The 115,343-nt window shown below is 60.9% G+C and carries 84 protein-coding genes and 4 pseudogenes (2 of these 88 running past the window's edge); 57 read left to right on the top strand and 31 right to left on the bottom strand.

Annotated features, from left to right (window positions below; all coding sequences use genetic code 11):
* A protein-coding gene (locus M1E04_RS13240) for a BapA/Bap/LapF family large adhesin (RefSeq protein ID WP_456291468.1) crosses the window boundary here: on the bottom strand, window positions 1-2,616 show its 5' portion. 10,503 nt of this gene lie to the left of the window's left edge; the window shows 2,616 of its 13,119 coding nt (coding positions 1-2,616); its start codon is at window positions 2,614-2,616; its stop codon lies beyond the left edge, outside the window.
* A gap of 620 nt (window positions 2,617-3,236) precedes the next feature.
* On the opposite strand from M1E04_RS13240, the pseudogene M1E04_RS13235 reads away from it, so the two are divergent.
* A pseudogene (locus tag M1E04_RS13235) lies at window positions 3,237-3,431 on the top strand (helix-turn-helix domain-containing protein); the annotation flags it as partial.
* 362 nt (window positions 3,432-3,793) lie between these two features.
* Here the strand turns inward: M1E04_RS13235 and M1E04_RS13230 are convergent.
* Entirely contained in the window at window positions 3,794-5,749 is a 1,956-nt protein-coding gene (locus M1E04_RS13230) for a putative bifunctional diguanylate cyclase/phosphodiesterase (protein WP_369318022.1), read from the bottom strand.
* A 431-nt stretch (window positions 5,750-6,180) separates the two neighbouring features.
* Between M1E04_RS13230 and M1E04_RS13225 the strand changes: the two genes are divergently transcribed.
* The 7 genes from M1E04_RS13225 (at window position 6,181) to M1E04_RS13195 (ending at window position 18,231) form a co-directional block, all read left to right on the top strand.
* On the top strand, window positions 6,181-6,495 hold the full coding sequence (locus M1E04_RS13225; RefSeq protein WP_456291467.1) for a hypothetical protein: 315 nt from the start codon (window positions 6,181-6,183) through the stop codon (window positions 6,493-6,495).
* A gap of 395 nt (window positions 6,496-6,890) precedes the next feature.
* On the top strand, window positions 6,891-7,115 hold the full coding sequence (locus M1E04_RS13220; RefSeq protein WP_456291466.1) for a DUF6555 family protein: 225 nt from the start codon (window positions 6,891-6,893) through the stop codon (window positions 7,113-7,115).
* Between the two features lie 305 nt (window positions 7,116-7,420).
* A complete protein-coding gene (locus M1E04_RS13215; protein WP_369318020.1) occupies window positions 7,421-8,770 on the top strand; it encodes an APC family permease in 1,350 nt (449 codons plus the stop codon).
* Between the two features lie 493 nt (window positions 8,771-9,263).
* Window positions 9,264-12,104, top strand: a complete 2,841-nt coding sequence (locus M1E04_RS13210; protein ID WP_456291465.1) for a type VI secretion system Vgr family protein — start codon at window positions 9,264-9,266, stop codon at window positions 12,102-12,104.
* Entirely contained in the window at window positions 12,101-16,720 is a 4,620-nt protein-coding gene (locus tag M1E04_RS13205; protein ID WP_456291464.1) for an RHS repeat-associated core domain-containing protein, read from the top strand. Before M1E04_RS13210 ends, M1E04_RS13205 begins: the two co-directional genes overlap by 4 nt.
* Window positions 16,717-17,052, top strand: coding sequence for a hypothetical protein (locus M1E04_RS13200; protein WP_369318017.1), 336 nt, complete (start codon window positions 16,717-16,719; stop codon window positions 17,050-17,052). The genes M1E04_RS13205 and M1E04_RS13200 overlap by 4 nt, the downstream gene beginning before the upstream one ends.
* A 669-nt stretch (window positions 17,053-17,721) precedes the next feature.
* Window positions 17,722-18,231 carry a hypothetical protein gene (locus M1E04_RS13195; protein ID WP_456291463.1) on the top strand — a complete coding sequence of 170 codons (510 nt, stop codon included), beginning with the start codon at window positions 17,722-17,724 and terminating at the stop codon, window positions 18,229-18,231.
* A gap of 515 nt (window positions 18,232-18,746) precedes the next feature.
* On the opposite strand, the gene M1E04_RS13190 is transcribed toward M1E04_RS13195, so the two are convergent.
* From M1E04_RS13190 to M1E04_RS13175, 4 genes are all read right to left on the bottom strand, one after another.
* Complete coding sequence (locus tag M1E04_RS13190) at window positions 18,747-19,877, bottom strand: SMP-30/gluconolactonase/LRE family protein (protein ID WP_456291462.1); 1,131 nt, start codon at window positions 19,875-19,877, stop codon at window positions 18,747-18,749.
* A 719-nt stretch (window positions 19,878-20,596) separates the two neighbouring features.
* Entirely contained in the window at window positions 20,597-21,823 is a 1,227-nt protein-coding gene (locus M1E04_RS13185) for a c-type cytochrome (RefSeq protein ID WP_456291461.1), read from the bottom strand.
* Window positions 21,820-23,583: a GMC family oxidoreductase gene (locus M1E04_RS13180; RefSeq protein WP_065991625.1), complete on the bottom strand. Its 1,764-nt coding sequence runs from the start codon at window positions 23,581-23,583 to the stop codon at window positions 21,820-21,822. Before M1E04_RS13180 ends, M1E04_RS13185 begins: the two co-directional genes overlap by 4 nt.
* A 6-nt stretch (window positions 23,584-23,589) precedes the next feature.
* The gene (locus M1E04_RS13175) at window positions 23,590-24,336 is read right to left on the bottom strand and encodes a gluconate 2-dehydrogenase subunit 3 family protein (RefSeq protein WP_456291460.1); all 747 of its coding nucleotides are present in this window, start codon (window positions 24,334-24,336) and stop codon (window positions 23,590-23,592) included.
* Between the two features lie 524 nt (window positions 24,337-24,860).
* Here M1E04_RS13175 and mrdA point away from each other — a divergent pair.
* The 13 genes from mrdA to M1E04_RS13110 all read left to right on the top strand — a co-directional run bounded on the left by mrdA (window position 24,861) and on the right by M1E04_RS13110 (window position 44,161).
* A complete protein-coding gene (gene mrdA / locus M1E04_RS13170) occupies window positions 24,861-26,795 on the top strand; it encodes a penicillin-binding protein 2 (RefSeq protein WP_456291459.1) in 1,935 nt (644 codons plus the stop codon).
* Between the two features lie 135 nt (window positions 26,796-26,930).
* Entirely contained in the window at window positions 26,931-28,652 is a 1,722-nt protein-coding gene (gene poxB, locus M1E04_RS13165; protein WP_192131470.1) for a ubiquinone-dependent pyruvate dehydrogenase, read from the top strand.
* Between the two features lie 322 nt (window positions 28,653-28,974).
* A complete protein-coding gene (locus M1E04_RS13160) occupies window positions 28,975-30,318 on the top strand; it encodes a hypothetical protein (protein ID WP_456291458.1) in 1,344 nt (447 codons plus the stop codon).
* A gap of 542 nt (window positions 30,319-30,860) precedes the next feature.
* Complete coding sequence (locus tag M1E04_RS13155) at window positions 30,861-32,189, top strand: hypothetical protein (RefSeq protein ID WP_192131474.1); 1,329 nt, start codon at window positions 30,861-30,863, stop codon at window positions 32,187-32,189.
* Between the two features lie 362 nt (window positions 32,190-32,551).
* Window positions 32,552-33,292 (top strand): MurR/RpiR family transcriptional regulator, encoded by a 741-nt coding sequence (locus M1E04_RS13150; RefSeq protein WP_456291457.1) that lies wholly within the window; start codon window positions 32,552-32,554, stop codon window positions 33,290-33,292.
* A 311-nt stretch (window positions 33,293-33,603) separates the two neighbouring features.
* A complete protein-coding gene (locus tag M1E04_RS13145; protein ID WP_456291456.1) occupies window positions 33,604-36,270 on the top strand; it encodes a hypothetical protein in 2,667 nt (888 codons plus the stop codon).
* A 483-nt stretch (window positions 36,271-36,753) separates the two neighbouring features.
* Window positions 36,754-37,605, top strand: a complete 852-nt coding sequence (locus M1E04_RS13140) for a MurR/RpiR family transcriptional regulator (RefSeq protein WP_456291455.1) — start codon at window positions 36,754-36,756, stop codon at window positions 37,603-37,605.
* Window positions 37,606-37,783: 178 nt separating this feature from the next.
* Window positions 37,784-38,338, top strand: a complete 555-nt coding sequence (gene ddpX, locus M1E04_RS13135) for a D-alanyl-D-alanine dipeptidase (protein WP_244160409.1) — start codon at window positions 37,784-37,786, stop codon at window positions 38,336-38,338.
* Between the two features lie 214 nt (window positions 38,339-38,552).
* Window positions 38,553-40,109, top strand: a complete 1,557-nt coding sequence (locus M1E04_RS13130) for an ABC transporter substrate-binding protein (protein WP_456291454.1) — start codon at window positions 38,553-38,555, stop codon at window positions 40,107-40,109.
* Window positions 40,110-40,232: 123 nt separating this feature from the next.
* Window positions 40,233-41,249 carry an ABC transporter permease gene (locus tag M1E04_RS13125; RefSeq protein ID WP_456291453.1) on the top strand — a complete coding sequence of 339 codons (1,017 nt, stop codon included), beginning with the start codon at window positions 40,233-40,235 and terminating at the stop codon, window positions 41,247-41,249.
* 1 nt (window position 41,250) lies between these two features.
* Complete coding sequence (ddpC, locus tag M1E04_RS13120) at window positions 41,251-42,150, top strand: D,D-dipeptide ABC transporter permease (RefSeq protein ID WP_192172213.1); 900 nt, start codon at window positions 41,251-41,253, stop codon at window positions 42,148-42,150.
* Window positions 42,147-43,187, top strand: coding sequence for an ABC transporter ATP-binding protein (locus M1E04_RS13115; RefSeq protein WP_456291452.1), 1,041 nt, complete (start codon window positions 42,147-42,149; stop codon window positions 43,185-43,187). The genes ddpC and M1E04_RS13115 overlap by 4 nt, the downstream gene beginning before the upstream one ends.
* Entirely contained in the window at window positions 43,184-44,161 is a 978-nt protein-coding gene (locus M1E04_RS13110) for an oligopeptide/dipeptide ABC transporter ATP-binding protein (protein WP_456291451.1), read from the top strand. Before M1E04_RS13115 ends, M1E04_RS13110 begins: the two co-directional genes overlap by 4 nt.
* A 434-nt stretch (window positions 44,162-44,595) precedes the next feature.
* Here the strand turns inward: M1E04_RS13110 and M1E04_RS13105 are convergent, their stop codons facing one another.
* The 7 genes from M1E04_RS13105 to urtA form a co-directional block, all read right to left on the bottom strand.
* Complete coding sequence (locus M1E04_RS13105) at window positions 44,596-44,943, bottom strand: FmdB family zinc ribbon protein (protein WP_456291450.1); 348 nt, start codon at window positions 44,941-44,943, stop codon at window positions 44,596-44,598.
* 77 nt (window positions 44,944-45,020) lie between these two features.
* Entirely contained in the window at window positions 45,021-46,250 is a 1,230-nt protein-coding gene (gene fmdA / locus M1E04_RS13100; RefSeq protein WP_456291449.1) for a formamidase, read from the bottom strand.
* A 159-nt stretch (window positions 46,251-46,409) separates the two neighbouring features.
* Window positions 46,410-47,099: an urea ABC transporter ATP-binding subunit UrtE gene (gene urtE, locus M1E04_RS13095; protein WP_065991638.1), complete on the bottom strand. Its 690-nt coding sequence runs from the start codon at window positions 47,097-47,099 to the stop codon at window positions 46,410-46,412.
* 10 nt (window positions 47,100-47,109) lie between these two features.
* The gene (gene urtD, locus M1E04_RS13090) at window positions 47,110-47,871 is read right to left on the bottom strand and encodes an urea ABC transporter ATP-binding protein UrtD (RefSeq protein WP_192131495.1); all 762 of its coding nucleotides are present in this window, start codon (window positions 47,869-47,871) and stop codon (window positions 47,110-47,112) included.
* On the bottom strand, window positions 47,868-49,049 hold the full coding sequence (gene urtC, locus M1E04_RS13085) for an urea ABC transporter permease subunit UrtC (RefSeq protein ID WP_065991640.1): 1,182 nt from the start codon (window positions 49,047-49,049) through the stop codon (window positions 47,868-47,870). Before urtC ends, urtD begins: the two co-directional genes overlap by 4 nt.
* Window positions 49,050-49,072: 23 nt before the next feature.
* Window positions 49,073-49,990 carry an urea ABC transporter permease subunit UrtB gene (gene urtB / locus M1E04_RS13080; RefSeq protein ID WP_192131500.1) on the bottom strand — a complete coding sequence of 306 codons (918 nt, stop codon included), beginning with the start codon at window positions 49,988-49,990 and terminating at the stop codon, window positions 49,073-49,075.
* Window positions 49,991-50,150: 160 nt separating this feature from the next.
* A complete protein-coding gene (urtA, locus tag M1E04_RS13075) occupies window positions 50,151-51,395 on the bottom strand; it encodes an urea ABC transporter substrate-binding protein (RefSeq protein ID WP_456291448.1) in 1,245 nt (414 codons plus the stop codon).
* A gap of 260 nt (window positions 51,396-51,655) precedes the next feature.
* Here urtA and M1E04_RS13070 point away from each other — a divergent pair, with 260 nt between their 5' ends.
* The 20 genes and pseudogenes from M1E04_RS13070 to M1E04_RS12975 all read left to right on the top strand — a co-directional run bounded on the left by M1E04_RS13070 (window position 51,656) and on the right by M1E04_RS12975 (window position 73,709).
* Window positions 51,656-55,057: an ATP-binding protein gene (locus M1E04_RS13070; protein ID WP_456291447.1), complete on the top strand. Its 3,402-nt coding sequence runs from the start codon at window positions 51,656-51,658 to the stop codon at window positions 55,055-55,057.
* Complete coding sequence (locus M1E04_RS13065; protein ID WP_456291446.1) at window positions 55,032-55,703, top strand: response regulator; 672 nt, start codon at window positions 55,032-55,034, stop codon at window positions 55,701-55,703. Before M1E04_RS13070 ends, M1E04_RS13065 begins: the two co-directional genes overlap by 26 nt.
* A gap of 138 nt (window positions 55,704-55,841) precedes the next feature.
* The gene (locus M1E04_RS13060) at window positions 55,842-57,266 is read left to right on the top strand and encodes an IS1182 family transposase (RefSeq protein WP_456291445.1); all 1,425 of its coding nucleotides are present in this window, start codon (window positions 55,842-55,844) and stop codon (window positions 57,264-57,266) included.
* Window positions 57,267-57,903: 637 nt separating this feature from the next.
* Window positions 57,904-58,938, top strand: a pseudogene (locus M1E04_RS13055) (HAMP domain-containing protein); the annotation flags it as partial.
* Window positions 58,939-59,031: 93 nt separating this feature from the next.
* Entirely contained in the window at window positions 59,032-59,796 is a 765-nt protein-coding gene (locus tag M1E04_RS13050; protein WP_410930093.1) for a methyl-accepting chemotaxis protein, read from the top strand.
* A gap of 997 nt (window positions 59,797-60,793) precedes the next feature.
* Window positions 60,794-61,627, top strand: a complete 834-nt coding sequence (gene phnC, locus M1E04_RS13045) for a phosphonate ABC transporter ATP-binding protein (RefSeq protein WP_192131509.1) — start codon at window positions 60,794-60,796, stop codon at window positions 61,625-61,627.
* A gap of 73 nt (window positions 61,628-61,700) precedes the next feature.
* Window positions 61,701-62,705 carry a phosphonate ABC transporter substrate-binding protein gene (gene phnD, locus M1E04_RS13040; RefSeq protein ID WP_192131511.1) on the top strand — a complete coding sequence of 335 codons (1,005 nt, stop codon included), beginning with the start codon at window positions 61,701-61,703 and terminating at the stop codon, window positions 62,703-62,705.
* A 90-nt stretch (window positions 62,706-62,795) separates the two neighbouring features.
* Window positions 62,796-63,584 (top strand): phosphonate ABC transporter, permease protein PhnE, encoded by a 789-nt coding sequence (gene phnE / locus M1E04_RS13035; RefSeq protein ID WP_074887601.1) that lies wholly within the window; start codon window positions 62,796-62,798, stop codon window positions 63,582-63,584.
* 96 nt (window positions 63,585-63,680) lie between these two features.
* Complete coding sequence (phnF, locus tag M1E04_RS13030; protein WP_456291444.1) at window positions 63,681-64,388, top strand: phosphonate metabolism transcriptional regulator PhnF; 708 nt, start codon at window positions 63,681-63,683, stop codon at window positions 64,386-64,388.
* A 14-nt stretch (window positions 64,389-64,402) separates the two neighbouring features.
* Window positions 64,403-64,885, top strand: coding sequence for a phosphonate C-P lyase system protein PhnG (gene phnG, locus M1E04_RS13025; protein ID WP_456291443.1), 483 nt, complete (start codon window positions 64,403-64,405; stop codon window positions 64,883-64,885).
* 26 nt (window positions 64,886-64,911) lie between these two features.
* Window positions 64,912-65,560, top strand: a pseudogene (gene phnH / locus M1E04_RS13020) (phosphonate C-P lyase system protein PhnH).
* Window positions 65,560-66,633, top strand: a complete 1,074-nt coding sequence (locus M1E04_RS13015) for a carbon-phosphorus lyase complex subunit PhnI (RefSeq protein WP_456291442.1) — start codon at window positions 65,560-65,562, stop codon at window positions 66,631-66,633. The pseudogene phnH and the gene M1E04_RS13015 overlap by 1 nt, the downstream one beginning before the upstream one ends.
* Window positions 66,630-67,511 (top strand): alpha-D-ribose 1-methylphosphonate 5-phosphate C-P-lyase PhnJ, encoded by an 882-nt coding sequence (locus tag M1E04_RS13010; protein ID WP_456291441.1) that lies wholly within the window; start codon window positions 66,630-66,632, stop codon window positions 67,509-67,511. The genes M1E04_RS13015 and M1E04_RS13010 overlap by 4 nt, the downstream gene beginning before the upstream one ends.
* Window positions 67,508-68,338, top strand: a complete 831-nt coding sequence (gene phnK, locus M1E04_RS13005; RefSeq protein ID WP_108122489.1) for a phosphonate C-P lyase system protein PhnK — start codon at window positions 67,508-67,510, stop codon at window positions 68,336-68,338. Before M1E04_RS13010 ends, phnK begins: the two co-directional genes overlap by 4 nt.
* Before the next feature lie 22 nt (window positions 68,339-68,360).
* Window positions 68,361-69,101 carry a phosphonate C-P lyase system protein PhnL gene (gene phnL / locus M1E04_RS13000; RefSeq protein ID WP_456291440.1) on the top strand — a complete coding sequence of 247 codons (741 nt, stop codon included), beginning with the start codon at window positions 68,361-68,363 and terminating at the stop codon, window positions 69,099-69,101.
* Window positions 69,095-70,258 carry an alpha-D-ribose 1-methylphosphonate 5-triphosphate diphosphatase gene (locus M1E04_RS12995; protein WP_456291439.1) on the top strand — a complete coding sequence of 388 codons (1,164 nt, stop codon included), beginning with the start codon at window positions 69,095-69,097 and terminating at the stop codon, window positions 70,256-70,258. The genes phnL and M1E04_RS12995 overlap by 7 nt, the downstream gene beginning before the upstream one ends.
* On the top strand, window positions 70,258-70,824 hold the full coding sequence (gene phnN / locus M1E04_RS12990) for a phosphonate metabolism protein/1,5-bisphosphokinase (PRPP-forming) PhnN (RefSeq protein ID WP_456291438.1): 567 nt from the start codon (window positions 70,258-70,260) through the stop codon (window positions 70,822-70,824). The genes M1E04_RS12995 and phnN overlap by 1 nt, the downstream gene beginning before the upstream one ends.
* Entirely contained in the window at window positions 70,815-71,564 is a 750-nt protein-coding gene (gene phnP / locus M1E04_RS12985) for a phosphonate metabolism protein PhnP (protein WP_456291437.1), read from the top strand. Before phnN ends, phnP begins: the two co-directional genes overlap by 10 nt.
* Before the next feature lie 138 nt (window positions 71,565-71,702).
* A pseudogene (locus M1E04_RS12980) lies at window positions 71,703-72,536 on the top strand (cache domain-containing protein); the annotation flags it as partial.
* Window positions 72,537-72,569: 33 nt separating this feature from the next.
* Complete coding sequence (locus M1E04_RS12975; protein ID WP_456293194.1) at window positions 72,570-73,709, top strand: methyl-accepting chemotaxis protein; 1,140 nt, start codon at window positions 72,570-72,572, stop codon at window positions 73,707-73,709.
* Between the two features lie 229 nt (window positions 73,710-73,938).
* Here the strand turns inward: M1E04_RS12975 and moaA are convergent, their stop codons facing one another.
* The 3 genes from moaA to M1E04_RS12960 all read right to left on the bottom strand — a co-directional run bounded on the left by moaA (window position 73,939) and on the right by M1E04_RS12960 (window position 77,508).
* Complete coding sequence (gene moaA / locus M1E04_RS12970) at window positions 73,939-74,937, bottom strand: GTP 3',8-cyclase MoaA (RefSeq protein WP_065991658.1); 999 nt, start codon at window positions 74,935-74,937, stop codon at window positions 73,939-73,941.
* Window positions 74,938-75,012: 75 nt separating this feature from the next.
* Window positions 75,013-75,840 carry a formate/nitrite transporter family protein gene (locus tag M1E04_RS12965; protein ID WP_456291436.1) on the bottom strand — a complete coding sequence of 276 codons (828 nt, stop codon included), beginning with the start codon at window positions 75,838-75,840 and terminating at the stop codon, window positions 75,013-75,015.
* 318 nt (window positions 75,841-76,158) lie between these two features.
* Complete coding sequence (locus M1E04_RS12960; RefSeq protein ID WP_456291435.1) at window positions 76,159-77,508, bottom strand: cation:proton antiporter; 1,350 nt, start codon at window positions 77,506-77,508, stop codon at window positions 76,159-76,161.
* A gap of 158 nt (window positions 77,509-77,666) precedes the next feature.
* On the opposite strand from M1E04_RS12960, the gene M1E04_RS12955 reads away from it, so the two are divergent.
* Both M1E04_RS12955 and M1E04_RS12950 read left to right on the top strand, forming a co-directional pair.
* Entirely contained in the window at window positions 77,667-77,882 is a 216-nt protein-coding gene (locus M1E04_RS12955; RefSeq protein WP_296310846.1) for a DUF6434 domain-containing protein, read from the top strand.
* Between the two features lie 17 nt (window positions 77,883-77,899).
* Complete coding sequence (locus tag M1E04_RS12950) at window positions 77,900-78,526, top strand: glutathione S-transferase family protein (RefSeq protein WP_296310845.1); 627 nt, start codon at window positions 77,900-77,902, stop codon at window positions 78,524-78,526.
* Between the two features lie 12 nt (window positions 78,527-78,538).
* Here M1E04_RS12950 and M1E04_RS12945 read toward each other — a convergent pair whose 3' ends face one another.
* A complete protein-coding gene (locus M1E04_RS12945) occupies window positions 78,539-79,348 on the bottom strand; it encodes a helix-turn-helix transcriptional regulator (RefSeq protein WP_456293193.1) in 810 nt (269 codons plus the stop codon).
* Window positions 79,349-79,471: 123 nt separating this feature from the next.
* Here M1E04_RS12945 and M1E04_RS12940 point away from each other — a divergent pair, with 123 nt between their 5' ends.
* The gene (locus M1E04_RS12940; protein WP_456291434.1) at window positions 79,472-80,428 is read left to right on the top strand and encodes a threonine dehydratase; all 957 of its coding nucleotides are present in this window, start codon (window positions 79,472-79,474) and stop codon (window positions 80,426-80,428) included.
* A gap of 34 nt (window positions 80,429-80,462) precedes the next feature.
* Here the strand turns inward: M1E04_RS12940 and M1E04_RS12935 are convergent, their stop codons facing one another.
* The 3 genes from M1E04_RS12935 to M1E04_RS12925 form a co-directional block, all read right to left on the bottom strand.
* The gene (locus M1E04_RS12935; RefSeq protein ID WP_456291433.1) at window positions 80,463-81,245 is read right to left on the bottom strand and encodes a YkgJ family cysteine cluster protein; all 783 of its coding nucleotides are present in this window, start codon (window positions 81,243-81,245) and stop codon (window positions 80,463-80,465) included.
* Between the two features lie 170 nt (window positions 81,246-81,415).
* A complete protein-coding gene (locus M1E04_RS12930) occupies window positions 81,416-82,189 on the bottom strand; it encodes an L-iditol 2-dehydrogenase (RefSeq protein WP_410930070.1) in 774 nt (257 codons plus the stop codon).
* Window positions 82,190-82,244: 55 nt separating this feature from the next.
* Window positions 82,245-83,558, bottom strand: a complete 1,314-nt coding sequence (locus M1E04_RS12925) for an ABC transporter substrate-binding protein (RefSeq protein ID WP_456291432.1) — start codon at window positions 83,556-83,558, stop codon at window positions 82,245-82,247.
* Window positions 83,559-83,849: 291 nt separating this feature from the next.
* On the opposite strand from M1E04_RS12925, the gene M1E04_RS12920 reads away from it, so the two are divergent.
* Window positions 83,850-84,779, top strand: coding sequence for a helix-turn-helix domain-containing protein (locus tag M1E04_RS12920; protein WP_456291431.1), 930 nt, complete (start codon window positions 83,850-83,852; stop codon window positions 84,777-84,779).
* 126 nt (window positions 84,780-84,905) lie between these two features.
* Here the strand turns inward: M1E04_RS12920 and M1E04_RS12915 are convergent, their stop codons facing one another.
* From M1E04_RS12915 to M1E04_RS12905, 3 genes are all read right to left on the bottom strand, one after another.
* Entirely contained in the window at window positions 84,906-85,067 is a 162-nt protein-coding gene (locus M1E04_RS12915; RefSeq protein WP_141695236.1) for a hypothetical protein, read from the bottom strand.
* A gap of 231 nt (window positions 85,068-85,298) precedes the next feature.
* Window positions 85,299-86,882: a putative bifunctional diguanylate cyclase/phosphodiesterase gene (locus M1E04_RS12910; RefSeq protein WP_456291430.1), complete on the bottom strand. Its 1,584-nt coding sequence runs from the start codon at window positions 86,880-86,882 to the stop codon at window positions 85,299-85,301.
* A 97-nt stretch (window positions 86,883-86,979) separates the two neighbouring features.
* Window positions 86,980-88,167, bottom strand: a complete 1,188-nt coding sequence (locus M1E04_RS12905) for an MFS transporter (protein WP_192131547.1) — start codon at window positions 88,165-88,167, stop codon at window positions 86,980-86,982.
* A gap of 72 nt (window positions 88,168-88,239) precedes the next feature.
* Here M1E04_RS12905 and M1E04_RS12900 point away from each other — a divergent pair, with 72 nt between their 5' ends.
* From M1E04_RS12900 to M1E04_RS12890, 3 genes are all read left to right on the top strand, one after another.
* The gene (locus M1E04_RS12900) at window positions 88,240-88,821 is read left to right on the top strand and encodes a CGNR zinc finger domain-containing protein (protein ID WP_456291429.1); all 582 of its coding nucleotides are present in this window, start codon (window positions 88,240-88,242) and stop codon (window positions 88,819-88,821) included.
* 185 nt (window positions 88,822-89,006) lie between these two features.
* A complete protein-coding gene (locus M1E04_RS12895) occupies window positions 89,007-89,552 on the top strand; it encodes a glutathione peroxidase (protein ID WP_456291428.1) in 546 nt (181 codons plus the stop codon).
* 3 nt (window positions 89,553-89,555) lie between these two features.
* On the top strand, window positions 89,556-90,164 hold the full coding sequence (locus M1E04_RS12890) for a dTMP kinase (RefSeq protein ID WP_192131553.1): 609 nt from the start codon (window positions 89,556-89,558) through the stop codon (window positions 90,162-90,164).
* 146 nt (window positions 90,165-90,310) lie between these two features.
* Here M1E04_RS12890 and M1E04_RS12885 read toward each other — a convergent pair whose 3' ends face one another.
* Together M1E04_RS12885 and M1E04_RS12880 are read right to left on the bottom strand one after the other, a co-directional pair.
* Window positions 90,311-91,450 (bottom strand): glutathione-independent formaldehyde dehydrogenase, encoded by a 1,140-nt coding sequence (locus M1E04_RS12885; RefSeq protein WP_192174678.1) that lies wholly within the window; start codon window positions 91,448-91,450, stop codon window positions 90,311-90,313.
* Between the two features lie 355 nt (window positions 91,451-91,805).
* Window positions 91,806-94,052: a putative bifunctional diguanylate cyclase/phosphodiesterase gene (locus tag M1E04_RS12880; RefSeq protein WP_192131557.1), complete on the bottom strand. Its 2,247-nt coding sequence runs from the start codon at window positions 94,050-94,052 to the stop codon at window positions 91,806-91,808.
* A gap of 564 nt (window positions 94,053-94,616) precedes the next feature.
* Here M1E04_RS12880 and M1E04_RS12875 point away from each other — a divergent pair.
* Both M1E04_RS12875 and M1E04_RS12870 read left to right on the top strand, forming a co-directional pair.
* The gene (locus M1E04_RS12875; protein ID WP_192131559.1) at window positions 94,617-96,383 is read left to right on the top strand and encodes a methyl-accepting chemotaxis protein; all 1,767 of its coding nucleotides are present in this window, start codon (window positions 94,617-94,619) and stop codon (window positions 96,381-96,383) included.
* Window positions 96,380-97,879 (top strand): chemotaxis protein CheW, encoded by a 1,500-nt coding sequence (locus M1E04_RS12870; protein WP_456291427.1) that lies wholly within the window; start codon window positions 96,380-96,382, stop codon window positions 97,877-97,879. The genes M1E04_RS12875 and M1E04_RS12870 overlap by 4 nt, the downstream gene beginning before the upstream one ends.
* Window positions 97,880-97,906: 27 nt before the next feature.
* On the opposite strand, the gene M1E04_RS12865 is transcribed toward M1E04_RS12870, so the two are convergent.
* Window positions 97,907-98,590 carry a response regulator gene (locus M1E04_RS12865; RefSeq protein WP_065991678.1) on the bottom strand — a complete coding sequence of 228 codons (684 nt, stop codon included), beginning with the start codon at window positions 98,588-98,590 and terminating at the stop codon, window positions 97,907-97,909.
* A 3-nt stretch (window positions 98,591-98,593) separates the two neighbouring features.
* Window positions 98,594-99,979: a sensor histidine kinase efflux regulator BaeS gene (baeS, locus tag M1E04_RS12860; RefSeq protein ID WP_192131563.1), complete on the bottom strand. Its 1,386-nt coding sequence runs from the start codon at window positions 99,977-99,979 to the stop codon at window positions 98,594-98,596.
* Between the two features lie 143 nt (window positions 99,980-100,122).
* On the opposite strand from baeS, the gene M1E04_RS12855 reads away from it, so the two are divergent.
* The 4 genes from M1E04_RS12855 (at window position 100,123) to M1E04_RS12840 (ending at window position 106,642) form a co-directional block, all read left to right on the top strand.
* Entirely contained in the window at window positions 100,123-101,307 is a 1,185-nt protein-coding gene (locus M1E04_RS12855) for an efflux RND transporter periplasmic adaptor subunit (protein WP_192131565.1), read from the top strand.
* A 2-nt stretch (window positions 101,308-101,309) separates the two neighbouring features.
* Window positions 101,310-104,444 carry an efflux RND transporter permease subunit gene (locus M1E04_RS12850; protein WP_192131567.1) on the top strand — a complete coding sequence of 1,045 codons (3,135 nt, stop codon included), beginning with the start codon at window positions 101,310-101,312 and terminating at the stop codon, window positions 104,442-104,444.
* The gene (locus M1E04_RS12845) at window positions 104,441-105,835 is read left to right on the top strand and encodes an efflux transporter outer membrane subunit (protein ID WP_296308413.1); all 1,395 of its coding nucleotides are present in this window, start codon (window positions 104,441-104,443) and stop codon (window positions 105,833-105,835) included. The genes M1E04_RS12850 and M1E04_RS12845 overlap by 4 nt, the downstream gene beginning before the upstream one ends.
* A gap of 105 nt (window positions 105,836-105,940) precedes the next feature.
* Window positions 105,941-106,642 carry an MlaA family lipoprotein gene (locus M1E04_RS12840; RefSeq protein ID WP_456291426.1) on the top strand — a complete coding sequence of 234 codons (702 nt, stop codon included), beginning with the start codon at window positions 105,941-105,943 and terminating at the stop codon, window positions 106,640-106,642.
* 104 nt (window positions 106,643-106,746) lie between these two features.
* Here the strand turns inward: M1E04_RS12840 and M1E04_RS12835 are convergent, their stop codons facing one another.
* Window positions 106,747-107,985 carry an acyl-CoA dehydrogenase family protein gene (locus M1E04_RS12835; protein ID WP_456293192.1) on the bottom strand — a complete coding sequence of 413 codons (1,239 nt, stop codon included), beginning with the start codon at window positions 107,983-107,985 and terminating at the stop codon, window positions 106,747-106,749.
* Between the two features lie 400 nt (window positions 107,986-108,385).
* Between M1E04_RS12835 and sfnG the strand changes: the two genes are divergently transcribed.
* Window positions 108,386-109,486: a dimethylsulfone monooxygenase SfnG gene (gene sfnG / locus M1E04_RS12830; RefSeq protein ID WP_456293191.1), complete on the top strand. Its 1,101-nt coding sequence runs from the start codon at window positions 108,386-108,388 to the stop codon at window positions 109,484-109,486.
* Here sfnG and M1E04_RS12825 read toward each other — a convergent pair.
* Window positions 109,451-110,734 carry an MFS transporter gene (locus tag M1E04_RS12825; protein ID WP_456291425.1) on the bottom strand — a complete coding sequence of 428 codons (1,284 nt, stop codon included), beginning with the start codon at window positions 110,732-110,734 and terminating at the stop codon, window positions 109,451-109,453. The genes sfnG and M1E04_RS12825 overlap by 36 nt on opposite strands.
* A 135-nt stretch (window positions 110,735-110,869) precedes the next feature.
* Between M1E04_RS12825 and M1E04_RS12820 the strand changes: the two genes are divergently transcribed.
* Together M1E04_RS12820 and M1E04_RS12815 are read left to right on the top strand one after the other, a co-directional pair.
* The gene (locus M1E04_RS12820) at window positions 110,870-111,367 is read left to right on the top strand and encodes a winged helix-turn-helix transcriptional regulator (RefSeq protein WP_456291424.1); all 498 of its coding nucleotides are present in this window, start codon (window positions 110,870-110,872) and stop codon (window positions 111,365-111,367) included.
* A 62-nt stretch (window positions 111,368-111,429) separates the two neighbouring features.
* Window positions 111,430-112,398 carry a metallophosphoesterase gene (locus tag M1E04_RS12815; RefSeq protein WP_456291423.1) on the top strand — a complete coding sequence of 323 codons (969 nt, stop codon included), beginning with the start codon at window positions 111,430-111,432 and terminating at the stop codon, window positions 112,396-112,398.
* A gap of 95 nt (window positions 112,399-112,493) precedes the next feature.
* Here the strand turns inward: M1E04_RS12815 and M1E04_RS12810 are convergent, their stop codons facing one another.
* Together M1E04_RS12810 and M1E04_RS12805 are read right to left on the bottom strand one after the other, a co-directional pair.
* A complete protein-coding gene (locus tag M1E04_RS12810; RefSeq protein ID WP_456291422.1) occupies window positions 112,494-114,074 on the bottom strand; it encodes an aldehyde dehydrogenase (NADP(+)) in 1,581 nt (526 codons plus the stop codon).
* Window positions 114,075-114,181: 107 nt separating this feature from the next.
* Window positions 114,182-115,343, bottom strand: the 3' portion of a protein-coding gene (locus M1E04_RS12805) for a UxaA family hydrolase (RefSeq protein ID WP_192131584.1). The gene runs 395 nt beyond the window's last position; 1,162 of the gene's 1,557 nt are visible here — the last part of the coding sequence; its start codon lies off the right edge, out of view — the gene reads right to left on this strand; it ends in the stop codon at window positions 114,182-114,184.

Below are 115,343 nucleotides of genomic sequence, written 5' to 3'. Positions count from 1 at the left end.
AGGACCGGTGACGTCGGGCGCGGTGACGGGAACGGTGACCGAGCTTTCGCCCTGACCGTCGACCGCGACCACGTCGAGCACTTCGCCGTTGGCCAGGCCCGGGTTGAGCACCACGGTGAAGCTGCCATTGGCGCCCACGGTCGCACTGCCGAGCAGCACGCCGTCGGCATCGCGCACCTGGACCACCGAACCGGCGCTCGCGGTGCCGGTCAGCTGGGTGCCGTCACCACTGATGACCAGACCGGAAGGCGTGGTCGGGCCGATGGCGTCGGGCGCCGTGACCGCCAGCACGGTGGACGGCAGCCCTGCGCTGTCGGTCTGGATGACTTGCACCAGATCGCCGGGGTTGACCGGTGGAGTCAGGGTGGTGGCGAAGGTGCCATTGGCGCCGACGACCACCGTGGCGATTGGCGTGCCGTTGGCCACGAAGGTCACTGTCGCACCGGCTTCTCCTTTACCCGAGACCTGCGTGCCGTCCGCGCTGATCACCACATCGGTGACCTGGGCGGGTGGCGTGGTGTCGGCGACGGTCAGCTCGGCGGAGGCGGAGTTGCCCGCCGAGTCCGTGGCGCTGACGTTGAGTCTTTCGCCATTGAGTTGCGCGATGTCGAGGGTCACGCTGAAGGTGCCGTCGAGACCGGCGCGGGCGACGCCAATGACTGCCCCCGACGCAGTGCGCACAAGGATTCGAGCGCCCGCTTCGGCAACACCTGTAAGGATCAGGCCGTCAGCCGACAGGACGAAATTCGAAGGCGTCACCGGCGCGGTGGTGTCCGGTGCTTGCAGTGCCACGTTGGCGGAGATGTTGCCGGCGGCATCGGTCAGGGTGAGCTGCAGCAACTGACCGGCGATTTGTGACGCGTTCAGGGTGATGTTGAACAACCCGTCAGTGCCCACGACGGCCGTGCCGAGCACGTTGCCGATTGCATCGATGACGCTGGCGATACTGCCGACTTCGCCACGGCCACTGACGATCAAGCCATTGCCGCTGATCGCGATGCCGGTCGGCGCATCCGGCGGCGTCACGTCCCCGCTGGGGGGCGTGACGTCGATGTCCGGCGCCAGCGCCTGAGCCGTCGGGGAGACGTTGCCGGCGGCGTCGACCGCATTCACGGTCAGCGACTGGCCATCGGTTTGCGCGGGGCTGAGCCCGAGGCTGAAAGTGCCGTCTGCCGCAACGACGCCGCTGCCCAGCAGGGTGCCGTCGGCGGCGCGCACCTGAATGGTGGCGCCGACTTCGCCGGAGCCTGTGATGCGCGCGCCATCGGCGCTAATGGCGAGGTTGACCGGCGCATCGGGTGGCGTGGTGTCGCCGGGCGGGGTGATATCGATGTCCGGCGCCAGCGCTTGAGCCGGCGGGGAGACGTTGCCGGCGGCGTCGACCGCATTCACGGTCAGCGACTGGCCGTCGGTTTGCGGTGGGTTGAGCCCGAGGCTGAAAGTGCCGTCTGCCGCAACGACGCCGCTGCCCAGCAGGGTCCCGTCGGCGGCGCGCACCTGAATGGTCGCGCCGACTTCGCCGGAACCGGTAATGCGCGTGCCATCAGCGCTGACGGTAAGGTTGGCCGGCGCATCGGGTGGCGTGGTGTCGCCAGGCGGGGTGATATCGATGTCCGGCGCCAGCGCCTGAGCCGTCGGGGAGACGTTGCCGGCGGCGTCGACCGCACTCACGGTCAGCGACTGGCCGTCGGTTTGCGCGGGGTTGAGCCCGAGGTTAAAAGTGCCGTCTGCCGCAACGATGCCGCTGCCCAGCAGGGTGCCGTCGGCCGCGCGCACCTGAATGGTCGCGCCGACTTCGCCGGAACCGGTAATGCGCGTGCCATCAGCGCTGACGGCAAGGTTGGCCGGCGCATCGGGTGGCGTGGTGTCGCCAGGCGGGGCGATATCGATGTCCGGCGCCAGCGCTTGAGCCGGCGGGGAGACGTTTCCAGCCGCGTCGACCGCATCAACGGTCAGTGATTGGCCGTCGGTTTGCGGTGGGTTGAGCGACAGGCTGAATGTTCCGTCTGCCGCCGCGGTACCGCTGCCGAGCAAGGTGCCAGCGTTGTTGCGAACCCGAACGGTCGCGCCGGCTTCACTGATGCCGGTCAGGGACGTCCCGTCTGCACTGACCAGCAGATTGCTCGGGGCCACGGGAGCTGACGTGTCAGCGGCATTTCCACCGCCGCCACCACCACCGCCACCTGCGACCCCGCCCGCTGCCGCCGCCGCACCGCCCGCGCCCAACAGACCCAGCCCGGCAATCGCAAAGGTGGGGGTCGTGCCCCCCACCACGCCGGCTCCGGCGATGAGCTCATCCAGAGAGCTGACTTCGTCGAAGGTAAAGCCGGTGAAGGACTGAGTGTCGTACTGCGCCTGCCACAGGGTGCCGTCTTCGCCCTGAAACACCATGTCGCTGGTGGGGCCTTCCGGCGCGGTACTGAAGAAGTTGGCAACTTTGACCTGTTCGCCATTCTTCAAATTAACCACCAGGTCTTGCCCATTTCGGGAGACCGAAGCGACTTGGCTGGGTGGAACGGGCATTTGAACAACGGAGGGTGAATTGAGTGAAAGATCGCCCCACGTGTTGGCAGTAAGTTCGGAGGTTGCTTTATTGGCTACAACAATATTGTCCATTCTGACAGTCCTTTTCTTCGCTTTTAGCACTACAACAACGCGGGTAATGGCGTGTCATACCAGCCACCTGATTCATCGAGTCAGGCGCAGCTTTGTTTCTTGTTAGGCGTGACGCTGTTTGCCAATAATTTAGATCGGATCTATTCGAGATCAATGGAAAATACTTTGACGTTTAACGATATGACGAAGTGGATATGACGTAAGCCATTGACCCTTCGGCAGAAATTTGTAGTTAGATGTCGATCTACCGATCGTCGGCGGGTTTGCGCAAATGTGCTCGTACGAGTGGAAAACGTTTGCGCGTTACAGTCGATTAGTTGAAGCGCCACTGTGGCTGTCGGGACTGGGTGGATCTCGTTGCGCATATTCACCTGAATGTGCAAACGCTGAAGGACGTGCTGCGTTTTATATTTCACGACGGCGGGCAGGGGGGCAGGCTCAGTCTCGGTACCCGATGATCGAGGTGCCGGCCAAATACTTGTTCGCTGATGTTGCAAAGGCTGTAAGGTGGTGAGTTAACACCGTACGAGGCTATTTCGCTCATTCAGGAAGCTCGCACTCCAGCCCCCCATTGCACCCACCGCTCCCTCGCGTGGCGTGAATTCAGCAGGAGTTTGCTCATGGAAAAGCTTGGATCGCGTTTGAGAAAAGAACGCAAACGGTTGGGGCTGACGCAAATCGCGTTCGCCAGAATTGGCGGCGTCGAACCCAACGCCCAGGGTCACTACGAAAGTGGCCATCGCTCACCCAAGGCCGATTACCTTCAGCGCGTCTGTGATGCTGGCGTCGACATGCATTATCTGTTCTCCGGCAACACCCTGCTGGGCACTGCGGACAGACTGGATGCCGAGGATCAGACGTCTTCAGGCAGAACGCTCCCCAGCAATAACCGCGAAGTGATCATTTCAAATCGCAATGCGGTGGGCATTCTGGGCACGCTGCACCAGACCCTCAACGACACGACCCAGGTCATCGCCGACGTCGCCACCTCTTTCAGCACGCGCCACGTTGACACCCGCGAAGAGCAATTTGCCGCCCAGGTGCGGGACTTCCAGGAAGACTCACGCCGCTTCATTGGCTTGGCCATGATGAAAGTCCAGCAAAGCGCCTGATCGGCAACGCCCGGTGCCCTCCTGTCAGCAGCGATGAGCGCCGCTGTTGCCCTCCCAGGCCGATTTCACAGAACAACCGCCGCCACGGGCATGCTCGGCGTTGAGCCGATCCACTCCAGCGTCTGCTCAAGGGGCATCGGCCTGGAGAACAGGTAGCCCTGAACCAGCGTGCAGCCGAGGGTCCGCAACGCCTCCAGCTCCGCCTCGGTTTCAACACCTTCACTGACGCACTGCAATTCCATGTCCTGACTCAGGGCCAGCAATGATTTGACGATCTTGAAACTGGCGGCGTTCTGGTGAATGTCGGTGATGAACGAGCGATCGATCTTCAGCTTGGTCAGCGGCAAGGCGTGGAGCTGGCTCAGGCTTGAGTAGCCGGTGCCGAAGTCGTCCAGGGAAATGCCGCAACCCAGTTCACGAAAGGCATTGATCGCCCGTTGTGCCTGAACGAGGTCTTTGATGACGGCGGTTTCAGTGATTTCCAGGTCCAGCCGCGAGGCGTCGAATCCGCTCTGGCGGATCACCTTGATCAACTGTTCGACAGCGTCCATCGACGAGCAATCGTGGGCCGACAGGTTGAACGCCAGCCGGACATCTGCGGGCCATAACTGCGCCGCGTGCAGCGCTTTTTCAAGCAGCGGCGGCGTCAGTCGGTTGATCAGGCCAATTCGCTCGGCCACGCCGATGAAGTGCCCCGGCGCGACGCTGCCCAGCTTTGGACTCACCCACCGGGCCAGCGCTTCGAACGCCACCGTTTTGGAGGTGCGGATGTCGACGATCGGCTGAAACACCAGGGTGAATTCTTCCGCAACATTGGCCTGGCGCAGGCCCTGCTCGGTCAGCATGTCGCGCTTGAGGCGCTGATGCTGACTCGGCGAGAAAATGCACAGCTCGCCAGGTGTTTCGCGCTTGCTGGTATAGAGCGCGTAATCGGCGAATTCATACGCCTCGGTCGAGTTGCTCGCAAGGTCCGGAAACACCACCAGACCCATGGAGGCGCTGATGCTGACGTGAATATCGCCGATCACGAAGGGCTGACGCATGGCGCGGCACAGCGACTCACCCTGTTTGATCAACTCACTTTCGTCACCGGCCCTGACGATGATGAGCCCGAACTCATCGCCGCCCAGTCGGGCCACGTGCAGTTGCTCGCTGGCAAACGCCCGCAATCGCTGGCCGACCTGACGCAACAGCTTGTCGCCTATGCCGTGGCCATAAGAGTCGTTGATCGGCTTGAAACCGTCCAGATCGATCATCCCCACCGCCAGCCGCGTGTCGCCGTGCCGCGCCTGTTTGAGCGCACGATCGAGCAAGGTGAAAAACTGCCGTCGGTTGGGCAGGCCGGTCAGGCTGTCTTCGTTGGCCAGCCGTTGATTGTCGTCGCTGAGCTTTTCCGTGCGGATCTGCATGTTCACCAGCCGAGTGAACTCGCCGTAGTGGTTCTGCAGCACCACGATCATCGCCAGCGAGACGAGGAACACGTTGGCGGCCATGGCGGTGTAGGTAGCGTTGCCGGCATTGGCAAAAAACGCCACGAAGGCGATGTTGACCACCGCCGTGGTCATCATCGCCGAGGAGGGCAGGTGCATCAGGCAGAAGATGCAGACGATCACCGTGATCGCCATATAGAAGGCCACATGGGACTTGGTGTAGGTGTCACCGTAGGGAAACAGCAACAGCGCCCAGATCGTGAAGCCGAACGCAATGACCACCGTGACCTGATTGGTGCGGGTCAGTTTCTTGAAGATCTGCTCGGTGGTCAGGGTCTGACTGCGGCTCTGCCACCAGAGGACCGCGCGTACGGTACCCACCAGGGTCAGCAACAGCGGGATGTACACCGTCAGCCACAGCGGCGCGACGCCGTAATGGGTGGCGGCCAGGGCCAGGGTGTTGATCAGCAGAATGACGTACATCATCGGCAGCTGCCTGGACAGCGCGATGTATTGCGCTTCCATCAGTCGCGTATTGTCTCGCTGGACGCAGACCAGCGCTTTCAATCGATCTAAAGACGGGAATTTCATAAATAGGGACCCAACGCGCGCAATTTCAAAAGAACGACCACCCCACAACTTGCAGCGCTGCAAAACGTTATGACTGTCCCGGGCTATCGGCGGCGCGGTGAGATTCTGTAACAGCGTGGTGCCTGCCACCCGGGCGTTTTATCACCGTGGGCTCTTGGCTGCCGGGGCGTGCGTCGAAGAGTGGGGCGTAGGGGGAGGCAACTTGCTACGGGGCGAGTTGCGTTGCTACGGCCTACCCATTGGAACGGATGTCCGCGTGGATGGGTTCAGCCTGACCAGGGCTCGGCTGACGAACGGCGCGACTCACGAAGCGACGACAGGGCCCGTATCAACATGGCGCGCCGATCTGACGGGGTCGCTGAATCATTCGCTGCCGCCCCAGTCAATGCTATTGGCCATCTTCTATAACGATCAGGAAAAGGGACACGTTCATGTTTGCGCGCGGCGATGTTTATAACGAGTGGACGCAATCACCAGCGAGTGATGAGAACTATACCGAAGCGGCGGAGAACGGCTGTCAGCTGGAGGTCCGGGCGCGGGCCAATGGCGACACCCTTGACGTTCTGGTTTGCGTTTATGCCGCTGATGGCGAAAGGGTGGTGGAACATCTGGAGAGTCTTCCGGCGTCCGGGTGGACCGTCGAGCAAGGGCTTGTCAGGGGACGTGACCAGGCCGAGCGTATTGCCGCAGGTGACTCCGACGGCCTGCCGTTAATTGCTGATATCCGAAACTATTCGAATGAATGATTAGCGTCCGCCGGCGCACTTAATACATCTTTTTGGTGGGTGCGCTAGATCAACTAACGCGTTGAAACAGCCATTAAACCGCTCGTCTCGAAATTTCAAATTCACGATGAACATCCTTCAGCCAACTACGGTCAACTTTTTAACGGGCCATTGTATGGCCTGTTTCATTGGCATGCATTGAATCAATGTTCTTAGCGTCCCGGTTATAACGCGGCCTGCAGCCGCCCTTGAAAGCCTGAGGCCTCGATAATGGAGACTTTCAATGCGGTCATCCCCTTAGAAGAAGCTGCCACAGGCTGATCCCTGGTCTGCAGCTCCACCCTGCGCGGTGAGTCAGTCGTCCACCCAGATGGAAACCAAACAACGAAATCGACCCTGTGAACGAGATCAAGACCATGCAACATACCCAACACTACCGCATTGAATACTTTTTCCATGGCAAGCCACGATGGTTCTACGTGTGCGCCAGGCAAATGGATAACGCTGAGGCGTGGCACTGGGCTGCAGTGGACGCTGGAGTGGCCGACATCCCCAAATACCGGAGTGACAGAGCCATCAAACTCTCCAAGCCCAAGGCCGAGCGATTGGGCATCGATGCGGTGAGCTGGAAGTCGGCTTGATTCAGACGTTTTCCCCATGGGCTACGTGTTGATTGAAGGGCGTGCGATCTAACTAAAGCCGCCCCTTGAACCTTGTTAGATCCCGTTGAAACTTGCCTGCCTGTTCCAGGCTAATAGCCGGTCCTCTGTGGAAAATTCCCGTGCATGACCGGCGTTAGTCGGGAAGAGATGAGGGGTCTGAATCTTTCACCGCTTTAAGATCACCGCTGATCGTTCCGACATTTCCACAGCCAAAACTTCCGGCGTCCAATCGGGTCAGCCTTAGACTCAAATCCCGAACCCCGCCACACCGCCGGAGCCAGCCCATGACATCGCAGCCGCCACAACCGAGCCCAGCACTGAAACGCGCGATTACCGGGCCGATGCTCTTGCTGTTCATCCTCGGCGACGTGCTGGGCGCCGGGGTGTACGCCCTGGCCGGGACCATCGCCGGTGAAGTGGGCGGGGCGATCTGGGTGCCGCTGCTCATCGCCCTGTGCTTCGCCATGCTCACCGCAGGCTCTTACGCCGAACTGGTCACCAAATACCCTCACGCCGGTGCTTCAGCCGTGTTTGCCGGCAAGGCGTTCAAATCGCCCTTGATCTCGTTTCTGGTGGGCTTCTGCATGCTGGCAGCGGGCGTGACCAGCGCCGCAGGGTTGTCTCTGGCGTTCGCTGGCGATTACATGGCGCCCTTCATCGACCTGCCACCCCATATCGTGGCGTTGATCTTCCTGGTGGTCATCGCTTTGCTCAACGCCCGCGGCATTAAAGAATCGTTGTCCGCCAACCTGGTGATGACGGTGATCGAAGTCTCGGGCCTGCTGTTGGTGATCATCGCGGCGGTCTGGTTCTTCCGCTCCGGCGACGGTGATTTGTCCCGCGCCGTGCAATTCAAGGAGGGCGTCAACCCGGCGTTTGCGGTGCTCGGCGCGGCGTTGCTGGCGTTTTATTCGTTCGTGGGCTTCGAGACCTCGGCCAATCTGGCGGAGGAGGTGCGCAACGTGCGCACGGTCTACCCTCGCGCGTTGTTCGGTGCGCTGCTGATCGCCGGCGCGATCTACATGGGCGTCGGCATCGCGGCCGCCACCGTCATGCCTATCGAGCAGTTGGTGCATTCCTCGGCACCGTTGCTGGAAGTGGTCAAAGCGTCGAACCTCGGCATTCCTCCGCGGCTGTTCGCCTTTATTGCGCTGGTGGCCGTGGCCAACGGCGCGTTGTTGACCATGATTATGTCCAGCCGCCTGGCATATGGCATGTCGCGCCAGGGCCTGCTGCCCAACGCGCTGTCGAACGTGCTGCCTGAGCGGCGGACGCCGTGGGTGGCCATCGTCGCGACGACAGTGGTCGCGATCATCCTCACCCTGACCGGCTCGCTGGCAACACTGGCGGAAACTGTGGTCCTGCTGCTGTTGTTCGTGTTCATCAGTACCAACCTGGCCGTGCTGGTCCTGCGCAAGGACACCGTCGAGGCTGACCACTTCCGCGTGCCGACCTGGGTGCCGGTTCTGGCGATCGTGTCATGCCTGATTTTGCTGACCCAGCAAAGCGCCGAAACCTGGCTGCGCGCCGGGGCACTGATGCTGGTGGGGGTGGCGCTGTATTTCCTTGCGCGAGTGGGCGGAACACGGCCTGCGTTCAATACCCATACGGTGGACGCCGACGCCGAGTACTGATCTGGCGCCACGGGGATCGGCGACGCAATGTTGCCGATCTCTGCCGCATCTACCAACACCCTGCCGCACCTTGAACTTCCCGGTCATTCCCCATCGCCATCATGCGCAAGAAGTTGCGCAGTGGGCCGCCCCTGACTGCCTGCTTAGCGCCCTGCATGGGGCGTCGTTTGTCGCGTGCAGAGGAATGCGCAAGAAGTTGCGCAGGGGTGCGCAACTTCTTGCGCACATTCCCCTGGACGGTTAACCCGACGTCACCCCAAGCCCGCAAAAATCCCCCGCAAACCCTTGTGGCATAAGGGCCGCGCTCCTTCTGGCACGGCCCTTGATATCTCCGTCGTCCTCTGGTTACGCGAACAACCCTGATTGATCGCGATTCCCAGACCGCGGAGAGCACCGCCGACCCCTGGCGGCTCGCTGTCCTTCCACGCATTCGCAGCCGCTGATCGCCTCCTTTGCATCAACGTCTGCCGCCTCAGCGCACAAGGAACAAGGGATGTTCGCACCGGCCAACCAAGCCCCATTCAGCCTGACCCTCAATGGGCAGGACTCACTGTTTCAAGTGCTGTCTTTCACCGGCCGGGAGCGCCTCAACCAACCGTTCGAATTCGAGCTGGAGCTGGTCAGCGAAAAGGCCGCGCTCGATCTTGAAAGCCTGCTGCACGGGCAGACGTTTCTGCAATTGGCCGACGACGGCACCGGGATTCACGGACTGGCGTACAGCATCGCCCAGGGTGATGCCGGCAAGCGGCTGACCCGCTACCGGATTTCCCTGCGACCACAGTTGGCTTACCTGGCGCACCGGATCAACCAGCGCATTTTCCAGCAGATGACGGTGCAGCAGATCATCAGCCAGGTGCTGGAAGAGCACGGCATTCTCTCCATCGATTACCGGTTTCAGCTCGGTGCGACCTATCCCGAACGCGTCTACTGCGTGCAGTACGACGAATCTGACCTGCATTTCATCCAGCGCCTGTGCGAAGAGGAAGGGATTCACTTTCATTTTCAGCACAGCGCCAAGGGCCATCTGCTGGTGTTCGGCGATGACCAGACGGTATTCCCGAAACTGGCGCCGGTGCTCTACCAGCAGGACACCGGACTGGTCGCCGACGCCCAGGTGATCAAGCGCTTCGGTCTGCGCATGAACACCCGCACCAGCCGCACCACGCGGCGTGACTACGACTTCACCAAACCGAAGTTCCAGCTGGAAAGCAGCGCCAAAAGTGCGGCCATCCCGGACCTCGAAGATTACGACTACCCCGGCCGCTTCGCCGATCGCGAACGTGGCCGCCATCTGGCCCATCGCGCCCTGGAGCGCCACCGCAGCGACTATCGGGTGGCTGAGGGCAGCAGCGATCAGCCACGCCTGGTCAGCGGCCATTTTCTTGCCCTGACCGGGCACGCCAATCCGTTGTGGAATGACCTGTGGCTGCTCACCGAGATATTCCACGAGGGCAAACAGCCGCAGGTGCTGGAAGAAGTCATCACCAGCGACGTCACCGACCTGAAAAGTGACTTCCATCAGGGCTACCGCAACCGTTTCAGCGCGACGCCCTGGGACGTGCACTACCGGCCGCCGCTGGAGCACCCGAAACCGAAGGTGCTGGGCACCCAAAGCGCGGTTGTCACCGGCCCCGAAGGTGAAGAGATTTACTGCGATCAGCACGGCCGGGTGAAGGTGCAGTTTTTCTGGGACCGCGAAGGCCAGCACAACGACAAAACCAGCTGCTGGATGCGCGTGGCCTCGAACTGGGCCAGCCAGAACTTCGGCGCGATCAACCTGCCGCGGGTCGGCATGGAGGTCCTGATCACCTTCCTCGAAGGCGACCCCGACCAGCCCCTCATCACCGGTTGTCTGTACCACGGCGCTCACTTGCCGCCGTACAAGCTGCCCGATTTCAAGACCGTGGCCACGGTCAAGAGCAAGGAATACAAGGGCAGCCGCGCCAACGAATTGCGCATCGACGACACCACCAGCGAGATCAGCATTGCCCTGCGCAGCGATCACGGCGCCAGTGCCATCAACCTCGGCTACCTGACCCATCCACGGCCCGCTGGCGGCCAGCCCAGAGGCGAAGGTTTCGAGCTGCGCACCGACCGCCATGGTGCGGTCCGGGCCGCTGCGGGCTTGTTGATCACCACCGAGCCGCGTCCCAACGAATCCAGGCACCACAAGGACTTGCCGGAAACCGCAGAACGCCTGGCCACTGCCGCCGATCAGCAGGACGGCTTCGCGCTGCAAGCCAAGGCGGTCCAGGCCCAGGAACCCGGCGACCAGGATGACGTCGCCAAAGCCCTGCACGCCCAGCACCAGGGCGTGCTCGGCAGCGGTCCGGCGAACAAGAGCGCCAATGAGTTTCCGGAGTTCACCGAACCCCATCTGGTTCTCGCCAGCCCGGCCGGCATCGCCCTGACCACGCCGCGTTCAAGCCACATCGCCACCGGCGAACACCTGGCGCTGAGCAGCACGGGACACACCAGCTTTTCCGTGGGTAAACGCCTGCTGGCCAGCGCCAGCCAGGGCATGCGCCTGTTCGTGCAAAGCCTCGGCTGGCGTCTGGTGGCCGCCTCCGGTGACATCGACGTGCGCGCCCTGAAGGACAGCATCAACCTGCTGGCCAAACTCAACATCACCGCCAACGCCGAGCGCATCACCCTCACCGCCAAAACCGAGCTGGTGATTCAGGGCGGCGGCAGCGCCACCACTTACAATGCCGCCGGCATCACCCACGTCACCACCGGCCCGTACACCGCCCACGCCGCCAACTTTGCCTACACATCGGCGAAAAACCTCGCCGGCGTGTTCCCCGAGCCACCGAAGCCGGGCGAGGGTGACCTTCAGCTGTTCAACCAGTACGCGGGTCAGCAAGGCATTCAGGGTGGCGGCTTCGAGGTGATCGATGCTCTGGGCCAGCGGCTCAAAGGCTCGCTTGATGCCAAGGGTTTCGCGGCGGTTCCCGGCGCTGCACCCGGGCCTGGAAGGGTGGCCTTCGGCAAGGACCCGGCCGACACCTGGGCAGACGGCAGTTTTATCGGCACGCCCGAATGGCCGGTCATGCCGCCGAGTGCGGGCGAGGTTCCGGCGCCGTTAGACGCGGCGGTTAGTGAAGGGCTGCCGACCAAGAATTGGGATGTTGCGCACGTCATGAAGGCTGCAGTTGACGCCGGGGCGGCGGGATTGGGCTTGCCGCCGCTTGCGACCGCGGCTCTGCCGATCGCTTCAGGCCTTCTGAGCGGGGTGATCAAAAGCGGGAAGCTTCCGAGCCTGCCAGTGCCGACGGTGGATGAGGACTTGCTTGAAGTGTCGGGCCTGCTGGCCGGCGAGAAGTTGTCATGAGTACGGGCATTGGGGAGCGCGATGGTCAGGTGGCGATCGTTCCGCTTGATCTGATTCAGCTTGAGGACGTTGGGGCTGGCGCGGCCAATGTCGATGCCTGGCTGCAGGAGATCAGCGGCGGGGTGGTTTCGCTTGAGAGGATCAAGAGCGCTGCGGGCTTTCTGCCTGTGGTGGGCAACGTCATGGCGCTGGTCGATGCGCTGAATGACATCGTTCGGCTCGCGACGAGCGAGAAGCGTGATCCGCTGGATTGGGTCAGTTTGGGCATCAATTTGATTGGCGTGCTGCCGACGCCGCCGACCATGGCGGCGGCGCGCATGAGCTTGCGGCCGACGTTGTTTCTGGTGCGTCAGGAGATGCGTCAGGCGGGCAAGTTGGTGCTTGGAGACTCGCTGGTTGAGGTGCTGATTGGGCACCTCAACGCCGACATCGTTGGGACGCTTGATGATTTTGTGACGCAGGCGCAGGCCAAACTTGCTGGCATTCTCGATGACGCGGGGAAGCTGGGCGAAGGGGTGCTTTTTGAGATCGCTTCTGGTCTTGAAAAGTTGGTTAACCCGGGGCTAAACGCCAAGGCCGATTTGCTTGAGGCGGAGCAGTTAGTTCAGGCCGCTGGGGATCTCTGGGCCTACGATCCTCAGGCGGCGATTGGCAATATTTTTGCGGCGGCTGCGGAGGTTTGCGTTGCTGCGGGCAAGGGTGCTGTCAACGGCGCCGTTGAACATCTGTTGCCTGAAGCCGTTAAAAAAGAGGTGGTCAGACAGGCCAAATTGTTGCGCGCCATGGCGCCGGAGCTTCGGACCCAGATTACTGGTCTGGCTGATCCTGGAGTTCAGAATTCCATTGGTTCGTTGCTGCTGACGCTGGGTGATGCGGTCGTCAGTTGGCGGTCGCGCAATGGGCATGGCCAGGCCTTTAACATCAAGCCGGGGGTGGTTAATCAGGCCAAGCGCCGGGCCGGCGAAGGCAAACTTGAGAAGGTTCAGCGGGAGACGCCTGCCAAGGGGCGGCCTAACGAGCTGAAGAATTGTGCCTGTGCGGCGACCATCAAGAGCATCAGCTTTTCGATGGGCTCAGAGTCGGTCAGTCATACCGATTTCAGTCTGCCGGGGCCGTTTCCGATTGAGTGGACGCGCACCTACTGCTCGAGTCTGGATGCCTACGATCAGGACGTTATTGGTGCGCGGTGGATTACGCCGTTTACCACGCGCTTTGATTGTGTGGATGAGGGCTTGGTGTTTCATGATGCCGATGGCCGCAGCCATGAATTCCCTCTGCCCAAGGTCAAGCTGTTCCACTTCAACGCCATTGAAAACCTGACCGTTATTCGCCTCAGCAAAGATCGGTTAGTGCTGATGCGCGGCCTGGAACACAGGGAAACCTACATCAGGCGGGGTCTGCGTTTTGTTTTGATCAACAAGGTGCTGCCCAATGGTGCCGGGGTGATGCTGCATCACGAGCATCGGCATGATGGGCATTCGGTGCTCTCTGAATTGGTGACTTATCGGGAAAAGGACGCCCGTAAAGTCCACTTGCGAATCGGCACGTTGATTGATGATCAGGGACGGTTGACGGGGCTTTGGGAAGTTCGTAACGGCGACGTCAAACGGCAACTGTGCGCTTATCAGTACGATGATTTTGGTGACCTTGTTATGGCCCAGGACGAGAACGGCGCTGCCTGGCGCTACCAGTATCATAACCACCTGATTACCCGCTACACCGACCGCACCAATCGTGGTTTGAATCTGCAGTCGCAAGGCACGGGCCCCGACGCGAAAGCCGTGCGCGAATGGGCTGACGACGGCAGTTTTGATACTCGGTTGGCGTGGGATGAAAACATTCGTCTCACCTACGTAACCGATGCGCTCGGTCACGAAACCCGGCATTTCTACGACAGCCTCGGCTACACCTATCGCATTTGCCACGCGGACGGGCGTTCGGAGTGGTTCTTCCGTGATGCTGCAAAAAACATCATCCGCCACGTCCACACCGACGGCAGCACGGATCGTTATCGCTACGACAAGCTGAGCAACCTGACGGAGCACACCCGCGCTGATCACAGCGTGATGAATTACGCGTACGACGATAAAAGCCACCTGATCAAGATCAGCGATGGCGAAGGCGGGCTTTGGAAACGGGATTACGACCTTCGCGGGAACCTGATCGAGGCGATTGATCCCCTAGAGAACGTCACTGAATACGCCTACAACACATTCGGCCTTCCTACGGCGATCAAAGACGCCAACGGCAATACAAAGGCGTTGGCCTACAACGACGCCGGACAACTCGTTAAGTACACCGACTGCTCCGGGAAGGTAAGCGCTTGGGAGTACGACGAACGCGGCCAGATGATCCGCTTCACCGACCCGGCCGGGCATAGCACGACGTACGAGTACAAATTAGGTCAGTTGGTCCTGGTCAAGCACCCTGACAAGACCGAAGAACGTTTCAGCCGCGACGCCGAAGGTCGTTTGCTGGCTCATTCTGATGGTCTCGAACGCTGCACCACCTGGCGTTACACCGCTGCGGGATTCATCGCCGAACGCGTCGACGCCGCCGAGCAAACCCTGCGTTACCGCTGGGACAAGCTTGGCCGGCTGGTGGCGCTGGAAAACGAAAACGAACGCCGCGCGCATTTTCACTACGATCCCGTCGGCCGGCTTGTGGAAGAGCGCGGTTTCGACGGGCGCTCGACTCGCTATCAGTACGATCCGGAAACAGGACGGCTTGCGGGGACCATCAACGACCAGCGCACCATCGCACTGACCTTCGACCCGATGGGCCGCCTGACTGAACGCCGTGCCACGCTTGGAGAGAAATCCCAAAGCGAAACCTTCGCCTACGACGGCAATGGCCATCTGATCATGGCGACCAACGCCATCAGCAAGTTGCAATGGTTTCACGATCCGGCCGGCAACCTGCTGCGAGAGCATCAGCATTACTCGAATCTGGATAAACCACTGGTTGCCGTCTGGCAGCACGAGTACGACGAGCTCAATAACCGCGTTGCGACTATCCGTCCTGACGGCCATCGCGTCAGTTGGCTGACCTATGGCAGCGGTCATCTGCTGGGGCTGAAACTGGACGAGCACGAACTCCTCAGTTACGAGCGCGATGATCTGCATCGCGAAGTCGCCCGCCACCAGGGCAACCAACTCCTGCAAACCCAAAGCTGGGACCCGGCGGGACGCCTGCAAGAGCAACTGCTAGGACGTCCCGACGACAAAGCCACACTCATCAAACGCGCGTACACCTACGACGCCGCCGGCCAACTCACCGACATCGACGACAGCCGCCGTGGGGAGTTGAGCTACCGATACGATCCCGTCAGCCGACTAATCAATGCCACCAGCCGCCTGGGCGTGGAAACCTTCGCTTTCGACCCGGCCAGCAACCTGCTCAACGACAGCGACGCGCCAGTCCGCCGACCTTTAGATCCCGAGCCAGTCCGCCACAAGCTGATCGACAACCTGCTGCGCGACTACGCCGGCAGCCACTACGAATACGACGAGCGCGGCAACCAGACTGAGCGCTGGACCAACGGCCTGCGCAGCGAGCTTCACTGGGATCTATTTGATCGTCTGGTGCACTTCCGAGATTCGCGCCTGACTGTCGACTTCGGCTACGACCCTCTGGGACGGCGCCTCTACAAGTTCTCCAAAGCCCACTACCGACCGCGCCCGGAAGCCGGAACCGGCTGGAACGAAAACGAACACGCCCGCAAAGAACGCGAACTCGGCTGCGGCTTCACCCTGTACGGCTGGGACGGCGACAACCTGGCCTGGGAAAGCAGCCCACCGCCATACGCTGGCGCCCTCGGCCGGACAGTGCATTACATCCACGAGCCCGGCACTTTCGTCCCGGTGGCCCAAGCCATCCGCCACGAAACCATCCGCCTCGTCAGCCAGCCGACCTACGAAGGCCGCTACAACTTCAAAGAAGACCCGCTCTGGAACTACAAACCCGTCGCGCTACCGATCGATGCGTTGGCCTGGTACCAGTGCGACCACCTCGGCACCCCGCAGGAAATCACCGACCAAAACGGCAACACCGCCTGGAGCGCGCAATACAAAGCGTGGGGCGAAGCACAGGAAAACCGTTCGGAGTTCGCCCAACAGATCGGTCTGACCAACCCAATCAGATTCCAAGGCCAGTATCACGACCACGAAACTGGCCTGCACTACAACCGGCATCGGTACTATGATCCAAGGGTCGGGCGCTTTATCAGCAAGGATCCGATTGGCTACAGTGGTGGGCTAAACCTATACCAGTACGTGCCGAATCCTACGGCTTGGATCGATCCTCTAGGATTAGCTCGGATATTCAAGAATGCTCCTTATCACGGAACCTCAGACAATGCAGTTAAAAGCCGTGCGCCAACTAACGGCCAAGTAGCGCTGGATAACTCAGTTCAAGTTAAAGAAACATCCCATAGACGAGTCGGGGTAGATGTAGAGAATAAGGAGTTCGTCGTGCTGGATAGGACCGAAACTTACCCAAATGGAGACGAAGAATTTCATGGGCACGTACGTTGTTGGTGCGATTTGCACAACGAACAACAATCGGCATTCAGAAAAGCTGGCATGGTAACAGGCAAAGGGAAGATCAAAAAATGAGCGCAACCACCCCCCCATATAGCCAAGAGGAGCTCGATGTTATGTTGCGGTCGGAAGATGCGGCGGTAACTACGGATGCTCTTATGTATCTGTGTTTTAACATTGATGATCCGCAATGGATTCAGCTCAAGTGCATAGAAGCAATAAAGAATCATCGCGACGAGGGCGTCAGAGGACTGGCACTGACATGCATAGGTCATGTTGCCCGCATGCACAAAGTAATCGACAAATCTTTAGTCATGCCGGTGCTACTTGAAAAGCTTAATCACACGACCTTGGCTGGTAGAGCTCAGGATGCTCTTGACGACATTGAAATATTTATCAACCGATGACAATGTCTAAAGTGAGAGGGGCGACCCCATTTAGTTAAGGGAGACGGACCCCTTGAACTAGTACCATATTGGTATTCGGTACCCTAAAGATTTACTTATTGTCCGGGGGAGACCGCACGGATTATGAGCTATGAATTCAGATTAGTATTCGAGGACTCGCTTTCAGCTCGCCATGTCCTTGACTCGGTGAAAACCAGTACGGCATATATTGGTGCGACTGGCGAATGTATTTACTTAAAAGAACTGAGTGTGAAAAGTGAAGCAGCTTATGATGTGAGACTAACGCTAGAGGACGCTAACTCACTCTGGCTCGAAGTAGGCTTTCGTTCCCCGAATTTATACGAGTTGCTGAGGGCTGCAATTGGCACCAAACAATACAGATGCTTAGAAGGTGGGGCGCAAGATGATGAAGTTCTAATACACGAGGCCTTTCGTCTTAAGCATACTCCAGCAGTACAGAGGAGTTGAAGCGCACGGACCCCTTGAGTTCTCACTTTAACTCTCAGAAAAACCGCACTTGCAAGATGGGTAGGCCAAAAGGGGACGGACCCCTTTGAGTTTTGCGCATCGACATGGCGTGAAGTCTGTTGCACAACTAAAAAACTTACTCCGGGGCGCTACCTCAACAACCCTCAGGAACGACGGAAAACCTCTACCAGGTTGTCGGTCATGCTCAGTGGTAATGAAGATCTTAGGTATAAAAGACCGGGTATCAAAATGATTAACGATCAAGAACCTCTGGTTATAAAAGCTTTAGAGCAGGATCTGATTAGAAGCGGATATTCATATAATAAGGTTAGACGCCATTTTGCAGCATTTTTGCTTGAACTCTTCGAGAACGGGACCTTGAGAAAAATTTTTGGTGAAAGACTGCCAAACCTAGTGCCGCACTTAAAAGAAGCGGTTGCTAATGAAGAAATGGATCGCAATAACGTACTCTTCGAAAAGCTAAGAGGAGAATTATGGGAGCTCGACGAGCAACAGTGCGGACCGGATGCTGACCTCTCGCACCTAGCACGATGTGTACTTGTCTGCTTTGGAACGGAAGATCGTTGGCTAGAGGGCGATTCAGGAGACCTTACTCCACTTTACCTTTACTACATGTATCTGAGGAGGGTAGCACCCGGCCTGCAACCGTTGCTGATTAGATACTTCTGCCGGTGCTTGACACAACACTAAATAGGGGCAAACGTTTTTAAGTATTAAGTTGAAACGATACCCAATCCTATAGCTCCATTTCCGCTCGGCAGCCAGGGCATTGCTTAGAGGTTGCGCTGAGCTAGTCTGCCTCGATAATGGGGCTAAAGGGGACGGCTAAAGGGGACGGACCCCTTTAACTTTCTAAGTAATCGACAAATCTTTAGTCATGCCGGTCCTACTTGAAAAGCTAAAGCACAGGACCTTGTCTGGTAGAGCTCAGGATGCTCTTGACGACATTGAAATATTTATCAACCGATGACTATGTCTAAAGTGAGAGGGGCGACCCCCTTTGACCCTTTGAGGCGCAAACCATTTGAAAGATATGGCAGCAGCTCCATTACTCTCTAATGCGTTTAAACATCGGTTTGCTTTCTTTGTCAGCGTTTTGGATACATCGGAAATCTACTTTGCGGTTTAAAGAGGACGTACCTTTTAACAAGAGCCCAACCCAAGTCGACGGCCGCTCGGCCGTCGATGCAGCAAGTTAAATAGCCTTACACCGCAAACCCAGTCCCGCGCGTATTCACAAACAGCGAATAAATCGAGTGACTGCTCGCCATAAACAGCCGATTCCCTTCGCGTCCGCCGAAGCACAGGTTCGGGCAGCGTTCTGGCAACGAAATGTGCCCAATAGCCTTGCCCTGGGGATTGAACACCCGCACGCCGTCGAGTTTTTCCAGGTCGGCCTTCGGGTCGCCATTCCCACCCCAGCCGCACCACAGGTTTCCCGCTTCGTCGCACTTGATACCGTCGATGGCGGCGTAGTCCAGGCCTTCGATATGTTTGCGCCGTTCGCCCAGTGTGCCGTCGTCCTTGATCGCGATGGCCCAAATCAGGCGGTTGGGTTTGGCGCGGCCTTCGACGACGTACAGGGTTTTTTCGTCAGGGGAGAAGCACAGGCCGTTGGGACCGGCGAGGTCGTCGACCACTCGTGTGACTTTCTTGCTCTCACCGTCGATGCGGTAGACGGCGTGGGGCTGGGGCGGGGTGATTTTGTGGCCTTCGTAGTTGTTGCTGGTCTGGAAGGGCGGGTCGCTGAACCAGATCGAGCCGTCGCTTTTGCAGGTGATGTCGTTGGGGGAGTTGAAAGGTTTGCCGTCGAAGCTGTCAGCCAGCACGGTGACCGTGCCGTTGTATTCTGTGCGGGTGATGCGCCGACCTTCGCTGGTGGTGGTGGAACCTTCGCAGACGATGAGACGGCCCTGGCGATCGCGGCACATGCCGTTGGAGAAGTTGGAATGCTCGCGGTACACCGTGAAGGTGTCGGTAATTTCATCCCAGCGCATGATGCGGTTGTTGGGGATGTCGCTGACCAGCAGATAGCGACCATCGCCGACCCAGACCGGGCCTTCGGCCCAACGCATGCCGGTGGCGAGTTTTTCCACGCTGGCGTTGAAGACGCGCAGGTCGAGAAAGCTGTCGTCGAGAATGTGAATGAGCGGGTCCGGGTAACGCTGGCTCAGGGGTTCTGCAGCAGACCCTAGGCGGGGTAGAGCGGCGCTGCCGACGGCGGCTAGTGTGGCGGAAACGGCGAGGGATTTTTTCAGGAAGCTGCGGCGCGTGTTGCCGCTTGAGCGTTCAGCGGTTTCAGCGTGTTCGGGCAAGGCGGACAGGGATGAGTCCATGTAGCGATCTCCGTTCTATTATTTTTTTACGGGGATCTAGTAATACCTAAGGATAAGACATCGTACAAGTTAATGATGGGAGGTGTATTCAGCTCGCCGCCAAAAAATATCGGTGCCCCGACCTGCCCATTCCCGGCTAAAGCCGGTCCCACTAAAAGCAACGTATGCAGTCAGTGGGACCAGCTTTAGCCGGGAATGGACGCGGAGCGTCAAGGGTTGCATTCCCACGCGGAGCGGGGGAACGATCTAAGCGTTGAGCCGCAAGAGTGATGGCGCCCAAACCGGCCTCTTCCCGGCTAAAGCCAGTCCTACAAAAGCAGCGCGTGCATTCAGTGAGAATGGCAGCAACCTCGACCGTGGAATTGGGTTCAGCCGGGAAGCAGCGGAGCTGCACTTGATCTGCTTTTGATCTTCGTACCCAAAAAGTCCAGACGACACCTATCGCGACTTGGGTGCAGGCTGAACGGAGGTCTCGTGGAGTGGGCCGAGCCGCATGGATGCGGCGAGAGCCGCCCCCCGCCATGGATGGCGGATGGCGGCGGGCCCACGGAGCGAGACCGGAGTGAAGGAACCCCGAGGTACGAGGGGCCAAACTAGGAGCAAGCACCCTTGGTTACTTGGGGTGCTTTTCCAAGTAACTCGCCGAAGGCGAAACGTCTGCCCCTAGGCAGACGCCCTTGATCTTGATCTTGATCTCCAACGTAACGCACGCGAAAAACCTACTTCGCCCTCAACCCCTCCCGCACATCCTTCACATCCGAACCGGACACCGCCGGCGCCGCATTGCCCCACGTATTACGCACATACGTCAGCACATCCGCGACATTCTCATCCGACAGATTCCAGCCAAACGCCGGCATCGCCGGAGCCGTCGGCGCAGCATCCGTCGCACCCGCACGACTGCCCGCCAGCACCACACGAATCAACGACGACGGATCGTCGCTGTTCACCAACGGCGCCATCGCCAGTTTCGGGAACAGATTGGCCGCGCCTTCACCCGTCGGCGTATGACACGCCGAACAGCGATCCGCATAAATCGCCTTGCCCGCCACCATCGCCGCATCGCTTGCCGAAACCGGCGTGGCGGCCTCGACCGGCTTGGCGCCATCCTTCAAATACACCGCCACCGCCAGCAAATCCTCATCCTTCCAGTGTTGCGAAGAATGCTCGACTTCCTCGGCCATCGGCCCGGACGCAATGTCGAAACGGTTCGCACCGGTCTTCAGGTACTTGACGATGTCCGCCTCGCTCCACGCACCAATGCCATCGTGGCCAGTGGACGTAATGTTCGGCGCGACCCAGTTCTGCAGATTGGCGCCGGTGAGGAACTGAGCGTTCTTGTCACCGCCAATCAGGTTCTTTGGCGTATGGCACGTGCCGCAGTGCCCAAGGCCTTCCACAAGATAAGCGCCGCGGTTCCACTGCTCGGACTTCTGCGGATCGGCCTTGAATTCGCCTTCCTTGAAGTTGATCAGGTTCCAGCCGATCAGGCTGGTGCGCACGTTGAAGGGGAAGGGCAACTGGTTGGTTTCCACCTTGTTCTCCACCGGATCCACCGTCTTCAGGTACGCGAAGATCGCCAGGTTGTCCTCACGCAGCACCTTGGTGTACGCGGTGAACGGCATGGCGCCATACAAGCGCTTACCGTCCAGCCCGTGGCCCTTGGACATGGCGTTCTGGAAATCCTCGAAACTCCAGCGGCCGATGCCGGTGGCCGGGTCCGGGGTGATGTTGGCGCCGGCCAGCTTGCCAAACGGCGTATCAAGGATCACGCCGCCGGAAAACAGCGGCTTGCCCGGGATGGTGTGGCACGCCGTGCAGTCGCCCAGAGTGGTCAGGTAGCGGCCCTTTTCCACGATGTTGTAGGAATCGGCGCCGGTTGCGGCATGGGCCAGGGAAACAGACAGGCCGATAACGCCTGCGCAGACCGTCAGAAGAGTTTTCATACGCTGATCATCTCCCCTGGACGCTTGAGGTAGCGGGTGCGGATGGCATCCGCCGCTTTGAAAGCCAGCGCCGCGACGGTGCCGGTCGGGTTGTAGCCCGGGTTCTGCGGGAAAGCGGAGGAGCCGACCACGAACAGGTTCGGCACGCCCCACACTTGCAGGTGTTTGTTCACCGAGCTGTTCTTCGGGTCGGCGCCCATGATGAAACCGCCAACGATGTGCGACGACTGATACGGCGCGCTGTTCCAGTGCCCTTGCTGGGAGCTGGGCACCATCTGCCGCGGGTTCATGCTCTTGGCGATCTCGCCGACCTTGCCGGTGACGTACGCAGCCATCTTCCGGTCGTTCTCTGGGAAGTCGAAGGTGATGCGCAGCAGCGGGCGACCCAGCGGATCTTTGTAGGTCGGGTCCAGCGACAGGTAGTTGGTTCGCGTTGCGTAGCTGCTCGCTTCACAGCCGATGGACATGGTCGCGGCGTAGTTCTTCACCGTGGCTTTCTTCCATTCCGAACCCCAGGCCGGGGTGCCGGGCGGGAGAGGGCGCGAGTCGATGGGCGCGGCGCCGATCGGGGTCACGCGGGTGCTGCCGCCGCCGACGAAGCCCAGACCCGAGTGGTCGAAGTTGTCGTTGTTGAATTCGTCGATGCCCATGCCGATGGCGCCGCCACCGATAAACGGGTTGAAGTTCTTGTCATCGAAGAACATGCGCACGCTGTTGGCGGTCTGGTAGGCGTAGTTGCGGCCCGTGGTGCCGGTGTTGGTCACCGGGTCGTAGGGCTGGCCGACGCCGGAGAGCAGCATCAGGCGCACGTTTTCGAAGATGAAGGCGCTGATCACTACCAGTTCGGCAGGCTGCTCCCACTCTTCGCCGTTGGCATCCATGTAGACGATGCCGGTGGCGCGTTTGCCGCTGCTGTCCATGGTCACGCGCAGCACTTCACAGTTGGTCATTGCGGTAAAGTTCGGCTTGCGCACCAGGACCGGCAGCACGGTAGTGATGGCGCTGGCCTTGGAGTAGTTGGCGCAGCCGTAGTTGGTGCAGAAACCGCAGAACGTGCAGGCGCCCATGGCCACGCCGAGGGAGTTCACATAGGGCCGTGATTGCAAGGCGGACGGCACTGGAAACGGCTTGTAGCCGAGGTTTCTCGCGGCTTCGGCGAACAGCGTCGGCGCGTAGGTCTGTGCCGTCGGCGGGTTCGGGTATTCCTCGGAGCGCGGCCCTTCGAAAGTATTGCCGCCTTCCTGGATTACACCTTTGATGTTGCCGGCCTTGCCGGAGATGCCCGCCAGGCGATCGAACTTGGCGTAGAAGGGCTCCATTTCGTCCCAGTCAGTGCCCCAATCCTGCAGGGTCAGTTCAGGCGACAACTCTTTGCCGTAACGCTCGCTCAGGTGGCTGTGCAGCCGGAATTCGTGGGGCTGGAAACGAAAGCTGATGCCGGCCCAGTGATTGCCGGCGCCGCCGGTGCCGTTGCCCGGGTGAAACGAGCCCCAGCTGCGCATGGGTAGCGCTGTCTCGGTCACGCTGTTACGAATGGTCGTGGTGTTTTGCCGGGTCCTCACCATCAGGTCCTGGCGGCGGTTGTAGCGCAGTTCATCCGCCGCCGAGGCAACGTTGAAGTCCGCCGCGGTATCGCGCCATGGGCCGCGTTCGAAGCCGATGATCTTCAGGTTTTCATCGGCCAGTTCATTGGCGATGATGGATCCGGCCCAGCCGAGCCCGACTACCACGACGTCCGTGGAAGGTAGTTTTTTGGCCATGTCGAATTAACCCTTCTTGGTCCAGGCGGAACTGCCGATGATGGAGAGCGGCACCAGATTGAGCTTCTGGTTGTGCAGGCCGATGTACTCGCGGTAGTCGTAGCGGGCACCGGGGAAGCCGATCATTTTCCACGACACCATGTCGCGGTTGCCGCCGTAGACCGGGTCGGCGAAGAAGCCTTCCATGGTGTTGCCGAGCACCTGCTGGAAGAACAATTTGGCGTCGATGCCGTCCAGCGTGATCTCGGCCTTGTCCAGACCGGTCAGGACCTTGTCCTGCTGTTCGGCCGTCAGCGCGCTGAAGCTTTTCTGAAACTGCTTCTGGCAGTAGCCTTCCAGGCCGGCGAGGCCGAGACGGTAGCGCTGGCGCGGCACCAGTTCCGACTGGTCACCCTGCATCGGCGTGCCCTGAACGAAGGGGCCCCGCATGTACAGACGGCTGAAGGTGCCGTACTCGCCGGCCAGTTGGCGGTCGATGAACACCGCGCAACCGGCGTCCTTGCCGCTGACGCTGAGGTCATCGGCGGGGATCAGTCGGGCGACAATGGCTTCCACCGCGAGGGCTTCGGCGTCGGTGAAGAATTGCCAGCCGGGGGTGTCGTAGTGCATCGGCCCGTTGTGGTCGAAGGGCACCCACTGGGGCACACCGACGACGGTGGCGGCCTGGGCCGTGGCAGCTGCACCGACCGCCAGCGTCGTGGCTGAACCTTTCAGCAACTGGCGGCGGGTGAGGCCTTTGGATTGTTCTGTCATTCAGGGCTCCTGCAAAACCACGCCCCCACAGGCCATTGGGGAATGGTCCGTGCCGGGGCTGTGTTCTGCGTTCTTTATCACGGGTATTGCCGCGCATACGATGTGCACGGCAAGTGGCTCTTGGCGGGGTGTGACATTGGGTCTCTGGCACGCCTGCGCGCGAATGGCGCACGCTAAGCGGGGAAATGCCGTAACTGATCCGCATCTTTTCACGCCAGCTGCCATGATAGATGTGTTACGCCGTGTTGCGGCTGATGAAATCGGTAAATGACTCTTACCGATTGCGTAACAGTCGATCTGCAATCGGGTAACAATGGGTCAGATCAGGGGGGCGTGTCCTCCCGCCGAAGCAGCCCACGGGTACAGCCGTTCAGGGCTGACGTCGGCACCAACCTGACAGAATCTTCATCAAGCCAAGTCCTTTGCCAGGGCCACTTCTTGGTATCGTGCACGCCATTTGCGTCCCGCCTGTCCCTGCGGGTTGCTGACTGTGCCGTTTATATATTCACCGAGTAGCTGCAGAAATGCCCGATCCAATACCTTTAAAAGACCACGAGAAGGAAACCCGGCTGGTCAACAAACGCTTGATCGCCTGCGCCGTTTTCGTGGCCATGCTCAGCGTGGCGCTGGTGTGCCGCATGTACTTCCTGCAAGTCACCGAATTCGCCTACCACTCGACCATCTCCGAAAACAACCGCGTCCACGTGCTGCCGATTCCGCCGGAGCGCGGGCTGATCTTCGACCGTAACGGCGTGATCCTCGCCGACAACCGCCCCAGCTTCAACCTGACCATGACCCGCGAGCGCGCAGGGGACTGGCATGCGGTGATCGACGAACTGATGCAGATCCTCAACCTGCCCGACGAGGACCGGATCATCTTCGACAAGGCGATGAAGAACTCGCCGCACCGCTTTGTGCCGGTGACGCTGCTCTATGAGCTCACCGAAGAGCAGATCGCCCTGTTGGCGGTCAATCAGTTCCGCTTGCCGGGGCTGGACGTCGAGGCGCAGTTCGTTCGCCACTACCCTCTGGCGGAGCATTTCGCGCACTCCATCGGCTACGTCGGGCGGATCAACGAGAAAGAGGCGACCCAGCTCGATCAGGTGGAGTACCGGGGCACCCAGTCCATCGGCAAGACCGGCGTCGAGCGCTTCTACGAAAGCGAGCTGCACGGCCATGTCGGCTACGAAGAAGTGGAAACCAACGCCCAGGGTCGGGTGTTGCGCGTGCTCAAGCACACCGATCCAGTGGCCGGCAAAAACATCACCCTGAGCCTGGACATCAAGCTGCAGGAGGCGGCGGAACACGCGCTGGGGGATCGTCGCGGCTCGGTGGTGGCGATTGATCCGGCCACCGGCGAAGTGCTGGCGATGGTCAGCAAGCCGAGTTTCGACCCGAACCTGTTCGTCACCGGGATCAGCTTCAAGGAGTATTCGGCGCTGCGGGATTCGGTCGACCGGCCGCTGTTCAACCGCGTGCTGCGAGGCCTGTACGCCCCGGGTTCGACGATCAAACCGGAAGTAGCGATCGCCGGCCTGGACAGCGGGGTCATCACGCCATCGACCCGGGTCTTCGATCCGGGTTACTTCCAGCTGCCGGACTTCGATCACAAATACCGCAACTGGAACCACAGCGGCGATGGCTGGGTGGATTTGAACGCGGCAATCATGCGCTCCAACGACACCTATTTTTACGACCTGGCGCACAAGCTGGGCATCGACCGCATGCACGATTACCTGACCATGTTCGGCATCGGCCAGAAGGTCTCCCTCGACATGTTCGAAGAGTCGGCGGGCCTCATGCCCTCCAAAGAATGGAAGCGCATCACCCGGCGTCAGGCCTGGTTCCCGGGCGAAACCGTGATCCTCGGCATCGGCCAGGGCTACATGCAGGTGACGCCGCTGCAGCTGGCCCAGGCGACCACGCTTATCGCCAGCAAAGGCGTGTGGCACCGTCCGCACCTGGCCAGGGAAATCGGCGGTTCGCCGCCGGTGGACGAGCACCCGATGCCGAACATCGTCCTGCGTGATCCCCACGAGTGGGATCAGGTCAACAATGGCATGCAAGCGGTCATGCACGACCCGCGCGGCATTGCCCGTGTGGCGGCGCAAGGGGCGCAATACCGCATCGCCGGCAAAAGCGGTACCGCGCAAGTGGTGGCGATCAAGCAGGGCGAACGCTACAACCGCAACAAGACCCTGGAGCGGCACCGGGACAACGCGTTGTTCGTCGGTTTTGCGCCGGCCGCCAATCCGAAGATTGTCGTGGCGGTGATGATCGAGAACGGCGAGGCGGGCGGTCGTGTGGCCGGTCCCGTGGTGCGGGAAATTCTGGATGCCTGGCTGCTGGATCCGGACGGCCACCTGAAGCAGCAATACGCCACGCCAAGCGCAACGCCGGTCAATCCGAAAGTGCAGATCGCCGCGCCGAGCAAAGCGGCGGCCCCGCCGCCGGTGTGAGAACCGGCGCTTGCGCGCGGGGGCGTTTCCCCAAGATGCACTGAACTGTGCCCGGCGTGACAGGTCGATTTGAGACCACGCGTGAGGTCTGTTCCGGCCTCGCGCGCTCATACGACTCGACAAGGAACTTGCCCCATGTCCAGCAGAACCATCGCCGACTACCTCGCCCAAACCCTCGCCGCAGCCGGCGTCTCGAAGATCTGGGGCGTCAGCGGCGACAGCCTGAACGGCCTGACCGACAGCCTCCAGCGCCTGGGCAAGATCAAGTGGATGCACACCCGTCACGAAGAAGTCGCGGCCTTCGCGGCAGGGGCGGAAGCAGCGTCCACCGGCAAGCTGGCGGTGTGTGCGGGCAGTTGCGGCCCGGGCAACCTGCACTTGATCAACGGCCTGTATGACTGCCACCGCAGCGGTGTGCCGGTCCTCGCCATTGCGGCGCAGATTCCGTCCTCCGAGATCGGCCTGAATTACTTCCAGGAAACCCACCCCACCGACCTGTTCAAGGAGTGCAGCCACTTCGTTGAAACCGTCAGCACCCCCGAGCAGTTCCCGCGGGTGCTGGAGCGGGCCATGCGCGCGGCCATCAGCCAGCGCGGCGTGGCGGTGATTGTCATCTCCGGCGACGTCGCCCTGAGCGCGGCCCCGGACATCAAACCCGTGTGGGTCGATCACGCGCCTGCGCGGGTCATCCCGGCAGAAGCTGATCTGCAACGCCTGGTGGACATGCTGGACACGTCCAAAGCCGTGACCATTCTCGCCGGCGCCGGCTGTGCCGAGGCCCACGATCAGGTGGTTGCGCTGGCCGAGAAGCTCTCCGCGCCAGTGGTTCACGCCCTGCGCGGCAAGCAGTACATTGAATACGCCAACCCCTTCGACGTGGGCATGACCGGCTTGATCGGCTTCAGCTCCGGCTACCACGCGATGATGGCCTGCGACACGCTGGTGATCCTCGGCAGCAGCTTGCCGTACCGCAATTTCTACCCGGAAAAAGCCAAGGTCATTCAGATCGACATCGACCCGACCGCCATTGGTCGTCGCGTGCCGGTCGCCCTCGGTCTGGCGGGGGACATCGGTGAAACCCTCGATGCCGTGTTGCCCCGCCTCAAGGCCCACACGGACCGCAAGTTCCTCGACAAGGCACTGGATCACTACGCCAAGTCCCGCGAAGAACTCGACGAACTGGCCACGCCGTCGGGCCACGGCGAGCCGATTCACCCGCAATACCTCACACGCCTGGTTGACGCCTACGCCGACCCGGACGCGATCTTCACCGTCGATGTCGGCACGCCGACGCTGTGGGCCGCGCGCTACCTGACCATGAACGGCAAGCGCTCTCTGCTGGGTTCCTTCAACCACGGCTCCATGGCCAACGCGATGCCCCAGGCATTGGGTGCGAAAGCGGCATTTCCGCAGCGGCAAGTGGTGGCGCTGTGCGGCGACGGCGGCTTGTCGATGCTGATGGGCGACCTGCTGTCGATCCGCCAACTGAACCTGCCGATCAAGCTGGTGGTGTTCAACAACAGCTCGCTGGGCTTCGTGGCGATGGAAATGCAGGCGGGCGGCTATGTGCCCCATGACACCGATTTCGACAGCACCAATTTTGCCAACATCGCGATCGGCGCAGGGATTCTGGGGATTCGCGTGGAGGACTCGGCAGACTTGCCGGCCGCGCTGAAGAAAGCCTTTGAACATCCGGGGCCTGTGGTGGTGGATGTCGTGACCGCTAAACAGGAACTGGGCATGCCGCCAAAGATCAAGCTGGCCCAGGCGAAAGGCTTCAGCCTGTTCATGCTCAAGGCCGTGATGAACGGCAAGGCCGACATGGTGCTGGAACTGGCGAAGACCAATTTGCGCTGATAGGTTGTCAAGGGCTGTGTGCAATGCACAGCCCCTTTGATTTATAAGCAGGATAATAAATTAACCCATTCGCACTGTGTGGGAGCGAAAAGCATCTCGCCGGGAAGACCGAACCCTTCCGACATGGTGGTGGTTTAGATTGTTTGGAAATTGATTTGATAGCGAATGGTTTTGTCCTCTGCAAATGACTGTTTTTCTTGTTATTTAATGTCCTCCTGCGCGATTGCCTCCATGGCGTTATGCCGTTGAATAAAGGGTAAATGCCGAATAGGCTGAAGGCTGAGTTATTGTTAAATCAATTGAGCCATTAGGGACAATGATCATGCGCGAAGAACAAATCTCAGCAAGCGCCGATGCGCACGCTGCCGGGGATCGGGACATGGAGATTAATGGTGGACTTGGGGTGCTTAGATCGATGCCTACAACGTTTGCAGTCGATCTCATGGCAGGCTCAATTCAAAAATTTTACGCCACCACAACAATTCAGCCTTTCGGAGTGGCACCCTCCGAAATTCGCCGTTATTTTCCAACCGGATTCACTGACCAGAATTTCCGGGCAATTGATTTACCGCTGCTTGATGAGGCCAGGCAAGGTGTGATTGATATACAAGGTCTGATCTTCAGTAGAAACAGGGGCGGAGTCGAGACGGTCACAGGCGTTGGGGTTGCTAGGGCAGTCGTCACCGGCGAGGGCTCCGGTGTCTATTACTACCCGGCTGCCGTACGTGTTGTCGACTACTGGGAGAAGAACCCGGTCATTGACCCGATATTTGGCAAAAATGGGGGCATGATGTATGTATTCCGAAAACCAGCTGATGGACCACTGCCCGATCAGGACCTTGGCTGGCCTCATCTTCCATCCTCTCCCTTCAGTACTTACGTGAGCACTGTGAGGGATGACGCGCATGTTTTATTTTGCTGTGGTTTGTTAAAAATAGACTCCGGGAAATATACGTATGTTTTGGTCAAGATAAAACATACGGGAGAGCCATGTGAGGGATTCGGCGATAACGGTGTGCAAATAATCAGCGCCGCGTCTGATCAGGATGCACTGCAGTGGAATGATTATGCAATGCAGGCAGATGGCGGCATCACGTTAGTCGGCGTTACGGCTGCACAGGACGCCGGCGTTGTAATGAGGTATACGTCCGAGGGGGCGTCAGACTCAAGTTACGGGGAGGCGGGGAAAATAATCATCCGTGCCGAGCCCTTCGCCTGTCAACTGACTCACGTCTGTGTCTCTGTAACAGGGGAGGCTACAGTGCTGACCCTGGTGTCTGCACCCGAGCCCTATGCCGCCGTTATAAGGCTGTTGAATAACGGGGAGGCCGATAAAACCTTCAACGAAGGCGCCCCCTTTAAAGTGACCAGCCTGACAGCGAACAAGCCTTGTCTGGCGGTGGACAGTAAAGGGCGGGTTATCGTGGCCGGAGAAAGCGCAATGACGCCACAGGTCGCGTGTGCCGTCCGAATCACCCCCAGCGGCATTCTGGACGATGAATTTGGTGAGGGAGGCTCTAAGGACTACTCCACACTCAAACCCTTTCAAAAAGTTGTCATCATCAGTGGTGCAGACATACTCGCGACAACCGATGACCCTGCGATACCCGGATTTAGAGAAATCGCCAAATTGTTCGGCGAGGCGTCTGAAGATCCAAGCTCGTGAAATATGCCCAGGAGGCCCATTTCTGCATCTCCCAGTGCAGTCACTGCTGGAGCTGATCAAGATCAATCTGCACTGACTCCTAGCAACGACAGGCGCTGCGTGCAATGCGCAGCGCCTCTTTTGCAACACAGGTAAATGTTCGTTGCAGCACGGGGTCAGGTTTAATCCAGTCAGTACGTCGTTTTTATAGTTATTCGATATAACTCCACAGATTTTTTGGAGCCTATTGATTCTGCCACCTAACGAATCAGCCCTTTCATTCGGGTCACGTCATGGCAAAGCGGGACTGAAGTGTTTACCAGCACTGGCCGCTATCGCGAATTGGCTTAAGGTGGCCGGCTTTTAGACTGTTAGCACCTTGCCTGTTAGAACAATTGGAAATTGACCTAATTTCCAATTCTATTTCCCGCCACTAACCTGCTGTTAATTCTGCAGAATTAACGCCGTGATGAATATCATGGACGACTAGCCGCGTGCTTGAAAATAGTGTTCACGCTCATTACTCTTGAGTTTCTCCGTTTACGCAATCAAGGATGAATATCATGAGCAACCCTCGCACAAATCAAGCCAGTCGCGCTCACCAAGCGGGCGATCTTGACACACACTTCGCCGGCGCCGGATATTTAATAGACGTGGCCCGTACGTTCGCACCGGATCCAACCCTGAGCGCTGATCAGAAATTTTATGCGACTGGATTTGGGGGCGTGCTAGGGACTACGGCAAGTACCATTTCCCGGTATACAGCGGATGGCGCGTTAGACACCGATACGACTGGCTCTGGACGAGCTACTTGGCAATGGCCGCTGCCATCGGTAGATGAAGCGAAACGAGCGGTCCTTGATGTTCAGGGACTGATCTTCGGTAAGAACGACGCTGGCGTTGACACCATAACGTGTGTGGGTGTGACGTGGGAAACAGTGTCTGCCAGAGCTTCCAGCTTTAACTATTTTCCCGCTGCCATCCGCCTTGAGGCGTCGGGAGAGCCTGACAAATCTTTTGGCGAAGGCGGGGTCAAGATTTACCCGTTCGTTCAAGACCCAATTGAAAACCCGGCCTGGGATCGTCGCTCTCCGGCCTATCGCTCTTATCGGGCGACCAGGCAAGCCCAAGGGGGATTTTTATTCAGCTGCCCCCTGATCGCTGGTATTTCAAAAAAGGCAATGTACGTTGTGGTCAAAGTCAACTCGGATGGGAGTCCTGATAAGAGTTATGGGGACGACGGCGTGCTGGTTATTTCTCCACCCGCCGGTGTTGACGCTCCAACCTGGACTGATTACGGAATCGATAATGCCGGGGATATGACGCTCGTCGGCGCCGAACATGGCTACGGGAACGGCGTTTTAAGCCGATACGGCTCCGATGGGAAGTTGGATGGGGGCTATGGAACTGGCGGGATCCTTGTCTACTCTGTCGCGACGGTGGACTCCTACATCACTCAAATCCACGTATCACCCGACGACGGAAGTACCACGTTGTTACTCTCCCTCGGCGAGCCACGGCAGTGTGCCGCCGTGGCCAGATTATTGAAGGATGGCTCCAGCGATCCTGATTTCAATCAGGGCATGCCGGTCGTTCTTACCGATGTGGTGGTGCCGCTGGCGAACCTTGCCGTGGACGTGAAGGGGCGCACGGTCGTTGCTGGCAGGAGCGTAATCGATCCCACCGTGCTGCGAGTAATCAGGTTGACTTCCGCAGGACAATTTGATGCAAGCTTTGGCGCGAACGGATCTCAGGGATACCCGACGCTTCTCGGCGTGGACGGAATGGCAATCCAGAATGGCGTAGACATCCTCCTGCGTACAAACGACACGGACGAGGTCGATATCAATACGGCGGAGCTCGTCAGAATCTTCGGAGAAGACATGGCCTGAAGCAGATTCTGCGCACGTCCGTTCCAGTAATGACAGTGAGAGTGAGCAACCACTTTCAGCCATGATTCTGCTGGAGCGGACGAGTACGCGCAGATTGAACAACGGACCTTTTGAACGCCCTCCCTGCGTATAAATTGCCTCTCTCCATTCACCCAATCGTCCAACCATTTTTGCCCGGTAAAAGGGCATTTATGCGCGTGCCCGCACCACCCTGAGCCAGGTTTTTCTGCGGTTGAAATCTTCTTGAAATAATAGTTGTGGCCTCTCGAAAACCGATGTTATGTTTGTAACATCCTGTAGCGAACTGCTCGATCAATAACATTTTCCAGCACTCCGCTTCATTCGATTCAGGCTGCTAACCCATGCTGAAAACCACGTTCATCGACACCCTTGAACAGCGATTCAGCGACCTGACGCCCACCGGCAAGCGCATCGCCGGCTACCTGTTGGCCAACCCGCAGAAGCTGCCGTTCGAGACCGCTGACAGCATCGCCCAGCAGACCGGCACCACCGGTATTTCGGTGGGGCGGTTCCTGCGCTCCCTGGGCTACCGCAACATTGACGACGTCAAACAGAGCCTGCGCGGCGACACCGCCAGTCCTTGGGTGATCACTGATCGGCTCGGCGCGTTTCGTGAAGAAAACACCCAGGGTGATGCACTGGAACGTTCGATGAACCGTGAGCTGGAAGCGATCCAGCGGGTCTATGCCCTGGCCCGTGGCGAAACCTTCGCCCGCATCGTTGAACGGCTGCACAGCGCCGACGCGGTGTTCATCGTCGGCATCCAGACCACCCGCGGCATCCTCAACGCGTTCTTCAGTCACCTGGAGTACATCCGGCCCAAGGTGTATTACGTCGACGGTTTGTCCGGCACCTATGCCGAATCGCTGAACTCGCAATTCGAAAATCCCTACGCCGTGATTGCCGACTTCCGCACCTATTCCGCTGTTACGCGGACCTTCTGCGAAGTCGCCCATCAGCAGACCGTCGGACTGGCCTTCATCACCGATTTTCACTGCCCGTGGGCGCGGGATTTCCCGAGCGACCTGCTGCAGCTCGACGCCGACGTGGGGCTGGAGTTGGCGAAGACCAATTTGCGCTAAGCACCTGCGGGTCGAGTGGGCGCTGTGTGCAATGCACAGCGCCTGTAGGTCAGCCGGCGGGATTGTTGCGAGCAGTGGTACGTTGCAGGATAAAAGGGAATAGTACGGTGATCCTTATTTCGGTTATTTATAAGCCTATAGATTTTTTGGAAGTAAGCTTAATTGCGAATCACACTATTAATTTCCAAGCTAATGTGTTTAAAGGGATTTTCTAATTCGCAATAAATCAGGTGGATTTCATCCTGTATGAACGTGATCGGATCAGGCGCTAGGCTCTGGAAACCGCAAACACATTCAAAGGATGAAACGTCATGGGTAATGACAGTCGCAACGGAAGGACCTCTCCTGCCAACGCCGCGCATGTTGCCGGGGATCAGGATCTACAATTCGGCGGCAGTGGCTATGTCAGATATGTTCGTGATCCGTTTATCACGGATCCAACGACGGACACTGATCAAAGGATTTATGTCATCACCTACGGGACGGGTTCCACCAACCCAAGTGTGATCATTGGCCGGTTGCCGACGGGCGCTGTTGATCCCGCGTTTGGAAACTTGGCCCTTCCCTTCGTCGATGACAGCTTGAGAGCCGTCATGGATGTTCAGGGGATGGTTTTTAATAACAGCGGCAAAATCACCTGTGTTGGTATTGCGGAAGTTAATACCGGATCCGCTAGATATCTCCAACCTGCGGCAATTCGTATTACCACCTTAGGCACCTCAGCCGCTATAGATGAGAGTTTCGGGAAGCAGGGGCGGATGATGTACGAGGTTGACTTGTCTAGAGAAGGGGCTAGCGACGGTGTTGGTTCATCTCACCCTGACGACTCGCGGGCGCCACATATTCAAGCTGTTTCCCATGGATTCGGCTCTATCCGGCGGACTGTACAGTCAGGTGGAGACATACTTTTCTGTTGCCGTCTTTTCAACTACAACACCCAGGTTGAATCCTACCACCTGGTAAAAATTGGCGAGAACGGCGAACCCGTGACCTCGTTTGGACCAAACGGCGTCTTGACGATACCTGCGGCAAGTCCAGAACGCGCGCTGCAATGGTTAGACTATGGAATTGATAGTAATGGGAGCATCACGCTTGCTGGCAGGGGTCGGGGTGCCAATGCGACAGAGGGGGTCCTGGCTCGATATACCTCGGACGGTAAACTCGATTCCGGCTTCGGCAATAGCGGTGAGCAGATCATCAAGATCGAAGGCGCCAATGTTTATATTAAAGAATCCAAGGTCCTGGATGGCGGCGAAGTCATCCTCTTGCTTGCTGTGGATTACCTACAATCGCAGGGACGCGTGGAATTTGGTGTCATGAAGCTGGACAAAAACGGGAAGGAGGACGCAAGTTTCAATGGTGGTGAAGCGCTTTTGTTGAGTGAGATGGGCGGCATTTCAGATGCGTTTGTGTTCATGGAGTTGGATAAACAAGAACGAATCATCGTGGCTGGACAGGATGCGGTATCGGAGCAGCACGCACGCATGACGCGGATAATGCCTGATGGGACTCTGGACAGCGAGTTTGGTATTAACGGCTCCAGAACTTATGACAATCTTACTGGGTTCCGCAAGCTGGGGATTCAAAGTGGTACGGATATACTCGCGGTTGCTCAGGATCCGAACACGCTTCCCACCGAAGTTTTGCTCTTCAGGTTTTTCGGGGAAGCAGGCAGTGAAAACCCTCTAGCCTCTCGGGCGGGTGGAGAACTGGACCCCTATTTCGTTTTTAGCGGGGCAGTCCCTTTGGCAGTATTCATCGACCCAAATCCGGATGCCGGTCAACGATTTTACGTGGTCGGTCAAGGGAATCTACTTAAAAAGAATATCGACCAAGGGGAACAAACTGTAGAGAGGAAAAGCTGGATCTCTCGCTACAACGCTGATGGTTCTCTGGATACATCCTTCCATGGCGGGAGGCTGGACATACCATCGTTGCTGGTTGGAACCGCCGAATCCGCGTTCATCGTCATTGACGGCATGATCTTTGATTCGGATGGGTCGATTACCTGTCTGGGGGACGCCATAGCCATCTCCATCGATCACGGTTATTACACTTCCTCTGCGGCACTGCGGCTCACTTCAACAGGGGAACTGGACCAAACCTTCGGCAGTACCGGTAATGGCACAGCCATCTTTGACAACCGCCAGCTATTTACAGCTGGTGACCCCTCAAATGAGATAAATCCTCGCTTTGCTACCTTTCGACGGAGCGAAAGAAAAGGGGCGGGCGGTAGCTTCTTCCTGTCGAGGATTCCAAGCTATGACGACCGACCTGACTTTGTATCGGCGAGCTACCTTGTCAAAATAACGTCGAGCGGATTACCGGATACGGGGTTTCACGGCAGCGGCTTTCTTAAGGTGGACACGAAAGCCATAGGTAGCAACTGGAGTGACTATGGCGTAGATGCTCAGGGAAGACTCACTGCCATTGGGGAGACCACTTCAGGCGGTCAAGTTCAGGGTGTGGTGGTCAGGTTCATGCCCGATGGCACACTTGACCCGACCTTCGGTTCCGGCGGAAGAGCCATCATTGATGGCCAGGGCGTTCGGCATAGATTGCTGCAGCTTAATGTCTCAGATGACGGAAAAAGTACGGTGCTCCTCACGTTTCCTGAACAGGACGACGACAAGATTGCGCTGATGAGACTGGCCGAAGATGGCACTGCGGACAGTACATTCAATAATGGAAATCAGCTTGTAGTGGATTCTGTGGCTGGATTTACGACCATGCAAGTTGACCGTGAAGGGCGTTATCTCGTTGCTAAATCCGACAACGGGGGCACTCTACTGCCTCGTCTGTACAGGGTAACAACCAATGGCTCGATCGATACTGGTTTTGAATCAAATGGCTCAGTCGAGTTTCCGGAACTGACGGTGTTGAGGCTGTACGCGGTTCAAAACGGAACGGATCTGCTGGTTGCAGCTTTCAAGTTGAACACAGCAAGAGAATCATTTGCCCGGATTCTCGGGTCATGAGTGCAGCGATTCCGTTGCAAGGCTTCAGTGTTCACACTGATCCAACAGGGGAATCGCTGCCACATCTGGCTGATAGTCTGATATTCAACGATGAAAAGTCGTCCAGAGGAGGACGGTAAAAACGCGCTGTTGCTTACGACGGTCTCCGTGGATCGGCGAGCTATTCGCCCTGCGCGGTTTCCGTCGGAGCCGGTGGTCAAGTTTGGGGCTCGAGTCTGCAGATGTTTCGCTTGAAGTGGTCTTTCCGCAGACCCTTCCGCTCCCGTAAGGTCATCCTGTATCAGTGAATATCGCCCACAAAAAGGGCATTTCCTCTCTCGTCCGCACCACCCTGAATCACCAAAATCCCCCGCCTGAAATCTCTTGAAAAAATCGTTGTAAGGCCGTGAGACAGGATGTTAATTTGCTAACATCCTGCTGCAAAATGACCGCCGGATAACATTATCCCGGTCCATGCAACCCGGCTCCATCAGCGGAATTCCCATGGAAAAGCGTCCCTTCCTCGATACCTTGGAACAGCGGTTCAGCGACCTGACGCCCACCGGCAAGCGCATCGCCGGCTACCTGTTGGCCAATCCGCAAAAGCTGCCGTTCGAGACCGCTGACAGCATCGCCCAGCAGACCGGCACCACCGGTATTTCGGTGGGGCGGTTCCTGCGCTCCCTGGGCTACCGCAACATTGACGACGTCAAACAGAGCCTGCGCGGCGACAGTGCCAGCCCGTGGGTGATCACTGATCGGCTCGGCGCGTTTCGTGAAGAAAACACCCAGGGTGATGCACTGGAACGTTCGATGAACCGTGAGCTGGAAGCGATCCAGCGGGTCTATGCCCTGGCCCGTGGCGAAACCTTCGCCCGCATCGTTGAACGGCTGCACAGCGCCGACGCGGTGTTCATCGTCGGCATTCAGACCACCCGCGGCATCCTCAACGCGTTTTTCAGTCACCTGGAGTACATCCGGCCCAAGGTGTATTACGTCGACGGTTTGTCCGGCACCTATGCCGAATCGCTGAATTCCCAATTCGAAAATCCCTACGCCGTGATCGCCGACTTCCGCACCTATTCCGCCGTCACCCGGACCTTCTGCGAGGTGGCCCATCAGCAGAACGTCGGGCTGGCCTTCATCACCGATTTTCACTGCCCGTGGGCGCGGGATTACCCGAGCGACCTGCTGCAGCTCGACGCCGACGTGGGGCAATTCTGGGATTCCCTGGCGCCGCTGACGTGCCTGTTCAATTTGATGGTGTCGGCGGTGGCCGAGCGCTATGGCGATCGCCTCGACCAGAGGCTGGCGAAGAATCGTGAGCTGCAACAACTGTTTGGCCAGTTTGAATAGCCAAAGCTTCCCGACTGAAGCCGGCTTCACAAGGGCAACAGCTTCCCGGCTGAAGCCGGTCCTACGGGAGGCAGCCGGGCCCGCTGCATGACTCGCTTTTAGTAGGACCGGCTTCAGCCGGGAAGCTCTACCCCCTCAATACATGATGAATGAAGAAGCTGATCTGGAGTGTCGTTACGTGAATAGCCCCCTCGTCGAAGTCGACGCCCACGCGCTGCAGGTCGAGGTCGACTTGATCTACGCCGGCGTCGACAACCTCGCCGGCAAGCAGATTTACCAGGACCCGCGCTGCCTGTTGCACCGCGACGCCGAGCGTTGTCTGCGCAAGGCCAGCACCCTGGCGCGCCAGGCCGGTTTGCGCCTGCGCCTCTTCGATGCTTATCGCCCGGCTTACGCGCAGTACCTGCTCTGGCAGGCGCTGCCCAATCCGGAATACGTCCGTGACCCTACGCTGGGTTCCCACCACACCCGTGGCGTGGCGGTGGACCTGACCCTGATCGACGCCAGCGGGCAGGCCCTCGACATGGGCACCGGTTTCGATGACATGCGCGAGCAGTCCCATCAGTTTTTCGCTGATCTGCCCGCCAACGTTCAGCGCAATCGTCTGCTCCTGCTGGGGATCATGCTGGCCGCAGGATTCACCTACATCGACAGCGAGTGGTGGCATTACGAACTGCCCGACGCCGAGGACTATCCGCTGATCGACGACGGCTCGATCCAGCCCGCTGACTGACCACGCAGCACGCAAAGCACGACAAGATATAAAACAAGACACACGAACACACGACCGGGACGACCACGAATCCCGGCTGAATCTGGCGCCACCCGACCTCGCAAGAGCAGGGCGTGCCATTTCCCAGGCCTGAGGCCTGTGAGCTTTAACTGCCCGGTATAGCTTCAATAACAACCCTGACGAACTTCCCTACATCGACGATCAAGGAACCGGCATGAAATCAATCTTCACCCCTCGCACCCTGGCGATGGCACTCCTTTGCACCGCCATGGGCCTCGGCGCCTGGCAGTCGGCCACCGCAGCCGTGCCCCAGGACACCCTGATGATCGGCAAACCGTCCGACCCGCAAACCCTCGACCCGGCCGTGACCATCGACAACAACGACTGGACCGTGACCTACCCGGCGTACCAGCGGCTGGTCACCTACAAGGTCGAAAACGGCAAGGGCAGCACCGAAGTGGCGGGGGAGCTGGCCAGCAGCTGGACCACCTCGGCGGACAACCTGACCTGGGAATTCAAGCTCAAGCCCGGCAACACATTCGATGACGGCGCCGAGGTCAACGCAGAAGCGGTGAAGTTCTCCTTCGACCGGGTGATGAAGCTCAAGCAAGGCCCGTCCGGTGCGTTTCCCGATGACATGGCGGTGTCGGTGGTTGATCCGCTGACCGTGCGCTTCACCCTGAAAGCACCGTACGCGCCGTTCCTCTCGACGCTGGCCCACAACGGCGCGGCGATCATCAACCCGGACGTGGCGAAGAAAGCCGAAGGCGCCGACGCCTACCTGTCGAACCACACCGCAGGTTCCGGTGCGTTCAAGCTGGTCAACTGGCAGAAAGGCCAGGCCCTGACCATGGAGCAGAACAGCTACTACGCCGGCCCCAAACCGACCCTGAAGAAAGTTGTGGTGAAGATCATCAGCGAGGCCTCGGTGCGTCGGCTGCAGCTGGAACACGGCGACCTGGACATCATCGAAGACATGCCCGAAGACCAGCTCGAAGCGCTGGCGAAGAAATCCGGCATTGTCGTCGGCGACTACCCGTCGCTGCGGGTGACGCTGCTGTACCTCAACACCCAGAAAGCGCCGATGAACAACCCCGATGCGCGGCGCGCGATTGTCGAATCCCTGGACTACGACGGCATCGTCAACGGCATCCTGAAAGGCAAGGCCAAGCCGCTCAATGGCCCGATTCCCCAGGGCATGTGGGCGTATGACGAGAAGCTGCCAGCGTTCAAGCAGGACATGGACAAGGCCAAGGCGGACCTGGCGAAAGTGTCACCCAAGGTCAGCAACCTGACATTCATGTACTCCGACAAAGACCCGAACTGGGAGCCCATCGGCCTGACCCTTCAAGCCGGCCTGCAACCCCTGGGCGTGAACCTCAAGCTGGAGAAGCTCGCCAACGCCAGCATGCGCGAGCGCCTGGGCACCGGGGACTTCGACATCGCCATCGGTTCGTGGAGCCCGGACTTCGCCGACCCCTACATGTTCATGAACTTCTTCTTCGACTCGAAGCTGAAAGGCCTGGCCGGCAACCGTTCGTTCTATGACAACCCGGCCGTGGACAAACTCATCCGCGAATCGGCGACCACCAACGACATGGCCAAGCGTACCGAGCTGTACCAGCAGGCGCAGAAGATCGTGCTCAACGACAGCGTCTACGCCTACCTCTACCAGAAGGCCTACACCTTGCCGATGAGCGAAAAGGTCAAGGGCTACGTGTTCAACCCGATGCTGGAACAGGTGTTCAACGTCGGCACGATCACCAAGTAAGCGCTGCATCCCGTCAATCGCTGTGACTCACAGGGCCCTGCAAGTGAGGCAGGGGCCTGTGAAGCAGCGCTGTGTCCGCGAGCTGTTTCGCGTTATTGATCCACTGCGTGACCGAGGTGCCCCATGGCCTTCCTGAATATGCTGCGCAAACGCCTGGGCGGCCTGCTGCTGGTGGTGTTGGGCGTTTCCCTGATTACCTTTTCCATCTCGCACCTGATTCCGGGCGACCCCGCGCGACTGATCGCTGGCGACCGCGCCACCGACGCCATCGTCGACAACATCCGCCACCAGTTGGGGCTGGACCTGCCGCTGTATCAACAATACGGCCGCTACATGCTCGACCTGCTGCACGGCGACCTGGGCACGTCGATTCGCACCCATCGCCCGGTGCTGGAAGACTTGCAGGCGTTTTTTCCGGCAACCCTGGAACTCGCGCTGGCGGCGCTGACCTTGTCGATTCTGGTGGGCGTGCCGTTGGGTGTGCTCTCGGCGGTGTACCACAACCGCTTTATCGATCAGGTCGCGCGCACCCTGGCGGTGACCGGGATTTCGACCCCGGCGTTCTGGCTCGGGCTGGGCCTGATCGTGCTGTTCTACGGCCACCTGAACTGGCTGCCCGGCAGCGGGCGTCTGGATGAAGGGCTGGACCCGCCCCGAACCGTCACCGGTTTTTACCTGATCGATTCGCTGCTGGCGGGCGACACCGGGCTGTTCTTCAACGCCCTGCAGCACCTGATTCTGCCGACCATCACCCTCGGCTTCGTCAACCTCGGCGTGGTGGCGCGGCAGATCCGTTCGGCGATGCTCGACCAGCTCGGCGAAGACTACATCCGTACCGCGCGTGCCTACGGCCTGTCGAAATGGGCGGTAATTCTGCGTCACGCCTTGCCCAACGCGCTGATTCCCTCGGTCACTGTACTGGGCCTGACCCTGGGCGATCTGCTCTACGGCGCGGTGCTCACCGAAACCGTGTTCGCCTGGCCGGGCATGGGCGCTTACGTGGTCAAGTCGATCCAGTCGCTGGATTTCCCGGCGGTGATGGGTTTCGCGATCATGGTTTCTTTCATTTATGTGCTGCTGAACATGGCGATCGATCTGCTGTACCGCCTGATCGATCCGCGCATTGGCGAGGTCAACTGATATGACTACCCCGATCACCGCGCCCGCCGTGGCGCCATTGCCGGCCGCGTCGCGCTGGCAGGACAAATGGGCGTATCTGGCCCACCAGATCCGCCGCAGTCCGCTGACTATGGCCGGGCTGCTGATCACCGTGATGGTGCTGTTGGTGATGGCCTTCGCGCCGTGGCTCGCGTCCCATGATCCCAATGCCCTGAACCTGACCCAGCGCCTGGCCGCGCCGTCCGCCGCCCACTGGTTCGGCACCGACGAAGTGGGCCGCGACCTGTTCAGCCGGGTGCTGTACGGCAGTCGGCAATCCGTCGGCGTTGGCCTGTTCGTGGCCTTCGCGTCGTGCTTTGCCGGCGGCTTGCTGGGTTGCATGTCCGGGATCATTGGCGGGCGCTTTGACGGCCTGATCATGCGCCTGATGGACATCATGCTCTCGGTGCCTTCGCTGGTGCTGATCATGGCCCTGGCCGCCGCGCTGGGCCCGAGCCTGTTTAATGCCATGCTGGCGATCACACTGGTGCGGATTCCGTTCTACGTGCGCCTGGCCCGGGGGCAGGCCCTGAGCATTCGGCAGATGGGCTACGTCAAAGCCGCCGAAACCTTCGGCGCCGGGCGCTGGCACATGGTCATCTGGCACGTGGCGCGCAACGCCATGCCGCCGTTGCTGGTGCAGCTGAGCCTGGACATCGGCAGCGCCATCCTCATGGCCTCGGCCCTGGGCTTCATCGGCCTCGGCGCGCAACAGCCGACGGCGGAGTGGGGCGCGATGGTCGCGACCGGGCGCAACTACATCCTCGATCAATGGTGGTACTCGACCTTTCCCGGCGTGGCGATTCTGATCACCGCCACCGGTTTCAACCTTTTGGGCGACGGCGTGCGTGACTTGCTCGACCCACGGCAGCAGGGGAAATGACCATGCAGGCTTCCGCTCAACAACCTCTGGCCGAGCAGGCCCCGGTGCTGGTCATCGACGACCTGCGCATCGAATTCCCGGCGTACAAGAGCACCGTCAAAGCGCTCAACGGCGTCTCGCTGCACGTCAATCCCGGTGAGATCGTCGGGGTCATTGGCGAGTCCGGCTCGGGCAAGTCGGTCACCGCGATGCTCAGCCTGCGTTTGCTGCCGGAGCGTTCTTACGACGTGAAAGGCGGCAGCCTGAGTATTCTCGGCCGCGACATGCTCACCGCCAAAGAGAAGGACCTGCTGAGTGTCCGTGGCCGCGACGCCGCGATGATCTTTCAGGAGCCCATGACCGCCCTCAATCCGACCCGCCGCATCGGCCAGCAGATGCTCGACGTGATCATCCATCACCAGCGCCTGAGCAAGGCCGACGCCAAGGCCAAAGCCATCGCGTTGCTGCGGGACATGCACATCGCCGACCCCGAGCAGGTGATGAACAGCTACCCCTTCGAGCTCTCCGGCGGCATGCGTCAGCGGGTGATGATCGCCCTGGCGTTTTCCTGCGACCCGCAATTGCTGATCGCCGACGAACCGACCACCGCGCTGGACGTCACGGTGCAGCGGCAAGTGCTGTTGCTGCTGCGGGAAAAGGCCCGGGCGCGGGGCACGGCGATTCTGCTGATCACCCACGACATGGCGCTGGTGTCGCAGTTCTGCGACCGGGTTTACGTGATGTACACCGGCGCGGTGGTGGAGCAGGGCGTCACCGCGCAGGTGATGGCCGACCCGCGACACCCGTACACCCAGGGCCTGTTCAGCGGGTTGCCGGAGCAGGTCGAGCCGGGCCAGGACCTGATGACCATTCCCGGGCAGGTGCCCAATCTGTCGGCGTTGCCGGAAGGCTGCACGTTCCTGGATCGCTGCGCCCATGCCACGGCCCAATGCCTGCAGCGCCCGCCAATGCAGACCATCGACGCCGCCGCAGACCGCAAGAGCGCCTGCTGGTTGAGCGCGCCTTCACACGCCACCCCACAGGAGTCGCGGCCATGAACCGTTCAGCGCTGCAGACCTTGCCCGGCGCAAGCCCGACCATCCTCGGCCTGCAAGACGTGCGCGTGCATTACCCGATGGGCAAGGACTGGCTTGGCCGACCCAAGGCCCAGGCCCATGCCCTGAACGGCATCGATCTGCAGGTCCGCTCCGGCGAGACTCTCGGTGTAGTGGGAGAGTCTGGCTGCGGCAAAAGCACCCTGGCGCAGTTGTTGATGGGCTTGATCAAGCCAACATCCGGGCGCCTCGACTGGATCTACAACAGCGACAAGGAGCGCAGCAGCAACGTGCAGATCGTGTTTCAGGACCCGCAGTCGTCCCTCGACCCCAGGATGCCGGTGTGGAAAGTGATCACCGAGCCGTTGTTCGTCCAGCGTTCGGCGCCGCGCCACGAGATGCGTGGCATTGCCGCGAAGGTGGCGGCTCAGGTGGGCATTCGCACGGAATACCTTGATCGCTTTCCCCACCAGTTTTCCGGAGGGCAGCGTCAGCGGATTGCGATTGCCCGCGCCTTGTCGTCGAACCCGGACATCATCGTGCTGGACGAGCCGACCTCGGCACTGGACATTTCGGTGCAGGCGCAGATTCTCAATCTGCTGGCCGAGCTGCAGCGCAGCCGCGACCTGACCTACATCCTGATCTCCCACAACGTCTCGGTGGTGCGGCACATGGCCGACCGGGTGGCGGTGATGTACCTGGGGCAGATTGTGGAGTTGGGGACGGCGGCGGAGGTGCTTGAGCGGCCGCGTCATCCGTATACGCAGCTGTTGCTGGAGGCAGTGCCGAGGCTGGGGGTGGCGGTGGACGATGGGCAAGTGTCGGCGCCGACCGAGCTGCCGGGCAATCGAACGTTGCCGACGGGGTGTTTTTTCCGGGATCGCTGCCCGAAAGCCACCCACGGCTGCGAAAAGCCCCAGGCGTTACTACCGGCAAAAGGCGGTGAGGCGTCCGTGCGCTGTCATCTCGAGTCGTAAGTGAGGAGGGAACTCGACTGGGGAGCGACTGACTGGGAAGGGGACTGATTTATTTACAGCGCTTCACCGTAAATTAATCTGTCTCCCGGTTAGCTTATTCCATCGGGGACAGATTGATTTATCAAAGGAGCGCGATAAATAAATCAGTCCCCTATAAACAAAAGAAGCGCGATAAATAAATCAGTCCCCTATAAACAAGTCCCCTATAAACACCGTCCCCTATAAACACCCTAAAGATCAATGGCTGTTCATCCACGGTCGGCCCGCTGGCTTGCCTTTCAGCAGTGGGGAGGGGATTTGGGGAGGGGACTGATTTATTTACAGCGCTTCACCGTAAATTAATCTGTCTCCCGGCTCGCTTATGCCATCGGGGACAGATTGATTTATCAAAGAAGCGCGATAAATAAATCAGTCCCCTATAAACACCCTAAAGATCAATGGCTGATCATCCACGGTCGGCCCGCTGGCTTGCCTTTCAGGGCGTGGGGATTGGCTTTGGTGGGTTCGAGCCGTTTCGTCGGGCCGCAGCAACTGCAGCCGCTGGGGTGCCCCCGGCTCTCTTTGTATTGGTCCATGGTTTTTGGCGCGTGGGCGCTTTGCTCGTTGCGGGCGATGGCGCTGCGGGTGTTGCCGGGCATCGTGCTCAGCCCCGGCGCGGAGAGAATCACCCGCAGGCTCGATGCGCCGCACGCCGGGCACTCGCACGGCAGCGCGCTCTCGGCCATGGGTCGCAGCGATGTGAAATCCCCGCATTCAGGGCAGTCGTATTCGTACATGGGCATGGCTCAAATCCTTTAGTCGGCGTGGGTTCTGCAGGCGCGAATTCCTTCGCGACTGCAGGTCAGGCGTCAGCCCAGCGTTACTTATCCTGCGCGATCGGCAAGTCCACGGTGCCGTCGATGAATTTTGTCGGGCCGTTGGCGTTGGGGTTGATGTCGAATTTGAAGATCTCGGTCGGCAGCCACAACGTCGCGCACGCGTTGGGGATGTCGACCACGCCGCTGATGTGACCCTGCACCGGTGCCGAGCCCAACAGCGAGTAACCCTGGGCCGGGGAGTAACCGAACTTGGTCATGTAGTTGATCGCGTTCAGGCACGCCTGGCGGTAGGCGACGTTGACGTCCAGGTAGTGCTGCTGGCCGGCTTCGTCGACCGAGATGCCTTCGAAGATCAGGTAGTTGTTGTAGTTCGGCACGATAGGACTTGGCTTGAAGACCGGGTTTTTGATCCCGTACTTGGCCATGCCGTCCTTGATCAGCTCGACGCGCATGTGCACCCAGCCGGCCATTTCGATGGCGCCGCAGAAGGTGATTTCGCCGTCGCCCTGGCTGAAGTGCAAGTCGCCCACGGACAAACCCGCGCCGTCCACGTAGACCGGGAAGAACACTTTCGAGCCTCGGGACAAATCCTTGATGTCGCAGTTGCCACCGTGCTCACGGGGCGGCACGGTGCGGGCGCCAGTGGCGGCGGCGAGGTCCCGGGCCGGGCCTTTGAGTTTGCCCAGGTGCGCCGTGCTGGCGCAGGGCGGACAGGCCAGTGCCGGGACGCGGTCAGGGTCGGTGTCGATCAGTTCCTGCTCACGTCGGTTCCACTCGGCGAGCATCTTGTGGTCCGGCAGGCAGCCGATCAGGCCGGGGTGAATCAAACCTGCGAACTCGACGCTGGGAATGTGCCGGGAGCTGGTCATCATGCCTTTGAAATCCCAGATGGATTTCTGCGCCAGGGGGAAATGCTCGGTGAGGAAGCCGCCGCCGTTCTGCTTGGAAAAAAAGCCGTTGAAGCCCCATTGCGAATCGGCTCGCGCGCCGATGTCCAGCAGCTCCACCACCAGCAGGTCGCCGGGCTGGGCGCCGTGCACACCCACCGGCCCGGAGAGGTAATGCACGGTGGTCAGGTCGACGTCGCGGACGTCGCTGGCATCGTCGTTGTTCTTGATCGCGCCAGCGGTCCAGTCGTAGGTTTCGAGGATGAAATCATCCCCCGGCTTGACCCAGCAAGCCATCGGGATGTCCGGGTGCCAGCGGTTGTGGATCTGCTCGTTTTCGGTGACAGGCTGGTTGAGGTCGACTTTGATCAAGGTATCGGTCATGGGGGGTTCTCCTTGGGTTTCGGGTCAATCAAATAGGGCGTGGAGGTCCACGCTGACGCCATCGCGAGCAAGCTCACTCCTACAAGAGCGCACCCCAACTGTAGGAGTGAGCTTGCTCGCGATTACGTCCGATCTGACGCTGCATATCTCCGGGCCTTGCTACACCGACAAATACCGACTGATCGTCGCTTCATCGACGTTGCCCCGGGTTTCTTCGATGACGAAGCGGCCTTTCTCGATCACCAGCAACCGGTCGGCGATTTCCAGGGTGAACGACAGCACCTGCTCGGAGACGATGATCGTCAGGTTGCGGAGGGTGCGGATCTCTTTGAGGGTGCGGGCGATGTCCTTGATGATCGACGGCTGGATGCCTTCGGTGGGCTCGTCGAGCAATAACACCTTGGGATTGGTCGCCAGGGCCCGGGCGATGGCCAGCTGCTGTTGCTGGCCGCCGGACAGGTTGCCGCCGCGTCGGCTGCGCATGTCGAACAGCACCGGGAACAGCGCGTACAGGTCTTCCGGCACCTGGCCGCCCGCTGAGGCGGGGAGGCCGGTCTGAATGTTTTCCAGCACGCTCATCGACGGAAAAATCATCCGGCCCTGGGGCACGTAGGCCATGCCCTCGGTGACACGGTTATGGGTTTCCATGGCGGACACGTCCACGCCGTCCAGCTGAACCTGGCCGCTCCATTGCGGCAGGATGCCCATCAGGCTTTTGAACAGGGTCGTCTTGCCCATGCCGTTGCGGCCCATCACCGCGACTATTTCCTGTTTCTGCACCGAGAGGCTCAGGTCGTGGAGGACCTGACTCTGGCCATAGCCACACGCCAGCTGCTGAATGTTGAACATGCTGCGCTCCTTAATGGCCCAGATAAACTTCGATGACTTTCGGGTTGTTCTGCACCGACTCCATGCTGCCTTCGGCCAGCACCTTGCCTTGATGCAGCACCGTGACCTTGTGCGCGATGCTCTTGACGAACTCCATGTCGTGCTCGATCACCAGCACCGAGCGGCCCTGGCTGATGCGATTCAACAGGTCGGCGGTTTGCGCCCGCTCGCTGACACTCATGCCCGCCACCGGCTCGTCGAGCATCAGCAGTTCCGGGTCCTGCATCAGCAACATGCCAATCTCCAGCCACTGCTTCTGGCCGTGGGATAACAGGCCCGCCTGCTGCTGCAGCCAGTCACCGAGGAAGATCTCGGCGGCCACTTGATTGACCCGGTCCAGCACCTCCTGAGTGCGCTTGAAAAACAGCGCGCCGAACACTGACCGGCCCGCCGGAAACGACATCTCCAGGTTCTCGAACACGCTCAGGTTGTCGTAGATCGACGGCGTCTGGAATTTGCGCCCGACCCCTGCGCGGACGATGTCGTACTCGTTCATTTTGGTCAGCTCGCGGTCCTTGAACTGGATGCTGCCGCCCGTGGCCCGGGTCTTGCCGCAGATCAGGTCGAGGACCGTGGTCTTACCCGCGCCGTTGGGGCCGATGACCACCCGCACTTCGTTGCGGTCGATGTACAGGTTGAGGTCGTCCACCGCCTTGAAGCCGTCGAACGAAACGGTCAGCCCTTCAATGGCCAGGACCGGTTTGTTCATCTGAAAGCCTGTGGCGCGGGTCATGGCTGAATCTCCATCGGGCTGGCAGCTTGCTTGTCAGCGGGGGCGGGGGTTGGCGTGATGACCGGGGCAGGGGAGGCAATCACCAGTGCCGGCTTGCGCGTCACGCCCGACAACCATTTGCGCCCGTGGCTTTCCCACAAACCGGCCAGGCCGTTGGGGAAATACATGACCACGGCGATGAACAGCCCGCCCATGAGGTACAGCCACAATTCGGGGAACGACTCGGAGAAGTAGGTCTTGCCGTAGTTGACCAGCAGCGAGCCGTACACCGCGCCCAGCAGCGACATGCGCCCGCCCACGGCGGCGAAAATCACCATCTCGATGGACGGCACGATGCCCACGAACGAGGGCGACATGAACCCCACCTGCAAGGCGAACATCGCCCCGCCGATGGCCGAGAAACACGCCGCGACGCAGTACACGAAAACCTTGAACGCCGCCACGTCGTAACCGGAAAACCGTACCCGCTCTTCCTTGTCGCGCATGGCCATCAGCAGCCGGCCCAGCTTGGAGGCGAGGATGAACTTGCCAAACAGGATGCAGGCGAACAGCAGCCCTGCATTGACGAAGTACAACAGCAGCCTGGCGCTGTCGCTGCGGATGTCCCAGCCCAGCAGTGTCTTGAGGTCTGTGATGCCGTTGATCCCGCCGGTCAAGCCTTGCTGGCCGATGATCAGCACCGTGAGGATCAACGCGATGGCCTGGGTGACGATGGAAAAATACACATCGCCCACCCGGCGTCTGAACAGCGCGACGCCAATGATCAAAGCCAGGAGCACCGGCAACACGATGATCGCGATCAAGGTGAACGTGAAGCTGTGAAACGGCGCCCACAGCCCGGGCAATTCGGTGATCTGGTTCCAGTCCATGAAGTCCGGAATCCCGGGCGTGGACTGGATCTTGGTGCTTTCCGGATCTGAGGCTTCGAGCTTGAGGAACATCGCCATGCAATACCCGCCCAGGCCGAAGAACACCCCTTGGCCCAGGCTGAGAATGCCGCCGTACCCCCAGCACAACACCAGGCCCACGGCGACGAACGCGTAGGTCAGGTATTTGCCGACCATGTTCAGGCGAAAGGCGTCCAGGGTCAGGGGGAAGACCACCAGAATCAGGGCCGCAAGGATCAGCAGGCCGATTACGCCCTGGCGTCCGCCGAGCATTTTGTTTAGCGCGTTCATGGGGCTACCTCTCTGGCGCACACTTATTTACGGACCTTGCTGGCAAACAACCCCTGGGGGCGCATCAACAGGATCAGGATCACGGCGGACAGGGTCAGGACTTTGGCCATCGAGCCACTCATGAAGAACTCCGACAGGGACTGGGTCTGGGCAATGGCGAACGCCGAGGCAATGGTGCCGAACAGGCTGGCCGCGCCGCCGAACACCACCACCAGAAAGGTGTCGACGATGTACAGGGAACCTGCGGTGGGGCCGGTGGAACCGATGGTGGTGAACGCTGCGCCCGCTACCCCGGCAACGCCGCAGCCCAGGGCGAAAGTCATGCGGTCAACCTTGCGGGTGTTGATGCCCACCGCCCGGCTCATGATCCGGTTCTGCACCGTGGCGCGGACGTGCAGCCCCCAGCGGGTGCGGTACAGCATCAGAAAAATCCCGCCCGTCATCAGCACGGTTAGGCCCATGACGAACAGGCCGTTGCGCGGGATCTCGATGGCGTCGGTGAGGTTGACCGCGCCCATCAGCCATTCGGGCGGGTTGGCGCTGACTTCACGGGCGCCGAAGATGGAGCGGAAGGCTTGCTGCATGACCAGGGACAGGCCCCAAGTCGCCAGCAGGGTGTCGAGCGGTCGATGGTAAAGGCGACTGATCATCACCCACTCCACCACCCAGCCCACGGCACCGGCCACCACGAACGACAACGCGATGGCAAAGAAGAAATAGTACGGCTGCATCCACGGGCACCAGGTCTGCACCAGGGTCGACAGCAGATAAGTCGTGTAGGCGCCGATGGTGAGGAATTCACCGTGGGCCATGTTGATCACGCCCATCTGACCAAAGATGATCGCCAGCCCCAGGGCCATCAACAACAGCACGCAGAACACGGAAAGCCCGTTGAACCCCTGCATGGCCGCGATGGCACCAAATTCCGATAGCCATTCCATGGTGGTCCCTCCTCGGGAAGCTGTGTGGGTTTAGGATTGGGGGTCGGGACCAGCTGTAAGCTGTAAGCTTCAAGCGGCAAGTAAAAGCGAGAGCAACTGCAACGCACACCGCTTCCACTTGCCGCTTGCAGCTAACCGCTTACAGCTACCGCGCAGCGGCCTACTGATAGCCCTTCGGAAACGGATTCGGCTCGATCAGCTCCGACTCGTAAACCACTTTGAACTGGCCGTCAGCCTGGACTTCACCGATGCGGGTCTTGCTCCACAGGTGATGGTTTTCGTGAATCTTCACGTAGCCTTCAGGCGCGGTGTTCAGCTCGATGCCGGGGGAGGCAGCCACCACTTTGTCGACGTCGAAGCTGCCGGCTTTCTCGACCGCCGCTTTCCATAACCACGGACCGAGGTAGGCGGCCTGGGTCACGTCGCCCATCACCGAATCCTTGCCGTACTTGGCCTTGAACGCCTCAACGAACGCCTTGTTGTTGGGGTTATCCAGGCTCTGGAAATACTTCATCGACGCGAAGAAGCCCTTCATGTTCTCGCCGCCAATGCCCAGCAGTTCGTCTTCGGTGACCGACAGGGTCAACAGCGTCTGCTTGGTGGAATCGACGCCTGCGGCTTTGAGCTGCTTGTAGAACGCCACGTTGGAGCCGCCCACGACCGCGGCGAAGACCACGTCGGGTTTCTTCAATTTGACTTTGTTGATCAGCGAGCCGAACTGGGTATTGCCCAGCGGGTAGTAGTCTTCGCCGACGACCGTGCCGTGGAGCACGTTTTCGATGTGCTTGCGGGCGATCTTCATTGAGGTGCGCGGCCAGATGTAATCCGAACCGATCAGGTAAAAAGTCTTGGCCCCTTTGGTCTTGGCGATCCAGTCCAGGCTGGCCAGGATCTGCTGGGTGGCTTCTTGCCCGGTGTAAATCACGTTTTTCGACTGTTCCAGCCCTTCGTAGAAGGTCGGGTAGTACAACAGGCCGTTTTCTTTCTCGAACACCGGCAACACCGCTTTACGCGACGCCGAGGTCCAGCAGCCGAACACCGTGGCCACCTTGTCGTTGACCAGCAGCTTGCGGGCTTTCTCGGCGAAGGTCGGCCAGTCGGACGCGCCGTCTTCCTGAACGATCTTGATCTGGCGACCGAGGATGCCGCCCGACGCGTTGATCTGGTCGATGGCCAGGCGTTCGGCCTGGATCGAACCGGTTTCGGAGATCGCCATGGTGCCGGTGGCCGAGTGCAGCTGGCCGACGGTCACTTCGGTCGGCGTGACCGCCAGACCGGTGCTGTTGGCGTCGTCGGCCAGGGTCATCTGGCTGAACACGCTGGCGGCGATCAGCGAAAGGGCGGCCGCCCCCAATGCGAGGCGTCGGGGGAAAAAGCGCGTGGGGCCTGTCAGTCGTGAATCCATGTTCCCGCTCCTGTGCTGGTGATTCGCGGCGCCGGGTGAGGGGCCTTCGCGAGCTGCGAGCAAGGATGAGGCGGGCGCGGGAATCGGGGTATACGCAGCGTGACGTATGCGCGTACGTCATTTGACGTAGGGGCGGGAACGCCGGACCGAGGCATAATTGCGCCCGCGGCACAGAAGTTGCTGTTTAAACACAGGTCTCAGTTTCGCGCCAGCAAGGACGGTGAGTGGCGAATTCGCTCTTTCTCATCAGGAACCACTCAGTGCGCCCCTCCGGCTCTCAACGCATCATCAAGGTGCGCCGCGATTACAATCGTCTGGTCGCCGACGAGACCATGGAAGACTACGCGTTGCGTTTCACGCCCAAGTCCTTTCGCAAATGGTCGGAATTCCGCATCGCCAACACCGCTGTCGGGGCCGTGTCGTTCCTGGCGCTGGAAGCCATCGGCGGCGCGCTGGTCATGAGCTACGGCTTCACCAACACCTTATGGGCCATCATCGCCATGACGGTGGTGATCTTCCTCACCGGGCTGCCCATCAGCTACTACGCCGCGCGCTATGGCGTGGACATGGACCTGCTGACGCGAGGCGCCGGCTTCGGCTACATCGGCTCGACCATCACCTCGTTGATCTACGCCAGTTTCACCTTCCTGTTTTTCGCCCTGGAAGCGGCGATCATGGCCCTGGCGCTGGAGCTGTACACCCACATTCCGCTGGCGCTGGCGTACGTGATCTGCTCAATCATCGTCATCCCGCTGGTGGCCTACGGCATCACCCTGATCAGCCGCCTGCAAATGTGGTCGCAACCCTTGTGGCTGACGTTGCTGATCGTGCCGTACGTGTTCGTGATCTGGAAAAACCCCGACGCGCTGGCCGACCTCACCACCTTTGCCGGCCGGGAGGGCGAGGGCGGCACGTTCAATCTGCTGCTGTTCGGCGCCGCGTTCAGCGTGGCGTTGTCCCTGGTGACCCAGATCGGCGAGCAGGTGGACTACCTGCGCTTTTTGCCGGAAAAAACCCGCCGCAACCGCAAGCGCTGGTGGGCCGCGCTGCTGATGGCCGGGCCCGGCTGGGTCATCCCCGGCGGCCTGAAAATCATGGCCGGCGCCTTTCTTGCCTTTCTCGCCCTGCAACACCAAGTGCCGATCGAACGCGCGGCCGAGCCGACGCAGATGTACCTGGTGGCGTTCAACTACGTGTTTGCCTCCCCGGAATGGGCGCTGGCGGCCATGGTGCTGTTCGTGATCATTTCCCAGATCAAGATCAACATGACCAACGCCTATGCCGGGTCTCTGGCCTGGTCAAACTTCTTCGCCCGGGTCACCCACAGCCATCCGGGCCGGGTGGTCTGGCTGGTGTTCAACGTCGCTATCGCCTTGATCCTCATGGAGCTGGGCGTGTTCGACGCCATCGAGGAAGTGCTCGGCCTGTATGCCAACGTCGCCATCGCCTGGATCGGCGCGCTGGTGGCCGATCTGGTGATCAACAAACCCCTCGGCCTCTCGCCCAAGCACATCGAATTCAAGCGCGCGCACCTGTACGACATCAACCCGGTGGGCGTCGGCGCGATGTTTATTGCGTCACTGCTGTCGATGTGCGCCCATTTCGGTGCGCTGGGGGAGGTGGCCCGGGCTGCGCCGCCGCTGATTTCCCTGACCAGCGCCCTGATCGCGGCGCCGTTGATCGCCTGGCTGACCCAAGGCCGTTACTACATCTCCCGGGACAGCGACCCCGGTTTGCTGTTCCCCCTCGGCCGCCAGACCAGCCTGCGCTGTGGCGTGTGCAGCAACCGTTTCGAAACCCCGGACATGGCCTGGTGCCCGGCCTACGGTTCGCCCATCTGCTCGTTGTGCTGTTCCCTGGACGCCCGCTGCGGCGATCAATGCAAAACCCGCTCGCGGCTGTCGACGCAGTTCGAGGACCTGATCGCCCGCCTGCTGCCCCGCTTGCCACGCCAATACCTGCACACCCGGCTGGCGCACTACCTGGGCCTGCTCACCGTGTTGGTGCTGACCCTGACCGGGGCGCTGACGATGATTTACAGCCAGGTCTCACACGGCTTGATCGATCAATCGCCGCAAGTGCATCACACCCTGATGCTGGCGTTTCTCAAGGCGTTCCTGACCTTTTGCGTGTTCGCCGGCGTACTGGCCTGGTGGGTGGTGCTGACCCGGGAGAGCCGGCGCGTGGCCCTGGAAGAATCCGAGCGGCAGACCGCGTTGCTGATGCAGGAAATCGAGGCGCACCACAAAACCGATCAGGCGTTGCAGGAAGCCAAGGAAGCCTCGGAGGCCGCCAACGCCGCCAAGAGCCGCTATGTCACCGGGCTTTCCCACGAACTGCGCACACCGCTCAACAGCATTCTGGGTTTCACCCAGATCCTGCAACGGGACAGCGCCACCCCGAGCAAACATCTGGATTCCCTGGCGACCATCATGCGCAGCAGTTCGCATTTGTTGTCGCTGATCGACGGCCTGCTGGACGTGGCCAAGATCGAAGCCGGCAAGCTGCGACTGGAGCCGACGGAAATCCTGTTCCAGGAGTTTCTCGACGACCTTGAGAAAATGTTCGCCAGCCCGGCCCGGGAAAAAGGCCTGCACTTTCGCCTGGAGCTGATCGGGCGCATGCCGGAAGTGGTGCGCGGTGACGAGAAGCGGGTGCGGCAGATTCTGATCAACCTGCTGGGCAACGCGATCAACTTCACTGACAGCGGGGAAGTCTGCCTGCGGGTCAGTTACCGGCGCGAGACCGCGACCTTCGACATCATCGACACCGGAATCGGCATCGCGCCGGATCAGATCGAACGGATTTTTCAGCCGTTCGAACGGGGCGGGCTGGTACGCCAGGACAACGGCGTGGGCCTGGGGCTGACCATCACGCGGATGCTCACGGCGCTGATGGGCGGCGCCTTGTTCGTCAGCAGTCAACCGGAGGAAGGCACGCGGTTTCAGGTGCGGCTGTTCCTGTCCGAAGTGCGGGTGCCCAAGGCGATCATCGACGTCAACCACGACGTCATCGGTTACGACGGTCCGCGCCGGCTGATTCTGGTGGTGGACGATCACATCGAGCACCGCAAGGTCATCAGCGGCATGCTCATGCCCCTGGGTTTTGAGGTGGCTCAGGCGGCCAACGGGCAAGAGGCGGTCAGGCAGGTGTCGCTGTTGCACCCGGACCTGATCCTGATGGACCTGTCCATGCCGGACATGGACGGTTGGGCGACCAGCCGTATGATCCGCCGCAACGCGCTGTCCCTGGCGCCGATCATCGTGCTGTCGGCCAATGCCAATGCCTTCGCCGATGACAAGGAACGCAGCCTGCAGGTGTGCAATGACTACCTGGCCAAACCCCTGCATTTGCCGCAACTGCTGGACCGGATTCAGCACCATCTGCAACTGACCTGGCAGCGGCGTTTGCGCAGCGCCCCGTTGCTCGTGCAAACGCCGGTGGTGTTGCCGTCGCGCGAAGATCTGGAAGAGCTGTATGAGCTGTGCGGCCTGGGCTATATCCGCGGCATCCAACAAAAACTCGACGCCATCGAGCGCGAGAACACCCACAGCACCGGCTTTGTCACCCGCCTGCGAACCCTGGCGTCAGGTTTTCGCTTGGATGAACTCAGTCTTCAATTGAAGGAGGCCCTTAATGGACGCCATGACCCGAGCCGCTGAAAACGGCGTCATCCTGATCGTCGATGACGTACCCGATAACCTGGCGCTGCTGTCCGATGCCCTGGACGAGGCGGGGTACATGGTGCTGGTGGCGCTGGACGGGCACAGCGCGTTGACTCGCATCCAGCGTCGGCGTCCGGACCTGATTCTGCTGGACGCGATGATGCCCGGCCTGAACGGCTTCGACACTTGCCGCCTGATCAAGGCGCAACCGGACACCGCCAACATCCCCGTGCTGTTCATGACCGCGCTGACCGACAGCGAGCACGTGGTCCAGGGTTTCGAGGCAGGCGCTATCGACTACGTCACCAAGCCGATCGAGTGCGCTGAAATGCTGGCCCGGGTCGCGTCGCATTTGCGCACCGCGCGCATCCTGCACACCGCCCGCACGGCGTCGCAGCCGGTGACGTTCGAAGACAAATCCGCCTACGGCAAACTGTCCCGTCGCTTCCAGCTCACCGACCGGGAAATCGAAGTGCTGCGCTGGGTGTCCTTCGGCAAAACCAACAAAGACATCGCCGACATCCTGCAACTGAGTCCGCGAACGGTGAACAAACACCTGGAACACATCTACATCAAACTGGGCGTCGAAACCCGCACCGCCGCCACCTCCGTGGCCATGGCGGCAATGACCGAGCGGGTGTGATCCCCGGGATACGAAGATCAAAAGCAGATCAAGAGCTTCCCGGCTGAAGCCGGTCCTACACAGACTGTGTGAAAACCTAGCCAACCTGCCTCAGATCTAAGAAAATGCCCCGCATCGAAAGATGCGGGGCATTTTCTTATGGCGTACATCCAGGGCGAATCTCGAAACCAGACCAGCCTGTTTCCGGTTTCCATCGACGAAGTCATTCCCGAAGACCATCTTGTCCGAGTCATTGACGCCTATGTTTCGCGCCTGGATCTCAGGGTTCTGGGGTTCGATAAAGCTATTCCCAAGGGCAACGGACGTCCGCCCTACAACCCCGCCGACCTGCTCAAACTCTACATCTACGGCTACTTCCAGCGCATACGGTCTTCGCGCCGGCTTGAGGCTGAGTGCCAACGCAACATCGAAGTCATGTGGCTGCTCAACCGCCTCGCGCCGGACTTCAAAACCATCGCCGACTTCCGCAAAGATAACGCCACTGCGTTCTCCGCAACGTGCCGCGCGTTTGTTCAGTTCTGCCGTTCGGCAGGCCTGGTAAAAGGTGATCTGGTTGCTATTGATGGCAGCAAATTCAAGGCCGTAGCCTCGGCCCGTCGTCACATCAGCACCAAGCACCTCAAGCGCGATCAGGAAAAACTTGATCGCCGGATAGCGAAATATCTGGAGGATTTGGATAGCGCGGATCGCGACGAAAATGAAGAGGTTGTGGATCGAAGCGCTGTTAAAACGGTGCTGGCAAAACTGACCGCCAAGCGGGACGACAACCTGACCTGCCAGGCACTGATGGACGAGCTGCAAATCACGCAATTCATCAGCACCGAAAGCGATGCGCGGATGATGCGAGCCCCGCAGGGCATGGCCGTTGCCTACAACGTGCAGACCGCAGTCGACGCTGAAAACAGCCTGATCGTGCACCACGAAGTCACTCAGGATAGCGACGATCGCAAGCAACTGGAGCCGATGGCAAAAGCGACTCAGGAAGTGCTGGAACAGCCGAATCTGACCGTCACGGCTGATGCTGGATACTCCAGCGGCAAGCACTTCCAAGCCTGCGACGACGCGGGCATCACAGCGTATGTACCGATCAATCGAACCATCAACAGCAAGGTCGAAGAGCCCTCGTTTTTCCGTCGGGAAGACTTCACCTATGATCGGGAAAATGATCGTTATCAATGCCCGACAGGCCATTTGCTGACGCTGGTTCAGTTGAACAAGGGAAAGCGTTTCTACCGCGCCAGCGCTGGCGCTTGTGGATCCTGCGCCCTTAAAAACCAATGCACCAAGACCAAATACCGCTCGATCACACGTCATGCCTATGAAGATGCATTTGAGCGAATGGCGCTGCGAATGCAGGCCCACCCGGAAATCGTCGAGGCTCGACGAAGCATCGTTGAGCACCCGTTTGGCAACCTCAAACAATGGATTTACGGCAATGGCCGGTTCCTGCTTCGCCAGCTCAAAGGTGCGCGAACGGAAATGGCGCTGGCGGTGAACGCCTACAACCTGAAAAGAGCGATCAACGTGCTGGGTGTGCGCCGAATGATGGAGTTACTGGCCTGAGGAAGGTCTTTTTCTTCTCTGTATAAATGGAAAATGCCCCGAGTTGATCGGGGCATTTTTTTTGGTTAGCTGCTGAGTAGCTGGTTTTCACACGGTCTGTACAGTCAGAGCCAATCCCACTGGCTGCACCCGGTCTCCTTGTGGGACCGGCTTTAGCCGGGAAGAGGCCGGCTTGAGCGCTGCCAATTCTGCGGTATTGATTAATGGGGACTTGATTAATGGGGACTGATTTATTTACAGGGATTAATGGGGACTGATTTATTTACAGCGCTTCACCGTAAATTAATCTGTCCCCGTGTCCCCGTGTCCCCGTGTCCCCGCGCGTCACAGGTCTCACTGACGGGATGAGGTGCTTGTGCAGGACCGGCTTCAGCCGGGAGGGCGCCAGGCTGCACACCCTCAATCTTTGGATCCAGCCAACCCGTAAACGCCCCGCGTTTGGATAGAAGCTGAATCGATTAACCCCTCAAATAACCACTCCCGATCTTCATTACTCACCGGCCCTAAATTCCCCGTCTTCCCAGCCGAAACATGTTCAGGCCGTGCCTTCTCGTTCTTGCAGCCCTCGTGCAAAGCGCAGCGCACCTATCGGCATCGCACTCTCGTCGCTGTCATCTCTGGTTATGGACACACGCATATGATCAAACGTCTGGGTTTCAGCAAAAAGATCCTGCTGGCCGCTGCACTCATCGTGGTAGTTGCCTTCTCGTGTTTCATTCTGGTGAACGACTTTCGCCAGCGCGAAACCCTGAAGAACAGCGTCGCCTCCGAACTTCAACAGATGGGCAGCCTGACCACGCAAAACATTCAAACCTGGCTCGACAGCCGCACGCAGTTGCTCAACTCCATGGCCCAGCAGATCGCGGTTGACGGTCCGGCGGTGACCAGCCTGCAACGGGCGATCGGTCTGCCGGTTTACCCGGACAACTTCCAGCTCAGTTATTTCGGCAGCAAGGACGGCGTGATGTTTTCCGTGCCCACGGGCAACCGCCCGGCCGACTATGACCCCCGTGCCCGTGGCTGGTACAAGGCGGCCGATGCGGCGCAGGGCATCATCGTGACTGAGCCGTACATCGCCGCGTCGTCGGGCAAGCTGGTGGTGACACTGGCCACGCCGGTGCGCCAGCAATGGCAGATGATCGGCGTCGCGGGCGCGGACATTTCCCTGGACGCCATCAGCAAGACCATCAACTCGCTGAACTTCGGCGGCCATGGTTATGCGTACATCGTCAGTGCTGACGGCAAGATTCTGATCCACCCGGACACCAAGCTGATCCTGAAGAATGTCAGCGAGGCCTACCCGAACGGCGCACCGACCATCGCGCCGGGCGTGGCGGAAATCGAGTCCGGCGGCAAGGCGCAGATCATCTCGTTCACCAAGGTGGAAGGGCTCTCGTCGGCTAACTGGTACGTGGCGTTGGTGCTGGACCGCGACGCGGCCTACTCGATGCTCAGCGAATTCCGCTCGTCCGCGATTCTCGCCATGGTCATTGCCGTGGCGATCATCATGGTGCTGCTGGGGCTGTTGATCCGCGTACTGATGCAGCCGTTGCACCAGATGGGCCGGGCGATGCAGGACATTGCCGACGGCGAGGGTGACCTGACCATGCGTCTGGCCATCGTGTCCCAGGATGAGTTCGGCGCGCTGGCGCAGTCGTTCAACCGTTTCGTGGAGCGTATTCACAGCTCGATCCGCGAAGTGGCGTCGACCGCCGGGCAACTGGGGGAAGTCGCGGCGCGCGTGGTCGGGGCCTCGAACTCGTCGATGGGCAATTCCGATCAGCAGACCAGCCGCACCAGCAGTGTGGCCGCGGCGATCAATCAGCTCGGCGCCGCCGCCCAGGAAATCGCCCAGAACGCCGCGCTGGCGTCGCAGCATTCCAGCGACGCCACGCAACTGGCCAGCGAAGGCCAGGGCGTTGTCAGTCAGACGATCAAGGCGATGAACCAGCTGTCCGAGAAGATCAGCGAGTCGTGTGCCAACATCGAGACGCTGAACAACAAGACCGCGAACATCGGGCAGATTCTGGAAGTGATCACCGGTATCTCTCAGCAGACCAACTTGCTGGCGCTCAACGCCGCCATCGAAGCGGCGCGGGCAGGGGAAGCGGGTCGTGGTTTTGCGGTGGTGGCGGACGAGGTGAGGAACCTGGCGCACCGCACCCAGGATTCGGCGCAGCAGGTGCAGGGGATGATTGAGGAATTGCAGGTGGGCGCGCGGGACGCGGTGATCAACATGACCGAGAGTCAGCGCCAGAGCGAGAACAGTGTGACGATCGCCAATCAGGCGGGCGAACGGCTCAATAGCGTGACCCGCCGGATCAGTGAGATCGATGGGATGAATCAGTCGGTGGCGACGGCGACCGAGGAGCAGACGGCGGTGGTTGAGGCGATCAACGTGGACATTACCGAGATCAATACGCTGAATCAGGAGGGGGTCGATAATCTGAAGTCCACTCTTGATGCTTGTGCGCACTTGGAGCATCAGACGGCGCGGCTGCAGCATTTGGTGGGGACCTTCAGGATCTAGACGCAAGATCAAGATCTAGATCAAGATCAAGATCAAGATCAAGAGCGTCGGCCTAAGGGCCTCTGTTTCGCCTTCGGCGAGTTACTTGGAAAAGCACCCCAAGTAACCAAGGGTGCTTGCTCCTGGCTTGGTTCCTCCTTCGTCGGAATACCCTCACTCCGACGACGCTCCGTGGGCCCGCGCCGAACGGACATCCATGTCCTGACGGCGCTCTCGCCGCATCCCTGCGGCTCGGCCCACTACGCGTCGTCTACGTTCAGCCTGCACCCAAGTCGCGATGGGCGTTGTCTGAACTATTTGTGTTTCAAGATCAAAAGCAGATCAAAGCACGCGTAGTAGGATCGGCTTTAGCCGGGAAGAGGTTAGCTCAGACGCCAACATTGGATCGTTCCCTACGCTCCGCGTGGGAATGCATTCCCTGACGCTCCGCGTCACAGGCCTCACTGACGGGATGCGGTGATCTTGTGGGACCGGCTTCAGCCGGGAAGAGACCAGTCTCCAAACCCTCAATTCTGCAGCGCGCCATCCGACGCCTTCCCAGCTAAAACCAGTTCTACGGTCGAAATGCATTTCCATAGTGGGACCGGCTTCAGCCGGGAAGAGGTCGGTCTGCACACCCTAAATTCCGCCGCGTGACATCTGACGCCTTCCCGGCTAAAGCCAGTGCCCCCGCGGCATCGCGGTGTGCCAACGGACCAACGGCACGAATTATTTGTTTCAGGCTTGCTTTTAACACCCCCATCCCGCCTTTCGCATCCGTCCAACTTGTCTAGCCCGCACGGCGGCTAGACCGCCGTTGCACGTCGACCTGTCCACAAGTCCCGCGAAATATCTCCCCTCAAACCGTCTCCGAAGTGCAATCCCACAGTCATCGTCGGTTCATGGAACTGCCACAGGCTGCCCCTAATGTCACTCGCACCGAACGCGGCCATGGACGGTCGTGCGGCTGATCATTCACTCCCGGCAGGACGCTGGAATCACAAAACCAGAGAAGCCCATGACCGCAGCCATCCACGTCGACCGCCTCAACAAGACCTTCGCCCGAAAGACCGCTTTGGTTGACCTTGCATTGTCTATACAACACGGGGAGATGGTCGCGCTGATCGGCGCGTCCGGGTCCGGTAAATCCACGCTGTTGCGTCACCTGGCCGGGCTGGCCTGTTGCGACCGCAGCAATGGCGGCAGCGTCCAGGTGCTGGGTCGTGAAGTGCAGGCCTCGGGACGGCTCAACGGCAAGGTGCGTCGCCTGCGCGCGGATATCGGCTACATCTTTCAGCAATTCAATCTGGTCAATCGCCTCAGCGTACTCGACAACGTCCTGCTCGGCTGCCTGGGTCGCATGCCGCGCTGGCGTGGAAGCCTCGGCCTGTTCAACGCCGAGGAGAAAGCCCGGGCCATGGCCAACCTTGACCGCGTCGGCCTTGCCGATCTGGCGCCGCAGCGGGCCTCGACCCTGTCCGGCGGCCAGCAGCAGCGGGTGGCCATTGCCCGCGCGCTGACCCAGCAGGCCGAAGTGATTCTTGCCGACGAACCCATTGCCTCCCTCGACCCCGAGTCCGCGCGCAAGGTCATGGAAATCCTCGCCGACATCAATCGCCGGGACGGCAAGACCGTCGTTGTCACCCTGCATCAGGTGGATTACGCCGTGCGCTATTGCCCGCGTGCCGTGGCACTCAAGGGCGGGCGCATTCACTTCGACGGCAACGGCGCCGAGCTCAACAGCCAGTTTCTCAACGACCTGTACGGCGCCGACGCTGACACCAGCCTGATGTTCGACGGCAGCGCGCGGAACACCGAACGACCGCCCCAACTGCTGATGGCCCGCGCCTGATTCAGTTGCGGCACTGACAAACCACATAAACCAGACAACACCCCAACAACCAACCCAGCTCCGGGAGTTCCCCATGTTGAACCGTATCGGGCGCGTCTTCGCGTCTGCCGCTGTCGTCGCCGGTTGCCTGATGGGCACTGCGCAGGCTGATGACAACGTCATCAACTTCGGCATCATGTCCACTGAGTCGTCGCAGAACCTGAAGAGCGTCTGGCAGCCGTTCCTCGACGACATGACGAAAAAGACCGGGCTTAAAGTCAACGCCACCTTCGCCTCCGACTACGCCGGCCTGATCCAGGGCATGCGCTTCAACAAGGTCGATGTGGCCTGGCTCGGCAACAAGGCGGCCATGGAAGCGGTGGACCGTTCCGGCGGCGAGATCTTTGCCCAGACCGCTGCTGCCAACGGTGCGCCCGGGTACTGGAGCGTGATCATTGCGCGCAAGGACAGCCCGATCAATTCGGTCGAGGACATGCTCAAGCACGCCAAGGAACTGACCTTCGGCAACGGTGACCCGAACTCCACCTCGGGCTATCTTGTGCCGGGCTACTACGTCTTCGCGCAGAACCACGTAGACGCTGCCACCGCCTTCAAACGCACGCTGAACTCCAGCCATGAAGTCAACGCCCTCAGCGTAGCCAAAGGGCAACTGGACGTCGCCACCTTCAACACCGAGAGCTGGGACCGTCTGGCAGTCACCCAGCCGGACAAGGCCGCCATGCTCAAGGTCATCTGGAAATCGCCGCTGATCCCCGCCGACCCGATGGTCTGGCGCAAGGGCCTGTCGGACGCGGACAAGAACAAGATCCGCGATTTCTTCGCCAACTACGGCGACACCGACGAAGAAAAGGCCGTGCTGAAGAACATGCAGATGGGCAAGTTCCTCAAGTCCTCGGACGACCAGTTGCTGACCATCCGCCAGCTCGAGCTGTTCAAGCAGAAGACCGAAACCACGGCCAGCACCACCCTCAGCGCCGAAGAGAAGGCCACCCGCCTGAAAGACATCGACGCCGGGCTGACCAAGCTGCAGGACCGTATTTCCGAGCTGGAAAAACAAGGCACCGCCAAGGCGGGTTGATGCACGGGGCGCGCCTGCCTGTGGGGACCAACCCCGTGCAGGCACGGCGCGCCAGTCATGACGCTTCATCCGTTCGCAACCGGACTTTTTATGACCACTCACGCTGCTTACATCGAAGCCGCCGGCAAGCGCAGCTGGCCGCAATACCTGGGCTGGGGCCTGTTCCTGGCGATGATGGCCTGGGCCTGGCACGGCGCGGAAATGAACCCGCTGGCGCTGTACCGCGACTCCGGCAACATGGCGACCTTCGCCGCCGACTTCTTCCCGCCTGACTTCCACGAATGGCGCGCGTACCTCAAGGAAATGATCGTCACGGTGCAGATCGCCCTCTGGGGCACGCTGCTGGCGATCGTCTGCTCGGTACCGCTGGGCATTCTCTGCGCCGACAACATCACGCCGTGGTGGATTCACCAGCCATTGCGCCGGGTCATGGATGCCTTCCGCTCGATCAACGAAATGGTCTTCGCCATGCTCTTCGTGGTCGCTGTCGGCCTGGGCCCGTTTGCCGGTGTCCTGGCGTTGTGGATCAGCACCACCGGCGTGCTCGCCAAGCTGTTCGCCGAAGCGGTGGAAGCGATCGATCCCGGTCCCGTTGAAGGCGTTCGTGCCACCGGCGCCAGTGCCTTGCAGGAAGTGATCTTCGGGGTCATCCCCCAAGTCATGCCGCTGTGGATTTCCTACGCGCTGTACCGCTTCGAATCCAACGTGCGCTCGGCGACGGTGGTGGGGATGGTCGGTGCCGGCGGGATCGGCGTGATCCTCTGGGAAAACATCCGCGCCTTCCAGTTCACCCAGACCTGCTCGGTGCTGCTGGTGATCATCGTGGTGGTGAGCGTCATCGACATTTTCTCCCAGCGCCTGCGCAAGCAGTTCATCTAACGACCACGACAGGAGAGGGTGCGAACCCTTTTTTTAGCCATGCAGTTGTCTAGACAAACCGACACGATGAACCGCGGCTCATTGCCCCGTGAATCCATGACCCGTGAACCCCTGCAGCGTGAACCCAGATACCGCGAACTGGCGCAGACCCTGCGCAGTGAACTCGACCGCTACACCGCCGGCGAATACCTGCCCGCCGAAGTCCAGCTGGCCGCGCGCTTCGAGGTCAACCGCCACACCGTGCGCCGGGCCATCGACGAACTGGTGCGCGAAGGCAGCCTGCTGCGCCGACAGGGCAAAGGCACCCAAGTGCTGGGCCGTCCGCTGGTGTACCCGGTCGCCGCCGGCAGTGCCTACAGCGAATCCCTCGCCGCGCTTGGCCACGGCGTCGAAGCGGTGCTGCTGCAACGCCGGCACTGCACGGCGACGATGGAGGAGGCCGCGCATCTGGGCCTCGAACCCCACGCGCCGCTGATCGAACTGCAAACCCTGCGCCGCCTCGACGGCCAGCCGGTCTGCCTGATTCGCCACCGTTACTGCGCCACCCGCGCGTCGTTGATCGCCGACTACGTCAGCGGCTCGGTGCGCCAGTTCCTCACCGAACGACAGTTGCCGTTGACCCGGACCTTCAGCCTGATCGGCGCGCGCCTGCCCAGTCGCGAAGAGGCCAGTGTGCTGCTGATGCCGCGCCACTTGCCGGCGCTGACGGTGCTGACCCTTTCCCACGATGCGCACGGAAACCCGGTGGAGATTGCCCATTCCACCAGCCGCTCCGACCGCTTCCAGTATCAGATCGTCACCTGATGGAGATGCCCTCGATGACTGCCACACCCGTTTCCTCCAACCCGGCCGACGCCCCGGCACCCGACCATGCCGCTCGCCAGCACTGGATCGGCGTGCTGTCGCGCAGCCGCCGCGCCGAACTGCAGGCCCACGAAGCCGCCCTGCGTGACGCCGACTACCAACTGATCCGCGCGCCGGAAATCGGCATGACCCTGGTGCGGGGCCGCATGGGCGGCAGCGGCGCGCCGTTCAACGTCGGCGAGATGACCGTGACCCGCTGTGTGGTGCGCCTGGCCGATGGCCGCACCGGCTTCAGCTACCTGGCGGGGCGCGACAAGGCCCACGCCGAGCTCGCCGCCCTGGCCGACGCCCATTTGCAGGGCGCGCAACAGGCCCACTGGATCAGCGACCTGATCGACCCGCTGGCCCGTGCGCAGGACCTGCGCCGGGCCCAACAACAAGCCGAAACCGCCGCGACCAAAGTGGACTTCTTCACCCTGGTCAGAGGAGAAAACTGATGAGCACCTCTCTCGCCACTCAATCCTTGCCCGCCTCGCTGTTGCAGCCGACATTCACCGATCCGGTGCTGGATGCCCAGCGCAGTTTTCGCGCCGCGCTCAAGGCCCTGGCCGGCCCCGGTGTCGCGCAAAGCCTGCTCGCTACGCAAACCCCGCCGCACCTTGAAGGCCTCGCCGCGGCCAGTCACGCCCTGTGCCTGGCCTTGCTGGACATCGACACGCCGCTGTGGCTCGCGCCGAAGTTCGACACCCAGGCCATCCGCGCCAACCTGACCTTCCATTGTGGCTGCCCCATCGTCAGCGACCGGCAGAACGCCCGCTTCGCGCTGCTCGACGACAGCCAGTTGCACGACCTCAGCGGTTTCGACCTGGGCAACGATCGCTATCCCGACCAGTCCTGCACGCTGCTGGTCCAGTTGCCGAGTCTGCAGGGAGGCACGCAACTGGCCTGGCGCGGGCCGGGGATCGAAAGCAAAAAACCACGTCAGCCTGCCGTTGCAGGAGGCGTTCTGGCAGGAGCGCGAAGCGCGCAATGACTTCCCCCGCGGGATCGACGTGTTCTTCGTCGCCGGCAGCGAATTGCTCGGCCTCCCGCGCAGCACCCAAGTGCTGTTCAAGCCGCAGCCGTCCACTCTGCAACCGTCCAGCCCTCAACCGTCGACAGGAGCCGTCTGATGTACGTTGCCGTCAAGGGTGGCGAACAGGCCATCGACAATGCCCACAAACTGCTGGCGAAACGACGCCGGGGCGACACGTCCGTCGCCGAACTGGGCGTGGAACAAATCCGTCAGCAACTGCCGCTCGCCGTCGCCCGGGTGATGACCGAAGGCTCGCTGTACGACGCCGAACTCGCCGCGCTGGCGATCAAGCAGTCGGCCGGCGATCTGGTCGAAGCGATCTTCCTGCTGCGCGCCTACCGCACCACGCTGACCCGCTTCAGCGCCAGTCTGCCCATCGACACCTCGGCCATGCAGCTCAACCGGCGTCTGTCGGCCACGTTCAAGGACGTCCCCGGCGGGCAACTACTGGGCCCGACCTTCGATTACACCCACCGTTTGCTGGATTTCACCTTGCTGGCCGAAGGCGAATTTCCCGGCCCCGAGGCCCAGGCCGATGCAGCCGTTCAGGACTGTCCCCGCGTGCTGGGATTGCTGGCCAAAGAAGGCCTGATCAAGGAAGAACAGGACACCGGCGCACCGGTCGCCGACATCACCCGCGAGCCGCTGGAGTACCCGGCCAGTCGCGCCGAACGCTTGCAGGCTCTGGCCCGTGGCGATGAAGGCTTTCTCTTGGCGCTGGGCTATTCGACCCAGCGGGGCTACGGCCGCAATCACCCGTTTGCCGGCGAGATTCGCGTCGGTGAAGTGGAGGTGTGGATCGAGCCGGAAGAGCTGGGCTTTCCGATTTCCATTGGCGCCATTGAGGTGACCGAGTGCGAAATGGTCAACCAGTTCGTCGGTTCCGCCACCGAGCTGCCGCAATTCACGCGCGGCTATGGCCTGGCCTTCGGGCATGCCGAGCGCAAAGCCATGGGCATGGCGCTGGTGGACCGCTCGTTGCGCGCAGGGGAATACAGCGAGGAAATCGTCTCGCCGGCCCAGCAGGAAGAGTTCGTGCTCGCCCACTGCGACAACGTCGAGGCCGCCGGTTTCGTCTCGCACCTGAAACTGCCGCACTACGTGGACTTCCAGTCCGAACTGGAGCTGATCCGCAAACTGCGCACGCCCTCCAAGGAGTCGGCTCAATGAACGCCGCCACGCAGCCCCGTCCACAGGCCCCGCGAGACGAGGCATACAACTTTGCCTATCTGGATGAACAGACCAAACGCATGATCCGTCGCGGCCTGCTCAAGGCCGTGGCGATTCCCGGTTACCAAGTGCCCTTCGGTGGTCGCGAAATGCCGCTGCCCTATGGCTGGGGCACCGGCGGCATGCAACTGACCGCCGCGATCCTCGGCGCCGAAGACGTGCTTAAAGTCATCGATCAGGGCGCCGACGACACCACCAACGCCGTGTCGATTCGCCGGTTCTTTGCCCGCACCGCCGGTGTCGCCACCACCGAGCGCACCCCCGAAGCGACGATCATCCAGACCCGCCACCGCATCCCGGAAACGCCGCTGCACGCCGACCAGATCATGGTCTATCAGGTGCCGATTCCGGAGCCGCTGCGCTTCATCGAACCGTCGGAAACCGAGACCCGCACCATGCACGCGCTGAATGATTACGGCGTCATGCACGTCAAGCTCTACGAAGACATCGCCACCTTCGGCCACATCGCCACGGCCTACGCCTACCCGGTGACCGTCGATGAACGCTACGTCATGGACCCGTCGCCGATCCCCAAATTCGACAACCCGAAACTCGACATGAGCCCGGCATTGATGCTGTTCGGCGCCGGTCGCGAAAAGCGTCTGTATGCGGTACCGCCGTTCACTCGCGTCACCAGCCTGGACTTCGAGGATCACCCCTTCGAGGTGCAGAAATGGGCGCACAACTGCGCCATCTGCGGCAGCCACGAGTCGTTCCTCGACGAGCTGATCCTCGACGATCAGGGCACCCAGAGTTTCGTCTGCTCCGACACCGACTACTGCGCGCAGCGGGTCAGTCAGGGGAGGGCCGCGCAATGAATGCTGCTCAACAGATCGACCGCGATGCCGTCAGCGATCGCACCCAGCCGCTGCTGAAAGTGCGCGGCCTGACCAAGTTGTATGGCCCGGAGAAAGGCTGCCAGGACGTCAGCTTCGAGCTTTATCCGGGTGAGGTGCTGGGCATTGTCGGCGAGTCCGGCTCGGGCAAGTCAACGCTGCTGTCGTTGCTCAGCGGCCGCTGCCCGCCCGACAGCGGGGTCATCGATTACCGCCTCGCCGACACCCATAAAAATGCGGGCCAATGGCTGGACCTGTACAGCGCCAGCGAGGCCGAGCGCCGCACTTTGCTGCGCACCGAGTGGGGCTTTGTTGAGCAGAACCCTCGCGACGGCCTGCGCATGGCGGTGTCGGCCGGGGCCAATATCGGCGAGCGGCTGATGGCCCAGGGCGTGCGCAATTATCAGGCGCTGCGGGCGGCGGGCCTGGACTGGCTCAATCAGGTGGAGATCGATCCGGCGCGCATCGACGACCTGCCGCGAACCTTTTCCGGCGGCATGCAGCAGCGTTTGCAGATCGCCCGAAATCTGGTGTCCGGCCCGCGGCTGGTGTTCATGGATGAGCCCACCGGCGGCCTCGACGTGTCGGTGCAGGCGCGTCTGCTCGACCTGATGCGCGGGCTGGTGCGCGAGCTGGACCTGGCGGTGGTGATCGTCACCCACGACCTCGCCGTCGCCCGCCTGCTCGCCGATCGACTGATGGTCATGCGCCGTTCCCACGTGGTGGAAACCGGCCTGACCGATCAGATCCTCGATGACCCGCAACATCCGTATTCTCAGCTGCTGGTGTCTTCGGTGCTGCAGCCATGATCCGACTTTCGGGATGCCTTGAATGAACGCTCTGATCGAGGTCCGTGACCTCTCGAAAACCTTCACCCTGCACCAGCAGAACGGCGTCGTACTCAACGTGCTGCGCGGCCTGAATTTCTCCGTCGGCGGCGGCGAATGCCTGGTGCTGCACGGCCATTCCGGCGCGGGCAAAAGCACCTTGCTGCGCACCCTGTACGGCAACTACTTGCCGGCCGGCGGGAGCATTCGCGTGCAGCATCAGGGCGAATGGCTGGAACTGGTGGGCACTGCGCCCCGGGAGGTGCTGCAAGTGCGCCAGCACACCCTCGGCTACGTCAGCCAGTTTCTGCGGGTGATTCCCCGCGTCGCCACTGTGGACGTGGTCATGGAACCGGCGCTGGCCCGCGGCTGGACACGCGAAGACGCCGAGGCCCGCGCCGAGCATCTGCTGGCCCGGCTGAACATTCCCCAGCGGCTGTGGCAATTGGCACCGGGTACGTTTTCCGGCGGCGAACAACAACGCGTCAACATCGCCCGTGGCTTCATGGTGCCGTGGCCGGTGATGCTGCTGGACGAGCCGACCGCGTCGCTGGACGACGGCAATCGTCAGGTGGTCCTCGAACTGATCAATGAAGCGAAGGGCGCCGGCGCTGCGGTGATCGGCATCTTCCACGACCGACTGGCCCGGGAAGCGGTGTCCGACCGTCATCTGGACATGACCCCGCCCGACCTTGACCCGCAGGCGTCGATGGCGTCGAGCGTGAAGGAGACCGAACAATGCTGAACGAACAGATCCTGACCCACGCCAAGATCGTTACCGCCGAGCGCGTTTTCACCGGCACCGTGGTGCTGCGTGACGGGTTGATCAGCGAAGTCGATGACAGCATCAGCCAGTTGCCCCAGGCACAGAACCTCAATGGCGATTACCTGCTGCCCGGGCTGGTCGAGCTGCACACCGACAACCTGGAAAAACACCTCAGCCCGCGCCCCGGTGTGGACTGGCCGTCGGCCTCGGCGGTGATGAGCCACGATGCGCAAATCATCGCGGCGGGTATCACCACGGTGTTCGACGCGCTGTCCATCGGCGACGTCAATCCCAAGGGCAAGCGCATGCAGCAACTGCCGGGCATGATCGAGGCGATCGCCGCGGCAAACGCTGCCGACATGACCCGCGCCGAGCACCGCCTGCACCTGCGCTGTGAAGTCTGCCACCCCGACACCCTGAGCGTGTTCCGCGACCTGGTCGAGCAGCCGCTGGTGCAGCTGGTGTCGGTGATGGACCATTCGCCGGGCCAGCGCCAGTTCGCTCTGGAATCCAAGTACCGTGAGTACTACATGGGCAAATACCACCTGAGCAGCGAGCAGATGGACGCCTTCATCGTCGAGCAGGTCGCCAACTCGAAGACCTACAGCGACCGTTATCGCCGGGCCATCGTCGACATCTGCCTGGCGCGGGGTCTTTCGGTCGCCAGTCACGACGACGCCACCCTGGCCCATGTCGAGGAGTCGGCGGCCTACGGCATGAGCATCGCCGAGTTCCCGACCACCCTTGAAGCGGCGCAGGGCTGCCGGCGTCTGGGCATGAGCGTGTTGATGGGCGCGCCGAACATCGTTCGCGGCGGTTCGCACTCGGGCAACATCGCGGCGGCGACATTGGCCGAAGAAGGGCTACTGGATATTCTCTCCAGCGATTACTATCCGGCCAGCCTGTTGCAGGCGGCGTTCACGTTGGGCGCTCAGTTGGATGCAGCGGATGAGTCGACAGGTGCGGGACTGGCACGGGCGGTGACCACGGTCAGCCTGGCGCCGGCCCGTTCGGCGGGCTTGCAGGATCGCGGCGAAATCCGCGTCGGCCTGCGCGCCGACCTGATCCACGCCCGGGCTTTGGGCACACTGCCAATCATTCAACAAGTCTGGCGACAAGCGAAGAGGGTGTTCTGATGGCAGGCAGGTTGATCTATCTCATCGGGCCGTCGGGTTCGGGCAAGGACAGCCTGCTGGACGCGGCCCGCGAGGCATTGGCCGCGCGGGACTGCCGGATCGTTCGGCGGGTCATCACCCGGTCGGCGGAAGCCAGGGGCGAAGCGGCCCAGGCCGTCAGCGTCGAGCGCTTCGAGGCGCTGCAGGCCGAGGGCGCGTTTGCACTCGACTGGTTCGCCAACGGCCTGCATTACGGCATTCCGAAAGAGATCGATCAATGGCTCGCCGAGGGGCACGATGTGCTGGTCAACGGTTCGCGCGGGCACCTGCCCCAGGCGCGGTTGCGTTATCCGTCGCTGTGGGTGGTGCTGCTGACAGTGGATCAATCGGTATTGCGGGAGCGCTTGCTCAGTCGGGCGCGGGAATCGGCTGATGACATCGAAACCCGGCTGGCGCGCAACGCGCAATTTGCTGACGAGGTGCAGGAGAGCGACCCATCGTTGATCGTGCTCGACAACTCCGGCGCGCTGGAGCAAACGGTTGCCCGACTGTTGCAGCGACTGGAGCGCACTCCCGCATGCGCCTGACCCTGCTGGGCACGGGGGATGCGCGGCAAGTGCCGGTCTACGGTTGCGAATGCGCAGCCTGTCGCGCCGCCCACGCCGACCAACGCCTGCGCCGACGCCCGTGTTGCGCGCTGGTGGAGCTGGGCGAGCAACGCTGGCTGATCGACAGTGGCTTGCCCGACCTCACCGAGCGCTTCCCGCCGCGCAGCCTCAGCGGCATCCTGCAAACCCACTACCACGCCGACCACGCTCAAGGTCTGCTGCACCTGCGCTGGGGTCAGGGCCTGGTGATCCCGGTGCACGGCCCGGTGGACCCGGAAGGGCTGTCGGACCTGTACAAGCACCCCGGCATTCTCGACTTTAGCCAGCCCTTCATGCCCTTCGAAAGCCGCGCCCTGGGCGAACTGCAAGTCACCGTATTGCCACTGCTGCACTCCAAACCGACGCTGGGTTATCTGCTGGAAGGCGGGGGAAGGTGCATCGCCTACCTCACCGACACCGTCGGCTTGCCCCATGACACCCAGGCCTTTTTGCAGCGCGAGGCGCTCGACGTGCTGATCCTCGACTGCTCCATGCCGCCCCAGGCGCAAACGCCCCGCAACCACAATGATGTGAATGTGGCGCTGCAGATCATTGAAGCGCTCAAGCCCGCGCAAGCGGTGCTGACCCATGTCGGGCATACGCTGGATGCGTGGCTGATGGAGCATGCCGCTGAACTGCCCGACCATGTTCGGGTGGCGCGGGACGCCATGGAGGTCTGACCGGGGCGCGGGGTTGACGGTTGGCGAGTCATCCTATGACCTCCTGTCGCCCAGGTCGCTTAAACGCCTGTCCGGCTTCAACTTTTGCCTGTCACGGCCGTTGCAAATGTAGCCCTACATTTTCTTCGGAGCTTGACCATGTCGTTGATTCCTCGCCGCATCGCTGGACGAATGACCTTGGGGATCCTGACATTGCTGATTCTGACGGCCGTGGCGATTTTCGCGGTCATGACCCTGGGCGGCAAACCCCAGCTGGTGGCCGCCGGCACCGAGTCGGCGGAGCAGTCAGCCAGCGCCATCACCCGTCAGTTGGCGCTGCCGTTGAGCCGCATCGAGGGCACCGCGGCTGCCATGGCGTTGCTGGCGGAGACGCTGCCCCATGAAGAAACCCTGTACATGAGCAGTTTTCCCGGCTTGATCGACAGCCAGGGGGATTCGGCCATCGCCGGTGGCGGCGTGTGGCCGGAGCCCAACGCCTTTGCGGCGGGCACCGAGCGTCGCAGTTTTTTCTGGGCACGGGACGCAGGCAATCGACTGGACTTTTCCGACGAATACAACCAGGCCAAGACGCCGCCTTATCAGGCTGAAACCTGGTACACCGGGGCCAAGTCTTCACCGGCAGGGCGTTGCGTCTGGTCCGATGCTTATCAGGACCCGGTCAGCGGCGTGGCCATGACCACGTGCAGCGTCCCTTATCGGGCCCAGGGCGCGTTCGCTGGCGTCGCGACCATCGACCTCAAGCTTGACGGTCTGGCGGCCTTCCTCAAAGAGAAAGGCGGCGTCACCGACGGCTACGCCTTCGCGGTCGATCCTTCAGGGAACGTGCTGTATTTCCCTGATGCGAAGGGCACCAAGGGCCTGTTGACCATTAGCGGATTGAGCCAGGAACAACCCTGGTTCAAGCCGGTGGCTGATCAGCTTGCGAGCAACACTTCGGCGCTCTCGACCCAGAGGCTTGAACACGACGGTCGGCTCAACGGCCCGGCCTACGTCACCTTGGCGACTATGGCCGGCACCGGCTGGCGCATTGGCCTGGTGACCCCGGAAGCCCGGGTCGTGGGCCTGGCCAACCGACTCACCGGACAGATTCTGTTATTCCTCTTGCCGCTGCTTGGCGTACTGCTGGGTCTGGCCTGGCTGGCAGGCAAGGGGCTGCTGGCGCAACTGGAGGAAACCACTGCACAGATCTCAAGTCTGGGCCAGGGCGGTCAGACCGATACGCAATTGGCGATTTTGCGCGCCGACGAGATCGGCGCGCTGCGTGAGGCGGTCAACCGATACGCGGGTTCGCTGCGGGACATGCTGCACCGCATCGCCGAGGAATCGGTGTCCCTGGAGCGTCAGGCCAACGAGCTGGCGCAGTTGTCCCAAGGCGTCGCCGAGCGGGCCGAATCCCAGCGTCAGGACAACACCTTGCTGGCGACCGCAATCACCGAGATGTCGGCCAGTGCCAACGAAGTCGCCCAGAACACCACAGACTGCTCCGACACCGCCCGCCGTTCCCTGGGCGATGCGCAGAAGAGCCAGGATCAGGTCAACAGCAACAGTCAGTCCATCGAAGTCCTGGCGACGGACATTGCCGGGGCGGCGGGCGCCATTACCCAGCTGGGCGATGACATCGAGCGCGTGGGCAGTGTGCTGGAGGTGATCAAGTCGATCTCCCAGCAGACCAACCTGCTGGCCCTGAACGCCGCCATTGAAGCGGCGCGGGCAGGGGAGCAGGGGCGTGGTTTTGCGGTGGTGGCTGATGAGGTGCGCACCCTCGCCGGGCGAACCCAGGCCTCGGCGAACGAGATTCAGGAGATGATCTCGCAACTGCGCCAGGCCTCCAGTGCGGCGGTTTCGACGATGCAGAACGGCGCCGCGCGCACCCGTGAGTCGGTGCAGCAGGCGGTCAGTGTCGCCGCCACACTGGGCACCACCGTCTTCAGCTTCGACGACATCGTCCAGCGCGCCCATCAGATCGCGGTGGCCGCCCAGGAGCAGAGCCATGTCACCCACGAAATCAACGAACTGGCAGTGCGCATCCACGTCTCCAGCGAACAAGGCGCGCGGGACGCTGGCACCCTGCGCGAACTGGGCAAAGGCATGCAGTCGATCTCCGGTCGCCTGGGTGCACTGAGCCGCGGTGGCCGGGAGGGGTAAGGCACTTTGCGCGCTGTCCAGGCGGGGCGTGAGCACGATTAAATCTTCGGCGTCTGAAACGCCGTCTTCGTGAGCAAGCTCACTCCCACATGGGTTGTGTTGGCAAGAAATCGAGGGTGGTCAAGCCGACCTCTTCCCGGCTGAAGCCGGTCCTACTAAAGACACCGCGTGCCTGTAGGACCAGCTGAAGCCGGTCCCACTAAAAAAACCGCGTGCCGTAGGACCGGCTTCAGCCGCCGGTCATGTTCATGAAGCGCACCACCTGGACGTCATCGTTGAGCTCGAAGTTGTGCTTCCACGGCTTCAACTGCATGGCGTTGACGATGGCTTTTTCGAGCTTGTCCGGCTGACCCGGATTGGCCCGGAGCACGGCTTTCAGGTCGGCGGAATGCTCGTTACCCAGGCACAGCAACAGACGTCCTTCCACCGTGACCCGAACCCGGTTGCAGGTCGCGCAGAAGTTATGGCTGTGGGGCGAGATGAAGCCGATGCGGATGTGCGGCGCTTCAGCTACCCGCCAGTAGCGCGAAGGCCCGGACGTGGACTCGGTGGAATGCACCAGGGTGTAGCGCTCGGCGATGCGTTCGCGCACCTGCTCGCTGGAGTAGAACGACTCGGCGCGGCTGTGCTCGCTGATGGTCCCGAGGGGCATCTCTTCGATAAACGTGATGTCGACGCCACGATCAATGGCGAAGGCCACCAGATCATTGATCTCGTGGTCGTTGCGGCCCTGCATCACCACGCAGTTGAGCTTGGTGCGCTCGAAACCGGCCGCGTTGGCGGCGTCGATCCCGGCAATGACCTTGCTCAGATCACCGGTGCGGGTCAGTTCCTTGAAGCGCGCCGGGTCGAGGCTGTCGAGGCTGATGTTGAGGCGCTTGAGGCCGGCTTCGAACAGCGGCACGGCGAGTTTGTCGAGCTGCGAGCCGTTGGTGGTCATGCACAGTTCGCGCAGGCCGGGCAGGGCGGCGATGCTGCGAACCAGCCCAACGATGCCGGAGCGCACCAGTGGCTCACCGCCGGTCAGACGAATCTTCTTTGTGCCCAGCGCGACGAAGCGCTCGGCCAGTTGATGGATTTCTTCGAGGGAGAGAATCTGCTGACGGGGGAGGAACGTCATGTCCTCGGCCATGCAATACACGCAGCGGAAATCGCAGCGATCCGTCACCGACATGCGGACGTAATCGACCTTGCGTGAATAGCTGTCCATCAGGACTCGATCTGACATTGATTACTCTCGACAACGTGACGCGTGGCAGAAACAGGGTGCGCGCCTCGGGAAATGAGGCGCGCGGCTGCAGCGTTAAATCTGGCTACCGGTCTGCTGCTCGATGGACGCAGCAGTGACGCCGGTTGCCGAAGCCTGAATGGCTTTCGAATAGGACACGTAATACGCGAGCCCGACGAAAATTGCACCCCCCACGGCATTGCCCAGGAACACCGCAACGAAGTTTTCAACGAATTCGGTCCAGCTCAATGTGTCGGCAAAGATCGCTGCCGGAATCACGAACATGTTGGCGACCACGTGCTGGAAGCCGATGGCGACGAAGGCCATGATCGGGAACCACATACCGAGGATCTTGCCGGTCACGTCTTTACTGGCATACGACAACCAGACCGCCAGACACACCAGCCAGTTGCAACCGATGCCGGAAATAAACGCCTGGGCAAAATCCGCGCTGGCCTTGGCCTTGGCGATGGCCAGGGTTTTGGCCAGATACGCGCCTTCGGTCAGCCCCAGCACATGGCCGAAGAAGTACGCGACGAACAGCGCGCCCAGCAGGTTGGCCAGGGTCACCAGCGCCCAGTTGCGCGCCACCGCCGACAGCGGAATGCGCCCGGCGAACATGGCAGTGGGCAGGCTCATCATGTTGCCGGTCAGCAACTCACCACCGGCCAGTATCACCAGAATCAGCCCGATCGGGAACACCGCAGCGCCCATCAGATTGCCCAGTGACGCCCAGGGCGCCGGGATCATCGTGCTGACATGGATGTCCAGCAAAAAGCCCAGGGCGATGAACGCGCCGGCGAGAAAGCCCAGCACCAGAATCGCCGCGGTCGGCATATGGGACTTTTTCACGCCGGCTTCAATGGTGATCTCGGCGATCTGCTGCGGTGTATTGATGGACATAGGCTTTCACGCTCACAAGCAATGGACCGCACCGCGGCTGAACCCGCCGGCGGCGCGAAAACGAAAAAGGGGTTCAAGCATCCAGTCTTGGTGCGCGGGGGTGTCAGCCGACACGGCGCCGATCCCTGTTGGGCGCTGCTGCGACGTTAAACCGCATTGCAGAGAACGCTCAAAAGACCTGATCAATTAGTGAGCACGCTACCGATCGCACCCTTGAGCGTCCAATCGCTTGTTCCGATAGGCTCATCGACGCTGTCTATCATGGGGCTTTTGATCGTGCAGCCGCTTCCATAAAGGGAAGCTGACGCGGTCTTGAGGTCAGTCTTTGACGGCCCGGGTGATGCTGCGCTCGTAGCGCTCCAGCAGAGGCTGAATGCTGATGCCATGCAGCAGAATGCTCAGCGCCACCACGGACAATGTCAGGCTGATGGTGGTGTGGACTGACTCGGCCGGCAGACCGTGGGTCAGCGCATAGCAGAGGTAGTACAGCGTGCCGATGCCGCGAATGCCGAACCAGCCCACCAGGGCTTTTTGCGGGCGGGTCAGCAGTTTGCCACTGATCAACAGCCAGACGCTCAACGGCCGGATCACGCAGAACAGCGCCAGCCCCAGCCCGACCGCGCGCCAGTCCCAGTAACTGGCGAGGGCGGCGCCGAGAAGGGTGATCAGCAGCACCTCCATCGCGCGCTCCACCAGGCTGCCGAAGACCATCATGTCGCCCATCATCACGCCGGCGGCGAGCTGACTGTCGGACAGCGAATCGCGATCGCCCATGATTGCCGACTCCGGATCGCTGTGGGTGTGCCCTATCATCGGGATGGCCACGTGTTCCGACGGCACCTCCGACTGGGTGGCGTTGGACTCGGCGTGACGCACGCCAATGCCCGCCGCGAACACCGCCAGGAATCCATAGGCGCCGAGGCCTTCGGCGCTGACGTAGGCAATGGCAATCAGCGCCAGGGCGAGGAAGTCGTTGGGCGACAGGGTGCTGTCGGCGTTCTTGATGCGCAGGTAGATCATCAGATGACCGACGCCACGGCCCAAGCCGTAACCCAGCATCAGCCCGACAGGTACGCCCCAGACGATGTTTTTCAGCAGCCAGCCCTGGGTCCAGTCGAAATCCGAAAAACCGTGGGTGATGAACATCAGGGCGAAAATCACGAAGGGGAACGCAGTGCCGTCGTTGAGCCCGGCCTCACCGGACAGGCCGAAGCGCACCCGATCCAGGTCCTGGGCGTTGTTGACCTGCACCAGACCGGCCAGCACCGGGTCGGTGGGCGAGAGCATGGCACCGAGCAGCAAGGAGATGGGCCATGACAGGCCGAACAGGTAATGGGCGACCAGGCTGACGCCGGCAATGGTCGCCAGCATCACTGGCCCTGCCAGCAGGTACGCCGAATACCAGCCGCTGCGGTGCAGGGGCAGGCGCAGCTTGATACCGGTATTGAACAGCGAGAACAACACGGCGATTTCAGTCAGCCGTTCCAGCCAGTGGCGCGCATCGCGAATGTCGAGCTGCGCGATGTCCAGGCCCCAGGGCCCGATCGCGGCGCCAAACGCCAGGCACACCGCCGACGTCGTGACCGGCAGCCAGCGCAGATAGGAAGAAGTCAGTGCCAGCAGCATCAGCAGGACACCGAAGACGGTCATGCAAAGAATGAAACTCATGCGGAAACATCATCAGTCAATGGGCGGGAATGACTGTGTGACTGTAGGAGGGGGGGATAGTTGAAACTAATGTGGAATGGATCCCGCGACCGGTGAAGCGCGACAGCGCGTGTTTGCCGACTAGACTGTGCGCGACCCCCTCACCTGGATTGAGCCCCATGGCATTTGACTGGCACAGCGAATCGCTTTCCCGAGACACCCCGGTCACTCACGATTACCGAAACACCCAGAACGTGCGTCGTTTCATGACCGCGCAGTGCGGGCCGGCCTTCAAGTTCGACCGTGACTTCATGGCCTGGATACGCAACGACAGCGCCAAGACCCTGGGCGATGTGGTCGATGAGTGGCAACGACGCCACGGCAATAACGCCTGATGAAAACCGGAGACAGCATGTTCACATTATTCGGGGCCGACAGATCCGGCTCGGCCGCCATCGAGATGGCGCTGACCCTGTGCGGCGCTGATTACCGCCTGGTGGGCGCCAGTTACGAGGCGGCCGGCGCTGGGCGCGATGAGCTCAAACGCCTGAACCCGTTGATGCAGGTGCCGACGCTGGTCATCCCCGGCGGCGGCGTGCTGACGGAGAGCGCGGCCATCCTCACCCACCTGGGCCTGGCCTTTCCGCTGTCCGGCCTCTTGTCTCACGACGTCCACGAACGTGCCCAGCAACTCCGGGCCCTGGCGTACCTCACCACCAACTGCTATTCGTCGATCGGCCTGATCGACTACCCGGAACGGTGGCTGCCGGACGGCGAGCCTGACCTTTTAGACCGCTTGGTCGCGGGGGCGACGCGCAAGCTGCACAGTCAGTGGGAGGTGTTCAGCGATGTGTTTGACAACCCGGTTGCCTGGCATCCCCATGCGCCCGGCGCCGTTGAGGTCCTCGCCTGCGTGGTCAGCCACTGGAGTGGGGCGCGGGAGCATCTGGGAAGGTCGCGGCCCGAGTTTTACGCCGCCCTCGAGGTCATTGATCGACATCCCGTCATCCACGCGGTGCTGCAGCGGCACGGTTGGTGAACGCGAGGTCGGTCACGGCGACAACTGACTGCGCAGCTTCGCCGGGCTGATGCCCATGCGCTGGCGAAAGGCCGTCGCCATATGCGCCTGGGAGCTGAAGCCACAGCCGTGGGCGATCTCCGCCAGTCTCGCCGTTGAGTCACGCATCAGGGCTCTGGCCTTGGCGAGGCGTCGGTCGATCAGATAACTGTGGGGGCTTTTGCCGGTGGTGTGCTTGAAGGCCCGCATGAAATAGCCCTCGGACAACCCCAGCACCTGCGCCATCGCCTGGACCCCCAGCGGGCCGTCGAGACCGGCGTCGATGAACTCATCGAGTCTGCGCATCCGGCTGGCGTTTATCGACCCTTGCAGCGGCGCGTCGACAGCGCTTTTGTCGTCGATCCGGTCGGCCAGGGCCAGCGCCCAGCCCTCCCAATCGTCCGCCGCCGACGTCTGCAACAGCGCTGCGCGCATCTGCATGGCGAGGGCGATCGCCTGGGGGTCAATGCGGTTATTGAAGACGTGGTCGCCCGCCAGCGCCAGCCCGTCCGTGCGCTGCAGCCGCAGGTATTCACCGCCCGTGGGCGACGCCGACAACACGTCGCAACCGGCAGGCACGAACGCCAATCCATTGGGCACCGCGTCGAAGGGCTGCACCCGGTCGCTGCCGATGGCGTGCAGGCCGCGCTGACTTTCGAAGGCAAAGCCGACCACCGCCTGGGTCGCCACATAGCGCGTGGCATAAGCGGCGGCAGGGAGCAATTCGATCATCCACGGGCCTGCCTCGACACGGCGAACCGGTTCAGACGGGAGCGGGGCAGGGGTGAGTTTTGTCGGGTTCATGGCCTTGATAGTAATCAAGTGATTCGGCAAAAGTCAGGTCAGTTTTCTGAAAGCCGGCGCGGCGTGGGTCTGCCTAGACTGGGCCACCTTTTGGAGGACACGATTTTGAGGAGTAGTCGCCCCATGCACGGACTGACCCGCAATGATATCGAACAGGCCGCTCGCCAGGTGTACGAGGTCATGCCGCCGACCGCTCAATATGCCTGGCCGTTACTGGCTGAGCGGCTGAACAGCACGGTGTGGGTCAAACACGAAAACCACACGCCCACCGGCGCCTTCAAAGTGCGCGGCGGGATTACCTTCATGCACTGGCTCAAGCGTACCTACCCGAGCGTCAGGGGCATCGTCACGGCGACGCGGGGCAATCACGGTCAGAGCCTGGCGCTGGCCGCCACTGCGCTGGGCTTGAGTGCGTTGATCGTGGTGCCGGAAGGCAACTCCCCGGAAAAGAACAACGCCATGCGCGCGCTCGGCGCCAACGTGATCGAATGCGGCCGGGATTTCGACGAAGCGCGGGAGGAAGCCGCGCGGCTGGCGGACGTGCATGGGCACTATTTGGTCCCGCCTTTCCACATCGAGCTGCTCAAGGGCGTGGCCACGTATGGGCTGGAATTGTTCCTGGGAGCGCCGGATCTGCACACGGTTTACGTGCCTGTCGGGTGTGGGTCAGGGATTTGCGGGGTGATTGCCGCCCGCGACGCATTGGGCCTGAAAACCCGGGTGGTCGGCGTGGTGTCCACCGAGGCGGCGGCCGCCAAGTGGTCGTTCGAGGAAGGCACCATATTGCAAACCCCGTCGGCGAATACCTTTGCCGACGGCCTCGCCGTGCGCCGACCCGTTCCGGCGGCATTCGCCATTTACAGCGCAGGGGCGGAGCGCATTGTCGCCGTCAGCGAAGACGAGATTGCCGAGGCCATGCGCGTGTACTACACCGACACCCACAACCTCGCCGAAGGCGCAGGGGCCGCTGCACTGGCGGCGCTCATTCAGGAACGCCGGGCCATGGCAGGGAAAACGGTCGGGGTTATTCTGTCCGGCGGGAATGTGGACCGGTCGGTGTATGCGCGGGTAATTGCCTGAAGCGGTAAGCGGCAAGCGATTCAGCAGGCGCCGGTCAGCGGGGGATCGCGTGGAAGATGTAATTGTCGCTGGGTGAGTCGGCCATGGGCACGGACTGAGCGTTGAGATACGCCCTCAACGGCGGGTCTTCCGCCTTGATCTGCCAGGGTTGATCCGTGGGGTTGGCATCGACCTCAGCGCTTTCGCAGGCGGCGAGCAGCGTTTCGACCGAGGGCTGGTGAATCACCAGACCGTTGCCTTTCCAGCCGGCGACGGTCAGGCCGAGGCTTTCGCACACCGCCACTTTACGCCGGGCATCATCGCGGTCGGTCTGGCGCGATTGCTGGACCAGCATCGCCAGCCCCTGATCCGATGCCAAGAGGCTGCCCTGCTGCCAGCTTTCCGGCGGGCAGTCCTTGGCTTGAGGTTTCAGCTCAATGAAAGGGCTGATCTCCGTCGGGTAGATCCGGCACACCATCGGGCGCTCCAGGTACACCGAGCAGAGACCGTCTCTTTGCAGGTTCGGGCATTCAGGGATCGCATTGGCGGCCAGAATCACCGTCACCCGCAGCGTGCCCGAACCGCCAATGACCGGCGCAGACCGCCCGGCGTTGTAGGCATACTCGGGCGAATCGACGGGCCAGAGAGAATCGTCGAACGCCTCCAGCAAGACCCCTACAGGGTGGCCGCGTTTGAGCCAGGTCACGGCTTCGGCCAGGGTCAAAGGTACGAAACGGCCACGGCAGCACGCGCCACACCCGACGCATTCGAATTGCACGTCTGGATCCACGGCGAGGCAATGGGCGGTGGAGGGCGCTTCTGATTCATTGATGTCCATGTGACCTGCATCCCTGTTCGTTGATCGGTGAATCATAACTGGATGTATGCGATCAGTCAGTGGGATCGGCTTCAGCCGGGAAGAGGCACGTTTCCGCACCTCAATGCCAGGGGTCGCGTAGGGCCCTATGCAAAAAAACGCCCCGATGTCCTGCAGGTCACGCCTCGGGCTCAACTCATCCAGTTGCCGCCATCGACGTTGTAGGTCTGGGCGACGACATAATCGCTTTCCGCTGACGCGAGAAAGATCGCCATGCCGGTGAGGTCTTCGGCGGTGCCCATGCGGCCGTAGGGCACTTCCTCGCCGACGAGCCTTTTCTTCTCGCCCAACGGCCGGTTCTCGTGTTTGGCGAACAACGCATCCACACCATCCCAATGCTCGCCGTCGACGACCCCCGGTGCGATCGCATTGACGTTGATCCTGTGCTTGATCAGGTTCAACCCGGCGGATTGGGTCAGGCTGATGACGGCGGCCTTGGTCGCGCAGTAGACGCCCACCAGTGCCTCGCCGCGACGCCCGGCCTGGCTCGCCATGTTGATGATCTTGCCGCCATGACCCTGAGCAATCATCTGCTTCGCCGCCGCTTGAAGGGTGAACAACGTGCCGGCGACATTGATCGAGAACAGCCGCTCGTAGCTCTCGCGGGTGATGTCGGTGATCGGTGCCAGATCAAACAGTGCGGCGTTGTTAATCAGGATATCCAGCTTGCCGGTGGTGGCGACGACGGCCGCAATGGCCGCGTCGATGGACGATTGATCCGTAACGTCCATCTTCACCGCGTAGGCGCTGGCGCCCAGTTCGGTGGCGGTCTGGGTCGCGCGCTGCAGATTGATGTCGGCGATGGCCACTGTCGCGCCTTCGCGAATATAGGCCTCCGCGTAGGCCCGGCCGATACCCCGGGCCGCGCCTGTGATCAGGGCGCTTTTACCTTCGAGTCGTTTCATTGAAAGAGTCATCCGTCATGGGGTGAGGTCCGGCCGACTTCCGTCGGCGGGGGGGTTATTGCTTCGGGTAACCGGCGCGCTTCATTTCCCGCTCCGTCGTCGACTGCGCGGCCGCCAGTGCCTGCTCGACGGAGGTCTGACCGGTGAGTGCGGCCGAGAAGAGTTTGCCCACCGACGTGCCGATGGCCTGGAATTCCGGGATGGTCACGTACTGGATGCCGACATAGGGCACCGGCTTGGCCGAGGGGTGCGCCGGATCGGCGTGTTTCATCATTTCCAGTGTCACCCTGGCGAACGGCGCGGCCTTGAGATAGGCGTCGCTGTAGGTGGAGGTGCGGGTGCCAGGCGGCACGTTGGTGATGCCATCCTTCTGGGCCACCAGCTGGATGTATTCCTTGGACGTGGCCCAGGTGGTGAAGGTCTTGGCGGCGTCCTTGTGTTTGGAGGTCGCCGGGATTGCCAGGGACCAGGCGTACAACCAGGAGGACCCCTTGTCGGTCACTTCAACGGGCGCCGGGGCGAAACCCACGCTGTCCACCACCCGGCTTTGTTCTTTGTCGGTGGTGAACGAGCCTGCCACGCTGGCATCGACCCAGATCGCGCACTTGCCGCTGTTGAACAACGCGAGGGTTTCGTTGAAACCGTTGCTGGAAACACCCGGTGGCCCATAGTTTTTAAGGGTGTTGACGTAGAAGTTGGCAGCGGCCGTCCACTCGGGGCTGGTCAGCTCGGGTCGCCATTGCTCGTCGAACCAGCGGGCGCCAAAGGCGTTGGCCATGGTCGTCAGCAAGGCCATGTTCTCGCCCCAGCCGGCCTTGCCCCGCAGGCACATGCCGTACTGACCCTGGTCCGGGTGGTGCAGCTTGGCGGCAAACTCACCGAGCTGGGTCCAGGTCGGGTGCTCGGGCATGCTCAGCCCGGCTTGCTTGAACAGGTCGGTGCGGTAGTAGGTCACCGTGCTCTCGCCATAGAAGGGCAACGCATACAGGGTGTCCTTGACCGACAGGCCCTGGCGCACGGACGGGATGATGTCTTCGAGGTCGTAGCTGGCCGGCAGGTCCTTCATCGGTTCAAGCCAGCCTTTTGCGCCCCACAACGGCGTCTCATAGGTGCCAATGGTCAGCACATCAAACTGACCGCCCTGGGTGGCGATGTCGGTGGTCAGCCGCTGGCGCAGGACGTTTTCTTCAAGCACCACCCAGTTGAGCTTGATGTCGGGGTGCTGCTCTTCGAATACCTTGGACAGCCGCTGCATGCGGATCATGTCGTTGTTATTTACCGTAGCGATGGTGATCGTTTCGGCAGCCTGACTGATGCCCGCCAGTGACAGACCGGCAGACAGCAGCAGCGCGTGATGGGTGATCTTCATGGTGATCTCCAGTCCGCGCTGGCAGCGCGGAATCGTTATTGTTGTTTTGAGCCCTGCCGATCAATCTGACGTGTCACCTCGGGGCAGTGGCGTGTCGATTACAGCAGCTTGGACGGCCTGCAACAAACACGCTGAGGATGTGCCGCTGATGCTTTTTTAACCGCACAGCCCAGCCGTGCGCCGGGCTAAAAAAGTATCAGCGCGCAGTGACAGCCGAGGTGGAGCAGGGCGATGCAATGGGCGTATGGTGCGTCGATGCGTGCGCCAACAACGACAAAAAAGGGGCAGACCATGCCTGCGAGCCGAACCGCCTTATTCGAGCAGTTGCCTGCCGAGCTGGAAATCATCCTGCCGGCGCCCCAGCAGAGTTTTCGCTGGTATGAGCACGACTATCCCTATGCGCTCGCGCGCTGGAATCACCATCCCGAGTACGAGATTCATCTGATCCGCAAAGGCAGCGGCAAACTGGTGGCGGGCGATTACATCGGCGCCTTCGGCCCCGGCCATGTGGCGCTCATTGGCCCCGATTTACCCCATGACTGGATGGGCGATCTTGCGCCGGGGGAGCACCTGCAAGGCCGGGACGTCGTGCTTCAGTTTGACGGCGCGACGTTGCTGGCACTGCGCGAGTCGATGCCTGAGCTGGGTGAATTGCAGGGATTGTTCGACCGCGCCCGTCGCGGGCTGGAATTTACCGGCGAGACCGCCCTGCGGGCCGCCGACCTGCTCGAGCGCATAGGCTCGGCGAACGGGTTACAGCGCTTGCTGCTGTTTCTTGAGCTGCTCAATACGCTGAGCGGAGCGTCTGACAGAGAAGCCCGTACGTTGGCGAGTGCGTGTTATGCGCCGACACTGGATGCCAAAAGCGCCGAGCGTGTACACCGGGCGTTCGACTACCTGCAGCGGGAGCTCACGGGGGATATCAGGCTGTCGGTGATCGCCGAGCGGTTGCACATGAGCGAACCGGGATTTTCACGGTTTTTCAAGCGCGCCACGGGGCATGGGTTCATCGACCTGATGCGCAAACTGCGCATTCAGAAGGCCTGTCGGCTGCTGCTGCAGACCGAGATGTCCATCGCCGATGTCTGTTTTGAGGTGGGTTACATCAACCTGTCGAACTTCAATCGACACTTCCGCTACGAGATGAAGCAGACGCCATCGGATTACCGAAGAGCCACGGCGGCGGCTTTATTCAGCTTGAACACGTTCAAGGCGTCGTAGGCGATCTTTACCGTGTTGAGATGAACCCATGCCACGTCCAAACGATGGCTGGGCGCCGATAGGGCGGCAGCTGACGGTCAGTCAGCGCCGCCCCCCGGTGATCTCACACTCAGGCCAGTGCCTGACTCACGCCTGTTCGTCGTGCTCGGTCGCATCATCGTCGTGCTTGAGCGCCGGCTTCATGCCTGGCTGCGGCGCGTGCACGGCATCCGGCGCGACTTCTTCGCCGTGGTTCTTCTTCTCTTGCTGCACTTTCTTGTCGTGGGCGACGTTACGTGGATCGGTCATGGGAATTCCTTGATCTGGCAGATGATTCGAATGCCCGCCGACGCAACACGTTAGCCGTGAGTGTCGGGGCAAGGTTTGGAGTCAGTGCCGGCTTCAGCGTTCAGTGCATTTCAAACCGCGATCACCGAGCTGAAATACCTGACGCGAAATAGCTGATCGGCAATGGCCGACCCACCATGACCGGGAAACCGCGCGCAAGAGGAGATTGCCAGCGCATGTGCCCGCGAACTTTCAGCCGGCTTGCTGCGCAAACGACGAATGGGTGTAGCAGAACAGGCTGGAAGCCGGCTTCGGACGGCCGTACAGATAGCCCTGGGCGTAGTTGCATCCGCTGTTGGCGAGCCACGACGGCAGGTGAGGCAGGTGAAACTCCTCGACGCCTTCAGCCGTGACTTGCATTTTGAGGCTGCGCGCCATGCCCAGAATCGCTTCGACCATCGGCAGGTGATCGGTCTGCCCGGGCTCAAAGAACGACCGGTCTATTTTGATCTTGTCGATGGACAGGCGGGTCAGGTGATACAGGCTTGAATAACCAATCCCGAAGTCATCGAGCGCTACGGTAACGCCGTGGTCGTGCAATTTGCTCAGGTTCTGCCGCGCCACGTCCAGGTTGCCGACCAGGGCCTCCTCGGTGATTTCGACTTCGAAGCGATGAAACGCAAACTGCTCTTGCCGAAGCTGCTCCAGCAACTGATCGGGAAACAGCGCGTCGGTCACCATGCCGGCGCTGACGTTCATTGATAAGCGCAAGCGGTCATCCCAACGATTGGCCGCGCGACAGGCTTGCTTGATCAACGAGTGCGTCATGGACGGGATCAGTCCCAGGCGTTCAAGCACCGGAATGAAGTCGGAAGGTGGGGCGGTGCCGCCGTCGGGCTTGAGCCAGCGCGCGAGAACTTCAAAGCCCACTACCTCTTGAGAAGGGAGCGCGACGATCGGTTGAAAGTACGGCACGATTTCGTCTGCTTCCACCGCCCGTCTCAGTGCCAGTTCCAGATCGGCCTGGGCCCGGCGCTGTTTTTCATATTGGCTGTCATAAAAGTTATAGGTCGAACGCCCGTCTTCTTTACCCCGGTACATTGCGGTGTCGGCACAGTGCAGCAATGCCGAAGCGTCCTGCGCGTCTGTCCACGACCGTGCAATGCCAATGGTGGCGCCCAACGCCGAAGGTTCGACGGCGCCGGACAATGGCGCGCCGAGCCGGGACACAGCCGCCTCGGCGATCTGGCACAGCTCGGACTGGTGTTTGAACGTGAGAAACAGCAGGCAGAACTCATCGCCGCCCAATCGCACCGCCACGCCGCCGTTATCGTCGGCGATGGCTTCGAGCCTGCGCGCGATTTCCACCAGCACAATGTCGCCGGCGGCGTGACCATGCTGATCATTGACCGCCTTGAAGTGGTCCAGATCGATGAGCATGACCGCCGCGGGCCGCTTCAAACCGAGCTGATTTCTCACCATGTCCATGAAGATGCGACGGTTGATCAGCCCGCTCAGCGAGTCGTAGGTGGCCAGGCTTTCAGTCTGCGCCTGCGCCTCCTTGAGTCGACGGTAGCTCGACTGGGCGTTGGCGATCAGGCGTCTGAGCAGAATGGTCGGGATGACCAGTGAAATCAGAGAAAACCCCGTGACGGTCAGGACGAATAGCCATCTTTCGGCATCTTCAAAGTCGGCGTCATAGGGCAGGGCGAGCCAGTGCATCACCCAGGCTTCGAGCTCGAATTCCCACACAATGGAAAGTCCGATCACTGTGGACAGCGTGATCAGCAGCAGTACTGGCAGGCGACAGGGGTTGCGGCGGTGCAGGTCATTCATGTCAGGCCTCACTGGGCCGGAAGGATAATCGTGATGTCAGACTGCCATCTTCTCACATAGGTTCATACCGTTGATCGCAGAGTTCCTGAATAGCTGATCAGCCGACAGACGCTCTGGGCCCCGATCTGTGCAGTAGCAGCAAGGAGGCGAGAACGCCTGCGAGCCCTACGCTTCCGAGCGCTAACCAGGTCTCGACTGGGCTTCGGTTCAATATGAGCCAGCTTCCCACGTAATAACCCCCGGTGCCGCTGAGTGCCCCTATCGCACTCATCAGGCCAAAGAACGTTCCCTGGCTGCCATCCGGTGCCAGCGATGCGGTCATGCTTTCAAGCGTGGGCAACAGGATGGTCTCGACAACGGTGTAGGCCACGATAAACAGCAGAAACCATTCGATGCCGCGCAGCATGGCGACACTGGCGAACGTGACTGCCGCTCCCAGATACGCCCAGGTTGTCAGTGATGCCGGATTCACTTTCGTCAGCCAGCGCTTCGCCAAAAGGATGAACGCCAGACCGACGACCCCGTTTACGACGTAAATGGCGGAAGCTGCATGGGGGCCGGCTAATTGCCCCGCGTACATCGGGAATGCGACGTAGAGCTGCGGGAACAGGAAAAACCATGGCAATGAAACAACGATCAATCGCCACAGCCCGCCGTCTGTAGTCGCAGTTTTCAGGCTTTTAAGGACGGGCTGCCTGCTCAACCTCACTGATGATCCATACGTTGACCGGCAGGCAACGGCGCTGAGACTGATGAACACTACTGCGCTGATGCCGAAGGCCACGCGGATGTCAGCCAGGCCGGCAAGCCCACCGATAATGGGCCCCACCGCCGCTCCGGCGTTCAACATCTGGTTGTTGGAAGCGAAGAGGGCCGAGTGGCATTCTCTGGGTTGCCGGCCGAACACCCCATAAACGCCACCCTCGTAGCAGGCGACACCGGAACCTGCGATCACCGCACAGCCAATCCATGCGCTCACTCCATCGAACGCGCTGAACCCTAGAAATCCCAAGCCCCTCAGCAGCAGGCCCAGGGTAATGACCCAGTGCGAGCCGAACCGATCAGCGATCGCGCCCGCGGCAAGTGGCAGCACTTGTGCGCACAGCAGATTGGCGGACATCACCGACGCCAGTGCAGCTGCGCCGAAATGGAGGTTGGCTGACATGTACAGCGCCAGCAGCGGTATCGTCATGAAATGGGAGGCGTTCATCAGCCCCTGCATCCACAGCAATCTGCGGATATCCGGGGGCCAGGACGGTTGTTCGGCTGGGTCTTCCTTGATCATATTGAGGACTCGTAACCATCAATGATAGTTTGATGGTTACTTACATCGACGGTCTTTGCAACAGGAGCGGGCATGCAGACTCAGAATCAAGCAGCACCGGGCGATCTCGAATGCGTTCGGCGCTTCATCAATACCTGGTTGATTCCCAACCAGACGCGTGTGGAGACGGACGAACTGCCGCAGCTATGCCATAACGCCGAGCGATGGCGCGACGAGCTTTCGCTTCGTCCCCCGGCCGCCAGCGATGCGCTGGACAGACTGCTGACGTTGCGCTCGGACCTGCGCAAGTCCTGCGAGGGTCTGGATGACGGGGGGCATTTGCTTAACGCCTGGTTCTCGCGCGTTGCTCTGTCAGTGCAGGTCAAGTCGGTGAAGGGCGTGCCGCAGATAGTGGTGATGCCGGCCGACGACAGCTGCAGCGCCCACCTATTGGCGGCGGTCGCCAATGCCCTTTCATCAGGGACATGGTCTCGACTCAAGACCTGTGGCGATTGCCGTTGGGCTTTCTATGACAACACTCGCAACGTCAGTAAACGCTGGTGTGGGATGACCAAGGGCGGCGCGGAGGGCAGGGCGTGCGGGACAATTGCCAAGGTCAGCGCCTTCAGAGCGCGCGCTGCGGCGAAAAAGAGCCCGGTAGCGGACAGCGGCTAGCGGCCAGCCTGGCCTGGATGAGAACGCTTGAACTGCAGGACCTGGCTCTTTCAGAGTGGGCAGACGATCGGCCAACGCCTCGCAAAACATGACCGAATCATCGGCCGCATGCTTTAAGGTGTCCCTGAAGGCCGACCGATGAGGGTTGGCCCCAGACACGTCAAACCAACAAACAGGAGCCACCCATGACCGATTCTCTGTACGACATTCCCCTCAAGCAAATCGATGGCACGCCAGCCAATCTGGGCCAGTACAAGGGCAAAGTGCTGCTGGTGGTGAACGTGGCCTCCAAATGCGGGCTGACGCCGCAATACGAAGGGCTTGAAAGCCTTTACCAGGGCAAGAAGGAAGCCGGACTTGAAGTGCTGGGCTTTCCGGCCAATAACTTCAAAGAGCAGGAGCCGGGCAGCGAAAGTGACATCCAGTCGTTTTGCTCGACCACCTATGACGTGCACTTCCCGCTGTTCTCGAAAATCTCGGTCGCCGGCGACGACACCCACCCGCTCTACCGCGAACTGACCGCCGCCCAGCCCGCTGCCACCGGCGACGGACCGTTCCGAGAACGCCTCAAGGGCTACGGCATCGAAAGCGGCGCGGGCACCGACGTGCTGTGGAATTTCGAGAAATTCCTGATCGGGCGAGACGGCAAGGTGATTGGCCGCTTTGCGCCGGATGTGACCGCAGATGATCCACGGCTGACCGCGGCCATTGACGAAGCCCTTGCTGTTTGAAGGATGAATCGTCCGCTGTTCGTTTCGCTGGATGGGCCAAAGGGTGTCGGTAAAACCACTCTGCTGGAAGCCATCACCCAATCACTGAGGGCTGATAAGCACAAAGTGATCCGGCTGAGCGAAAGCAAAAGTGACCCTCACCGGCGTGAAACCATGGCCCTGGTTAACCAACTGGTCAGAGGGCCGGACCGGGATCTGGAGTGGGAGGTGTGCAAGCGTCTGGCCGCCAGCCGTGGCTGGATTTCACGGCACGTGCTGACCAGACAGCCACCTGACAGCATCATCCTGATCGACCGCTGGTACCCGTCCGATGCCGCGTTTCGCCGGACCGTGCCGTTTGCGGACATCCTGCAGTTGAACATCGACCAGGAGGTGCAGGTGCCGGATTTGCACGTCGGGGTCGTGACGGCGGCCGAGGTTTCATGGGCGAGGGCAGCCGCACGACGGCGTGGGTTGAGCAGCACGGTGATTCACAGGCTGGAGGAGCACGCGGCTTGCACTGAGGCGTTTGAGCGGGCGGTCTCTGATAACGGCTGGGTTTTGTGTCGAAACGAAGGGCGGATCGAAGACGCGACGATGCTGGTGGTCGCCGAGATACGCGAGGTGCTGTGATTTGCTTTGCCGTGGAAGGAACCGGGCTAAATGCCTCACATACGGCACGTTCCGGGCCTGTAAACGCAGTTCGGGACCGAAGGAGAAAATCCCCTCCGGTCCCGATCGCCTGTCAACGCGTGACGTCGACCTATTACCCTGCAGCGTTACGCCGAAGGCTTGAGCACCACTTTGGTCCAGCCGTCGTCGCGCTGATCAAAGTGCTTGTAGGCGTCCGGACCTTCGGACAGCTTCAGGCTATGGGAGATGATCTGCGACGGCTTGGCACGGTCGTGGTGAATCAGCTCGGCGAGGCGACGGTTGTACGCCTTGACGTTGGCCTGGCCGGTACGGATCTGCTGACCCTTGAACCAGAAGGAGCCGAAGTCGAAGGCCATTTTGCCTTCCTTCGCCAGATCGCTCGCAGCGTTCGGGTCCTGCGGCACGAAGACACCCACGACACCGATACCGCCGGTGGGCTTGGTGGAGGCCACCAGGTTGTTCATGGTTTCGTGATTGGCTTCATGACCGTGCTTGTCGCAGCACTGATAACCCACGCATTCGCAGCCACGGTCCGTGCCTTTGCCGTTGGTCAGGTTCATGATCTGCTCAACCGCCTGGGTCTGTGCCGTGTTGATCGGCGTGGCGCCCAGTTTGGCTGCCAGGGCGAGACGGTCTGGGTGGTTGTCGACCACAAAGACTTGTGAGGCACCTTTGATCATCGCGGCATGGGCCGCCATCAGCCCGACCGGGCCTGCGCCGTAAATGGCGATGCTCTCACCTGGCAGCAGGCCGGACAATTCAGTCGCGTGCCAGCCGGTAGGCAGGATGTCCGACAGCATGACGTAGTCGTCTTCTTTCTCCTTGGCATCTTCAGGCAGCACCAGGCAGTTGAAGTCGCCATACGGCACGCGCAGCAGTTCGGCCTGGCCGCCCTCGTAAGGCCCCATCTCGGCAAAACCATACGCGCCCCCAGCACTGCCGGGGTTGACGGTCAGGCAGTAGCCGGTGAGACCACGCTCGCAGTTTTCGCAGAACCCACAGCCGATGTTGAACGGCAGGCAGACCATATCGCCCACTTTCACGCGATCGACCGCAGCGCCCACTTCGATGACTTCACCCAGGTTCTCGTGACCCAGAATCCGGCCCGTCTCGAAGCTGGTGCGGCCTTCGTACATGTGCAGGTCGGACCCACAAATGTTGGTCGTGGTAATGCGGACCAGGACATCGGTCGCTTTTTCGATTTTGGCATCGGGAACGTTCTGAACGCTGACGTCGTAAGGACCGTTGTAAATAATGGCTTTCATGGGTTCTCCAGAAGAATGAGGTGCAGATAGGGACATATATGCGCCAGATTTAGTACGACCGTGCCGGCCTGTCGTTCAAAGAGATTGGCCGGGAGTGACGAACGGTAAATGCTGGCAAAAGGCTCTGTGACGGGGTTTGTGGCCAGTCGATGGCCAAAAACATCACGGCGTCTATGCAAGCCGTGGCAGGTCCAACAGGGTGAGCTCGGTCTCCCCACCTGGCGTTGAAACCCTGCTGCGGGTCGACGGCGGTGTGGTCGACGACACCGTGTGAGAAGCCTGAGCGATTGTGCGGCTGAAACCGGTCCTGCGCAGACAGACTGCGGGCACTCAGGAGGTCAGCGCCGGCGCCCAGTCATCGCCTGCTCGCAACCAGCAATGCCAGAACTTCCTCGGGAAGCACCGGTGGGCTGAGCAGAAAACCCTGAGCATAAGGGCAGTCCAGCTCCCTGAGCTGATCGAGTTGGCCGAGGGTTTCGACGCCCTCGGCAACAATTGCCAGGTCCAGCGCCTCGCCCAGGGACAGGATACTTTTGACGATGGCGACGCTGCGCTCATGTTTCATCATGCGCGTGACGAATGACCGATCGATCTTGATGGCGTCAATGGGGTAGCGGTCGATGTAGCCCAGGGAGCTGTAGCCGGTGCCGAAATCGTCCAGCGCAATCCGGATACCCTGGGCGCGAAGGTCTTCGAGGGTCTTGGCGACCATCTCCGGTTCATGCAGGAACACTGACTCGGTGATCTCGATCTGCAAGGCACGGGCATCGAACCCGGTCTCTGCGATGATCTCGGCGACCTGAAGGGCGAAGTCTTTGCGGTTGAGCTCGACCCCTGACACGTTGACGTTCAGCTTGATGCCGCCCGAACCGGTGGCGGCAGCCCACTTCTTGACCTCGCGACAGGCGTTGCGCATGACCCACTGACCCAGATTGCAAATGACGCCAATGTCTTCGGCGACGCTGATGAACACATCAGGGGCGACAATCCCCAGGGTCGGGTGGCGCCACCTGACCAATGCTTCAACGCCCACAATCGTTTCAGTGGTGATGGAGAAGATCGGCTGGTAGACCAGATAGAACTCGTCCCGGGTTATCGCGTGCTTGAGCGCATTCTGCATCACCAGCAGGTCAATCGAGGCCTGGCGCATCGAAAGGTCGAAGACGGCCCAGCTGCCACGGCCTTTCTTTTTGGCGGCGTACATGGCCACGTCCGCGTCACGGATCAGGTCTTCGGCGGTGGTGTGCTGAACGTCCAGCGTCGCAATGCCAATGCTGCAGGAGATAAAGAGCTGTTGCCCGTCGATGGCGGTCGGCAGGCTCAGGGCGTGGGTCACGCGCTTGGCCGTCTCGATGGCCTGTTCCTGATGGCCTTCGTCGGTCAGCAGGATCGCGAACTCGTCGCCACCGATGCGGGCGATCACCGCCGAGGGATCAATGCACTCGCTCAGGCGTTCTGCAACGCTCTTGAGCAAGATGTCGCCCGCATGATGCCCCATACCGTCGTTGACGTATTTGAATCGGTCCAGATCCAGGTACACCACCGTGGCCGCGCCGGGTTGATCGGCGTTCCCCTTGCTCAAGGCCGAATGGATGCGGGCCATGAAATAGCCGCGGTTCTTGAGCCTCGTCAACTCGTCGTGGAACGCTGCGTAGGACAGTTCGTCCTGAATGCGCTCCCGCTCGATCAGCCGTGACTCGAGCGCCACGCGCTCCTCACGATCAAGCTGGGCCTGGCGAAAATTCTGCTCTGCGTCTTTACGTTCTGTGATGTCGCGCTGCACGGAAACCCAATGGGTGAACCAGCCTTTCTCGTTGGCGACCGGTACGATACTGAGCTGCACCCAGAACTTGGTGCCGTCACGACGGGTGTTGATCAGCTCGACCTCGACGGGATCCCAGCGCTGCAGCGCGTCCCTGATCTGCTGAAGCGTGGCGCGGTCAGTCTCGGCGCACTGCAGAATCCGGGGCGTCTTCCCCATGACTTCTTCCAGGCTGAACCCGGTGGTGGTGAGGAACGCCGGATTGCAATACACGATGCGCGGGCCGGGCAGATCGATGGGTTCGGCTTCGGTGATCAGGATGGCGTCCTTCGCGTTGACCACCACCGACTCCAGCAAGCGCAGGCGCTCGATGACCGCTGATCCGCCGACCGCCTGTGTCGGGGTCAACTTGAGGGAGTCGTAGAGATCGGCCGCATGGGTCTGCACGCCATAGATGTGCGCGGCGCTGAGACGTTTGTGGGGAAGGGGGATCGTCATCAAGACCGCGCCGGTCAGGGCGGCGTTGCCATCGCGAATGGCGACGCAGACCAGCGACTCGTTGACCACGCGATCCAGGCCGGCAGGCAGCGCGGCATCAGCGGGCATGGCCTCGCCAACGTCGACGACGTCGCCGTAGGACAACACCATCTTCAGCCATCCACCGGTGATTTCGTCTGCGCGCACCTCCGGTGCCGTGCCGTAGGTCGCCACGGTGCGCCACTGCTCTTGGTCTCGCACGATCAGGATGGCGCCGGTCGCCCCGGTCAGGTGGGAAGCCGCGTCCAGGAAATGACCCAACACTTCATGATTCTTCAAACCGAGATGAGCCTTGCCGGCCATATGCATTACCTGAAAGAGGGACGATGTACCAGGTGGACATTCGACACGCGTAGAGATCGGGAACCAGTAGCAGCCGCGCAGTAGAGCGTGTGCACCTGGCGCCGGTTAGCACTTTCGGTATCGGCGTGGCGACGAAGTTCAACAGGACCCTGTGGCAAACAATCTGCGCGAAATGAGGAAGTGACCAAGGGGTGGCCACTCCGCGATTTCACTATGACATCATCGTAGGCGGGCTCGATGGAAAATATCGCTCCATGCGTGGTTGCAGCGAAGACACTACCACGCGCTGGACAGCTAAACGCTCCGTCTTTGGGACGGTCTTGTCTTCCGCGACGAAGGTTCAAACCTATACAGCATTAAATAAATGTACAACCCTCGCTAAAGTTCATGGCATCCGCTGCCGATCGAATATCTGAAACGTTTAATCCAAGGCGAGCACCCGTAAGTCCGGCCTGAGCGCGCCTCTGTCCGAGGCGTTTCGCGGATAAAAAACAGCGGTCGCCTAACGCTTTTCAGGGAAGGAGCCCCGCCCACTCAACATCATTTAGCTAGCGGACCTGCGCCATGAACAATAAATCCAATGCCACTGCAGAACTCGCCCAAACCGGCGCCGACCTGAATTCTCTGCTGAGCGCGATTGACCGCTCCCAAGCCGTCATCGAATTCGATCTGCAGGGCAATGTGCTGTACGCCAACCAGAATTTTCTCGACTGCATGGGCTACGACCTCGATGAAATTCGCGGGCGCCATCACCGGCTGTTTTGCATGCCCGACTATGCGACCAGCAAGGAATACCTGATGTTCTGGGAGAAGCTGGGCACCGGCAAATTTGACGCCGGCCAGTACCAGCGTCAGGCCAAGGACGGGCGCCAGATCTGGCTGCAGGCCACTTACAATCCAGTGATGGACAATAACGGCAAGCCATTCAAGATCGTCAAATTCGCCAGCGACGTCACTGAAGTGCGCAATCGCAATGCCGAGTGGGAAGGCAAAATCGAGGCGATCGAGCGCTCCCAGGCGTTGATCGAGTTCTCCCCTGAGGGCTATGTATTGACCGCCAACAGCAAGTTTCTCTCGGCCATGGGCTACACGCTGGATGAAGTCGTGGGCCAGCACCACCGCATGTTTTGTGAGCCGGAATACGCAGCTTCTCTGGTGTACCGCGAATTTTGGGAGAAGCTGGGCAAAGGCGAGTACGACTCCAACGAGTACAAGCGCCTGAGCAAAGACGGTCGGGATGTCTGGATTCAAGCGTCCTATAATCCGATTCTCGATGCCCAGGGCCAGACCTACAAGATCGTCAAGTTCGCCACCGATGTGACCGAGACCAAACTTCGCACGATGGAGCACGAAGGCAAGGTCAACGCCATTAACCGCGCCCAGGGCGTGATCGAGTTCGACCTGAGCGGCAATATCCTCTCGGCCAACGCTAACTTTCTGGATCTGGTGGGGTACCGGATGGAGGAATTGAAGAACCGCCACCATTCGCTGTTTTGTGAACCCGAGTACGTCAAAACCACGCCTTACCGGGAATTCTGGGGCGCACTCAGCAGCGGCAAATTCTTCACCGGGCGCTTCATGCGCATCAGCAAGTACGGCCAGAAAATCTGGATTCAAGCGACCTATAACCCGGTGTTCAACGCGACGGGGCAACCCTACAAGGTGGTCAAGTTCGCCACCGACATTACCGCTCAGGTCGAGCTGGAAGAAGCCATTGAAGCCAAGACCCAGGCCATGGATGAGTCAGTCACCCGTCTGATGGACGCCATTGCCGAGGTGGTCAAAACCACCGGCGACGCCAACGATCAGGCACGCATTACCCAGGATGAAGCTCAGCGTGGTTCCCAGACCCTCAACGAGGCGTCCGCAGCGATGGACACCATCGGCAAATCGGCTGAGGACATCCAGGAAATCATTGAGGTGATCAGTACCATCGCCGGTCAGACCAACATGCTGGCGTTCAACGCCGCGATTGAGGCGGCACGGGCGGGTGAGCACGGTCTGGGCTTTTCAGTGGTGGCCGATGAGGTGCGCAAGCTGGCTGAAAAGTCTTCCCACGCCACCACCAAAATCAACAAATTGATCCAGGAGACGGTTCGCCGCATCAATTCCGGCAGCGAGATCTCCCGCAGCGCGGGCAGTGCGTTCGAGCGGATCGTGGCCGGGGTCGAAAAGACCAATGGTGCGATGAGTACCATCGGTGCCGCCACGCAGGAACAGCATCACCTGGCTGAGCGGGTATCGGAACTGATCGGCGAGCTCAACCGTATCAAGCTGGCGACCGGGTTGGGCAAGGGCTTGAGCGCCCCGGTCCAGGTTGAAAGCCTATGAGCGAGGCCCTTGCGTTTGGGGTAGTCAGGCTGGGCGGGCTGGAAGTCGCGATTGACGCCCAGGCACTGGAGCAGGTGATCAACTGGCCCGCGCGGCTGCAGCCTCATCCGCTGCAGGGCGGCGCCTTGCTTGGCATGTTCAGCCTGCGCGGCAAGGCCCTGCCACTGATTGAGCTGCGGTCGTTGCTGGGTGCGCATGACGTCTCCTGCCATGATCCGTTGGAGATGGTTGCCATCGTCAACCATCAAGGCCGGCGCCTGGGCATTGCGGTCAGCGGCGTCAGTGACGTGATGAAAGTCGAAGTGCGAAACCTGTGCCGTCTCGGCGGCGAGGGCACCGCGGTCGTGCTGCTGCCAGAACTCGTGCTGGTGGAAAATGAGCGAATGATTTACCGGCTCGACCTGGACGCGCTGTGCGGTTTGCCCCAGGTGTTGACTGCGCAGTCCAGGGACGTCTGCGACACGGTGGAGGTTCAGGATCCGTCCCGGGAGCTGCATCACTTGCTGTTGTTTGAGTGCGAAGGAAAGCGCTATGCGCTGGACGCGAGGGCGATTACCGAGCTGGTGGACCGCCCGGACATGCTGCCAAGCAAATTGGGTGGGGATTATTGCCTGGGCGTCGTCAACCGCCGTGGCATTGATGTGCCTGCCTTGAGCCTGAACCGGGTACTGGGCATTGATTCCCCGGCGACGGCGCAGGCGGCCCAGAACCAGAACCAGAACCAGTTGCTGGTGCTGACTTCGCGAGAAGGCTATCGCATCGGGCTGGTGTACGACCGGATGATTTCGATTGTGCGCAAGCGTGCTCACGAAATCCTGCCGTTGCCCCGCTATGGGTTACGGGAGCCGGGCCTGTTTGCCGGCGTTGTCGGGCTGGAGAACGGAGAGCAGGCGTTGTTGCTTGAGTACCGCGAGTTGCTCGAGCGCAAGGAGACGCTCAGTTTCGCCAGGATCTATCAGACCAGCCCGTCCAGCCAGGACGCGCCGGGTTCTCGTCTCATGCAGATGAACCAGACCTGCCTGGTGTTCCAGGCGGCCCAGCCGTTCGTGGTGCCCCTTGATCAAGTGCTGGAAATCCTCGACATGCCCGAGCACTTCGTGCGGTTTGCGCAAGAAGAGACGCATCTGCTGGGCAGTTTCAATTTGCGGGGCGAGCAGATCCCGCTGGTTTGCCTGAGCAGCTTGATTGAAGGCACAACACCTCCCGGCAATACGCTGGAGCGGGTGCTGCTGGTCAAGGGCGAACGTCATAGCTTCGGGCTGGTGGTCAACCGGACCGACTCCATCGAAACCTTCACCCATCCGGCCTCCGAGCACCCCGAGGGTTGGGAGCACGGCGCAAGCATCCGGGGTTCAGTCAATGACCGCATGCGCAGCCTGGTGAGTATCGGCAAGGGTGATCAGGTCCGCTGGATGACGCTGATCAATCTGAGCAACATCGTCAGAGGGTTGGAGATGACCGGGACTGAGGTGCAGACCCAGCGCCTCGCGGGGTAAGCCAGGGGCATTTGCCTCGCTGACGCTTCACGCATCAGTGAGCTGAAACCGGTAGCCCACGCCATACAACGATTCAATGGGCGTCTCACCAGGGCAGGCCTGCTCCAGCTTGCGCCGCAGGTTGCGTATATGGCTGTCCACCGTACGGTCAGTCACTACGCGGTGGTCGGAGTAGAGCTTGTCGAGCAGTTGATCCCGGGAAAAGACCCGGCCGGCCGAACGCGCAAACGTGCTGAGCAACCGCAGTTCAAGGCGTGTCAGGTCCAGCTCGACACCATTGAGTGACGCGCGGTGTTGTGCGTCATCAATGATCAGCCGCGGCGCAGCGCCGGTCAGCAGTTGCGGGCCGCGGCGCAGGATGGCTTTGACCCGGGCCACCACCTCGCGGGGGCTGAAAGGCTTGCAGATATAGTCGTCCGCGCCCAGGTCAAGGCCCCGGAGGCGGTCCACTTCTTCGACGCGAGCGGTGATCATGATGATCGGCACGGCGCTGAAACCGCGCAGGTCCTGGCAGACCTGCATACCGTCGCGCCCGGGCAGCATCAGGTCGAGCAGAATCAAGCGCGGTGTCTGGGCGCGCACGGTCGGCACCACTTGCAAGCCGTTATCCAGGCATCGAGTCGGGTAGCCCGCGGCGATCAGATAATCCTGCAGCAATGCGGCCAGCTTCGGTTCGTCTTCAACGATCAGGATCGGGCAGTCGTCGGTCATGGTTCAGATGTTCCGTGGCAGATGCAGGGTCAGCCAAAGCCCACCGAGGGGCGAGTGAGCGGCGCTGAGGCTGCCGCCGTGGGCGAGGGCGATGCTGTGACAGATCGCCAGCCCCAGGCCGGCCCCGCCACTGGCCCGGGCGCGGGACGATTCGCCCCGATAGAAACGTTCGAACAGGCGTGGCAGTTGCTCGTCCGACACCCCGGGACCGGAGTCGAGGAATTCGATGCATACGTTGTCGCGATCAAGGACGGCCCGGATGTGGATCAGCCCGTTCGGGTCGGTGTAGCGCACGGTGTTTTCCAGCAGGTTGGAAAACAGTTGCTGCAGGCGATTGGCATCGGCCGACAGTTCCAGGGGCTGGGACGGCAGGTCCAGTTCAACGCGCAAGTGCCGGGCGTTCAAGCGCTCCTGAAACATCGACACGCTGTCCTGCAACAGTTGATCGAGTGCGCAGGGCTGTTTTCGGTAGGTCAGCGCGCCGACATCCGCTAGGGACAGCTCGTATAAGTCGTCCACCAGTTTGCTGAGCATGCTGACCTCACCCTGCAATGACTTCATCGACCCCTGGTTGAGGGTGCGTACGCCATCTTCGATGGCCTCCAGCTCACCCCGCAATACCGACAGCGGGGTGCGCAACTCGTGGGACACATCCGCCATGAACTCGCGGCGCATCTGTTCGTTGCGTTCCAGGGTGTAGGCGAGCTGATTGAAGTCACGGGCCAGTTGGCCAACCTCGTCATTGGACGCCACCGCCACCCGCCCGCTGTAATCGCCGCTGGCCAGGCGATGCGTGGCAGCGGCCACCCGCTTGACCGGCTCCAGCAACGTGCGCGCGATCCACCAGGCAATCAGCATCGCCAGCAGCAGCGAAAAGGCCCCCATGACCAGGCTGGTGCGCAACTGGTATTGCTGGAACCGTTCGCCGCCGGCTTCCGTCACGCTCTGGAACGGGGTAACGGCCAGCCAGCCGACGGTTTCATCCGCCACCACAATGGGGCGTAACAGGGCGTCGTTTCCGATGTCCGGGTAGCCGTTCACGCGTTTTTTGTGTTGATCCAGCAACGCGATGCGAAACAGCGCGCCCGTCAGGTCCGAGGCCAGGGGTGTGCGCAAGTCGTTCTTCGACGGATCCTCGCCGAGTTCCGGCCGCATGATGTCAAACCAGCGGTCCGGCTGGTTGCGCAGGAATTCCCAGTTCCCCTCACGGGCGTAGGCACTGGCCAGGCGCGGTAACACCGGCGCCATGCGGTCCAGCGCCTGCTCATTGAGATAGCCCAGAAAGCCCCGCCCGAAACTCCAGCTCGCCGCCAGGCCCATGCTCAGGATGACCAGCAGCACGCCGGCCAGTACGGCGACAAACAACTTGGTGGAGATGCTCAACTTCATGGAGGGCGGCCGGTAAGAAGGGATGGGGCATTTAGGCCCTCACGAAAGAAAGATTCAAGCCGGCCGGGCAATCTTCAATTTTCCTGCACATTTGCCTTGCACGATGGCGCCGACTCAAGCCATTCCGTCTTGCAGAGGCAGCTATGTCGACGAAAATACTCGCCAAATTCCTGGTAACCGCCGCGGTTCTCCTGGCCCTGATCATTCTGGTTATCCTGGGCGGTTGCTCCGGCGGCGAACCTGCCCCTGAAGCGGTGATCCCGAAAGTCTCGGTGATCACCATCCAACCCCAGAGCCAGGTGCTGACCACCGAGCTGGCGGGGCGCACCCAGGCCTTCATGGTGGCGCAGATTCGTCCGCAGGTCGGTGGCATCGTCCAGCGGCGTCTGTTTGTCGAGGGCGCGGATGTGAAGGCCGGACAACCGCTGTACCAACTGGATCCGGCAACCTATACCGCCGCGCTGGCCCAGGCTCAGGCAAGTCTGGCCAAGTACCGGGCCACGCTCAACTCAGCCCAGGCCACGGCCAGGCGCAACGCCGGGCTGGTCAAAATCAACGCCATCAGCCAGCAAGACAACGAAGACGCTCAGGCGACCTTGCTGACGGCGGCCGCCGACGTAAAAGTCGCCGAGGCCGAAGTCCAGACCGCCCGGATTAATCTGGCTTACACCCGTATCACCTCGCCGTTCAGCGGCCGGATTGAAACCTCCACCGTGACCCCGGGGGCGTTGGTGGTGGCCAATCAGGACAGCGCATTGACCACGGTGCAGCAACTCGATCCGATCTATGTGGATGTGACTCAGTCGACCACCGAACTGCTGCGGCTCAAGCGTGACCTGGCCAGCGGCGCCTTACAGTCCACTGGCGAGGGCGAGGCACGCATCAGCCTGACACTCGACGATGGCAGCACCTACACCCACGAGGGGCGGCTCAAGGTCAGCGGCGTCAGTGTCAACGAGGGCACGGGCACCGTCACCCTTCGGGCTGAATTCGCCAACCCGGATCATCTGCTGTTGCCGGGCATGTATGTCCGCGGGGTGCTGGAGCAGGCGCGCAATGACCAGGCCATTCTGGTGCCGCAAAAAGCCGTGAACCGCAGCGCCAGCGGCCTGACCACGGCATTGCTGGTGGTGGACGGCAAGGTGCAACAGTGCGAGCTGACCATCGATCGGGCCGTCGGTAATCAGTGGTGGGTCACGGGCGGCTTGAAGGCGGGTGATCAATTGATCGTCGAAGGCGGACAAAAAGTGCGTGCCGGTGCCGCCGTCCAGGTGCAGGACGCGAGTGATCAGGCAGCCACACCGTCCACCCCCGTGAAGGAGGGTTGAACGTGGCGCACTTTTTCATTGATCGACCGATTTTCGCCTGGGTCATCGCCATCGTGATCATGCTCGGCGGCGGCCTGTCCATCAGCCAGTTGCCCCTTGAGCAATACCCGGATATCGCGCCGCCGACCGTCAAGATTTCCGCCACGTACACCGGGGCCTCGGCCAAAACCGTGGAAGACTCGGTGACCCAGGTCATCGAGCAGCAAATGAAGGGGCTGGATAACCTGACCTACATGTCGGCCACCAGCAGTTCGGCTGGCAGCGCCAGCATCAGTTTGACCTTTACCGCCGGCACCGACCCGGATGTCGCCCAGATGCAGGTGCAGAACAAGCTGCAACAAGCCGAATCAAGACTGCCGCAAACGGTGCAAAGCGAAGGGCTGACGGTGACCAAGGGCGGCTCGGACTTTTTGATGATTGTCGCGCTAGCGTCGGCCGACCCCAGTGTCACGGGCACCCAGATCGGTGATTACATCTCCACCACCTTGCTGGACTCGATCAGCCGGATAGACGGTGTCGGCGACGTGCAGACGCTGGGATCAGGCTACGCCATGCGTATCTGGCTGGACCCTGCGCTGCTGGAAAAATACGCGCTGATGCCTTCGGACGTCAGCAGTGCCCTGGAGGCGCAGAACACCGAAGTCTCTGCCGGCCAGCTCGGTGCCTTGCCGGCCGTCAAGGGGCAGCAGTTGAACGCCACCATCAGCGCCCGCAGCAAACTGCAAACCGTCGACGAGTTTCGCAACGTGGTGGTCAAGTCCGACAGCGATGGGGCCGTGGTCCTGCTGGGCGACGTCGCGACCCTGGAGTTGGGCAGTGAAAGCTACGACATCAGTACGGCGCTCAACGGCAAGCCCGCTGCGGCCATGGGCGTGCAACTGGCGGCAGGCGCCAACGCGCTGAGCGTCGGCGACGCGGTCAAGGCCAAGCTTCAGGAAATGGAGCCGTTCTACCCCACAGAAATGCAGTTGAAGAACGTGATTGCCTACGACACCACGCCCTTTGTGAGCCTGTCCATCGAGGAGGTGGTCAAGGCCCTGGGCGAGGCGATCGTGCTGGTGGTGTTGATCATGTTTCTGTTCCTGCAGAACCTGCGCGCCACGCTGATACCGGCGATTACCGTGCCGGTGGTGCTGTTGGGCACGTTCGGCGTGTTGTCGCTGTTCGGCTACTCGATCAACACCCTGACCATGTTCGCCATGGTCCTGGCGATCGGCTTGCTGGTGGACGACGCCATCGTGGTGGTGGAAAACGTCGAGCGGTTGATGGGCGAGGGGATGTCGCCCATGGCCGCCACGCGACAATCGATGAGTGAAATCAGCAGTGCACTGGTCGGCATTACCCTGGTGCTGAGTGCGGTGTTCATCCCCATGGCGTTTTTCGGCGGCTCCACCGGGATTATCTATCGGCAGTTTTCCGTGACGATCGTCTCGGCCATGGTTCTCTCGGTGTTGGTGGCCATGACCCTGACCCCCGCGTTGTGCGCTTCGCTGCTCAAAGCGCACGACGGTAAGACGCCGGGTGCTCAGCGCGGGTTCTTCGGCTGGTTCAACCGCACCTTTGAACGGGCCAGTGCCGGTTATGAGCGCTGGGTCGGTGTGGTGTTGCGGCGGTGGGGGCGCAGCTTGCTTCTCTATGGGCTGGTGCTGGTGGTCATGGCGGTGGGCTATATGAATCTGGCCACCTCGTTCCTGCCGGACGAAGACCAGGGAATTCTGCTGGCACAGATCCAGTTGCCGGTAGGCGCGACGGACAGCCGTACGCAAAGCGTGATCAAGCAGTTCGAGGACTACATTCTCAAACAGCCCGAAGTCGAATCGATGATCAGCATCAGCGGGCTGGGCATGGGCGGTAACAGCCAGAATACCGCGCGGGCCTTTATCCGCCTCAAGGACTGGGCCGAGCGTGGCAGCTCAGGCCAGGATGCGGCCTCGATTGCCCAGCGGGCGACCATGGCGCTGTCCAGCATCGGTGATGCCGACGCATTCGTCATGCAGCCTCCAACGGTGCGCGGCCTGGGCCAGAGCTCGGGCTTCGACCTGCAACTCAAGGACCTTGGCGGTCTCGGCCATGATGCGTTAGTGGCGGCTCGGGAAAAGTTGCTTGAACTGGCCCGAAAGGACCCGCGCCTGCAGGGGGTTCGCAGCAATGGCCTGGACGATGCGCCGCAGCTGAAGATCAGCATCGACGACCGCAAGGCTGGCGCCATGAGCCTGAGCACCAGCGACATCAACGCCACCTTGTCGACGGCCTTGGGCGGTACGTATGTGAACGACTTTCTCAACCAGGGCCGAGTGAAAAAAGTCTATGTGCAGGGGCAGGCCTCCTCACGCATGCAGGCGGCGGACCTTGATCATTGGTTTGTCCGCAACAGCAACGGCGACATGGTGCCGTTCTCATCGTTTGCCAGCAGCGCGTGGAGTTACGGCTCGCCGTTGCTGGAGCGCTACAACGGTAATGCGTCCCTGGAAATCGTCGGCGATCCCGCGCCAGGGGTCAGTTCCGGGGACGCGATGAACGCGGTGCAAGCCATCGTCGGGCAATTGCCCCAAGGCATCGGCTACGAGTGGACCGGGCAGTCCTATCAACTGCGGCTGTCCGGCTCCCAGGCACCGCTGCTCTACGGGATATCGGTGTTGTTTGTGTTCCTGTGCCTGGCCGCGCTGTACGAGAGCTGGTCGGTGCCGTTTTCGGTGATTCTGGTGGTGCCCCTGGGGGTGATCGGTGCAGTGCTGGCGACCCGCGTCGCCGGGTTGAGCAACGACGTGTATTTCCAGGTGGGTCTCTTGACCACCGTGGGGCTGGCCGCGAAAAACGCGATCCTCATCGTTGAGTTCGCCAAGCACCTGCAAGAGCAGGGCAACAGCGTCATCGACGCCACGCTGATCGCGGTGCGGCAACGCCTGCGGCCGATCCTGATGACGTCCCTGGCGTTCATGTTCGGCGTGTTGCCACTGGCCTTGAGTACCGGCGCAGGCTCCGCCGGGCGTCAGGCCATCGGCACGGGCGTGCTGGGCGGCATGTTCAGCGCCACGGCGTTGGGCATCTTCTTTGTACCGCTGTTCTTTTTGCTGATTCGCCGCCGTTTTGGCCGCGTACGCAACGCTAACCAATCTGCCCCGACAGGTGATGCATGATCAAATCACACTGGCCTCTGCTGGCCGCCCTGGCCCTGGGCGGCTGCGTGAATCTGGCGCCGCAGTATGAGCGGCCTGAAGCGCCCGTCTCCGAGCAATGGCTGCCAGCCGCCAGCCTGCCAAAAGGGCAGGTGAGCGCAGACATCAAATGGCAGCAGTTTTTCACTGACCGTCGCCTGGCACAGGTGCAGAGCCTGGCGCTGGCCAATAATCGCGACTTGCGCCTGGCCAGCCTGAACGTCGAAAAGGCCCGGGCGCAATACCGCATCAAGCGCGCGGACCTGTTTCCTGCCATTGACGCAAGCGTCAGCGGCACCCACAGCCGCACGCCGGGTGGGCTGTCCAATTCCGGCTCAGCGGTCACCACCCACGATTACAGCGCCGAACTGGGGCTGAGCAGTTATGAGCTGGACGTGTTTGGCCGGGTCCGCAACCTGCGTGACGAAGCGCTGGAAGACTACCTGGCGCTGACGGAGACCCGGCGCAGCACGCAAATCAGCCTGGTGGCCGAGGTCGCCACGGCCTGGCTGACATTGGCCGCCGACAACGAACGGTTGCTGTTGGCCCGGGAAACCCTCACCAGCCAGTTGGCCACCTACGACCTGACCCAGCGCAGCTATGCCTTGGGCGGGTCTGCGGAGTTGGCCGTGGCACAGGCCCAGACCACGGTCGAAACGGCACGGGGCGATGTGGCCTTCTATGAGAGCGAGATTCTGCAGGACCGCAACGCCTTGCGCCTGCTGGTGGGCAGTGATGTGCCTGACGCGCTCCTGCCGGGTACGCACATGGAGTCGGCGGCGGTGTTGGTGGACATTCCGCCGGGCTTGCCCTCCAGCCTGTTGCAACAACGCCCGGATGTGTTGTCGGCGGAGCACACGCTCAGGTCCGCCAACATCGACATTGGCGCGGCCCGTGCGGCGTTCTACCCCAGCATCACCCTGACCGCCAGCGCCGGCTCATCCAGCGCTGCGCTGGCCGGCCTGTTCAAAGCCGGCAGCGGGGCCTGGACCTTTGCGCCGAGCATCAGCGTGCCCATTTTCAACGGGGGAAGTCACCGCGCGACCCTGGATTCGGCCAAGGTCGAACGTGACATTCAGGTGCAGACCTATCAGCAAACCCTGCAGACCGCGTTCCGTGAAGTGGCTGACGCGCTGGCCGTGCGCAGTACCCTGGATCGCCGTATCGCCGCGCAACAGGCGCTGACCGACGCCAGCCGCAAAAGCTTCGAACTCTCGGATGCGCTGTATCGCGGTGGCTCGAAAAGCTACCTCGAAGCCCTGGATGCACAACGCTCGCTCTACAGCGCCCAGCAAGACCTGATCACGCTGCGCCTGACCGAGCAGAGCAACCGCATCACCTTGTACAAAGTGCTGGGGGGCGGCTGGTACTGAGGGTGACGGCGAAACGCCGCTGCCACGTGCACACACACAACAACCGCAGCGATGGAACGGCGTGCGCACCACAAATCGGGTTACTTCACTCACTGGGGAATAAATATGTGCGCTTTTCGTTCCGCACTCAGCCGTCGCCTTCAAGGGCTCACCTGCGCCTGCCTGATCACCGTTTCACCGCTTTGCCATGCGGATCCGGAAACGGACCCATGGGAAGGTTTCAACCGGCCTGTGTTTTCGTTCAACGACACGCTGGACACGTATGCGCTCAAACCCCTGGCTCAAGCGTACCAATTCGTCACCCCCCACCTTGTCCGGGACGGGATTCACAACGTGTTGAACAATCTGGGTGAGGTGAAAAATCTGGCCAACAATCTGCTGCAAGCCCGGTTTCACAGCGCCGGCGTTGATACGAGTCGATTTTTGTTCAACAGCACGATTGGCCTGGCGGGCTTGATCGACGTTGCAACGCCGATGGGCTTGCCTCGCAGTGACGAGGACTTTGGCCAAACCCTCGGTCGCTGGGGTGTCGCGAGCGGCCCGTACCTGGTGCTGCCGTTGCTGGGGCCGAGCACACTGCGCGATGCACCGGCGATCCTCCCCGATGCCTACGCCAACCCGATTCGCTACATCGGCGACGTCCCAACGCGTAATAGCCTTTATGGCGCGAGCATCATCGACGGACGGGCTCAATACCTGAAGTCTGAAAAGCTCATCACCGGCGACAAGTACAACTTCATCCGAAGCGTCTATCTGCAAACCCGAGCGTTCAAGATCAACGGGGGAGAGGTGCAGGATGACTTTTGATCCGCTGGACGACCCGCAAAACGGCGCCTGCCACGATGAGGCACCGCAACGGGCTTGCCAGATTTAAGGCCAGGGATCGAAATCCCTGGCTGGGAACAACCCTTTCAACTGGCCTTGGGCTCTCCCTGACCGATTTGCCAGACATAGGGTGGCTCGGTGCCGTTGATACTCCAGTCACCGACGATCTTGGCCTTGTAAATAAGCGGGTAATGGGACGCGACGGTCCGCGCATTACGCCAGTGTCGATCCAGGGCTTTATTGACGCTGATGCCTGAGGCGCCAAGCGCATTGAACAGGTCGGTAGCGGCTCGCAGAATCAGGTCAGGGACGATGACCTGTGCTTTTGCCGTTTCGATTTCCGCTGCAATGTTCGCCGCTCGTGCCGCCTCGGCATTCCCCGAAAAGCGAGCCTCGTAGGCCTGCTGCAACGGCCTTGCAGAGCGAAGGGTTGTTGCCTGTGCAGCGTAGACCTGCGCGGAAATCTGACCGACCACTTGTTGGATCTGAACATCGGCGCTCACGCGGCTGGCATTGCCGTGGCTGTAAACCCGTGTGCGCTCACGGATCTGCTGGGTAATGTCGCGTTCTATCGCCCGACCTGTGCCCGCCAATACGGCGAGCAACACCAGTTGGTAGAACGCGGTTTGATAGTTGAAACGGTTTTCAAAGGGGATGATGTGTGCAGCGGGAATCGGCACGTTATTGAACACTGTGGTCCCGCTGCCGGTAGTGCGTTGTCCAAAACCGTCCCAATCATCACTTTGTTGTACGCCGGCATGACGGGCATTCACGACCGCAATCACGTCCGCCCCAGTGTCGGAACGCTGCGCGTACACATCGATCCAGTCAGAAAACAGACTGCCGGTGCTGTAGTATTTTTTGCCGCTTAAACGAAACTGCGCTCCGTCCGGAGTCGCTTTGGTGATGACTTCACCGAGCTTTACATCGCCTGTTTCTGTCCAGGCGTTACCCACTAAATCGCCTTCAACGAAGCGCCGAAACCATGCGTCGCGTTCGGCCGTCGGGGGCGAATTCAGTTGATCTTCGACGAAGGCAAAATGGCCGCGCAGGGACTGCGGAATGTTGGAGTCGGCTTCGGCCAGTTCGATCAGCAACTGGAACAGCTGCTCAACAGAAGCGCCGGCGCCGCCATATTCCCTCGGCACGCGCACAGCACCGAACCCGGCCTGTTTGAGCCACTTGATGGGCTGGTATGGGAGAGTACGAGCGTTTTCTCGCTCAACGGTGCCCGCTGCAATGTGCTGGAACAACGGCCGAAAACGATTGGCGAGTGCTTCGTAGTCGGTGCCCAGAGAAAGCGGATTGTTTGGCGTGTCAGGCATGGGGAACTCCCGTGATGATGAAAGCCGCTCGGTGGTAACGGCGTTAAATACATCCGATGTGCATGCACCATGCCGAAACATAAATAGCCGAGTCATCGCGGTTAATCCGTTGAATCCACAGACGCTGCAGTTGATGCATCAACAGTTGTGCTGTTTCGCTGGCTGCCCCGCGACACCTTTTCACGGCGTGCGGTAAAGACAACTGTTTGCCTGGAAACACCTGTTCAGCAAAACGTTGTTTGCCAAACGTCGAATAAAGATATGGGCCGGTCGTAACGTATTGAAAAGGCTGGGTATAAACAGCTGGCACAGTTGCTGCTATTTCCTCACCAGGCAGGTAGACACACCGTACTTGGCGACCACGCCGGGCGGCTCCCTTGCTCTATTTGGAGATAGGCAGATGAGTCAGAACGCAATTAAATTCGCTTACTGGGTACCTAACGTCAGCGGCGGTTTGATCGTCAGTAAAATCGAGCAGCGCACCGACTGGGGCATCGAGTACAACCGCAAGCTGGCGCAGATTGCTGAAAAGTCGGGCTTTGAGTACGGGCTCACGCAAATCCGTTTCACAGCCGGCTACGGCGCCGACAACCAGCATGAGTCCGTTGCGTTCAGCCATGCGTTGTTGGCGGCGACCGAGAAACTCAAGGTGATCGCCGCCATCCTCCCCGGGCCCTGGACGCCCGCCGTCGTTGCCAAACAACTGGCGACGATCGATCAACTCACGGCCGGCCGTGTGGCGATCAACATTGTCAGTGGCTGGTTCAAGGGTGAATTCCAAGCCATTGGTGAGCCATGGCTCGAGCATGACGAGCGCTACCGTCGTTCGGAGGAGTTCATCCAGGCGTTGAAAGGCATCTGGACAACCGACAATTTCACCTTCAAAGGCGATTTCTATCGCTTCCACAATTACACGCTGCGTCCGAAACCCATTCAGCAGCCCCATCCTGAAATCTTTCAGGGCGGCAGCTCCCGCGCCGCCCGCGACATGGCTGCACGCGTCTCCGACTGGTACTTCACCAATGGCAACACGGTAGAAGGCATCAAGGCGCAGGTGGATGATATTCGCGCGAAGGCAGCGGCCAACGGGCATTCGGTCAAGATCGGCGTGAACGCTTTCATCATCGCTCGCGAAACCGAAGAGCAAGCGCGCGCGGTGCTTCAGGAAATCATCGATCAGGCTAATCCTGAAGCGGTGAATGGGTTCGGCGATGCGGCAAAACAGGCCGGCAAGGCCAGCCCTGAAGGCGAGGGCAATTGGGCCAAATCCACGTTTGAAGACCTGGTCCAATACAACGACGGGTTTAAAACGAATCTGATTGGGACGCCGAAACAGATTGCCGAGCGCATTGTGGCGTTGAAAGCCGTGGGCGTGGACCTGGTGCTCTCTGCCTTTCTGCACTTTCAGGAGGAAGTGGCGTATTTCGGTGAACACGTACTGCCGCTGGTACGGGAGCTGGAAGCGTCAGATCACACTGTTTCTGTGGCTCAAAGCGCTTGAGGTACGGGTCACAAACCACACAATCAGCGCAGCGGCGCTGATGCAGGCGCCCAGCAGGCTCACGGCAGACCATCCCCAGCGCGCATAAGCCTGGGTTGCAGCCACCGCGCCTGATGCGCTGCCTATCGAGTAGAAACACATGTACGCCCCGACCACTCGACTTTGAGCATCGGGGCGCGCCGCGAAGATCAGGTTCTGACTGGTGACATGGACTGCCTGGACGGCGAAGTCGAGCAGGATCACGCCGCAGACGAAGGCCAGCAGTGACGTCTGCGCAAAGCTGATGGGTAACCAGGAAAACGTCAGCACGCCCAGCGCAACGCCGGTGACTCGTTGCCCCAGCCCCTGATCGGCCCAGCGTCCTGCTCGTCTGGCGGCCAGCGCACCTGCCACTCCGGCCAGACCGAACAGGCCAATGAGCGTGTGCGAAAGCGAGAGCGGCGGGGCGCTCAAGGGCAGCACCATCGCCGTCCACAACACAGAAAACGCCGCGAAGATGAGCAGCGCCAGCACCCCACGTATCCTCAACACCGGCTCACTGATCATCAGCTTGAAAACCGACCCGATCAAGTTCAGGTAGGTGCCTGAGCCGCGGGGCGATGGGGAGTCAGGCAAGCCTTGCCACAGCACTGCGCAGAGCGTGAGCATCAAGCCCGAGGACACGAAATACACCGCACGCCAGCCCGCCAGGTCCGCAACGAGGCCTGAGGCAAAACGCGCCATAAGAATCCCCAGCACAATGCCGCTGGTGACCGTGCCAACGATCTGCCCCCGTTGTGACGGCGCGGCAAGGACGGCGGCATAGGCGACCAGCACCTGAACCACCACGGCCATCAAACCCACGACGATCAAGGCCCCCAGTAGCGCCAGCCACGACGGCGCCGCGCCGACTGCTGCAAGCGCGATGGCCGATATGGCTGTCTGACCCAGCACCAGGCTTTTGCGGTTGACCCGATCACCCAATGGGACGATGAGCAGCAAACCCAGTGCATAACCGGCCTGAGTCGCCGTGACGACGCCGCCGATCAGTCCTGCGTCAACGGTCAGACTGTAGGCCATGGCGTCGAGCAGGGGCTGGGCGAAATAAACATTGGCAACCGCCAGCGCACAGGTGACCGATAACAAAAGCGTCAGCCACGGCGACAGCGCCGGTTCTTGGGGGATGACGTCCGGACTTCTGTGCGGCCTGGATGGCGGTGGACAAGATGGGGACAGTCGTCCCAGTCTCGAATCAGTACCCTCTGTCATAACCCGCTCCTTGCCGGTAGACTGGTTGCAATCTGCAACCTGCTTGGATTCTGGCTTAATCCTGTTTTAGTTTGCAACCAGATTTTTCAGGTGTTGCGCAGGGCTCCACCTGACTCACGGCTCGGAAGGTTAAAAATGCTCGACCACGATTACTCACACCGTCACGAGTGCCCGGTTGCCAGAGCATCGGAGGTCATCGGTGACCGATGGTCGTTGCTCATCGTCCGCGACGCGTTCGACGATATTCGTCGATTCAGCGAGTTTCAAAAGAGCCTGGGCGTGGCCAAGAATATTCTGGCTGCGCGCTTGAAGGCGTTGGTCGAGGTCGGGGTGTTTGAGATTTGCCCGGCGTCCGATGGCAGCGCCTACAAGGAATACGTCCTCACCGAAAAAGGACGTGAACTATTTCCGATCGTGGTCAGCCTGCGTCAGTGGGGCGAACGTTTTCAGTTTGCACCCCATGAAACCCGCTCAGTGCTGATGGACAACGCAACCGGTCAGCCGGTGATGAGGATGGCGGTTCAATCTGCGAGTGGCGAGACGCTTGGGCCAGCGGATTGCTATCGGATCAGAGTCACAGCTGACGACGTTCGAATGTGCACGTTAGCGGAGGGGAAAGGGCCTGCTCGATAATGAAGCCGGGGGCACATGCTCATTCCAGTGGAACAACGCAAACGATCAATCGAGGAGGCTATATGTACGATTTTATAGGCGACATCCACGGTCAGAGCGAACGTCTCGAAGCGCTGTTGGTGCTGATGGGTTACACCCGGCGCGCGGGTATTTACAGCCATCCAACGCGCAAGGCGTTCTTCATGGGTGACCTGATCGACCGAGGTCCTCGACAAGTGGAAACGCTGGAGATCGCAAGGCGGATGGTAGAAAGCGGACACGCCCGGATCGTTCTTGGAAATCACGAATACAACGCCTGCGCCTGGGCAACCCCTGACCCGGAACATGCGGGTGAATTCCTGCGCGAACATACTGAAAAGAATCGCCATCAACACCGCGCTTTTTTAGACCAGGTCGGGGAAAACAGCGCGCTGCACCATGACCTGATCGCGTGGTTCAAGACCCTGCCAGTGTATGTGGAGACACCTGAGTTCAGGGCCATTCACGCCTGCTGGCATGCAACGCTCATTGAACGGTCCAAGCCCTATCTGGACGCAAACAATGCCATTCTTCCTGAGTCATGGGCCCCCATGAGTCGCAAGGACAGTGAGCCTCACCTCATTATCGAAACTTTGCTGAAGGGCACGGAAATCGATCTTCCGTTCGGCTTGAGCTACTGCGACGCTGATGGCACCGAGAGGGTTCGCACCCGTACCCGCTGGTGGGATGAATCAGCAAAAACATACCGCTCGGCCGGCATGCTCAAAAGTAGCTTGGTTCATCAGCTTCCCGAAGATCCGATTCCCGAGAAAAACCTGCTTGTTTATGACCAGGCCGCGCCTCTGTTCATCGGCCATTACTGGCAAACGGGCCGCCCCACCATCCTGAACCCGCACATGGCTTGCCTTGACTACAGCATCGGTAAAGGGACCAAGGGAACCAAGCTGTGTGCTTATCGGTGGAAGGGCGAAAAGGTGCTGACGAACGGTGGGTTCGTGTGGGTTGAAGCCCGTGAAAGCGCGCAATCTCAGGAGGTTGTCGGTGAGCGCTAAGGCGCGGATCTGCCGCCTGGCAATCAGTTCAGATGAACCGCTGACAAATACCGCCCGAATCGGGCGGTTTTAATAGGGCTCCGTCGACCTACCCGTCAAAGCGCCCCATTCGTATGTCGCCCATCCACCAGCCGCTGAATGCCCAATGGGTTAGCGTCTTGCAGCGCAGGGGGCAGCAGAGCATCGGGGTAATTCTGGAAGCACACCGGGCGCAGGAAGCGGTCAATGGCCAATGTCCCCACCGACGTCCCGCGCGCGTCCGACGTCGCCGGGTAAGGGCCGCCATGCACCATGGTCTCGGTGACTTCCACCCCCGTCGGATAGCCATTCAACAGAATCCGGCCGACTTTTTCCTGTAAAAACTCGGTCAGCCAGCGGTATTCCAGCAGCTCATCGGCTTCGCCGAGGACGGTGGCCGTCAACTGCCCGCGCAGGCCATTGAGTGCTGCGGCCAGTTGCGCCTGGTCGGCAACTTCAATAACGATCGTGGCCGGCCCGAATACCTCTTCCTGGAGCAGTTCGTCACCCTTGAGCAGCAAGCTGACGTCGGCTTTGAACAACTGCGGTTGGGCTTGTTTACCCTGTTGCGGACGTCCCGCCAGATGCTGCACGCCCGGGTGCGCGAGCAAATGTTGCAGCCCCTTGCTGTAGCTGGCGAGGGCGCCGACATTGAGCATGGTCTGCGCCGGTTGATCGTTCATCTGTGCAGTGAAGCGCTCCAGGAACGCCGTGAAATCGGCCGACTGCACGCCGATGATCAGCCCGGGGTTGGTGCAAAACTGCCCGCAACCCAGGGTCACCGAGGCAGCGAGCTCGTTGGCGAGGGTGTCGCCACGCACCTTAAGGGCCTGGGGGAGAATGATCACCGGGTTGATGCTCGACATCTCGGCGAATACCGGAATCGGCTGGGGACGCTCCGCCGCCATCTTGCACAAGGCGTTGCCGCCTTTGAGAGAACCGGTGAACCCCACGGCTTGAATCGCTGGATGATTGACCAGCCACTCGCCGACGCCCCCGCCATAGATCATGTTGAACACACCGTCGGGCATACCGGTGCGCGACGCGGCACGCATGATCGCGTCCGCCACCCATTCGGCGGTGGCCATGTGGCCGCTGTGGGCTTTGAACACCACCGGGCAGCCCGCCGCCAAGGCAGAGACGGTATCGCCACCGGCAGTGGAAAACGCCAGCGGGAAGTTGCTCGCACCGAACACGGCCACCGGACCCACGGCGATCCGGAACTGACGCAAATCGGGGCGGGGCAGGGGTTTACGATCCGGCAAGGCGCGATCAATGCGTGCCCCGTAAAAGTCACCGCGCCGCAGCACGTTGGCGAACAGGCGCATTTGCCCGCTGGTGCGACCACGCTCGCCCTGGATACGCCCGGCAGGCAACGCCGTCTCACGGCAGACAGTGCTGACAAAATCGTCGCCCAAGGCATCCAGCTCGTCGGCGATGGTGTCGAGAAATTCGGCGCGGCACGAGGCGGGCAAATTGCGGTAAATCGGATAGGCACTAGCGGCCGCCTTGGCTGCCGCGTCGACTTCGTCTTGCGTCGCCTGGATGAAATGACCTGGGAGTGCCTCGTCTGTGGTCGCATCGAAGCTTTGCAACTGCACACTGCCGGCGCCGAGTCGCTGTCCACCGATGTAGTTCAGACCGAGAATCTGAGTCATGTCAGGGCTCCTGATTGATTGAGTAAATGTCGGGACTCCCGCTGAGCCAAGCGGCTCCCCATCGTGCCGGACGACGGAAGCCGGAGTGCTGGAGTGAATGAAAGGTCTTAGGTGATCGCACCGATCTGCCACGGCACGAACTCGTTCTGGCCGTAGCCATGCTGTTCGCTTTTACTTTTGTCACCCGAGGCGATGCGCAGCATCATGCGGAAGATGTATTCGCCGCGTTCCTCGATGGTCATGGTGCCGTCGGCAATCCCGCCGCAGTTGACGTCCATGTCTTCTTCCTGGGTCTCCCACAGGCGGGTGTTGGTGGCGAGCTTGATGGACGGCGAGGGCGCACAGCCATACGCCGAACCGCGCCCCGTAGTAAAGGCAATCAGGTTGGCCCCGCCCGCGACCTGGCCGGTGGCGGAGATCGGGTCGTAGCCCGGGGTGTCCATGAACACCAGGCCGTGTGCCCTGACGGTTTCAGCGTATTCGTAGACATCCACCAGATCGGTGGAGCCTGCCTTGGCGACGGCACCCAGAGATTTCTCCAGAATAGTGGTCAAGCCTCCGGCCTTGTTGCCCGCGGAAGGATTGTTGTTGAGCTCGGCATCCATACGCTTGCAATAGGCTTCCCACCAGTGGATACGGGCGATGAGTTTCTCACCGACGTTCTGGCTGACGGCGCGGCGGGTCAGCAAGTGCTCGGCGCCGTAGACCTCCGGCGTTTCCGACAGAATCGCGGTGCCGCCGGCCGCCACCAGACGATCGACTGCATTGCCCAATGCAGGGTTGGCCGTGATGCCCGAATAACCGTCGGATCCACCGCATTGCAGGCCGATGATCAGGTGTTTGGCGCTGACGGGTTCGCGTTTGACGTGGTTTGCCTCTGCCAGCAGGGACTTCACTTGCGCGATGCCGCTGGCAATGGTTTTCGACGTGCCGCCCGTGCCCTGGATGGTGAAGGTGCGCAGCGAATGGCTGCTGGTCAGGCCCTGGGCCACCAGCAGATCGGGGATCTGATTGGTCTCGCAACCCAGGCCGATCATCAGGACCGAGGCAAAGTTCGGGTGAACGGCATAGCCCCCCAGGGTCCTGCGCAACATGGCCAGCGCCTCACCCCCCGGATCGACGGCGCAGCCCACGCCGTGGGTGAGGGCAACGACACCGTCGACATTGGGGTATTCAATCAGCGCCTCAGGGTGAATGTCGCGGCGAAAGTAGTCGGCAATCGCCCGCGCCACCGTGGCCGAGCAATTGACCGACGTCAGAATGCCGATG

The sequence above is a fragment of the Pseudomonas sp. AK106 genome (genome assembly GCF_053903055.1).
This window is presented reverse-complemented; position numbering and strand designations above follow the sequence as displayed.

What these genes read in the sequence shown, in the direction of transcription:
- M1E04_RS13230 (WP_369318022.1), bottom strand. Translation starts at nt 5,749, where the DNA reads ATGAAATTCCCGTCTTTAGATCGATTGAAAGCGCTGGTCTGCGTCCAG.
- M1E04_RS13225 (WP_456291467.1), top strand. Translation starts at nt 6,181, where the DNA reads ATGTTTGCGCGCGGCGATGTTTATAACGAGTGGACGCAATCACCAGCG.
- M1E04_RS13220 (WP_456291466.1), top strand. Translation starts at nt 6,891, where the DNA reads ATGCAACATACCCAACACTACCGCATTGAATACTTTTTCCATGGCAAG.
- M1E04_RS13215 (WP_369318020.1), top strand. Translation starts at nt 7,421, where the DNA reads ATGACATCGCAGCCGCCACAACCGAGCCCAGCACTGAAACGCGCGATT.
- M1E04_RS13210 (WP_456291465.1), top strand. Translation starts at nt 9,264, where the DNA reads ATGTTCGCACCGGCCAACCAAGCCCCATTCAGCCTGACCCTCAATGGG.
- M1E04_RS13205 (WP_456291464.1), top strand. Translation starts at nt 12,101, where the DNA reads ATGAGTACGGGCATTGGGGAGCGCGATGGTCAGGTGGCGATCGTTCCG.
- M1E04_RS13200 (WP_369318017.1), top strand. Translation starts at nt 16,717, where the DNA reads ATGAGCGCAACCACCCCCCCATATAGCCAAGAGGAGCTCGATGTTATG.
- M1E04_RS13195 (WP_456291463.1), top strand. Translation starts at nt 17,722, where the DNA reads ATGCTCAGTGGTAATGAAGATCTTAGGTATAAAAGACCGGGTATCAAA.
- M1E04_RS13190 (WP_456291462.1), bottom strand. Translation starts at nt 19,877, where the DNA reads ATGGACTCATCCCTGTCCGCCTTGCCCGAACACGCTGAAACCGCTGAA.
- M1E04_RS13185 (WP_456291461.1), bottom strand. Translation starts at nt 21,823, where the DNA reads ATGAAAACTCTTCTGACGGTCTGCGCAGGCGTTATCGGCCTGTCTGTT.
- M1E04_RS13180 (WP_065991625.1), bottom strand. Translation starts at nt 23,583, where the DNA reads ATGGCCAAAAAACTACCTTCCACGGACGTCGTGGTAGTCGGGCTCGGC.
- M1E04_RS13175 (WP_456291460.1), bottom strand. Translation starts at nt 24,336, where the DNA reads ATGACAGAACAATCCAAAGGCCTCACCCGCCGCCAGTTGCTGAAAGGT.
- mrdA (WP_456291459.1), top strand. Translation starts at nt 24,861, where the DNA reads ATGCCCGATCCAATACCTTTAAAAGACCACGAGAAGGAAACCCGGCTG.
- poxB (WP_192131470.1), top strand. Translation starts at nt 26,931, where the DNA reads ATGTCCAGCAGAACCATCGCCGACTACCTCGCCCAAACCCTCGCCGCA.
- M1E04_RS13160 (WP_456291458.1), top strand. Translation starts at nt 28,975, where the DNA reads ATGCGCGAAGAACAAATCTCAGCAAGCGCCGATGCGCACGCTGCCGGG.
- M1E04_RS13155 (WP_192131474.1), top strand. Translation starts at nt 30,861, where the DNA reads ATGAGCAACCCTCGCACAAATCAAGCCAGTCGCGCTCACCAAGCGGGC.
- M1E04_RS13150 (WP_456291457.1), top strand. Translation starts at nt 32,552, where the DNA reads ATGCTGAAAACCACGTTCATCGACACCCTTGAACAGCGATTCAGCGAC.
- M1E04_RS13145 (WP_456291456.1), top strand. Translation starts at nt 33,604, where the DNA reads ATGGGTAATGACAGTCGCAACGGAAGGACCTCTCCTGCCAACGCCGCG.
- M1E04_RS13140 (WP_456291455.1), top strand. Translation starts at nt 36,754, where the DNA reads ATGGAAAAGCGTCCCTTCCTCGATACCTTGGAACAGCGGTTCAGCGAC.
- M1E04_RS13130 (WP_456291454.1), top strand. Translation starts at nt 38,553, where the DNA reads ATGAAATCAATCTTCACCCCTCGCACCCTGGCGATGGCACTCCTTTGC.
- M1E04_RS13125 (WP_456291453.1), top strand. Translation starts at nt 40,233, where the DNA reads ATGGCCTTCCTGAATATGCTGCGCAAACGCCTGGGCGGCCTGCTGCTG.
- ddpC (WP_192172213.1), top strand. Translation starts at nt 41,251, where the DNA reads ATGACTACCCCGATCACCGCGCCCGCCGTGGCGCCATTGCCGGCCGCG.
- M1E04_RS13115 (WP_456291452.1), top strand. Translation starts at nt 42,147, where the DNA reads ATGACCATGCAGGCTTCCGCTCAACAACCTCTGGCCGAGCAGGCCCCG.
- M1E04_RS13110 (WP_456291451.1), top strand. Translation starts at nt 43,184, where the DNA reads ATGAACCGTTCAGCGCTGCAGACCTTGCCCGGCGCAAGCCCGACCATC.
- M1E04_RS13105 (WP_456291450.1), bottom strand. Translation starts at nt 44,943, where the DNA reads ATGCCCATGTACGAATACGACTGCCCTGAATGCGGGGATTTCACATCG.
- fmdA (WP_456291449.1), bottom strand. Translation starts at nt 46,250, where the DNA reads ATGACCGATACCTTGATCAAAGTCGACCTCAACCAGCCTGTCACCGAA.
- urtE (WP_065991638.1), bottom strand. Translation starts at nt 47,099, where the DNA reads ATGTTCAACATTCAGCAGCTGGCGTGTGGCTATGGCCAGAGTCAGGTC.
- urtD (WP_192131495.1), bottom strand. Translation starts at nt 47,871, where the DNA reads ATGACCCGCGCCACAGGCTTTCAGATGAACAAACCGGTCCTGGCCATT.
- urtC (WP_065991640.1), bottom strand. Translation starts at nt 49,049, where the DNA reads ATGAACGCGCTAAACAAAATGCTCGGCGGACGCCAGGGCGTAATCGGC.
- urtB (WP_192131500.1), bottom strand. Translation starts at nt 49,990, where the DNA reads ATGGAATGGCTATCGGAATTTGGTGCCATCGCGGCCATGCAGGGGTTC.
- urtA (WP_456291448.1), bottom strand. Translation starts at nt 51,395, where the DNA reads ATGGATTCACGACTGACAGGCCCCACGCGCTTTTTCCCCCGACGCCTC.
- M1E04_RS13065 (WP_456291446.1), top strand. Translation starts at nt 55,032, where the DNA reads ATGGACGCCATGACCCGAGCCGCTGAAAACGGCGTCATCCTGATCGTC.
- M1E04_RS13060 (WP_456291445.1), top strand. Translation starts at nt 55,842, where the DNA reads ATGGCGTACATCCAGGGCGAATCTCGAAACCAGACCAGCCTGTTTCCG.
- M1E04_RS13050 (WP_410930093.1), top strand. Translation starts at nt 59,032, where the DNA reads ATGGGCAATTCCGATCAGCAGACCAGCCGCACCAGCAGTGTGGCCGCG.
- phnC (WP_192131509.1), top strand. Translation starts at nt 60,794, where the DNA reads ATGACCGCAGCCATCCACGTCGACCGCCTCAACAAGACCTTCGCCCGA.
- phnD (WP_192131511.1), top strand. Translation starts at nt 61,701, where the DNA reads ATGTTGAACCGTATCGGGCGCGTCTTCGCGTCTGCCGCTGTCGTCGCC.
- phnE (WP_074887601.1), top strand. Translation starts at nt 62,796, where the DNA reads ATGACCACTCACGCTGCTTACATCGAAGCCGCCGGCAAGCGCAGCTGG.
- phnF (WP_456291444.1), top strand. Translation starts at nt 63,681, where the DNA reads ATGACCCGTGAACCCCTGCAGCGTGAACCCAGATACCGCGAACTGGCG.
- phnG (WP_456291443.1), top strand. Translation starts at nt 64,403, where the DNA reads ATGACTGCCACACCCGTTTCCTCCAACCCGGCCGACGCCCCGGCACCC.
- M1E04_RS13015 (WP_456291442.1), top strand. Translation starts at nt 65,560, where the DNA reads ATGTACGTTGCCGTCAAGGGTGGCGAACAGGCCATCGACAATGCCCAC.
- M1E04_RS13010 (WP_456291441.1), top strand. Translation starts at nt 66,630, where the DNA reads ATGAACGCCGCCACGCAGCCCCGTCCACAGGCCCCGCGAGACGAGGCA.
- phnK (WP_108122489.1), top strand. Translation starts at nt 67,508, where the DNA reads ATGAATGCTGCTCAACAGATCGACCGCGATGCCGTCAGCGATCGCACC.
- phnL (WP_456291440.1), top strand. Translation starts at nt 68,361, where the DNA reads ATGAACGCTCTGATCGAGGTCCGTGACCTCTCGAAAACCTTCACCCTG.
- M1E04_RS12995 (WP_456291439.1), top strand. Translation starts at nt 69,095, where the DNA reads ATGCTGAACGAACAGATCCTGACCCACGCCAAGATCGTTACCGCCGAG.
- phnN (WP_456291438.1), top strand. Translation starts at nt 70,258, where the DNA reads ATGGCAGGCAGGTTGATCTATCTCATCGGGCCGTCGGGTTCGGGCAAG.
- phnP (WP_456291437.1), top strand. Translation starts at nt 70,815, where the DNA reads ATGCGCCTGACCCTGCTGGGCACGGGGGATGCGCGGCAAGTGCCGGTC.
- M1E04_RS12975 (WP_456293194.1), top strand. Translation starts at nt 72,570, where the DNA reads ATGGCCGGCACCGGCTGGCGCATTGGCCTGGTGACCCCGGAAGCCCGG.
- moaA (WP_065991658.1), bottom strand. Translation starts at nt 74,937, where the DNA reads ATGTCAGATCGAGTCCTGATGGACAGCTATTCACGCAAGGTCGATTAC.
- M1E04_RS12965 (WP_456291436.1), bottom strand. Translation starts at nt 75,840, where the DNA reads ATGTCCATCAATACACCGCAGCAGATCGCCGAGATCACCATTGAAGCC.
- M1E04_RS12960 (WP_456291435.1), bottom strand. Translation starts at nt 77,508, where the DNA reads ATGAGTTTCATTCTTTGCATGACCGTCTTCGGTGTCCTGCTGATGCTG.
- M1E04_RS12955 (WP_296310846.1), top strand. Translation starts at nt 77,667, where the DNA reads ATGGCATTTGACTGGCACAGCGAATCGCTTTCCCGAGACACCCCGGTC.
- M1E04_RS12950 (WP_296310845.1), top strand. Translation starts at nt 77,900, where the DNA reads ATGTTCACATTATTCGGGGCCGACAGATCCGGCTCGGCCGCCATCGAG.
- M1E04_RS12945 (WP_456293193.1), bottom strand. Translation starts at nt 79,348, where the DNA reads ATGAACCCGACAAAACTCACCCCTGCCCCGCTCCCGTCTGAACCGGTT.
- M1E04_RS12940 (WP_456291434.1), top strand. Translation starts at nt 79,472, where the DNA reads ATGCACGGACTGACCCGCAATGATATCGAACAGGCCGCTCGCCAGGTG.
- M1E04_RS12935 (WP_456291433.1), bottom strand. Translation starts at nt 81,245, where the DNA reads ATGGACATCAATGAATCAGAAGCGCCCTCCACCGCCCATTGCCTCGCC.
- M1E04_RS12930 (WP_410930070.1), bottom strand. Translation starts at nt 82,189, where the DNA reads ATGAAACGACTCGAAGGTAAAAGCGCCCTGATCACAGGCGCGGCCCGG.
- M1E04_RS12925 (WP_456291432.1), bottom strand. Translation starts at nt 83,558, where the DNA reads ATGAAGATCACCCATCACGCGCTGCTGCTGTCTGCCGGTCTGTCACTG.
- M1E04_RS12920 (WP_456291431.1), top strand. Translation starts at nt 83,850, where the DNA reads ATGCCTGCGAGCCGAACCGCCTTATTCGAGCAGTTGCCTGCCGAGCTG.
- M1E04_RS12915 (WP_141695236.1), bottom strand. Translation starts at nt 85,067, where the DNA reads ATGACCGATCCACGTAACGTCGCCCACGACAAGAAAGTGCAGCAAGAG.
- M1E04_RS12910 (WP_456291430.1), bottom strand. Translation starts at nt 86,882, where the DNA reads ATGAATGACCTGCACCGCCGCAACCCCTGTCGCCTGCCAGTACTGCTG.
- M1E04_RS12905 (WP_192131547.1), bottom strand. Translation starts at nt 88,167, where the DNA reads ATGATCAAGGAAGACCCAGCCGAACAACCGTCCTGGCCCCCGGATATC.
- M1E04_RS12900 (WP_456291429.1), top strand. Translation starts at nt 88,240, where the DNA reads ATGCAGACTCAGAATCAAGCAGCACCGGGCGATCTCGAATGCGTTCGG.
- M1E04_RS12895 (WP_456291428.1), top strand. Translation starts at nt 89,007, where the DNA reads ATGACCGATTCTCTGTACGACATTCCCCTCAAGCAAATCGATGGCACG.
- M1E04_RS12890 (WP_192131553.1), top strand. Translation starts at nt 89,556, where the DNA reads ATGAATCGTCCGCTGTTCGTTTCGCTGGATGGGCCAAAGGGTGTCGGT.
- M1E04_RS12885 (WP_192174678.1), bottom strand. Translation starts at nt 91,450, where the DNA reads ATGAAAGCCATTATTTACAACGGTCCTTACGACGTCAGCGTTCAGAAC.
- M1E04_RS12880 (WP_192131557.1), bottom strand. Translation starts at nt 94,052, where the DNA reads ATGGCCGGCAAGGCTCATCTCGGTTTGAAGAATCATGAAGTGTTGGGT.
- M1E04_RS12875 (WP_192131559.1), top strand. Translation starts at nt 94,617, where the DNA reads ATGAACAATAAATCCAATGCCACTGCAGAACTCGCCCAAACCGGCGCC.
- M1E04_RS12870 (WP_456291427.1), top strand. Translation starts at nt 96,380, where the DNA reads ATGAGCGAGGCCCTTGCGTTTGGGGTAGTCAGGCTGGGCGGGCTGGAA.
- M1E04_RS12865 (WP_065991678.1), bottom strand. Translation starts at nt 98,590, where the DNA reads ATGACCGACGACTGCCCGATCCTGATCGTTGAAGACGAACCGAAGCTG.
- baeS (WP_192131563.1), bottom strand. Translation starts at nt 99,979, where the DNA reads ATGAAGTTGAGCATCTCCACCAAGTTGTTTGTCGCCGTACTGGCCGGC.
- M1E04_RS12855 (WP_192131565.1), top strand. Translation starts at nt 100,123, where the DNA reads ATGTCGACGAAAATACTCGCCAAATTCCTGGTAACCGCCGCGGTTCTC.
- M1E04_RS12845 (WP_296308413.1), top strand. Translation starts at nt 104,441, where the DNA reads ATGATCAAATCACACTGGCCTCTGCTGGCCGCCCTGGCCCTGGGCGGC.
- M1E04_RS12840 (WP_456291426.1), top strand. Translation starts at nt 105,941, where the DNA reads ATGTGCGCTTTTCGTTCCGCACTCAGCCGTCGCCTTCAAGGGCTCACC.
- M1E04_RS12835 (WP_456293192.1), bottom strand. Translation starts at nt 107,985, where the DNA reads ATGCCTGACACGCCAAACAATCCGCTTTCTCTGGGCACCGACTACGAA.
- sfnG (WP_456293191.1), top strand. Translation starts at nt 108,386, where the DNA reads ATGAGTCAGAACGCAATTAAATTCGCTTACTGGGTACCTAACGTCAGC.
- M1E04_RS12825 (WP_456291425.1), bottom strand. Translation starts at nt 110,734, where the DNA reads ATGACAGAGGGTACTGATTCGAGACTGGGACGACTGTCCCCATCTTGT.
- M1E04_RS12820 (WP_456291424.1), top strand. Translation starts at nt 110,870, where the DNA reads ATGCTCGACCACGATTACTCACACCGTCACGAGTGCCCGGTTGCCAGA.
- M1E04_RS12815 (WP_456291423.1), top strand. Translation starts at nt 111,430, where the DNA reads ATGTACGATTTTATAGGCGACATCCACGGTCAGAGCGAACGTCTCGAA.
- M1E04_RS12810 (WP_456291422.1), bottom strand. Translation starts at nt 114,074, where the DNA reads ATGACTCAGATTCTCGGTCTGAACTACATCGGTGGACAGCGACTCGGC.